This is a genomic window from Bacillus sp. FSL R5-0286 (genome assembly GCF_038593245.1).
Classification (GTDB): domain Bacteria; phylum Bacillota; class Bacilli; order Bacillales; family Bacillaceae; genus Bacillus; species Bacillus altitudinis.
Genome location: NZ_CP151977.1, coordinates 1 through 115343 on the forward strand (window position 1 = coordinate 1; position 115343 = coordinate 115343).

The 115343-nt window shown below is 43.1% G+C and carries 94 protein-coding genes, 16 tRNA genes, 12 rRNA genes, 1 other RNA gene and 1 other annotated feature (1 of these 124 running past the window's edge); of the genes, 116 read left to right on the top strand and 7 right to left on the bottom strand.

Annotated features, from left to right (window positions below):
- From dnaA to rrf (NST24_RS00060), 12 genes are all read left to right on the top strand, one after another.
- Positions 1-1341: a chromosomal replication initiator protein DnaA gene (dnaA, locus tag NST24_RS00005; protein WP_008347594.1), complete on the top strand. Its 1341-nt coding sequence runs from the start codon at positions 1-3 to the stop codon at positions 1339-1341.
- 196 nt (positions 1342-1537) lie between these two features.
- Complete coding sequence (gene dnaN / locus NST24_RS00010; RefSeq protein WP_008347596.1) at positions 1538-2674, top strand: DNA polymerase III subunit beta; 1137 nt, start codon at positions 1538-1540, stop codon at positions 2672-2674.
- A gap of 150 nt (positions 2675-2824) precedes the next feature.
- Positions 2825-3040 (top strand): S4 domain-containing protein YaaA, encoded by a 216-nt coding sequence (yaaA, locus tag NST24_RS00015; protein WP_008347598.1) that lies wholly within the window; start codon positions 2825-2827, stop codon positions 3038-3040.
- A 16-nt stretch (positions 3041-3056) separates the two neighbouring features.
- On the top strand, positions 3057-4169 hold the full coding sequence (gene recF / locus NST24_RS00020; protein ID WP_007497487.1) for a DNA replication/repair protein RecF: 1113 nt from the start codon (positions 3057-3059) through the stop codon (positions 4167-4169).
- 17 nt (positions 4170-4186) lie between these two features.
- Positions 4187-4432 (top strand): extracellular matrix/biofilm biosynthesis regulator RemA family protein, encoded by a 246-nt coding sequence (locus tag NST24_RS00025; RefSeq protein WP_024718423.1) that lies wholly within the window; start codon positions 4187-4189, stop codon positions 4430-4432.
- 57 nt (positions 4433-4489) lie between these two features.
- Positions 4490-6406, top strand: a complete 1917-nt coding sequence (gene gyrB / locus NST24_RS00030) for a DNA topoisomerase (ATP-hydrolyzing) subunit B (RefSeq protein WP_024718422.1) — start codon at positions 4490-4492, stop codon at positions 6404-6406.
- 233 nt (positions 6407-6639) lie between these two features.
- Positions 6640-9144: a DNA gyrase subunit A gene (gyrA, locus tag NST24_RS00035; RefSeq protein ID WP_100325657.1), complete on the top strand. Its 2505-nt coding sequence runs from the start codon at positions 6640-6642 to the stop codon at positions 9142-9144.
- Positions 9145-9508: 364 nt separating this feature from the next.
- Positions 9509-11057: ribosomal RNA gene (locus NST24_RS00040) — 16S ribosomal RNA — on the top strand.
- A gap of 96 nt (positions 11058-11153) precedes the next feature.
- Positions 11154-11230: transfer RNA gene (locus NST24_RS00045), tRNA-Ile, on the top strand.
- Positions 11231-11244: 14 nt separating this feature from the next.
- Positions 11245-11320: transfer RNA gene (locus NST24_RS00050), tRNA-Ala, on the top strand.
- 98 nt (positions 11321-11418) lie between these two features.
- Positions 11419-14349: ribosomal RNA gene (locus NST24_RS00055) — 23S ribosomal RNA — on the top strand.
- A gap of 61 nt (positions 14350-14410) precedes the next feature.
- Positions 14411-14526, top strand: a 5S ribosomal RNA gene (gene rrf / locus NST24_RS00060).
- Together the 16S, 23S and 5S rRNA genes with 2 tRNA genes alongside form the textbook arrangement of a ribosomal RNA operon.
- An 11-nt stretch (positions 14527-14537) precedes the next feature.
- Here the strand turns inward: rrf (NST24_RS00060) and NST24_RS00065 are convergent.
- Positions 14538-15506: a YaaC family protein gene (locus tag NST24_RS00065; RefSeq protein WP_342462159.1), complete on the bottom strand. Its 969-nt coding sequence runs from the start codon at positions 15504-15506 to the stop codon at positions 14538-14540.
- Positions 15507-15627: 121 nt separating this feature from the next.
- Between NST24_RS00065 and guaB the strand changes: the two genes are divergently transcribed.
- Both guaB and NST24_RS00075 read left to right on the top strand, forming a co-directional pair.
- Complete coding sequence (gene guaB / locus NST24_RS00070; RefSeq protein ID WP_008342039.1) at positions 15628-17094, top strand: IMP dehydrogenase; 1467 nt, start codon at positions 15628-15630, stop codon at positions 17092-17094.
- 160 nt (positions 17095-17254) lie between these two features.
- Positions 17255-18580 carry a D-alanyl-D-alanine carboxypeptidase family protein gene (locus NST24_RS00075; protein ID WP_008342036.1) on the top strand — a complete coding sequence of 442 codons (1326 nt, stop codon included), beginning with the start codon at positions 17255-17257 and terminating at the stop codon, positions 18578-18580.
- 42 nt (positions 18581-18622) lie between these two features.
- Here the strand turns inward: NST24_RS00075 and NST24_RS00080 are convergent, their stop codons facing one another.
- Entirely contained in the window at positions 18623-20101 is a 1479-nt protein-coding gene (locus NST24_RS00080; RefSeq protein ID WP_342462160.1) for a PLP-dependent aminotransferase family protein, read from the bottom strand.
- 246 nt (positions 20102-20347) lie between these two features.
- Between NST24_RS00080 and pdxS the strand changes: the two genes are divergently transcribed.
- The 5 genes from pdxS (at position 20348) to NST24_RS00105 (ending at position 24589) form a co-directional block, all read left to right on the top strand.
- Positions 20348-21232 (top strand): pyridoxal 5'-phosphate synthase lyase subunit PdxS, encoded by an 885-nt coding sequence (gene pdxS / locus NST24_RS00085; protein WP_034666107.1) that lies wholly within the window; start codon positions 20348-20350, stop codon positions 21230-21232.
- Positions 21233-21252: 20 nt separating this feature from the next.
- Entirely contained in the window at positions 21253-21843 is a 591-nt protein-coding gene (gene pdxT / locus NST24_RS00090) for a pyridoxal 5'-phosphate synthase glutaminase subunit PdxT (RefSeq protein WP_065461496.1), read from the top strand.
- A 53-nt stretch (positions 21844-21896) separates the two neighbouring features.
- Positions 21897-22112, top strand: a binding site (T-box leader).
- Positions 22113-22160: 48 nt separating this feature from the next.
- On the top strand, positions 22161-23435 hold the full coding sequence (serS, locus tag NST24_RS00095) for a serine--tRNA ligase (protein ID WP_008342028.1): 1275 nt from the start codon (positions 22161-22163) through the stop codon (positions 23433-23435).
- Positions 23436-23536: 101 nt separating this feature from the next.
- Entirely contained in the window at positions 23537-24364 is an 828-nt protein-coding gene (locus NST24_RS00100; protein ID WP_008342025.1) for a methyl-accepting chemotaxis protein, read from the top strand.
- Positions 24365-24496: 132 nt separating this feature from the next.
- Positions 24497-24589 (top strand) — tRNA-Ser (locus NST24_RS00105).
- Between the two features lie 88 nt (positions 24590-24677).
- Here the strand turns inward: NST24_RS00105 and NST24_RS00110 are convergent.
- The 4 genes from NST24_RS00110 to NST24_RS00125 all read right to left on the bottom strand — a co-directional run bounded on the left by NST24_RS00110 (position 24678) and on the right by NST24_RS00125 (position 27938).
- Positions 24678-25337, bottom strand: a complete 660-nt coding sequence (locus NST24_RS00110) for a deoxynucleoside kinase (RefSeq protein ID WP_024719578.1) — start codon at positions 25335-25337, stop codon at positions 24678-24680.
- On the bottom strand, positions 25334-25957 hold the full coding sequence (locus NST24_RS00115; RefSeq protein ID WP_017366700.1) for a deoxynucleoside kinase: 624 nt from the start codon (positions 25955-25957) through the stop codon (positions 25334-25336). The genes NST24_RS00110 and NST24_RS00115 overlap by 4 nt, the downstream gene beginning before the upstream one ends.
- A gap of 79 nt (positions 25958-26036) precedes the next feature.
- A complete protein-coding gene (locus NST24_RS00120; RefSeq protein ID WP_342462161.1) occupies positions 26037-27338 on the bottom strand; it encodes a glycoside hydrolase family 18 protein in 1302 nt (433 codons plus the stop codon).
- Positions 27339-27383: 45 nt separating this feature from the next.
- Positions 27384-27938, bottom strand: coding sequence for an isochorismatase family cysteine hydrolase (locus NST24_RS00125; protein ID WP_041091587.1), 555 nt, complete (start codon positions 27936-27938; stop codon positions 27384-27386).
- A 79-nt stretch (positions 27939-28017) separates the two neighbouring features.
- Between NST24_RS00125 and tadA the strand changes: the two genes are divergently transcribed.
- From tadA to rsmI, 25 genes are all read left to right on the top strand, one after another.
- Complete coding sequence (gene tadA, locus NST24_RS00130) at positions 28018-28494, top strand: tRNA adenosine(34) deaminase TadA (RefSeq protein WP_008342015.1); 477 nt, start codon at positions 28018-28020, stop codon at positions 28492-28494.
- A gap of 76 nt (positions 28495-28570) precedes the next feature.
- An RNA gene (gene ffs, locus NST24_RS00135) (signal recognition particle sRNA large type) lies at positions 28571-28835 on the top strand.
- 330 nt (positions 28836-29165) lie between these two features.
- Positions 29166-30878, top strand: coding sequence for a DNA polymerase III subunit gamma/tau (gene dnaX / locus NST24_RS00140; protein WP_008342013.1), 1713 nt, complete (start codon positions 29166-29168; stop codon positions 30876-30878).
- Positions 30879-30903: 25 nt separating this feature from the next.
- Entirely contained in the window at positions 30904-31227 is a 324-nt protein-coding gene (locus NST24_RS00145) for a YbaB/EbfC family nucleoid-associated protein (RefSeq protein WP_008342011.1), read from the top strand.
- A gap of 15 nt (positions 31228-31242) precedes the next feature.
- The gene (gene recR, locus NST24_RS00150) at positions 31243-31839 is read left to right on the top strand and encodes a recombination protein RecR (protein ID WP_003218094.1); all 597 of its coding nucleotides are present in this window, start codon (positions 31243-31245) and stop codon (positions 31837-31839) included.
- Between the two features lie 18 nt (positions 31840-31857).
- Positions 31858-32082 carry a YaaL family protein gene (locus tag NST24_RS00155; RefSeq protein ID WP_008342008.1) on the top strand — a complete coding sequence of 75 codons (225 nt, stop codon included), beginning with the start codon at positions 31858-31860 and terminating at the stop codon, positions 32080-32082.
- A 66-nt stretch (positions 32083-32148) separates the two neighbouring features.
- Positions 32149-32412: a pro-sigmaK processing inhibitor BofA family protein gene (locus NST24_RS00160; protein ID WP_012009068.1), complete on the top strand. Its 264-nt coding sequence runs from the start codon at positions 32149-32151 to the stop codon at positions 32410-32412.
- A 276-nt stretch (positions 32413-32688) separates the two neighbouring features.
- A 16S ribosomal RNA gene (locus tag NST24_RS00165) occupies positions 32689-34237 on the top strand.
- A gap of 96 nt (positions 34238-34333) precedes the next feature.
- A tRNA-Ile gene (locus NST24_RS00170) sits at positions 34334-34410 on the top strand.
- A 14-nt stretch (positions 34411-34424) separates the two neighbouring features.
- Positions 34425-34500 (top strand) — tRNA-Ala (locus NST24_RS00175).
- 98 nt (positions 34501-34598) lie between these two features.
- A 23S ribosomal RNA gene (locus NST24_RS00180) occupies positions 34599-37529 on the top strand.
- 61 nt (positions 37530-37590) lie between these two features.
- Positions 37591-37706, top strand: a 5S ribosomal RNA gene (rrf, locus tag NST24_RS00185).
- 170 nt (positions 37707-37876) lie between these two features.
- The gene (locus NST24_RS00190) at positions 37877-38068 is read left to right on the top strand and encodes a sigma factor G inhibitor Gin (RefSeq protein WP_017359334.1); all 192 of its coding nucleotides are present in this window, start codon (positions 37877-37879) and stop codon (positions 38066-38068) included.
- A gap of 128 nt (positions 38069-38196) precedes the next feature.
- Complete coding sequence (locus NST24_RS00195; RefSeq protein WP_342462162.1) at positions 38197-38811, top strand: 5-bromo-4-chloroindolyl phosphate hydrolysis family protein; 615 nt, start codon at positions 38197-38199, stop codon at positions 38809-38811.
- Between the two features lie 21 nt (positions 38812-38832).
- Positions 38833-39888: a toxic anion resistance protein gene (locus NST24_RS00200; protein ID WP_342462163.1), complete on the top strand. Its 1056-nt coding sequence runs from the start codon at positions 38833-38835 to the stop codon at positions 39886-39888.
- 77 nt (positions 39889-39965) lie between these two features.
- Positions 39966-41372, top strand: a complete 1407-nt coding sequence (locus tag NST24_RS00205; protein WP_342462164.1) for an aminotransferase class I/II-fold pyridoxal phosphate-dependent enzyme — start codon at positions 39966-39968, stop codon at positions 41370-41372.
- On the top strand, positions 41369-42007 hold the full coding sequence (gene tmk / locus NST24_RS00210) for a dTMP kinase (RefSeq protein WP_007496237.1): 639 nt from the start codon (positions 41369-41371) through the stop codon (positions 42005-42007). Before NST24_RS00205 ends, tmk begins: the two co-directional genes overlap by 4 nt.
- Before the next feature lie 79 nt (positions 42008-42086).
- Positions 42087-42416 (top strand): cyclic-di-AMP receptor, encoded by a 330-nt coding sequence (locus NST24_RS00215; protein WP_012008640.1) that lies wholly within the window; start codon positions 42087-42089, stop codon positions 42414-42416.
- Between the two features lie 12 nt (positions 42417-42428).
- Entirely contained in the window at positions 42429-42869 is a 441-nt protein-coding gene (locus NST24_RS00220; protein ID WP_008341898.1) for a YaaR family protein, read from the top strand.
- A gap of 11 nt (positions 42870-42880) precedes the next feature.
- Complete coding sequence (gene holB, locus NST24_RS00225; protein ID WP_041506542.1) at positions 42881-43870, top strand: DNA polymerase III subunit delta'; 990 nt, start codon at positions 42881-42883, stop codon at positions 43868-43870.
- Positions 43871-43872: 2 nt separating this feature from the next.
- Positions 43873-44700, top strand: coding sequence for a stage 0 sporulation family protein (locus tag NST24_RS00230; RefSeq protein WP_024719352.1), 828 nt, complete (start codon positions 43873-43875; stop codon positions 44698-44700).
- 14 nt (positions 44701-44714) lie between these two features.
- Positions 44715-45068 carry a DNA replication initiation control protein YabA gene (gene yabA / locus NST24_RS00235; RefSeq protein ID WP_007496228.1) on the top strand — a complete coding sequence of 118 codons (354 nt, stop codon included), beginning with the start codon at positions 44715-44717 and terminating at the stop codon, positions 45066-45068.
- A gap of 55 nt (positions 45069-45123) precedes the next feature.
- Positions 45124-45867 (top strand): tRNA1(Val) (adenine(37)-N6)-methyltransferase, encoded by a 744-nt coding sequence (locus NST24_RS00240; RefSeq protein ID WP_017359328.1) that lies wholly within the window; start codon positions 45124-45126, stop codon positions 45865-45867.
- On the top strand, positions 45854-46153 hold the full coding sequence (locus tag NST24_RS00245) for a GIY-YIG nuclease family protein (protein ID WP_019744059.1): 300 nt from the start codon (positions 45854-45856) through the stop codon (positions 46151-46153). Before NST24_RS00240 ends, NST24_RS00245 begins: the two co-directional genes overlap by 14 nt.
- The gene (rsmI, locus tag NST24_RS00250) at positions 46128-47009 is read left to right on the top strand and encodes a 16S rRNA (cytidine(1402)-2'-O)-methyltransferase (protein WP_039170319.1); all 882 of its coding nucleotides are present in this window, start codon (positions 46128-46130) and stop codon (positions 47007-47009) included. Before NST24_RS00245 ends, rsmI begins: the two co-directional genes overlap by 26 nt.
- A 44-nt stretch (positions 47010-47053) precedes the next feature.
- Here rsmI and NST24_RS00255 read toward each other — a convergent pair whose 3' ends face one another.
- Positions 47054-47344, bottom strand: coding sequence for an AbrB/MazE/SpoVT family DNA-binding domain-containing protein (locus NST24_RS00255; protein WP_087975202.1), 291 nt, complete (start codon positions 47342-47344; stop codon positions 47054-47056).
- Positions 47345-47863: 519 nt separating this feature from the next.
- On the opposite strand from NST24_RS00255, the gene metG reads away from it, so the two are divergent.
- The 72 genes from metG to gltX all read left to right on the top strand — a co-directional run.
- The gene (metG, locus tag NST24_RS00260) at positions 47864-49864 is read left to right on the top strand and encodes a methionine--tRNA ligase (protein WP_041506541.1); all 2001 of its coding nucleotides are present in this window, start codon (positions 47864-47866) and stop codon (positions 49862-49864) included.
- An 81-nt stretch (positions 49865-49945) separates the two neighbouring features.
- Positions 49946-50713, top strand: a complete 768-nt coding sequence (locus tag NST24_RS00265; protein ID WP_159145302.1) for a TatD family hydrolase — start codon at positions 49946-49948, stop codon at positions 50711-50713.
- Positions 50714-50957: 244 nt separating this feature from the next.
- Positions 50958-52160, top strand: a complete 1203-nt coding sequence (locus tag NST24_RS00270) for a G5 and 3D domain-containing protein (RefSeq protein WP_007496219.1) — start codon at positions 50958-50960, stop codon at positions 52158-52160.
- Between the two features lie 160 nt (positions 52161-52320).
- Positions 52321-52881, top strand: coding sequence for a ribonuclease M5 (gene rnmV, locus NST24_RS00275; RefSeq protein WP_342462165.1), 561 nt, complete (start codon positions 52321-52323; stop codon positions 52879-52881).
- Positions 52874-53752, top strand: a complete 879-nt coding sequence (rsmA, locus tag NST24_RS00280) for a 16S rRNA (adenine(1518)-N(6)/adenine(1519)-N(6))-dimethyltransferase RsmA (protein WP_008341873.1) — start codon at positions 52874-52876, stop codon at positions 53750-53752. The genes rnmV and rsmA overlap by 8 nt, the downstream gene beginning before the upstream one ends.
- A 289-nt stretch (positions 53753-54041) precedes the next feature.
- Entirely contained in the window at positions 54042-54926 is an 885-nt protein-coding gene (gene yabG, locus NST24_RS00285) for a sporulation peptidase YabG (RefSeq protein WP_007496216.1), read from the top strand.
- A 214-nt stretch (positions 54927-55140) separates the two neighbouring features.
- Positions 55141-55398: a Veg family protein gene (locus NST24_RS00290; protein ID WP_003217979.1), complete on the top strand. Its 258-nt coding sequence runs from the start codon at positions 55141-55143 to the stop codon at positions 55396-55398.
- A gap of 162 nt (positions 55399-55560) precedes the next feature.
- On the top strand, positions 55561-55746 hold the full coding sequence (locus NST24_RS00295) for a small, acid-soluble spore protein, alpha/beta type (RefSeq protein ID WP_017366434.1): 186 nt from the start codon (positions 55561-55563) through the stop codon (positions 55744-55746).
- 147 nt (positions 55747-55893) lie between these two features.
- Positions 55894-56763 (top strand): 4-(cytidine 5'-diphospho)-2-C-methyl-D-erythritol kinase, encoded by an 870-nt coding sequence (ispE, locus tag NST24_RS00300; protein ID WP_017359321.1) that lies wholly within the window; start codon positions 55894-55896, stop codon positions 56761-56763.
- 55 nt (positions 56764-56818) lie between these two features.
- Positions 56819-57652 carry a pur operon repressor gene (gene purR / locus NST24_RS00305; RefSeq protein WP_007496210.1) on the top strand — a complete coding sequence of 278 codons (834 nt, stop codon included), beginning with the start codon at positions 56819-56821 and terminating at the stop codon, positions 57650-57652.
- 38 nt (positions 57653-57690) lie between these two features.
- Positions 57691-58068: a 2-iminobutanoate/2-iminopropanoate deaminase gene (gene ridA / locus NST24_RS00310; protein ID WP_008341860.1), complete on the top strand. Its 378-nt coding sequence runs from the start codon at positions 57691-57693 to the stop codon at positions 58066-58068.
- A gap of 224 nt (positions 58069-58292) precedes the next feature.
- Positions 58293-58589: a septation regulator SpoVG gene (spoVG, locus tag NST24_RS00315; RefSeq protein WP_008357439.1), complete on the top strand. Its 297-nt coding sequence runs from the start codon at positions 58293-58295 to the stop codon at positions 58587-58589.
- Positions 58590-58787: 198 nt separating this feature from the next.
- Positions 58788-60158 carry a bifunctional UDP-N-acetylglucosamine diphosphorylase/glucosamine-1-phosphate N-acetyltransferase GlmU gene (glmU, locus tag NST24_RS00320; protein WP_041091578.1) on the top strand — a complete coding sequence of 457 codons (1371 nt, stop codon included), beginning with the start codon at positions 58788-58790 and terminating at the stop codon, positions 60156-60158.
- Between the two features lie 22 nt (positions 60159-60180).
- Complete coding sequence (locus tag NST24_RS00325) at positions 60181-61134, top strand: ribose-phosphate diphosphokinase (RefSeq protein WP_003217907.1); 954 nt, start codon at positions 60181-60183, stop codon at positions 61132-61134.
- A gap of 138 nt (positions 61135-61272) precedes the next feature.
- Positions 61273-61899 carry a 50S ribosomal protein L25/general stress protein Ctc gene (locus tag NST24_RS00330; protein WP_008341853.1) on the top strand — a complete coding sequence of 209 codons (627 nt, stop codon included), beginning with the start codon at positions 61273-61275 and terminating at the stop codon, positions 61897-61899.
- A gap of 140 nt (positions 61900-62039) precedes the next feature.
- On the top strand, positions 62040-62606 hold the full coding sequence (gene pth, locus NST24_RS00335) for an aminoacyl-tRNA hydrolase (RefSeq protein WP_007496201.1): 567 nt from the start codon (positions 62040-62042) through the stop codon (positions 62604-62606).
- Positions 62607-62661: 55 nt separating this feature from the next.
- Complete coding sequence (locus NST24_RS00340) at positions 62662-62892, top strand: anti-sigma-F factor Fin family protein (RefSeq protein WP_003217967.1); 231 nt, start codon at positions 62662-62664, stop codon at positions 62890-62892.
- Positions 62893-62959: 67 nt separating this feature from the next.
- Complete coding sequence (gene mfd, locus NST24_RS00345) at positions 62960-66493, top strand: transcription-repair coupling factor (RefSeq protein WP_035704068.1); 3534 nt, start codon at positions 62960-62962, stop codon at positions 66491-66493.
- Positions 66494-66632: 139 nt separating this feature from the next.
- The gene (spoVT, locus tag NST24_RS00350) at positions 66633-67169 is read left to right on the top strand and encodes a stage V sporulation protein T (protein ID WP_007496196.1); all 537 of its coding nucleotides are present in this window, start codon (positions 66633-66635) and stop codon (positions 67167-67169) included.
- Positions 67170-67375: 206 nt separating this feature from the next.
- Positions 67376-68968 (top strand): polysaccharide biosynthesis protein, encoded by a 1593-nt coding sequence (locus NST24_RS00355; RefSeq protein ID WP_342462166.1) that lies wholly within the window; start codon positions 67376-67378, stop codon positions 68966-68968.
- 1 nt (position 68969) lies between these two features.
- The gene (gene mazG / locus NST24_RS00360; protein ID WP_342462167.1) at positions 68970-70454 is read left to right on the top strand and encodes a nucleoside triphosphate pyrophosphohydrolase; all 1485 of its coding nucleotides are present in this window, start codon (positions 68970-68972) and stop codon (positions 70452-70454) included.
- Complete coding sequence (locus NST24_RS00365; protein WP_008341839.1) at positions 70451-70711, top strand: RNA-binding S4 domain-containing protein; 261 nt, start codon at positions 70451-70453, stop codon at positions 70709-70711. Before mazG ends, NST24_RS00365 begins: the two co-directional genes overlap by 4 nt.
- 74 nt (positions 70712-70785) lie before the next feature.
- A complete protein-coding gene (gene yabP, locus NST24_RS00370; protein ID WP_007496190.1) occupies positions 70786-71094 on the top strand; it encodes a sporulation protein YabP in 309 nt (102 codons plus the stop codon).
- Positions 71091-71729, top strand: a complete 639-nt coding sequence (yabQ, locus tag NST24_RS00375; protein WP_017359315.1) for a spore cortex biosynthesis protein YabQ — start codon at positions 71091-71093, stop codon at positions 71727-71729. Before yabP ends, yabQ begins: the two co-directional genes overlap by 4 nt.
- An 18-nt stretch (positions 71730-71747) precedes the next feature.
- Positions 71748-72122, top strand: a complete 375-nt coding sequence (locus NST24_RS00380; RefSeq protein WP_007496186.1) for a septum formation initiator family protein — start codon at positions 71748-71750, stop codon at positions 72120-72122.
- Positions 72123-72204: 82 nt separating this feature from the next.
- Positions 72205-72603 carry a S1 domain-containing RNA-binding protein gene (locus NST24_RS00385; protein WP_003217901.1) on the top strand — a complete coding sequence of 133 codons (399 nt, stop codon included), beginning with the start codon at positions 72205-72207 and terminating at the stop codon, positions 72601-72603.
- Positions 72604-72782: 179 nt separating this feature from the next.
- Positions 72783-72856 (top strand) — tRNA-Met (locus NST24_RS00390).
- 25 nt (positions 72857-72881) lie between these two features.
- A tRNA-Glu gene (locus NST24_RS00395) sits at positions 72882-72953 on the top strand.
- Positions 72954-73156: 203 nt separating this feature from the next.
- On the top strand, positions 73157-75640 hold the full coding sequence (gene spoIIE, locus NST24_RS00400; protein ID WP_025206603.1) for a stage II sporulation protein E: 2484 nt from the start codon (positions 73157-73159) through the stop codon (positions 75638-75640).
- Positions 75641-75716: 76 nt separating this feature from the next.
- A complete protein-coding gene (locus NST24_RS00405) occupies positions 75717-76451 on the top strand; it encodes a VWA domain-containing protein (protein WP_135009441.1) in 735 nt (244 codons plus the stop codon).
- Positions 76435-77445 (top strand): protein kinase family protein, encoded by a 1011-nt coding sequence (locus NST24_RS00410; protein WP_217967966.1) that lies wholly within the window; start codon positions 76435-76437, stop codon positions 77443-77445. Before NST24_RS00405 ends, NST24_RS00410 begins: the two co-directional genes overlap by 17 nt.
- 96 nt (positions 77446-77541) lie before the next feature.
- Positions 77542-78945: a tRNA lysidine(34) synthetase TilS gene (tilS, locus tag NST24_RS00415; protein WP_342462168.1), complete on the top strand. Its 1404-nt coding sequence runs from the start codon at positions 77542-77544 to the stop codon at positions 78943-78945.
- 15 nt (positions 78946-78960) lie between these two features.
- Entirely contained in the window at positions 78961-79500 is a 540-nt protein-coding gene (hpt, locus tag NST24_RS00420) for a hypoxanthine phosphoribosyltransferase (protein WP_007496175.1), read from the top strand.
- 95 nt (positions 79501-79595) lie between these two features.
- The gene (ftsH, locus tag NST24_RS00425; RefSeq protein WP_024719367.1) at positions 79596-81500 is read left to right on the top strand and encodes an ATP-dependent zinc metalloprotease FtsH; all 1905 of its coding nucleotides are present in this window, start codon (positions 79596-79598) and stop codon (positions 81498-81500) included.
- Positions 81501-81664: 164 nt separating this feature from the next.
- Entirely contained in the window at positions 81665-82441 is a 777-nt protein-coding gene (locus NST24_RS00430) for a type III pantothenate kinase (protein ID WP_008341820.1), read from the top strand.
- Between the two features lie 14 nt (positions 82442-82455).
- The gene (hslO, locus tag NST24_RS00435; protein WP_007496169.1) at positions 82456-83331 is read left to right on the top strand and encodes an Hsp33 family molecular chaperone HslO; all 876 of its coding nucleotides are present in this window, start codon (positions 82456-82458) and stop codon (positions 83329-83331) included.
- A gap of 52 nt (positions 83332-83383) precedes the next feature.
- On the top strand, positions 83384-84286 hold the full coding sequence (locus tag NST24_RS00440) for a peptidyl-prolyl cis-trans isomerase (RefSeq protein WP_342462621.1): 903 nt from the start codon (positions 83384-83386) through the stop codon (positions 84284-84286).
- Between the two features lie 77 nt (positions 84287-84363).
- Positions 84364-85287 (top strand): cysteine synthase A, encoded by a 924-nt coding sequence (cysK, locus tag NST24_RS00445; protein WP_017359310.1) that lies wholly within the window; start codon positions 84364-84366, stop codon positions 85285-85287.
- A gap of 124 nt (positions 85288-85411) precedes the next feature.
- Positions 85412-86830: an anthranilate synthase component I family protein gene (locus NST24_RS00450; RefSeq protein ID WP_342462169.1), complete on the top strand. Its 1419-nt coding sequence runs from the start codon at positions 85412-85414 to the stop codon at positions 86828-86830.
- 13 nt (positions 86831-86843) lie between these two features.
- The gene (gene pabA, locus NST24_RS00455; protein ID WP_008341810.1) at positions 86844-87437 is read left to right on the top strand and encodes an aminodeoxychorismate/anthranilate synthase component II; all 594 of its coding nucleotides are present in this window, start codon (positions 86844-86846) and stop codon (positions 87435-87437) included.
- A complete protein-coding gene (gene pabC / locus NST24_RS00460; RefSeq protein ID WP_342462170.1) occupies positions 87434-88282 on the top strand; it encodes an aminodeoxychorismate lyase in 849 nt (282 codons plus the stop codon). Before pabA ends, pabC begins: the two co-directional genes overlap by 4 nt.
- Positions 88283-88291: 9 nt before the next feature.
- Complete coding sequence (gene folP / locus NST24_RS00465; protein WP_024719371.1) at positions 88292-89149, top strand: dihydropteroate synthase; 858 nt, start codon at positions 88292-88294, stop codon at positions 89147-89149.
- Entirely contained in the window at positions 89142-89504 is a 363-nt protein-coding gene (gene folB / locus NST24_RS00470) for a dihydroneopterin aldolase (RefSeq protein ID WP_125590994.1), read from the top strand. Before folP ends, folB begins: the two co-directional genes overlap by 8 nt.
- Positions 89501-90004 carry a 2-amino-4-hydroxy-6-hydroxymethyldihydropteridine diphosphokinase gene (gene folK / locus NST24_RS00475; RefSeq protein WP_335350731.1) on the top strand — a complete coding sequence of 168 codons (504 nt, stop codon included), beginning with the start codon at positions 89501-89503 and terminating at the stop codon, positions 90002-90004. Before folB ends, folK begins: the two co-directional genes overlap by 4 nt.
- Positions 89956-90189, top strand: a complete 234-nt coding sequence (locus NST24_RS00480; RefSeq protein ID WP_008341798.1) for a helix-turn-helix transcriptional regulator — start codon at positions 89956-89958, stop codon at positions 90187-90189. The genes folK and NST24_RS00480 overlap by 49 nt, the downstream gene beginning before the upstream one ends.
- Entirely contained in the window at positions 90182-91183 is a 1002-nt protein-coding gene (gene dusB, locus NST24_RS00485; RefSeq protein ID WP_008341796.1) for a tRNA dihydrouridine synthase DusB, read from the top strand. Before NST24_RS00480 ends, dusB begins: the two co-directional genes overlap by 8 nt.
- A 90-nt stretch (positions 91184-91273) precedes the next feature.
- Positions 91274-92773: a lysine--tRNA ligase gene (gene lysS / locus NST24_RS00490; protein ID WP_024719373.1), complete on the top strand. Its 1500-nt coding sequence runs from the start codon at positions 91274-91276 to the stop codon at positions 92771-92773.
- A 342-nt stretch (positions 92774-93115) separates the two neighbouring features.
- A 16S ribosomal RNA gene (locus NST24_RS00495) occupies positions 93116-94664 on the top strand.
- Positions 94665-94847: 183 nt separating this feature from the next.
- Positions 94848-97778, top strand: a 23S ribosomal RNA gene (locus tag NST24_RS00500).
- A gap of 61 nt (positions 97779-97839) precedes the next feature.
- A 5S ribosomal RNA gene (gene rrf, locus NST24_RS00505) occupies positions 97840-97955 on the top strand.
- Positions 97956-98737: 782 nt separating this feature from the next.
- Positions 98738-98813, top strand: a tRNA-Val gene (locus NST24_RS00510).
- 33 nt (positions 98814-98846) lie between these two features.
- Positions 98847-98922: transfer RNA gene (locus NST24_RS00515), tRNA-Thr, on the top strand.
- Between the two features lie 37 nt (positions 98923-98959).
- Positions 98960-99035 (top strand) — tRNA-Lys (locus NST24_RS00520).
- A 7-nt stretch (positions 99036-99042) separates the two neighbouring features.
- Positions 99043-99125, top strand: a tRNA-Leu gene (locus tag NST24_RS00525).
- Between the two features lie 30 nt (positions 99126-99155).
- A tRNA-Gly gene (locus NST24_RS00530) sits at positions 99156-99227 on the top strand.
- A gap of 12 nt (positions 99228-99239) precedes the next feature.
- A tRNA-Leu gene (locus NST24_RS00535) sits at positions 99240-99325 on the top strand.
- An 11-nt stretch (positions 99326-99336) separates the two neighbouring features.
- Positions 99337-99413, top strand: a tRNA-Arg gene (locus NST24_RS00540).
- Positions 99414-99420: 7 nt separating this feature from the next.
- Positions 99421-99497, top strand: a tRNA-Pro gene (locus NST24_RS00545).
- A gap of 8 nt (positions 99498-99505) precedes the next feature.
- Positions 99506-99581: transfer RNA gene (locus NST24_RS00550), tRNA-Ala, on the top strand.
- Positions 99582-99708: 127 nt separating this feature from the next.
- A 16S ribosomal RNA gene (locus NST24_RS00555) occupies positions 99709-101257 on the top strand.
- Positions 101258-101440: 183 nt separating this feature from the next.
- Positions 101441-104371, top strand: a 23S ribosomal RNA gene (locus tag NST24_RS00560).
- A gap of 61 nt (positions 104372-104432) precedes the next feature.
- Positions 104433-104548: ribosomal RNA gene (gene rrf, locus NST24_RS00565) — 5S ribosomal RNA — on the top strand.
- 177 nt (positions 104549-104725) lie between these two features.
- Positions 104726-105190: a CtsR family transcriptional regulator gene (locus tag NST24_RS00570; protein WP_003217184.1), complete on the top strand. Its 465-nt coding sequence runs from the start codon at positions 104726-104728 to the stop codon at positions 105188-105190.
- A 14-nt stretch (positions 105191-105204) separates the two neighbouring features.
- Positions 105205-105762: a UvrB/UvrC motif-containing protein gene (locus NST24_RS00575; RefSeq protein WP_007496258.1), complete on the top strand. Its 558-nt coding sequence runs from the start codon at positions 105205-105207 to the stop codon at positions 105760-105762.
- A gap of 4 nt (positions 105763-105766) precedes the next feature.
- Positions 105767-106858 (top strand): protein arginine kinase, encoded by a 1092-nt coding sequence (locus NST24_RS00580; RefSeq protein ID WP_024718295.1) that lies wholly within the window; start codon positions 105767-105769, stop codon positions 106856-106858.
- The gene (gene clpC, locus NST24_RS00585) at positions 106855-109290 is read left to right on the top strand and encodes an ATP-dependent protease ATP-binding subunit ClpC (RefSeq protein ID WP_007496263.1); all 2436 of its coding nucleotides are present in this window, start codon (positions 106855-106857) and stop codon (positions 109288-109290) included. The genes NST24_RS00580 and clpC overlap by 4 nt, the downstream gene beginning before the upstream one ends.
- 93 nt (positions 109291-109383) lie before the next feature.
- Positions 109384-110763 carry a DNA repair protein RadA gene (radA, locus tag NST24_RS00590; RefSeq protein WP_017359160.1) on the top strand — a complete coding sequence of 460 codons (1380 nt, stop codon included), beginning with the start codon at positions 109384-109386 and terminating at the stop codon, positions 110761-110763.
- 2 nt (positions 110764-110765) lie between these two features.
- Positions 110766-111845 carry a DNA integrity scanning diadenylate cyclase DisA gene (disA, locus tag NST24_RS00595; RefSeq protein ID WP_007496267.1) on the top strand — a complete coding sequence of 360 codons (1080 nt, stop codon included), beginning with the start codon at positions 110766-110768 and terminating at the stop codon, positions 111843-111845.
- Between the two features lie 153 nt (positions 111846-111998).
- Positions 111999-113099 (top strand): PIN/TRAM domain-containing protein, encoded by a 1101-nt coding sequence (locus NST24_RS00600; protein WP_047946821.1) that lies wholly within the window; start codon positions 111999-112001, stop codon positions 113097-113099.
- Between the two features lie 13 nt (positions 113100-113112).
- Entirely contained in the window at positions 113113-113802 is a 690-nt protein-coding gene (gene ispD, locus NST24_RS00605; protein ID WP_342462171.1) for a 2-C-methyl-D-erythritol 4-phosphate cytidylyltransferase, read from the top strand.
- A 3-nt stretch (positions 113803-113805) separates the two neighbouring features.
- Entirely contained in the window at positions 113806-114282 is a 477-nt protein-coding gene (gene ispF, locus NST24_RS00610; RefSeq protein ID WP_003216928.1) for a 2-C-methyl-D-erythritol 2,4-cyclodiphosphate synthase, read from the top strand.
- A gap of 94 nt (positions 114283-114376) precedes the next feature.
- Positions 114377-115343, top strand: partial view of a glutamate--tRNA ligase gene (gene gltX, locus NST24_RS00615; protein ID WP_039169429.1) — the 5' portion only. 485 nt of this gene lie beyond the right edge of the window; 967 of the gene's 1452 nt are visible here — the first part of the coding sequence; it begins with the start codon at positions 114377-114379; the stop codon falls past the right edge of the window.

Sequence of the window (115343 nt, forward strand, 5' to 3'; positions counted from 1 at the left end):
ATGGAAAATATTTTGGATCTGTGGAATAAAGCACTTCAAAAAATAGAGACAAAATTGAGCAAACCTAGTTTTGAAACATGGATGAAGTCCACTAAAGCCCATTCTCTTCAAGGAGATACGCTGACTATTACTGCACCTAATGAATTTGCGAGGGACTGGCTCGAGTCAAGATACCTTCACTTAATTGCAGATACCATCTATGAACTGACAGGCGAAGAGCTCAGCATCAAATTTATCATTCCTCAAAATCAGGACGAAGAGGAAGCCATGCCAAAATCTCCAATCAAAAAAATGTCGAAAGAAGAACCCGTTGAAATTCCACAAAATATGCTGAATCCAAAATATACATTTGATACTTTTGTTATTGGTTCAGGCAACCGTTTTGCTCATGCAGCTTCACTTGCAGTCGCAGAAGCACCAGCAAAAGCATATAACCCGCTTTTTATTTATGGGGGCGTTGGTTTAGGAAAGACTCACTTAATGCATGCGATCGGTCATTACGTCATCGACCATAATCCATCAGCCAAAGTGGTCTATCTATCATCTGAAAAATTTACAAATGAATTTATCAACTCAATCCGGGACAACAAAGCAGTCGATTTCCGTAATCGCTATCGGAATGTAGATGTGCTTTTGATAGATGATATTCAATTTTTAGCAGGAAAAGAACAAACACAAGAAGAGTTTTTCCATACATTCAACACACTTCACGAAGAAAGTAAGCAAATCGTCATTTCTAGTGACCGGCCGCCAAAGGAAATTCCGACACTTGAAGACAGATTACGCTCTCGATTCGAATGGGGCTTAATTACAGACATTACCCCGCCAGATCTAGAAACGCGTATTGCGATCTTACGTAAAAAAGCAAAAGCAGAAGGTTTAGACATTCCGAATGAAGTCATGCTTTATATTGCCAATCAAATTGACAGCAACATTCGGGAACTGGAAGGTGCTTTGATTCGTGTTGTTGCTTACTCTTCTTTAATCAATAAAGACATCAATGCTGATCTGGCAGCTGAAGCCCTAAAGGACATCATTCCTTCATCAAAACCTAAGGTGATTACAATTAAAGATATTCAAAGAATTGTAGGGCAGCAATTTAATATTCGATTAGAAGATTTCAAAGCGAAGAAACGTACGAAATCAGTTGCTTATCCAAGACAAATTGCGATGTATCTCTCTAGAGAAATGACCGATTCCTCTCTACCTAAAATCGGAGAAGAATTTGGTGGACGAGATCATACGACCGTCATTCATGCTCATGAGAAAATTTCAAAATTAATCGTTGAAGATGAACAGCTTCAGCAGCATGTCAAAGAGATCAAAGAACAACTAAAATAATCAAGCTGATAAGATAAGTACGGGAAAATGTGAATAACTAGAGCATAGTCATACACAGTCTGTCCACATGTGGATAGGCTGTCTTTCCTTTCTTTCTACTGACTTATCCACATATTCACAAGCTCTACTAGTACTTCTACGATTTTTATTAAATAAATATATATACATGTCATTAAGAAAAATTAGGAGGACCACTATGAAATTCACGATTCAAAAAGATCGTCTTGTTGAAAGTGTCCAAGATGTATTAAAGGCCGTATCCTCTAGAACAACGATTCCTATTTTGACAGGGATTAAAATTGTTGCATCTGATGAAGGGGTTTCTCTCACAGGGAGCGATTCTGATATCTCAATCGAATCTTTTATTCCTCAAAGAGATGGAGATTTAGAAGTCATTACAATTGATCGACCAGGAAGTATTGTGCTGCAAGCCCGATTCTTTAGCGAAATCGTTAAGAAACTGCCTATGTCGACAGTCGAAATTGAGGTAGAACAAAATCATCTGACCATCATCCGCTCTGGTTCAGCAGAATTTAATTTAAACGGCTTAGATGCTGAAGAATATCCGCATCTGCCACAAATTGAAGAGCATCATGCTTTTCAAATTCCAACAGATTTGCTTAAAAACCTTATCCGTCAAACGGTTTTCGCAGTGTCCACCTCAGAAACACGACCTATCTTGACAGGTGTAAACTGGAAGGTTGAAAAAGGTGAATTAATATGCACAGCAACGGATAGCCATCGTCTTGCTTTAAGAAAAGCGAAGTTGGATATTAACGAGGAAAGCTCGTACAATGTGGTCATTCCAGGAAAGAGTTTAACAGAGCTAAGTAAAATTCTTGATGATGGACAAGATCTTGTGAGCATCGTCATTACGGAGACACAGGTTCTCTTTAAAGCACAGAACGTGCTATTCTTCTCAAGATTGCTGGACGGTAATTACCCAGATACAGCTCGCCTCATTCCGCAAGAAAGTAAAACGGATGTAGTGGTGAATACGAAAGAATTCCTTCAAGCGATTGATCGCGCGTCACTTTTAGCAAGAGAAGGGCGTAACAACGTTGTGAAGCTTTCTGCTGATCCTGCGCAAAGCCTTGAAATCTCTTCTAATTCGCCTGAAATCGGTAAAGTAGTTGAAACGGTGCAAGCAGATGACATTAAAGGGGAGGATCTCAAAATCTCTTTCAGTCCGAAATATATGCTTGATGCTTTAAAAGTATTAGAGGGAACAGAGATTCATGTCAGTTTCACTGGCGCAATGAGACCATTCCTATTACGCACGCCAAATGATGATTCCATTTTGCAATTGATTCTTCCAGTTAGAACGTATTAATTTGGTCTAAAATGGCTGCTGTGTGAGCGCACAGCAGCTTTTTTCCTCGTTTCCTTAGCTTTCTTTCATCCCAGTTCGCTTTCCCCCTTTCCTTCTTGTCTTGTTTTTTAGTACAATTAGATATTAGTGATATTGAAAGAGGTCGATACAATGCCTAATCTGATAACGATTGAAACAGAAATGATTACATTAGGGCAGTTTTTGAAATTAGCCGAAGTCATTCAATCTGGTGGAATGGCGAAGTGGTTTTTAAGTGAACATGAGGTGTTCATCAATCAAGAGCCAGATAATAGACGGGGACGCAAATTATACCCAGGTGATGTTGTCGAGATAGAAGGTCACGGCACATTTCAAGTTGTGAATTAGAAACGGGTGACAATACATGTACATTCAAAGTCTGGCGTTAACTTCATACCGAAACTATGAACACACCGAGCTTCAATTCGACAATAAGGTGAATGTGATGATTGGTGAGAACGCCCAAGGTAAAACGAACCTGATGGAAGCGATCTATGTATTGTCGATGGCAAAGTCTCATCGTACGTCAAATGATAAAGAACTTATCCGATGGGACGAAGACTATGCTAAAATAGAAGGTAGAGTCATCAAAAAAAATGGTCCACTCCCCATGCAGCTCGTGATCTCAAAAAAAGGAAAAAAGGGCAAGGTCAATCACATTGAACAACAGAAACTCAGTCATTATGTTGGTGCCTTGAACACCATCATGTTTGCACCAGAGGATCTCAGCCTTGTGAAAGGTAGCCCGCAAATCCGCAGAAGATTCCTCGACATGGAGATTGGACAAGTGTCTGCTGTCTACTTGCATGATTTATCGCTCTATCAAAAAATCCTCACTCAGCGAAATCATTACTTGAAACAATTGCAAACAAGAAAGCAAACGGATCAAGCGATGCTGGAGATTTTAACAGAGCAGTTGATTGATGCGGCAGCGAAGGTTGTCAAAAGACGACTGACTTTTACGAAACAGCTCGAAAAATGGGCGCAGCCGCTGCATTTTGGGATTTCAAGAGAGCTGGAAACGCTCACGCTCCAATACCAGACGGCCATAGAGGTATCAGAAGCGTCAGACTTGTCGAAAATAAAAAATAGCTATGAAGAATCGTTTCAGAAACTAAGAGACAGAGAAATAGACCGAGGGGTGACGCTATGGGGGCCTCACAGAGATGATCTTCTTTTCTTTGTGAATGGTCGGGATGTTCAGACATATGGCTCTCAAGGGCAGCAAAGAACAACAGCTCTTTCACTAAAGCTGGCAGAAATTGATCTGATTCATGAAGAAATCGGTGAATACCCAATTCTTCTACTCGATGATGTTTTATCTGAACTTGATGATTACAGACAGTCTCATTTGCTCCATACCATTCAGGGACGTGTACAGACCTTCGTCACCACAACAAGTGTTGAAGGCATCGATCACGCCACCTTGAAAGAAGCGGAAATTTTCAGAGTAGCCAGTGGAAAAGTAATTGACTGATAAATGAGGTGTGAGTCTTGTATATTCATTTAGGTGATGATTGTGTTGTTTCTACACGAGAGATTGTCGCAATTGTTGATTACAAAATGAGGTCATCTTCTGTTGTAGAGGAATTTCTTCAAAAACAAGAAGAACAAATCATTTCGTTGTCACAGGGGACACCCAAATCCATCGTCGTCACAACTAAATCTGTTTATTACTCTCCTCTTTCCTCAAGCACGCTCAAAAAACGTGCTTCATTTGTGATTGAAATTGAAGTCTAAAAGCTCAATTCATATAAATATATCGTTTAAGAAAAGTGTAGGTGAATGTACGTGGCAATGGAACAGCAACATAATAGTTATGATGAAAATCAGATACAGGTGCTCGAAGGACTAGAAGCGGTTAGAAAACGTCCAGGAATGTACATTGGGTCAACCAGTGCAAAAGGACTTCACCATCTTGTATGGGAAATTGTCGACAACAGTATTGATGAGGCTTTAGCTGGTTATTGTACAGACATTACAGTGCAAATTGAAAAAGATAATAGCATCACAGTGAAAGATAACGGCCGCGGAATTCCTGTTGGGATTCACGAAAAAATGGGACGTCCTGCTGTAGAGGTTATTATGACTGTTCTTCACGCTGGTGGTAAATTTGACGGCAGCGGTTATAAAGTATCTGGCGGTCTGCATGGTGTAGGGGCATCTGTTGTTAATGCGTTATCTACGACCTTAGACGTGACCGTATACCGTGATGGGAAAATTCATTATCAACAATTCAAACGCGGTGTTCCAGTTGGAGATTTAGAGATCATTGGTGAAACAGATGTAACAGGGACAACCACTCATTTTGTGCCAGATCCAGAAATTTTCACTGAAACCATTGAATTTGATTACGACACACTTGCTAACCGTGTACGTGAGTTAGCTTTCTTAACAAAAGGCGTCAACATCATCATTGAAGACTTACGCGAAGGTAAAGAGCGAAGAAACGAATACTGCTATGAAGGCGGTATTAAGAGCTATGTAGAACATTTGAATCGCTCGAAGGAAGTCGTTCATGAAGAACCAGTTTACATCGAGGGTGAAAAAGACGGAATCACCGTTGAAGTTGCACTGCAATACAACGATTCCTATACAAGCAATATTTATTCTTTCGCCAACAACATCAACACATATGAAGGCGGAACACATGAAGCAGGCTTTAAAACAGGTCTGACGCGTGTGATCAATGATTATGCTCGTAAAAATGGCGTATTCAAAGATGGTGACTCTAATTTGAGCGGTGAAGATGTACGAGAAGGCTTAACAGCCATTATCTCTATCAAACATCCAGACCCTCAATTTGAAGGACAAACGAAGACAAAGCTCGGTAACTCAGAAGCAAGAACCATTACCGACTCCCTCTTCTCCGAAGCACTTGAGAAATTCCTCTTAGAGAACCCTGATGCTGCAAAGAAAATTGTGGAGAAAGGTGTGATGGCAGCTCGTGCAAGAATGGCTGCCAAAAAGGCACGTGAGCTGACAAGACGTAAAAGTGCACTGGAAGTCTCTAGCTTGCCTGGGAAACTGGCAGACTGTTCTTCTAAAGATCCTTCCATCTCTGAGCTTTATATCGTAGAGGGAGATTCTGCGGGCGGATCTGCTAAGCAAGGTCGTGATCGACATTTCCAAGCGATCTTACCGTTAAGAGGGAAGATCCTAAACGTTGAAAAAGCCCGACTAGATAAAATTTTATCTAACAACGAGGTTCGTTCAATGATTACAGCGCTAGGGACTGGAATCGGAGAAGACTTCACTTTAGAGAAAGCACGTTATCACAAAATTGTGATCATGACTGATGCTGATGTTGATGGAGCGCATATTCGGACGCTACTCCTAACATTCTTCTATCGCTACATGCGTGAAATCATTGAAAACGGTTATGTGTATATTGCACAGCCGCCTTTATATAAAGTGCAGCAAGGAAAGCGTGTTGAATACGTGTATAACGATAAACAGCTAGATGAACTGTTAAAAACACTGCCTCAAACACCGAAACCTGGACTTCAGCGTTATAAAGGTCTTGGAGAGATGAATGCTACTCAGCTTTGGGAAACAACAATGGATCCTGATGCGAGAACACTTCTTCAAGTGACACTTGAGGATGCAATCGATGCTGATGAGACTTTTGAAATGCTAATGGGAGATAAAGTAGAGCCGAGACGTAACTTTATCGAAGAAAATGCACAATACGTAAAAAATCTTGATATTTAGATAGGTATCCCCCTTGAGAGCAACCTTATTTCTTGTTTGGAATAAGGTTGTTTTTCAAGAAACAGGGGCGTGAAACGAATGTCCTGGTTTTCTACGTTTCGTTGATTTTCTAGTAAATAAATGTGTATAAAGGCAAGATTATTGATATAATGGAGAATAGTCTTGTGAAGATAAATACATATTTTACTCCCACATAATTTATTTCATGTGATACGTAAAGGGAGGTTCTTATAGTGAGTGAACAACATACACCAAATGTACGCGAAGTGAATATTAGCCAAGAAATGCGTACGTCCTTTTTAGATTATGCAATGAGTGTTATTGTTTCGCGTGCATTACCAGATGTGCGAGACGGATTGAAGCCCGTGCATCGAAGAATTTTGTATGCGATGAATGACCTAGGTATGACAAGTGATAAACCATTTAAGAAATCTGCACGTATCGTTGGGGAAGTTATCGGTAAGTACCACCCTCACGGTGATAGCGCTGTATATGAAGCGATGGTTCGGATGGCGCAAGATTTCAACTATCGTAATATGCTGGTTGAAGGGCACGGGAACTTTGGTTCTGTCGATGGAGACGGTGCAGCAGCCATGCGTTATACCGAGGCACGTCTTTCTAAAATTTCGATGGAGATCCTGCGTGATATCACAAAGGACACCATTGATTATCAAGATAACTACGATGGCAGTGAAAGAGAGCCAGTCGTTATGCCTGCTAGGTTCCCGAACTTATTAGTGAACGGGGCAACTGGAATTGCTGTAGGGATGGCAACGAATATCCCGCCTCACCAACTAGGTGAAGTGATTGATGGGGTATTGGCAATTAGTCAAAATCCTGAAATGACGACACAGGAACTAATGGACATCATTCCAGGTCCAGACTTCCCAACTGCGGGACAAATCATTGGCCGAAGCGGTATTCGTAAAGCGTATGAAACAGGACGCGGCTCTATTACATTACGTGCAAAGTCAAATATCGAAGAAACATCTAGTGGTAAGCAGCGCATTATCATCAATGAGATTCCTTACCAGGTTAACAAAGCTCGTTTGATCGAAAAAATCGCTGATCTTGTCCGTGATAAAAAGATTGATGGCATTACAGATCTTCGTGATGAATCTGACCGTAATGGAATGAGAATTGTCATTGAACTGCGAAGAGACGCAAACGTCCATGTTCTATTAAACAATCTTTATAAACAAACGACACTTCAAACGTCCTTCGGTATTAACTTGCTTGCACTTGTTGATGGACAGCCGAAAGTGTTGTCTCTCAAACAATGTCTTGAATATTACCTTGAGCATCAGAAAGTGATCATTCGTCGAAGAACAGCGTATGAATTGCGTAAAGCGGAAGCAAGAGCTCATATTTTAGAAGGCTTAAGAATTGCGCTTGATCACTTAGATGAGGTGATTGCCTTAATTAGAGGCTCTCAAACTGCTGAAATTGCAAGAAATGGTTTGATGGAAAACTATAGCTTGTCTGAAAAACAAGCACAGGCCATTCTCGATATGCGACTCCAGCGTTTGACTGGTTTAGAAAGAGAGAAAATAGAAGATGAATACAAAGGGCTTGTTGAATTGATTGCTGAATTGAAAGCCATTCTAGCAGACAATGAGAAAGTTCTAGAGATCATTAGAGAAGAATTAACAGAAATCAAAGAACGCTTCAATGATACGCGTCGCACAGAAATTGTGACAGCGGGTATAGAAACAATCGAAGACGAAGATTTGATTCCTGTTGAAAATATAGTGATTACACTGACTCATAATGGTTATATTAAGCGCCTGCCTGCATCAACATACCGCAGTCAAAAAAGAGGCGGTAAAGGTGTACAAGGAATGGGAACCAACGAAGATGATTTCGTTGAACAGCTGATCTCAACATCTACGCACGATACGATTCTCTTCTTCTCTAATAAAGGGAAGGTCTATCGAGCAAAGGGCTATGAGATCCCTGAATTCGGACGAACAGCGAAAGGGATTCCGATTATTAACCTTCTTGAAGTAGAAAAGGGAGAGTGGATAAACGCCATTATTCCAGTCAGCGAATTTGATGAAGATTCGTATCTCTTCTTTACAACAAGACACGGTGTATCGAAACGAACGTCATTGTCTCAATTTGCAAACATCCGTAACAACGGTTTGATTGCACTCAGCCTGCGTGATGAAGATGAATTGATGGCTGTTCGTTTAACCAATGGTGAAAAACAAATCATCATCGGAACGAAAAAAGGAATGCTCATTCGTTTCGACGAGACAGATGTTCGTGAAATGGGGCGTACAGCAGCTGGAGTTAAAGGGATCACACTTTCTGAGGATGACATCGTCGTTGGAATGGAAATCCTTGAGCCAGATGCAAACGTATTGATCGTAACTGAAAAAGGTTATGGTAAATTAACGCCTGAAAAAGAATATCGTGTCCAAAGCCGTGGTGGTAAAGGTCTGAAAACGTGCAAGATCACTGACAACAACGGTCCGCTTGTTGCAGTGAAGGCGACTAACGCTGAAGCTGAAGAAGACTTGATGATTATCACAGGCAGTGGTGTCATCATCCGTATGGCCGTTTCAGATATCTCCACAACAGGCCGAGTCACTCAAGGTGTCCGCCTGATCCGTCTAGGTGATGATGAACATGTCGCTACAGTGGCATTAGTAGAACAATCACCAGAAGACGATGAAGAGAATAGTGAAGAAAACGTAGAAAATGTAGAGTCAGATCAAGAGCAATCTGAGTAAAAATAAAGCCGGTTTTTCACCGGCTTTATTTTTTTTTGAAAAAACATGATTTTTTTTGAAGTTTATAATGCTTTTTTCATAGATATGTGTTAATCTTTCAAAGGAGCAAAAAGAGGCTCTATTTTTTATCTCTTTCATAACAAAAACTTCTTAAAAAAATAAAATGTTTTTCAAGAAAAATGTTGACTATTGATAGAGATATATGATATATTTAAGTGGTCGCTTTGAGAGAGTGACAAACAAGTTCTTTGAAAACTAAACAAGACAAAACGTACCTGTTAATTCGAGTTTTTATAAAAAAATCCTATGATACATCATAGGTAGTCAGTCAAACTGGCGAAAAGCAAAACTTCGGTTTTGTACTTTTTCGGAGAGTTTGATCCTGGCTCAGGACGAACGCTGGCGGCGTGCCTAATACATGCAAGTCGAGCGGACAGAAGGGAGCTTGCTCCCGGATGTTAGCGGCGGACGGGTGAGTAACACGTGGGTAACCTGCCTGTAAGACTGGGATAACTCCGGGAAACCGGAGCTAATACCGGATAGTTCCTTGAACCGCATGGTTCAAGGATGAAAGACGGTTTCGGCTGTCACTTACAGATGGACCCGCGGCGCATTAGCTAGTTGGTGAGGTAACGGCTCACCAAGGCGACGATGCGTAGCCGACCTGAGAGGGTGATCGGCCACACTGGGACTGAGACACGGCCCAGACTCCTACGGGAGGCAGCAGTAGGGAATCTTCCGCAATGGACGAAAGTCTGACGGAGCAACGCCGCGTGAGTGATGAAGGTTTTCGGATCGTAAAGCTCTGTTGTTAGGGAAGAACAAGTGCAAGAGTAACTGCTTGCACCTTGACGGTACCTAACCAGAAAGCCACGGCTAACTACGTGCCAGCAGCCGCGGTAATACGTAGGTGGCAAGCGTTGTCCGGAATTATTGGGCGTAAAGGGCTCGCAGGCGGTTTCTTAAGTCTGATGTGAAAGCCCCCGGCTCAACCGGGGAGGGTCATTGGAAACTGGGAAACTTGAGTGCAGAAGAGGAGAGTGGAATTCCACGTGTAGCGGTGAAATGCGTAGAGATGTGGAGGAACACCAGTGGCGAAGGCGACTCTCTGGTCTGTAACTGACGCTGAGGAGCGAAAGCGTGGGGAGCGAACAGGATTAGATACCCTGGTAGTCCACGCCGTAAACGATGAGTGCTAAGTGTTAGGGGGTTTCCGCCCCTTAGTGCTGCAGCTAACGCATTAAGCACTCCGCCTGGGGAGTACGGTCGCAAGACTGAAACTCAAAGGAATTGACGGGGGCCCGCACAAGCGGTGGAGCATGTGGTTTAATTCGAAGCAACGCGAAGAACCTTACCAGGTCTTGACATCCTCTGACAACCCTAGAGATAGGGCTTTCCCTTCGGGGACAGAGTGACAGGTGGTGCATGGTTGTCGTCAGCTCGTGTCGTGAGATGTTGGGTTAAGTCCCGCAACGAGCGCAACCCTTGATCTTAGTTGCCAGCATTTAGTTGGGCACTCTAAGGTGACTGCCGGTGACAAACCGGAGGAAGGTGGGGATGACGTCAAATCATCATGCCCCTTATGACCTGGGCTACACACGTGCTACAATGGACAGAACAAAGGGCTGCGAGACCGCAAGGTTTAGCCAATCCCACAAATCTGTTCTCAGTTCGGATCGCAGTCTGCAACTCGACTGCGTGAAGCTGGAATCGCTAGTAATCGCGGATCAGCATGCCGCGGTGAATACGTTCCCGGGCCTTGTACACACCGCCCGTCACACCACGAGAGTTTGCAACACCCGAAGTCGGTGAGGTAACCTTTATGGAGCCAGCCGCCGAAGGTGGGGCAGATGATTGGGGTGAAGTCGTAACAAGGTAGCCGTATCGGAAGGTGCGGCTGGATCACCTCCTTTCTAAGGATATATGGAGCAGCGTACGTTTTTCGTCTTGTTTAGTTTTGAAGGAACTTGCAAAAGATCCTACAACATCATATCTTCGATATGAAAGATGGGCCTGTAGCTCAGCTGGTTAGAGCGCACGCCTGATAAGCGTGAGGTCGGTGGTTCGAGTCCACTCAGGCCCACCATCTTCTATTAAATCGGGGCCTTAGCTCAGCTGGGAGAGCGCCTGCCTTGCACGCAGGAGGTCAGCGGTTCGATCCCGCTAGGCTCCACCAACGTGTTCTTTGAAAACTAGATAACAATAAGTAATACATTCACATTGAATGCAATGCAAAGTTCATCACACATAGTGATTCTTTCTAAAGTAAGAAATGGTTAAGTTAGAAAGGGCGCACGGTGGATGCCTTGGCACTAGGAGCCGATGAAGGACGGGACGAACACCGATATGCTTCGGGGAGCTGTAAGCAAGCTTTGATCCGGAGATTTCCGAATGGGGAAACCCACTGCTCGTAATGGAGTAGTATCCATACTTGAATACATAGAGTATGAGAAGGCATACCCGGGGAACTGAAACATCTAAGTACCCGGAGGAAGAGAAAGCAAATGCGATTCCCTGAGTAGCGGCGAGCGAAACGGGAACAGCCCAAACCAAGAGGCTTGCCTCTTGGGGTTGTAGGACACTCTATACGGAGTTACAAAGGAACGATATAAGCGAAGAGGTCTGGAAAGGCCCGCCAAAGAAGGTAACAGCCCTGTAACTGAAATGTTGTTCTCTCCAGAGTGGATCCTGAGTACGGCGGAACACGTGAAATTCCGTCGGAATCCGGGAGGACCATCTCCCAAGGCTAAATACTCCCTAGTGACCGATAGTGAACCAGTACCGTGAGGGAAAGGTGAAAAGCACCCCGGAAGGGGAGTGAAATAGATCCTGAAACCGTGTGCCTACAAGTAGTCAGAGCCCGTTAACGGGTGATGGCGTGCCTTTTGTAGAATGAACCGGCGAGTTACGATCCCGTGCAAGGTTAAGCAGAAGATGCGGAGCCGCAGCGAAAGCGAGTCTGAATAGGGCGCATGAGTACGTGGTCGTAGACCCGAAACCAGGTGATCTACCCATGTCCAGGGTGAAGTTCAGGTAACACTGAATGGAGGCCCGAACCCACGCACGTTGAAAAGTGCGGGGATGAGGTGTGGGTAGGGGTGAAATGCCAATCGAACCTGGAGATAGCTGGTTCTCTCCGAAATAGCTTTAGGGCTAGCCTCAAGGTAAGAGTCTCGGAGGTAGAGCACTGATTGGACTAGGGGCCCCTACCGGGTTACCGAATTCAGTCAAACTCCGAATGCCGATGACTTATCCTTGGGAGTCAGACTGCGAGTGATAAGATCCGTAGTCGAAAGGGAAACAGCCCAGACCGCCAGCTAAGGTCCCAAAGTATACGTTAAGTGGAAAAGGATGTGGAGTTGCTTAGACAACCAGGATGTTGGCTTAGAAGCAGCCACCATTTAAAGAGTGCGTAATAGCTCACTGGTCGAGTGACTCTGCGCCGAAAATGTACCGGGGCTAAACGTATCACCGAAGCTGCGGACTGTTCTTACGAACAGTGGTAGGAGAGCGTTCTAAGTGCAGTGAAGTCAGACCGGAAGGACTGGTGGAGCGCTTAGAAGTGAGAATGCCGGTATGAGTAGCGAAAGACGGGTGAGAATCCCGTCCACCGAATGCCTAAGGTTTCCTGAGGAAGGCTCGTCCGCTCAGGGTTAGTCGGGACCTAAGCCGAGGCCGAAAGGCGTAGGCGATGGACAACAGGTTGATATTCCTGTACCACCTCCTCACCATTTGAGCAATGGGGGGACGCAGGAGGATAGGGTAAGCGCGGTATTGGATATCCGCGTCCAAGCAGTTAGGCTGGGAAATAGGCAAATCCGTTTCCCGTGAAGGCTGAGCTGTGATGGCGAGCGAAATTTAGTAGCGAAGTTCCTGATTCCACACTGCCAAGAAAAGCCTCTAGCGAGGTGAGAGGTGCCCGTACCGCAAACCGACACAGGTAGGCGAGGAGAGAATCCTAAGGTGATCGAGAGAACTCTCGTTAAGGAACTCGGCAAAATGACCCCGTAACTTCGGGAGAAGGGGTGCTTCTTAGGGTGTTAAAGCCCCGAGAAGCCGCAGTGAATAGGCCCAGGCGACTGTTTAGCAAAAACACAGGTCTCTGCGAAGCCGTAAGGCGAAGTATAGGGGCTGACGCCTGCCCGGTGCTGGAAGGTTAAGAGGAGCGCTTAGCGTAAGCGAAGGTGCGAATTGAAGCCCCAGTAAACGGCGGCCGTAACTATAACGGTCCTAAGGTAGCGAAATTCCTTGTCGGGTAAGTTCCGACCCGCACGAAAGGCGCAACGATCTGGGCACTGTCTCAACGAGAGACTCGGTGAAATTATAGTACCTGTGAAGATGCAGGTTACCCGCGACAGGACGGAAAGACCCCGTGGAGCTTTACTGCAGCCTGATATTGAATGTTGGTACAGCTTGTACAGGATAGGTAGGAGCCTTGGAAACCGGAGCGCTAGCTTCGGTGGAGGCATCGGTGGGATACTACCCTGGCTGTATTGACCTTCTAACCCGCTGCCCTTATCGGGCAGGGAGACAGTGTCAGGTGGGCAGTTTGACTGGGGCGGTCGCCTCCTAAAATGTAACGGAGGCGCCCAAAGGTTCCCTCAGAATGGTTGGAAATCATTCGCAGAGTGTAAAGGCACAAGGGAGCTTGACTGCGAGACCTACAAGTCGAGCAGGGACGAAAGTCGGGCTTAGTGATCCGGTGGTTCCGCATGGAAGGGCCATCGCTCAACGGATAAAAGCTACCCCGGGGATAACAGGCTTATCTCCCCCAAGAGTCCACATCGACGGGGAGGTTTGGCACCTCGATGTCGGCTCATCGCATCCTGGGGCTGTAGTCGGTCCCAAGGGTTGGGCTGTTCGCCCATTAAAGCGGTACGCGAGCTGGGTTCAGAACGTCGTGAGACAGTTCGGTCCCTATCCGTCGCGGGCGCAGGAAATTTGAGAGGAGCTGTCCTTAGTACGAGAGGACCGGGATGGACGCACCGCTGGTGTACCAGTTGTTCTGCCAAGGGCATCGCTGGGTAGCTATGTGCGGACGGGATAAGTGCTGAAAGCATCTAAGCATGAAGCCCCCCTCAAGATGAGATTTCCCATTCCGCAAGGAAGTAAGATCCCTGAAAGATGATCAGGTTGATAGGTCTGAGGTGGAAGCGTGGTGACACGTGGAGCTGACAGATACTAATAGATCGAGGACTTAACCTATATTCTAATGTGAAAAATGAACATTGTTATCTAGTTTTGAGAGAACATTCTCTCCATCAGGTTTGGTGGCGATAGCGAAGAGGTCACACCCGTTCCCATACCGAACACGGAAGTTAAGCTCTTCAGCGCCGATGGTAGTTGGGGGTTTCCCCCTGTGAGAGTAGGACGCCGCCAAGCTTTTCAAAGGATCAGTTCCAGTCGGAACTGGTCTTTTTTGTGTTTTCTTCTAGCAGCATCATGATATAAGCCGGAAACTTGTCCTCTGCAATCTCCATATAACGTTCAATCATGACATAATCATCACTAATGTATTGAGATAAAAGCTCGTACCACCATTCTGTTTCGTAGCGGGCAATCATACTGAGATTATACATTAACAAGTAATGGCTGATGATCTCAGGAATCCCTAAAAAGGCATCTCGCGTTGATGGAATGAACCATTGATTCATTTCTAAATCATAATGAAGATGAGTAGCAAGAGCAGGGTTTTCTTCTGAACATACATCAAATGTTAGTTTTTTAGCCTCTCGTTGCTTAAGCTTCCAAGTTGTATGGAACTCAAAATATTCAATAAAACGTTCGGCAGACATATTATAGAGCAAGGGAATATGATCTTGAATCAACATGCCATTTGCTTGTTCTACTTTCACTAAAGTAGAGGGTTGTTTTTGAAACTCCAGAATATGACCCATTTCAGGTATTTTTGAAAGGAGATTGATCATCGTAAATCGTTCATCTTCAAGACCATTTAAATGAAATAAGTGCTTTAATACATGCATACATAATCCGTTTCGCTGAATCTTGACTTCATCCTCACTAAAACGATAATGTTGCTTCTTTCTTTTTCTTGAGGTGACACCATGAGCTAAGACAGAGGTTTGAGAAGGATAGTCGGGATCCACTGTCAGCAAACATGCCTTTAACAGTTGTGCCATTCCATAAAACAATAAAATCGGTTTTAGTTCAAGCGGAGCTGATGCGGCTTGGTCATAAAATGTATGACCGTGCTTTAAAAAGTAAATAAATCGTTCACAGTTTTTATAGGCTTGTTGGTTTGCATCCTGAATATTCCGTTTCTCGTACTGTTGAAATAGAAACTTTTGGGAAGTTTCAAGTGAGTAAAAACGTTTTAAATCCTTCCATCCTGAACTTTTCATCTTCTTCCTCAACTCTCTTTATATTTTCTAAAAATTGCAACTGTTTGTTGCTTCCTTGACATGCTGTTTCCTAGTTGATAATCTACATATAATATTTTGCCGAAAAGAGGGGGATTTACTAATGTGGGAAAGTAAATTTTCAAAAGAAGGTTTGACGTTTGACGATGTGTTGCTTGTTCCAGCAAAGTCTGAGGTGCTTCCGCGTGATGTCAATTTATCAGTTGAGTTAACAAGCACTTTAAAGCTGAACATTCCAATTATTAGTGCAGGAATGGATACTGTGACGGAATCGCAAATGGCGATTGCAATGGCACGTCAAGGTGGTCTTGGAATCATCCATAAGAACATGTCTATTGAGCAGCAAGCTGAACAAGTGGACAAGGTAAAACGTTCAGAGCGTGGCGTTATTACAAATCCATTTTTCTTAACACCAGATCATCAAGTATTCGATGCAGAACATTTAATGGGTAAATATCGTATTTCTGGTGTACCGATTGTTAATAACGAACAAGATCAAAAGCTTGTTGGGATTATTACGAACCGTGACCTTCGTTTTATTTCGGATTATTCAATGAAGATTAGCGACGTGATGACAAAAGAGGAACTTGTGACAGCTTCTGTTGGAACAACATTAGAAGAAGCTGAAAAAATCCTTCAGCAATATAAAATTGAAAAATTACCTCTTTTAGATGACGAAGGAACATTAAAAGGTCTCATCACCATCAAAGATATTGAAAAAGTGATTGAATTCCCTAACTCCTCTAAAGATGCACATGGCCGTTTAATTGTTGGTGCCGCTGTAGGTGTCACTGGCGATACAATGACTCGTGTGAAAAAATTAGTAGAAGCCAATGTTGATGTGATCGTCATTGATACAGCACACGGTCATTCTCAAGGTGTTCTAGACACTGTATCGAAAATCCGTGAAACGTATCCTTCTCTTAACATCATTGCTGGTAACGTTGCAACAGCTGAAGCAACAAAAGCATTGTTTGAAGCTGGAGCAGATATTGTAAAAGTGGGTATTGGACCAGGATCGATTTGTACAACACGTGTTGTTGCAGGGGTCGGTGTACCACAAATCACAGCGATTTATGACTGTGCAACAGAAGCAAGAAAGCATGGTAAATCTATTATTGCAGATGGTGGAATTAAATATTCAGGTGATATCGTGAAAGCATTAGCTTCTGGTGGACATGCTGTTATGCTAGGAAGCCTTCTTGCTGGTACATCTGAAAGCCCAGGAGAAACAGAAATTTTCCAAGGCAGACGTTTCAAAGTATATCGTGGTATGGGTTCTGTTGCTGCAATGGAAAAAGGAAGTAAAGATCGTTACTTCCAAGAAGATAATAAAAAATTCGTTCCAGAAGGTATCGAAGGACGTACACCGTATAAAGGACCAGTTGTTGACACTGTTTATCAACTCGTTGGCGGTATTCGCTCTGGTATGGGCTACTGTGGAACACAGGACTTACGTACTCTTAGAGAAGAAGCACAATTCATTCGCATGACAGGTGCAGGTCTTCGTGAGAGCCATCCACATGATGTACAAATTACAAAAGAATCACCAAACTACACAATTTCTTGATAAATTGTGACAATCAAATTACATTTGACAGGGTCTATGACTCTGTCTATTTTTTTTGTCTTTATTGTGATAAAATTTATACTGTTGTGTCGAAATAAGCCCTTGTGGATTAAATATATATGAAAAACGTCGAAAAAAGATGAATACGGAGGTATGACGATTGAACAGCAAGATGTTGAAACAGCTTATGGTCTCTATCCTTGCATTGGCATTGATTGTTACTGCATTTACCCCAATGTCCAAAGCAAAAGCGGCTGAAGATCCATTCAATGTGAATGCGAAAGCAGCCATCCTTATTGAAGCTTCTACAGGTAAAATTCTTTATAGTAAAAACGCAGAACAAAGACTGCCTATTGCAAGTATGGCAAAGATGATGACAGAGTATCTATTACTAGAGGCAATTGCTGAAGGCAAAGTGAAATGGGATCAAACATATACGCCAGATGATTACGTGTACGAAATTTCTCAGGACCGCAGTTTATCCAATGTTCCATTGAGAAAAGATGGTTCGTATACTGTCAAAGAACTTTATCAAGCAACGGCTATTTATTCAGCAAATGCAGCAGCAATTGGTCTAGCAGAGGTAATCGCTGGATCAGAATCAAAGTTTGTTGAAAAAATGAATGCAAAAGCAAAAGAACTTGGCTTAACCAATTACAAATTCGTGAATGCAACTGGATTAGAAAATAAAGACTTACATGGCAAACAGCCAAAAGGTACGGGACCTGATGAAGAAAGCGAAGTTTCCGCAAAGGATATGGCTTTGCTTGCACAGCATCTCATCAAAGATCATCCAGAAATTCTTGAAACAGCAAGCATCGCGAAAACAAAGTTCAGAGAAGGCACAGATGACGAAATGGACATGCCAAACTGGAACTTTATGCTTAAAGGACTTGTGAAAGAATATGAAGGCGTAGACGGTCTGAAAACGGGCTCTACTGATTCAGCTGGTTCTAGCTTCACAGGTACAGCAAAACGTGGTGACATGCGTGTGATCGCAGTTGTCCTGAATGCTAAAGGGAATCTTCATACAGCTCGTTTTGATGTGGCGAAAAAATTGTTCGATTATGCCTTTAAAAACTTCACGATGAAAGAAATGTACAAAAAAGGCCAACAAATCAAGGGACATGAAAACATCGAAGTCGATAAAGGGAAAGATAAAGAAGTACCCGTCGTGACGAAAGAAGCTTTCTCTGTACCGGTTAAAAATGGTGACGAGAAGAGCTATAAAGCGAAAGTAAATATTGATAAAAAGAACCTAGAAGCTCCTATTAAAAAAGGAACAAAGGTTGGCATGCTGACGACTTCTTATTCTGGTGATGAGAAGGACTACGGCTATTTGAGTAAAGACCAATCAGGTGTTGAGCTTGTGACGAAAACAGGTGATGAAAAAGCAAACTGGTTCATCCTTGCAATGCGTGGTGTAGGTGGATTCTTCGCTGGCATTTGGGGCGGAATCGTCGACACAGTAAAAGGTTGGTTCTAATAAAAAAACTGCTCTCTATATATGAGAGCAGTTTTTTTATCGTTAAAAGAAAAGAGATTGTTTGTGGTTTTGAGGTGTAGACAAGGCCTGCTGAAAAATACCACATAACTTTTCCATACCTTCCGTCAGTGCCTTTTCATTCACATAAGAAAAACTGAGACGTATATAATTCTGCTTCGGCTCCCCAGGATAGCAGACAGAGCCAGGCAGGAAGGTGATTTGCTGCTTCCGTGCCTCATGTAATAGGGCACGTGTATCGACCCAGGAAGGAAAGCTAAGCCACAAATTGAGCCCGCCCTGTGGGATTTGCCACGTGACGTCCTTTGGCGCATGCTTTGTCAACACATCCATCATCAAATCGCGTCTCACCTTCAAGGCAGTTCTTAATTTTTTCGTATGATCGATCATTTTCTTGGAAGTGAGAAACGGTAAGATCGCTTTTTGAGTGAGAAGCGGGCTCCCTAAATCATTATTGGCTTTTGCAGCTAATAAACGGTTAAATATAGAGCCTGACGCTGTAATAATTCCAATTCTGCATCCTGGAGCCAGTGTCTTGCTTAATCCTCGTAAATAAATGACGTGTCCATCGTGATCTAGGCTTTTAATGGGTGCCGGCGGTTTCTTTTCAAAATAAAGCTCACGATAAGGATCATCCTCTACAATGAGACAATCAATGCTTTGTGCCAGTAAAAGCAGCTGTTTTCTTCGTTTCATCGACATACTAGCACCTGTAGGACTGTGAAAAGTAGGAATGGTATAGATGAGCTTTGGTTTATATTTATCACAAATGCTTTGAAGCTGTTTCATGTTCATTCCTTCATGATCGACAGGAACCGTAATAATTCGTGCCCCTCTCCCCATAAAGACATCAATTGCGCCTGGATAGGTGGGCGCCTCCATGACAACTACATCATCCGGCCCGATAAATGTACGTGCTACTAAATCAAGCCCTTGCTGAGAACCGCTAGTGACAAGGATATTTTCAGGAGTAGAAGGAACTTCTAATTTTTCTAGAAATGATTGAATGACCTGACGAAGCTGAAGGTCACCTTGTATTTCTCCGTATTTTGACATGATTTGAGGATGCCGGGCCAGGACATGCTGCATTTCTTTTTCTAAATACCGGTTAGGTAAAAGACCAGGATCAATCATAGAGGAAGAAAGATTGATGGCTTCTTCGACATAGTGATACTGAGCGAATTGAGATCTTGGTAAATAATCAGGGATCGATAACTGCCAATCGAAAGAAGTAGATGATTGAACCGGGATGTCAGTTTGCTCATGCTGCTCATTCACAAACGTACCTTTCCCTTGTACAGTCGTTAAAAATCCGTCGTCCTTAAGCCGTGTATAGGCTTTCGCTGCTGTGACAAGACTCACATTGAGCTGTTTCGCTAGATCACGTACAGTCGGTAGCTTATCGCCTTGCTGAAGCAGACCTGATTGAATGTGATCAACGATGGAAAAATAAATCTGATTTGAAAGAGATGTATCTGAATGTCGATGGATATCAATATGCATGAAAATCCTCCAATGGGTGTGGAATTGTTATAGATGGTTTCGAATTGTTATAGATGCATTATAACATGTTAATAACACTTAAAAGAGGGAATGATGCCTTTTTAACTATGAAACCTTGATATATAAGGGTTTCTTCTTTTTTATGAGCTAATTGAATTGTTATACTATTCTCTTTATTGTTATACTCTATCGCTTGTATGATAAAGGTGTTGAATCAATCGAATAGACAAATGGGAGGAAACAATTGTGAGCAATAAGGGAACTGAACGAGTAAAACGTGGAATGGCAGAAATGCAAAAAGGTGGCGTCATTATGGATGTCGTCAATGCTGAGCAGGCAAAAATCGCAGAAGAAGCAGGCGCAGTGGCAGTAATGGCACTAGAACGGGTACCAGCTGATATCCGTGCAGCAGGCGGTGTTGCCCGTATGGCAGACCCAAGAATCGTGGAAGAAGTACAAAATGCAGTAACGATTCCAGTCATGGCAAAAGCACGTATCGGCCACATCGTGGAAGCTCGTGTTCTTGAAGCACTTGGTGTTGATTATATTGATGAGAGTGAAGTGCTGACGCCCGCAGATGAGGAATTCCATTTAAATAAAAATGAATACACAGTACCTTTCGTATGTGGCTGCCGTGATTTAGGTGAGGCGACTCGTCGTATTGCAGAAGGTGCATCTATGTTGCGTACAAAAGGTGAGCCGGGTACAGGAAATATTGTAGAAGCTGTTCGTCATATGAGAAAGGTCAATGCTCAAATTCGTAAAGTGGCGGCAATGAGTGAAGATGAATTGATGACAGAAGCCAAAAATTTAGGCGCACCTTATGAATTATTGCTTCAAATTAAAAAAGACGGCAAATTGCCGGTTGTAAACTTTGCTGCTGGAGGTGTTGCAACACCAGCAGATGCAGCATTAATGATGCAGCTTGGAGCAGATGGTGTATTTGTCGGCTCTGGTATCTTCAAATCAGACAATCCAGCTAAATTTGCAAAAGCGATTGTAGAAGCAACGACTCATTTCACAGATTACCGTCTAATTGCAGAGCTTTCTAAAGAGCTTGGAACAGCGATGAAAGGAATTGAAATTTCAAATCTATTGCCAGAAGAGCGTATGCAAGAGCGTGGCTGGTAATTAAGGGAGCGCAAACGAACATGCTAACAATTGGTGTACTAGGGCTTCAAGGAGCGGTGAGAGAGCATATTCAATCAATTGAAGCTTGTGGCGCAGCGGGAAAGATCATCAAGCGGGTAGAGGAGTTAGAAATTGTTGACGGTCTCATTATCCCTGGTGGTGAAAGTACGACGATGAGAAGACTCATGGATACGTACCAATTCATTGAACCGATTAAAGCGTTCGCTGCTCAAGGTAAACCGATATTTGGGACTTGTGCCGGTTTAATTATGCTGGCAAAGCATATAGAAGATCGAGAAGATGCTCATCTTGGACTGTTAAATGTATCTGTTGCACGTAATTCGTTTGGCAGACAGGTAGACAGCTTTGAAGCAGATGTAGAAGTGAAAGGACTGGATACGCCATTTACAGGAGTGTTCATCCGTGCGCCTCATATCATCAGCGCAGATGAGAGCGTAGAGGTCATGGCTGAGTATGACGGCAGGATTGTGATGGCGAAAGAAAACAATATCTTAGGTTGTTCTTTTCATCCAGAGCTGACAGACGACCATCGGTTAACACAGCTGTTTGTTGAGATGGTGGAGTCCTATAAAACGAAGCTTGCTGTATAAAACGGTTGAAAAGAGATAAAACTTATAGTACATTAAAATCACAATCAAAGATCGAAAAAGCGTTGACGGGAAATAGTAAGAAGCCCCTCTTTCTCAGAGAGCCGATGGTTGGTGAGAATCGGTGAAAGATGCATTCTGAATCCATCCTTGAGCGAAATGCCGAAACACGAAGTAAGCATTTACGGTGATGCCGTTACAGAGGAAAGAGGAAAGCATGCTTTTGGCGTGTTTTCAATCAGGGTGGCAACGCGAGAGCTCTCGTCCCTTTCATGGGATGAGGGCTCTTTTTATTTTTCGATAAAAAAGGAGTGTTACACATGCTGGATATTAAACAACTGCGCACGGATTTTGATCAAATCAAAGAAAAATTAGCCCATCGAGGCGAAGATTTAGCGGATTTTGATAAGTTTGGTGAACTGGATCAAAAAAGAAGAGAATTAATCGGCAAAACAGAAGTATTAAAGAGCCGAAGAAATGAAGTATCACAGCAAGTGGCTGTTCTAAAAAGAGAAAAGAAAGACGCCGATCACATTATTCAAGAAATGCGTGAGGTAGGCGATGAGATTAAGAAGTTAGATGATGAATTAAGAACAGTAGAGGAAAGCCTGCAAACCATCCTATTCTCAATTCCAAACATCCCTCATGACTCTGTACCAGTCGGTGAAACAGAAGATGACAACATTGAAGTGAGAAAATGGGGCGAACAGCCAGCCTTCTCATTTGAACCAAAGCCGCATTGGGATGTAGCGGATGAGCTGAAGATTTTGGATTTTGAACGTGCAGGAAAAGTGACAGGAAGCCGTTTCGTTTTTTATAAAGGGCTAGGCGCACGGTTAGAGCGTGCACTTTATAACTTTATGCTGGATTTACACGTAGATGAATTTGGTTTTACTGAAGTACTACCACCTTATATGGTCAACAGAGCAAGCATGACAGGAACCGGACAGCTTCCAAAGTTTGAAGAGGATGCTTTTAAAATTCGAGAAGAAGATTATTTCCTCATTCCAACGGCTGAAGTGCCAATTACGAACATGCACCGTGACGAAATTCTTGAAGGAGAGCAGCTGCCAATCAATTATGCAGCATTTAGTGCTTGCTTTAGATCAGAAGCTGGTTCTGCTGGTAGAGATACGCGCGGACTCATCCGTCAGCACCAATTTAACAAAGTAGAGCTTGTGAAATTTGTCAGACCAGAAGATTCTTATGAAGAATTAGAAAAACTAACAAACCAAGCAGAAAAAGTTCTTCAATTATTGAACCTGCCATACCGTGTCATGAGCATGTGTACAGGAGATTTAGGCTTTACGGCTGCGAAGAAATACGATATCGAAGTATGGATTCCAAGCCAAAATACGTATCGTGAAATTTCTTCTTGCAGTAACTTTGAAGCGTTCCAAGCGAGACGAGCAAACATTCGTTTCCGCCCTGAGCCTAAAGCCAAGCCAGAACATGTGCACACATTAAATGGATCTGGTTTAGCAGTAGGAAGAACTGTTGCAGCCATTTTAGAAAACTATCAACAAGAGGATGGAACAGTGATCATTCCTGAGGTGTTACGTCCTTATATGGGAAATAAAGAAGTGATAAAATAAGATGCCGTCATGGCATCTTATTCTTTTTACCTAAACTTCTACAGCTTTTCTAAAATAAGCCGATAAAAGAACTAAAAGCATCTAGGAAAGAAGGAATAACCTTGAATAGGCTTGACTATTATGTTGAAATGGCTCAATTACTCAGAAAAGTTCTAGATGAAAGTGTCCTTTTCGGCATCACTGATACAGAAAAGGTACTTTGCTATTATCCATCGACCACAGTAGATTTTGGCATTAAAGTAGGGGACGCTTTAAACCCAGAGGACCAAAACGTGGCGACGACATTAAGAGGACAAGAATATGATGGGCATTTGCCAGAGTCTTTATATGGTTATGAAATTGCTGTAAAAGGTTATCCGATTTTTGATGAAGATAGAAAAGTGATTGGCTCTTTTTTAGTGGCTTTTTCACATCATCGTGAGAAGAAATTAAGCGGCTATATGGAACATATCAATAAAGTAGCGAAAGAGTTACAAGGTGGAATTGAGCAAATTGCTGCTCATTCTCAAGAACTGGCTGCGACAAGCTTAGAAATTAGTGAGCAGGCCGGAAGAGCAGAAGAGAAATCCGCAAATATTGAAGAAGTCGTCAAAACTATTGGCGGTATTGCGAGACAAACAAACCTGTTAGGACTCAATGCTGCAATTGAAGCGGCAAGAGCGGGTGAAAATGGAAAAGGCTTTGCTGTTGTTGCAGACGAGGTACGTAAGTTATCAGATGGATCAAAGGAAGCAGCTGAAACCATTAATGCATTTTTAAAAGAAATCCAAGACAGCATTGGCACTTTATCTGAAAATATCTCACAAATCAGCAGTTCAACAAACGAACAAGCTAAACAAGTGACAGACTTTACAAAGATTATTGAGTCATTAAATGATTTTAAAGAAGAGATGAATCTTTTTATAGAAGAAATTAGACAGGATACGTAATAGATGAAGAGCAGCCGATAATCGGCTGCTTTTTATAGGCTAAACATCATACCAAAATCAAATGTTGGAATTTTTTTCGAAAAGATGTTGACTTAAAATAAGATGATATGATATATTAATTCTTGTCGATACGGAGGAATACCCAAGTCCGGCTGAAGGGATCGGTCTTGAAAACCGACAGGGGTGTCAAAGCCCGCGGGGGTTCGAATCCCTCTTCCTCCGCCATATTGATTTTACCTTAGTTGAATTGAAACGCATAAAAATTGGAAATTGTCAAACCGCTGCATTCGAGAAATGCAGCGGTTTTTTTTTATTATTTTGTGTTAGAGCGATTTTTTTGAATAACAGAAGCAATTTCATGAAGAATTGGATCAAGTGAGCTTTCATCATGAAGTAGGTCATAATCTTCAATATTAATTTTAATCACAGGGCACAGATCAAATTGTTCAATCCATTCTGTATATCGAGTGTACATTTCTTCCCAATATGCTCGATCGGTTTGAGTTTCCATCTCTCTCCCGCGCTCTTCAATACGATGTAATATATGATCTAAATCCCCATGCAAGTAAATGAGGACATCTGGGTGAGGGAAGTAAGGTGTCATCACCATTGCCTCAAATAGACTCGTATACGTTTCATAGTCTACCTCTGACATGGTACCTTTGTCTGCGTGCATTTTAGCAAAAATACCAGTGTCCTCATAAATGGACCGGTCTTGTACATAACCTCCACCAGACTCGAAGATTCGTTTCTGCTCCTTAAAACGTTCAGCTAGAAAATAGACCTGTAAATGAAAGCTCCATCTTTGGAAATCTGAATAAAAAGGCTCTAAGTATGGATTATCATCTACTTTTTCGAGAGAAGTTTGAAACCCTAGCTTGTCCGCTATTGTTTTCGTCATGGTCGATTTTCCGACACCAACTGTCCCTGCAATTGTAATGACAGCATCCTTTGGTATTTCAATATTTTTCATAGTACTTGCTCCTTTATGTTCTGTACAATTTGCTGGTAATCTTGCTGTGAGGAAACGAAGTCTGTATGATCGCCTTCAATTGTAATGATAGGAAGACCTGGGTCAGTTTGTTTTAAATGCTCGATGGCCAACTCATAATCTTCAATCAGGGTTTTTAAATAAGCTGGATCAATGTCTTCTTCAAAAGATCGGCCTCTCATCTTTATTCTATCAAGTAAGGTGGGAAGGCTGGCTTTTATATAGATCATGGCATTTGGTTTAGGAAGATCATCTGTCAGCAAGTGATAGATCTTTCTGTATTTATCCATGTGCTTTTTGGATAAGGTTCTCTCTGCAAATATCATATTTTTATAGACATGATAATCAGTGACAATCGGCTGCTGTTTTTTGACATAGTTCTCTTCAATAGATTCTAACTGTTTAAACCGATTGCATAGAAAGAACATCTCAAGCTGAAAGCTCCATTGTTCCATATCTTCATAAAATTTATCTAAGAATGGATTTTCTTCTACAATTTCTTTTACTAAAGGAAATTGAAATTCCTTTGAAAGCATTGTAGCCAAGGTTGTTTTTCCGGCTCCAATTGGGCCTTCCACTGCAATAAAAGGGGCAGGATACATAGGCGTTCTCCTCTATCTATAAAGTTGTCAAACCAATGTATATTGTACCATACCCCTTCTGAGAGATAGAGCGTATGAATTACGATGTCGTTCTTTTTTCAATATTAAATTGATCTGATAACAACAACCAGTTTTGTGGGAAGGATAGACCTAATTTCCAGTAAGCAATTCCATTTAGGTTTAACTCTTTAATGAGATTAAATTTGGCTTGAATGGATCTTGCATCTTCAAACCAAACCTCGTGTTCTTTGTTATTAGCATCTGTATAACGGAAATAAGGTGCTTGTGCTGTTTCGTCATATAAAATGGATACATTATTCTCTCTAGCAATGGCGATCGCTTGTTGAGGGCTGACGGCTTTGGCGATAGGGCCTCCTTGAACATAAGGGAGTGTCCAATCATATCCATATAAATTCTGCCCCATCACAATTTTATTGGCAGGTATGACAGTCAGTGCATATTCAATGACTTGGCGGACAGGGCCGATCGGAGAGACGGCTTGTGCAGGCCCGCCGCTGTAGCCCCACTCATAAGTCATTAGCACAACATGATCAACAATCTTTCCAATTGCTTCATAGTCATGTGCCTCATACCATTTTCCTTTCTGTTCACTGCTTGTTTTAGGAGCGAGTGCCACAGAAATAGTCCAACCCTGTTGATGAAAACGAGTTGTTGCTTCTCTTAAAAATTGAAGGTAGGCTTCTTTATCAACTGGGCGTAAATATTCAAAGTCAAAATGGATTTCTTTTAATTGATACTTTTGAGCAACGCGGACGATTTCATTTAATAATGTCGTTTTGACAGATTGATTTGTTAAAAGGATTCGCCCGAGTTCATCACTAAATTTATCATTCTCTAGATTTGTGACTACCATGGATAAAACCGTTCTGCTTTGAGCGGCAATCTGAGGCAATTGATCTAATGGTGGCTCGCGAAGTGTTCCGTCTCTTTGCGCTTGAAAACTAAAAGCGCCGAGATGTGTTAAGTATGGAGATGCCTCTCTGGCTGCTTGCTTTAAATTTTCGCTGACTTGGTTTCCGCGTGGTTCTATATAAGCATTAGAATTAATATTTCTTTTCGGTCTTTGTGGAATATAAAGCAAGAAGCGAATAGGCAATATAGCTTCAGGACGAATCCGATTCACACGTGCCAATTCTTCTACCGAAATTTGAAATTTTCTTCCAATTTGATAAAGTGTATCATTTTGTTTGACCTCATAAAATTGGCCTCTAATAGGGATGACAATTGTTTGTCCAACGACTAGTTGATTTGGTGTTTCGATGTCGTTGGTCCGAATGATTTCATTTACCGTTGTTTTAAAACGCATGGCAATCTCATTTAACGTATCTCCTCTTTTGACAACATAAATTTGAATGGTCAACGCCCCCTTTGTTATTGCTAACAATTTATGAGGGTGATGGATAAATCATGTTTGATTTTCATCCGTGATCTCTTTAGTGGTTGTGATTTTGGCGAGAAGAACGTTCTCCATCATCGTTAAAGCGTACTCGTTGTCCCTATCATCATTTGAAGCAATACAATCTTTAGGTACAGTGAGGTTGTACTCTCGCATGTAAGCGTCATTTGCAGTGAACAGGACACAGATGTTTCCGGCAATTCCAGTTAAAATAAGTTCTTGCACACCTAATTCATTTAGGAGTGTCTCTAGTGCTGTTCCGTAAAAGGCAGAGTGCTTAGGTTTAATTAAGAAGTAATCATCTTTAGATGGTGCCATTTGCTCTAAAATAGGGGCACTTCTTTCGTTTTTACATGTTTCCATAACAGCTTTGATATCAGCCTTCCAGAGTCCATAGTGGTCGTTGATATAGATAATTGGCCAATTTTTCTTGAAAGCGTGTTGTTTAAGGGCTAAAATTTTATTGGTCATTTGCTCTGTTTTTTCAGCGAGCACATGTCCCATTTCGAAATCAAAATTATTGATCATGTCAATAATAAGCAGTGCCTTTTGTTGTTTTGGCAAATCAAGACCCCCTTTAAAAGATTGTGATAATATGTTAACCTCAATATCCTTTAAAAAAACATGAAAAGAGAGCCGTGCTATGACGAAAGATGAACAGTTTATGCAAGAAGCTATTTCTGAAGCTTTGAAAGCAAAACAAATAGGAGAAGTTCCAATCGGTGCCGTCATCGTTGTTGATGATCAAATTGTAAGCCGTGCTCACAATTTAAGGGAAAGTGAACAGCGATCAATTGCTCATGCGGAATTACTTGCTATTGATGAAGCGTGTAAAATGACTGGTAGCTGGCGTTTAGAAGATGCTGTACTTTATGTTACACTCGAACCGTGCCCAATGTGTGCAGGCGCTATTGTACTTTCAAGAGTGAAAAAGGTCGTTTTTGGTGCCTATGATCCTAAAGGTGGATGTGCTGGTACTTTAATGAATTTATTGGACGATGAGCGGTTCAATCATCAGTCTGAAGTCATTGGTGGTGTGCTTGAAAATGAGTGTGGTGAGCTGTTAAGTCAGTTCTTTCGAGACCTCCGTCAGCGGAAGAAGCAGGCGAAAAGTAAATGAATGGATGTCGTTTGCAATTTTATCACTTAGAAGGTATACTTATGTCTGCGTCACCAACAATTTAATATTCATTTTGCCGTGCTAAGCGGGGAGGTAGCGGTGCCCTGTACTCGCAATCCGCTCTAGCGAGGCCGAATCCCTTCTCAAGGTTCGTTTACTTCAAGGTCTGCCTTAAATAAGTGGTGTTGACGTCTGGGTCCTGCGCAATGGGAATTCATGAACCATGTCAGGTCCGGAAGGAAGCAGCATTAAGTGAAACCTCTCATGTGCCGCAGGGTTGCCTGGGCCGAGCTAACTGTTTAAGTAACGCTTGGGGTAGCGAATCGACAGAAGGTGCACGGTAAATCAATATTAAATGTAACTCATCTAGTTTATCTAGGTGAGTTTTTTGTTGCTATTGAAAGAATATATCAGTTGTTTTGTTTATACAAATAGCAAAAAAGCCATTTTCAGGGTGAGTTTTTTTGAATTAATTCATAGAGGGAATGAATGTTCTTGTTGATCTGACAGACATTTTCAGAAAGCAGGAAAACACGTTTTTTAATCAAGAAAAGTAATAAGTCTTTAAAGGAAATGCCCTTTTTCGTTTATTAGAAAATAAAGGTGTACTTTTGAATTGATCGTTGCATCATGTATAATGAACATGATGATAAATGGAGGAGGGCGTATTTGTGAGTTATCAAGCTTTATACCGAGTGTTCAGACCTCAAGTTTTTGAGGATGTTGTTGGACAAGAACACATCACAAAAACGTTGCAAAATGCCCTTTTGCAGAAAAAGTTTTCTCATGCTTACTTATTTTCAGGTCCTAGAGGAACAGGTAAAACAAGTGCTGCCAAGATTTTTGCGAAAGCAGTGAACTGTGAAAAGTCACCTGTTAGTGAGCCGTGTAATGAGTGTGATGCCTGTAGAGGGATTACGACCGGTTCGATTTCAGACGTGATTGAAATAGATGCTGCCTCAAATAACGGGGTAGATGAAATTCGGGATATACGTGATAAAGTGAAATTTGCTCCTTCAGCGGTTACATATAAGGTTTATATTATAGATGAGGTACATATGCTCTCTATCGGGGCATTTAATGCACTTCTTAAAACCCTAGAGGAACCACCTGCTCATTGTATCTTTATTTTGGCTACCACAGAGCCTCATAAGATTCCTCTTACCATCATATCAAGATGTCAGAGATTTGATTTTAAACGGATCACGACAAAAGATATTGTTGGACGAATGGAGAAAATTGTAGATGCAGAAAGCCTAAATATACAAGAGGGTTCACTCGAGATTATTGCTAGTGCGGCAGATGGAGGCATGCGTGACGCACTCAGTCTCCTTGACCAAGCGATCTCATTTAGTGGTGAACAGCTCACAATTGATGATGCACTGCTCATTACAGGTGCTGTATCTCAGCATTTCATTAGTCAGCTTGCTGAAGCCATTTTTGAGCAAAATATTGCGATAGCGCTGGATACGTTAAATGAATTGCTTCAACAGGGGAAAGATGCCGCGAAATTAATAGAGGATATGATCTTCTACTTTAGAGATATGCTTCTTTACAAAACAGCACCGGATCTTGAAGGTGTCCTTGAAAAAGTCAAAGTCGACGATAAGTTTGTGGCTCTTTCAGAACGTGTGGCACCTCAGTTTCTTTATGAAACGATTGAAGTGCTGAATAAAAGCCATCAGGAAATGAAATGGACAAACCATCCTAGAATTTTCTTTGAAGTAGCTGTGGTTAAGCTCTGTCAGTCAACGGCTGGTGCTGTATCATCTCCGGCTGATTCCGACCTAACAGCGTTAACGAATAAAATAGACAGGCTGGAACAGGAGCTATCTAGGCTAAAAGCTGAGGGTGTTCCAATGACTCAGTCTCAGAGTCCTCAAGCAAAAACGGAAGCACCTCGACCTCAAACGAGTAATAAAAATGGTTATCGTGCACCTGTCGGTCGAATTCATGAGATTTTAAAAGAAGCGAAGCGGCCGGAGCTAGAAAAAATAAAAGGCAAATGGGGAGAGCTTCTTGCCCAATTAAAACAGCAAAATAAGGTATCTCACGCTGCGCTATTAACAGATAGTGAACCAGTTGCGGCGGCAACTCATGCCTTTGTTTTAAAATTCAAATTTGAAATACATTGTAAGATGGTGGCCGAAGATAAAAGTGGTGTTCGAACCAATCTTGAGCAACTGCTAGAATCTATGCTAGGAAAAAGAGTGGAATTAGTTGGCGTTCCTGACGCTCAATGGGGTAAAATAAGAGAAGAATTTTTAAGAGATCATCAGCCTGAAGAACAAGCAGATGGTCAGGCAGCTTCTGCTGAAGAAGATCCATTAATTGCAGAAGCAAAGAAGTTAGTAGGAACCGATTTAATTGAAATTAAAGATTAACAATTTGAAAGAGAGTGGTGTTCATATGCGCGGTGGAATGGGAAATATGCAAAAAATGATGAAACAAATGCAAAAAATGCAGAAGGATATGGCTAAGGCTCAAGAAGAGCTTGCAGAAAAAGTCCTTGAAGGTACGGCAGGTGGCGGCATGGTCACTGTAAAAGTAAATGGACAAAAAGAAGTCGTTGATGTGGCGATTAATGAAGAAGTTGTTGATCCTGAAGACATCGATATGCTTCAAGATCTTGTACTTGCAGCAACAAATGATGCATTGAAAAAAGTTGATGAACTAACGAATGAAACAATGGGTCAATTCACAAAAGGAATGAACATGCCAGGTTTATTCTAGGAGGAATAACTGAAGATGCAATATCCTGAACCAATATCAAAGCTGATTGATAGCTTTATGAAATTGCCAGGAATCGGACCTAAAACTGCGGTCCGTCTGGCTTTTTTTGTTCTTAGTATGCAAGAAGATGTCGTGCTGGATTTTGCGAAGGCACTTGTTAATGCAAAGCGTAATTTAACTTATTGTTCTGTTTGCGGACATATCACCGACCAGGATCCTTGCTATATTTGTGAAGATACAAGAAGAGATCAATCTGTGATCTGTGTCGTGCAGGATCCAAAAGATGTGATCGCAATGGAAAAAATGAAAGAATACAACGGCTTATATCATGTGCTTCATGGTGCTATTTCACCAATGGACGGAATTGGACCGGAGGATATTAAAATTCCTGACCTATTAAAAAGATTGCAAGACGATCAAGTCACAGAGGTCATTCTTGCAACCAACCCAAACATTGAGGGAGAAGCGACAGCCATGTATATCTCTAGATTGTTGAAACCATCAGGAATTAAACTCTCTCGCATTGCTCACGGACTCCCAGTAGGTGGAGATTTAGAGTATGCGGATGAAGTCACACTTTCTAAGGCTCTAGAAGGCAGACGTGAGATGTAGGAAGGAGAAGTACGGTACATGGGTTTTCTTCGCAGAAAATCAATTCGAAAAGAATTCGATGAGATATTAATTCAACAGCTTTTTAAGCAAAAGGAAGAATGGAACAGACAAAAAAAGCTTGTCGCAAATAGCGTTGAGCCTTCACCGGACATTCTATTCGAATTAAAGCTTGCTCAAGCGAAGTACTTTTTCTATCTGAGAGAAGCGAAAAAGAGAAATTTACGTTTAAACAACTGGAGATAGCAGGTCTATTTTCCATAATCCTCTCATATGCTTGTACTATTCATATGAAGAGGAGATGAGAGGATTATGGAACCTGTTATTGTGATTGGTTCAATTTTGTTAGCTGTTTTATTGTTGTTTATGTCGGGTGTTCAAGCAAATCCATTCAAATGGTTAGGGCTTATCGGAATAAAATTTGTCGCAGGCGCTCTTTTTTTATTTTGTCTCAATTTATTCGGCGAGAGTTTAGGGCTTCATGTTTCCATTAACCCTGTAACGAGCGGAATTAGTGGTTTGTTGGGCATTCCAGGTGTAGCAGCTTTAGTCGTAATTGAAAAGTTTATTATTTAATGCAAAATATTGTTGACTTTGATTATATATGGTGGTAAATTAATATACGTCGCTGATGACGAAGAAACGAAAAAACATAATAACAAAAAAGTTGTTGACACTAACAACTTGGATGTGATAAGATGTTCTAGTCGCTTCTGAAGCGGTAAACAAGTTCTTTGAAAACTAAACAAGACAAAACGTACCTGTTAATTCGAGTTTTTATAAAAAAATCCTATGATACATCATAGGTAGTCAGTCAAACGCTGACGAAAAACAAAACTTCGGTTTTGTACTTTTTCGGAGAGTTTGATCCTGGCTCAGGACGAACGCTGGCGGCGTGCCTAATACATGCAAGTCGAGCGGACAGAAGGGAGCTTGCTCCCGGATGTTAGCGGCGGACGGGTGAGTAACACGTGGGTAACCTGCCTGTAAGACTGGGATAACTCCGGGAAACCGGAGCTAATACCGGATAGTTCCTTGAACCGCATGGTTCAAGGATGAAAGACGGTTTCGGCTGTCACTTACAGATGGACCCGCGGCGCATTAGCTAGTTGGTGAGGTAACGGCTCACCAAGGCGACGATGCGTAGCCGACCTGAGAGGGTGATCGGCCACACTGGGACTGAGACACGGCCCAGACTCCTACGGGAGGCAGCAGTAGGGAATCTTCCGCAATGGACGAAAGTCTGACGGAGCAACGCCGCGTGAGTGATGAAGGTTTTCGGATCGTAAAGCTCTGTTGTTAGGGAAGAACAAGTGCAAGAGTAACTGCTTGCACCTTGACGGTACCTAACCAGAAAGCCACGGCTAACTACGTGCCAGCAGCCGCGGTAATACGTAGGTGGCAAGCGTTGTCCGGAATTATTGGGCGTAAAGGGCTCGCAGGCGGTTTCTTAAGTCTGATGTGAAAGCCCCCGGCTCAACCGGGGAGGGTCATTGGAAACTGGGAAACTTGAGTGCAGAAGAGGAGAGTGGAATTCCACGTGTAGCGGTGAAATGCGTAGAGATGTGGAGGAACACCAGTGGCGAAGGCGACTCTCTGGTCTGTAACTGACGCTGAGGAGCGAAAGCGTGGGGAGCGAACAGGATTAGATACCCTGGTAGTCCACGCCGTAAACGATGAGTGCTAAGTGTTAGGGGGTTTCCGCCCCTTAGTGCTGCAGCTAACGCATTAAGCACTCCGCCTGGGGAGTACGGTCGCAAGACTGAAACTCAAAGGAATTGACGGGGGCCCGCACAAGCGGTGGAGCATGTGGTTTAATTCGAAGCAACGCGAAGAACCTTACCAGGTCTTGACATCCTCTGACAACCCTAGAGATAGGGCTTTCCCTTCGGGGACAGAGTGACAGGTGGTGCATGGTTGTCGTCAGCTCGTGTCGTGAGATGTTGGGTTAAGTCCCGCAACGAGCGCAACCCTTGATCTTAGTTGCCAGCATTTAGTTGGGCACTCTAAGGTGACTGCCGGTGACAAACCGGAGGAAGGTGGGGATGACGTCAAATCATCATGCCCCTTATGACCTGGGCTACACACGTGCTACAATGGACAGAACAAAGGGCTGCGAGACCGCAAGGTTTAGCCAATCCCACAAATCTGTTCTCAGTTCGGATCGCAGTCTGCAACTCGACTGCGTGAAGCTGGAATCGCTAGTAATCGCGGATCAGCATGCCGCGGTGAATACGTTCCCGGGCCTTGTACACACCGCCCGTCACACCACGAGAGTTTGCAACACCCGAAGTCGGTGAGGTAACCTTTATGGAGCCAGCCGCCGAAGGTGGGGCAGATGATTGGGGTGAAGTCGTAACAAGGTAGCCGTATCGGAAGGTGCGGCTGGATCACCTCCTTTCTAAGGATATATGGAGCAGCGTACGTTTTTCGTCTTGTTTAGTTTTGAAGGAACTTGCAAAAGATCCTACAACATCATATCTTCGATATGAAAGATGGGCCTGTAGCTCAGCTGGTTAGAGCGCACGCCTGATAAGCGTGAGGTCGGTGGTTCGAGTCCACTCAGGCCCACCATCTTCTATTAAATCGGGGCCTTAGCTCAGCTGGGAGAGCGCCTGCCTTGCACGCAGGAGGTCAGCGGTTCGATCCCGCTAGGCTCCACCAACGTGTTCTTTGAAAACTAGATAACAATAAGTAATACATTCACATTGAATGCAATGCAAAGTTCATCACACATAGTGATTCTTTCTAAAGTAAGAAATGGTTAAGTTAGAAAGGGCGCACGGTGGATGCCTTGGCACTAGGAGCCGATGAAGGACGGGACGAACACCGATATGCTTCGGGGAGCTGTAAGCAAGCTTTGATCCGGAGATTTCCGAATGGGGAAACCCACTGCTCGTAATGGAGTAGTATCCATACTTGAATACATAGAGTATGAGAAGGCATACCCGGGGAACTGAAACATCTAAGTACCCGGAGGAAGAGAAAGCAAATGCGATTCCCTGAGTAGCGGCGAGCGAAACGGGAACAGCCCAAACCAAGAGGCTTGCCTCTTGGGGTTGTAGGACACTCTATACGGAGTTACAAAGGAACGATATAAGCGAAGAGGTCTGGAAAGGCCCGCCAAAGAAGGTAACAGCCCTGTAACTGAAATGTTGTTCTCTCCAGAGTGGATCCTGAGTACGGCGGAACACGTGAAATTCCGTCGGAATCCGGGAGGACCATCTCCCAAGGCTAAATACTCCCTAGTGACCGATAGTGAACCAGTACCGTGAGGGAAAGGTGAAAAGCACCCCGGAAGGGGAGTGAAATAGATCCTGAAACCGTGTGCCTACAAGTAGTCAGAGCCCGTTAACGGGTGATGGCGTGCCTTTTGTAGAATGAACCGGCGAGTTACGATCCCGTGCAAGGTTAAGCAGAAGATGCGGAGCCGCAGCGAAAGCGAGTCTGAATAGGGCGCATGAGTACGTGGTCGTAGACCCGAAACCAGGTGATCTACCCATGTCCAGGGTGAAGTTCAGGTAACACTGAATGGAGGCCCGAACCCACGCACGTTGAAAAGTGCGGGGATGAGGTGTGGGTAGGGGTGAAATGCCAATCGAACCTGGAGATAGCTGGTTCTCTCCGAAATAGCTTTAGGGCTAGCCTCAAGGTAAGAGTCTCGGAGGTAGAGCACTGATTGGACTAGGGGCCCCTACCGGGTTACCGAATTCAGTCAAACTCCGAATGCCGATGACTTATCCTTGGGAGTCAGACTGCGAGTGATAAGATCCGTAGTCGAAAGGGAAACAGCCCAGACCGCCAGCTAAGGTCCCAAAGTATACGTTAAGTGGAAAAGGATGTGGAGTTGCTTAGACAACCAGGATGTTGGCTTAGAAGCAGCCACCATTTAAAGAGTGCGTAATAGCTCACTGGTCGAGTGACTCTGCGCCGAAAATGTACCGGGGCTAAACGTATCACCGAAGCTGCGGACTGTTCTTACGAACAGTGGTAGGAGAGCGTTCTAAGTGCAGTGAAGTCAGACCGGAAGGACTGGTGGAGCGCTTAGAAGTGAGAATGCCGGTATGAGTAGCGAAAGACGGGTGAGAATCCCGTCCACCGAATGCCTAAGGTTTCCTGAGGAAGGCTCGTCCGCTCAGGGTTAGTCGGGACCTAAGCCGAGGCCGAAAGGCGTAGGCGATGGACAACAGGTTGATATTCCTGTACCACCTCCTCACCATTTGAGCAATGGGGGGACGCAGGAGGATAGGGTAAGCGCGGTATTGGATATCCGCGTCCAAGCAGTTAGGCTGGGAAATAGGCAAATCCGTTTCCCGTGAAGGCTGAGCTGTGATGGCGAGCGAAATTTAGTAGCGAAGTTCCTGATTCCACACTGCCAAGAAAAGCCTCTAGCGAGGTGAGAGGTGCCCGTACCGCAAACCGACACAGGTAGGCGAGGAGAGAATCCTAAGGTGATCGAGAGAACTCTCGTTAAGGAACTCGGCAAAATGACCCCGTAACTTCGGGAGAAGGGGTGCTTCTTAGGGTGTTAAAGCCCCGAGAAGCCGCAGTGAATAGGCCCAGGCGACTGTTTAGCAAAAACACAGGTCTCTGCGAAGCCGTAAGGCGAAGTATAGGGGCTGACGCCTGCCCGGTGCTGGAAGGTTAAGAGGAGCGCTTAGCGTAAGCGAAGGTGCGAATTGAAGCCCCAGTAAACGGCGGCCGTAACTATAACGGTCCTAAGGTAGCGAAATTCCTTGTCGGGTAAGTTCCGACCCGCACGAAAGGCGCAACGATCTGGGCACTGTCTCAACGAGAGACTCGGTGAAATTATAGTACCTGTGAAGATGCAGGTTACCCGCGACAGGACGGAAAGACCCCGTGGAGCTTTACTGCAGCCTGATATTGAATGTTGGTACAGCTTGTACAGGATAGGTAGGAGCCTTGGAAACCGGAGCGCTAGCTTCGGTGGAGGCATCGGTGGGATACTACCCTGGCTGTATTGACCTTCTAACCCGCTGCCCTTATCGGGCAGGGAGACAGTGTCAGGTGGGCAGTTTGACTGGGGCGGTCGCCTCCTAAAATGTAACGGAGGCGCCCAAAGGTTCCCTCAGAATGGTTGGAAATCATTCGCAGAGTGTAAAGGCACAAGGGAGCTTGACTGCGAGACCTACAAGTCGAGCAGGGACGAAAGTCGGGCTTAGTGATCCGGTGGTTCCGCATGGAAGGGCCATCGCTCAACGGATAAAAGCTACCCCGGGGATAACAGGCTTATCTCCCCCAAGAGTCCACATCGACGGGGAGGTTTGGCACCTCGATGTCGGCTCATCGCATCCTGGGGCTGTAGTCGGTCCCAAGGGTTGGGCTGTTCGCCCATTAAAGCGGTACGCGAGCTGGGTTCAGAACGTCGTGAGACAGTTCGGTCCCTATCCGTCGCGGGCGCAGGAAATTTGAGAGGAGCTGTCCTTAGTACGAGAGGACCGGGATGGACGCACCGCTGGTGTACCAGTTGTTCTGCCAAGGGCATCGCTGGGTAGCTATGTGCGGACGGGATAAGTGCTGAAAGCATCTAAGCATGAAGCCCCCCTCAAGATGAGATTTCCCATTCCGCAAGGAAGTAAGATCCCTGAAAGATGATCAGGTTGATAGGTCTGAGGTGGAAGCGTGGTGACACGTGGAGCTGACAGATACTAATAGATCGAGGACTTAACCTATATTCTAATGTGAAGCGTGAACATTGTTATCTAGTTTTGAGAGAACATTCTCTCCATCAGGTTTGGTGGCGATAGCGAAGAGGTCACACCCGTTCCCATACCGAACACGGAAGTTAAGCTCTTCAGCGCCGATGGTAGTTGGGGGTTTCCCCCTGTGAGAGTAGGACGCCGCCAAGCTTTTCAAAGGATCAGTTCCAATCGGAACTGGTCTTTTTTGTGTTTTAAAAAAGGAACAAACACTCGATCTGGCATGGATACATATACTAAACTATCATCTAAAACATTCTTAATTTTGTATACAATTGAAAGCGCTAGGGCATACTGAAGCTATAAGTGGAGGTGTCACAATGAGCAAAAAAGAGCGAGAAGCAATTTGTTTGATTTGTGAAGAGAAAAAAACAAAGGGAATTTATTTATATCATCAGTTTTTATGCCGAGATTGTGAACGGAAGTTAATTTCTACATCAACCTCGGATCCTAGTTATGCTGATTATGTAAGAAAGCTTAAAAATCTTCATACGCCGCCTTTGTATTCATAGACCATTAGATGGTCTTTTTTTATGGGCAATCGGGGATTGGGCTTGTTTTTTGGAACTTAGTTTGGACATCAACCGTAATAAATAATAAGATAAACAGAGAGCCTGATTATTCATAGGAGTCGATGAACATGAAATCAATTTTTTACACATTTGTATGGGCCGTTCTCTCTACTCTATTTTCGCTGGTGATTTTAACTGTCAGTATTGATGTTTTCCATCATCATGTTGGATTGTCGATACTGTATGCGATGATTGGGTGGGGTGTGATGTTTGCAGGAAGCCGATGGGCTGCCTTCCAGTTGTTTTTGAAGAAACACGGACTGTCTCGCAGTGATTATGTATATATTAAACAGCACTTAAAAGAAGCTGGGCAAAAGCTGGTTCGGTTGAAAAAAGCTTTATTTGCTGTGAAGAACGTACAGACGATCAAGCATAATTATGAAATTCTTCGGCTTGCACGACGCATCTATACGATAACAAAAAAGGAACCGAACCGTTTTTATGATGCACAGCGGTTTTATTTTGAGAGTTTGGATTCTGTTGTTGAATTAACTGAGAAATATGCACTGCTGTATAATCAGCCGAATCGTAGCCATGAGCTTGAAATGACATTAAGCCAAACTCGAGTTACGCTGACTGAACTGCAAAAGCAATTAACGAATGATTTACAGCAAGTTTTAGGAAGAGATATAGAAGCACTTCATATTGAACTTGAAGTGGCCGATAAAATGATTAAAAAATAGACATGAAAGGAGTCAAACTCGATGAAACCAGAAGATCCAGTCATACCACCAGCCCCATCTACTACAGATCTTCCGTTTCGGGTGTTTGATACCTTATCTGATGAGGAAAAGCAGGAGGCGCTACAGCGAGCTGAGAAGATCCCTGACCATCCACAAAAACTGCTTTTCTATGGCACACGTGTGCAGGAACGATTGTTAGAACAATCAAAACAAATGATGCAATATGTGGAGAAAAAAGATATTGACCAAATCGGAGACGTTCTAGAAGCTTTTTTACAGCAACTGCATTTAGTGGAGCCAGAGGATTTATTGCCAAAGAAGCGAGGCTTTTTTTTAAGGTTATTTCAGCGAGAAAAGCGTTCTACTCAGGAGATCATATCTCGTTTTAAACAAGCAGAAGCACAGATAGAAAGATTGTCAGCAAGGCTTCGTTACGCCAGAGGCGTGCTAATTTCGGACCATAAGTTATTGGAGCGTTTATTTGAAGAAAATCAATCATACTTTCAAGAGATGACGTTACAGGTTGCAGCAGTTGAAGCAAAATTGTCGCTGTTAGAGCAACATGCAGAATCACAGTCACATGATCGGACATTAGAGGAACAATTGATGAGTCGGGAAGTCGATGAAGAAGAATATATGGAGAGATTAAAAGAACGGAAGTATGATTTGTTGTTGAGCCGTCAAATCGCACTGCAATGTAATGCCCAAATTCGAATGATTCAGCATACAAACCATACATTAGCCAATCATATTCAATCAACTGTTTCCGCATCAATTCCTTTATGGATCAACCAAATGTCGATTGCGTTCAATCATATTCAGCAGCGAGCCAATTCAGCGCTTGAGCAGCGTATCCAGCAAACATATGAACAGGTATCGAAGCAGCAAGGACAGCTGCTTGAAGATGCATCCTTAACGCCTATAGATACGTTGAAAAAGGTTCAGCACCAATTGGCCGAAACATTGCAGGAAACGTTGCAGGTAAAAGAACATGGGAGCCAAGAACGAGCTCAATTAAAAAGTAGCATGCATGAGGCAGAGCAGAAGCTGGTGAATCATAAACCAATAAAGGAATGAGAATCCATCTTTCAGTTCACTTGTTTGAACGTTATAATAGATATAAGATATCGTTTAAGTGAAAAGGGTCGATTTGTTTGAAAACACCTTTATATACAGCATTATCACAACATGCGGAAAAGAAGCCCTATTCTTTTCACGTTCCGGGACATCACAATGGAGATGTCTTTTTTGATGAGGCACGGTCCTATTATGCATCCATTCTTCAGCTGGATGTGACAGAACTTGAAGGTCTAGATGATCTTCACCATCCGACTGGGGTGATTCAAGAGGCAGAGGATTTATTGGCAAAGCTATATGGAGCTAAACAAAGTTTTTTCCTTGTGAATGGCACAACCGTTGGCAATTTGGCGATGGTGATGTCTGCGTGTCAGGCTGGGGAGGGCATTTTCGTTCAGCGAAATTGTCATAAGTCTGTGTTCCATGCGATTGAGCTTGCGGGAGCGACGCCTATTATGTTAGAAACTGAGAGTGATCCGCACTTGCACGTCCCAACTCATGTGACGGAGGAAACAGTCAAACAAGCTATGGCGACACATCCTAACTGCCGGGCAATCGTTTTGACATATCCGAACTACTACGGACATGCAGCTGATTTATCAGGGCTCATTCAAATGTGTCATGAAGCTGGCATCATTGTATTAGTTGATGAGGCACATGGTGCTCATTTTGTATTAGGCGGTGCCTTTCCTCCATCTGCCCTTTCCTATGGAGCAGACGTGGTGGTACAATCAGCACATAAAACCCTTCCGGCAATGACGATGGGGTCTTATCTCCATCTTCAAGGAGACCGAATTGATGTGAAGCGGATAAAGACGTTATTAACGATGCTTCAAAGCAGTTCACCTTCCTATCCAATTATGGCTTCGTTAGATGTGGCGAGAGCTTATGTGGAGGAGTTGAAGGGAAAAGGGTTAATGGACGAAATCATGAGAGACTTGGCAAAGCTGAAAGCACAGTTCAATATGATCTCCAATCTCGAAGTGGTTGAGTCTGACTCTTTATCTATGGATCCATTAAAATGTATCATTCGTTCAACAAAAGGGCTGACAGGCTATGAACTCAAAAAGGTGCTTGAGTCGGTGGAGGTTCACCCAGAACTTGCGGATGAACATCAAGTCTTACTCGTTTTTGGTCTAAGGCAGACAAAGGACGTTCCTTTTACAGCTATAGAGCAGGCTCTTCAGCAAAGTGATTCATTGCTTGTAAAAAAAGAGCCTCAAACGGGATCACTCTTCTTAGAGGACGATCAGCAAAAGCGAGATGTAGAAGCTGTTCCATTCGAAAAAGCAACTGGCCGGATTAGTGCAGAATCGGTCATTCCCTATCCGCCTGGCATTCCTTTGATGATTAAAGGAGAACCGATTGAATCAGATCAAATTGCGACGTTAAGCCGTTTGCTTGGGCATCAAGTTCATGTGCAAGCAAGTCAGGTGATTCACCAGAGAAAATTATATGTTTATATAGAAGAGGAGACACTATGAGCGGTATGTTTATTACGTTTGAAGGACCGGAGGGTGCTGGAAAAACGACAGTGATTCGAAAAGTGTACGAAGAAATGGAACGTCAAGGATATGCAGTGATGGCGACACGTGAGCCTGGAGGCATCGACATTGCAGAGCAAATTCGTGAAGTCATTTTAAATGAAAAAAATACAAAAATGGACGCAAAAACAGAGGCATTGCTTTATGCAGCAGCTAGAAGGCAGCATTTGGCTGAAAAAGTAGAACCGGCATTGAAGCGGGGGGAAACTGTTTTATGTGATCGTTTTGTCGACAGCTCCCTTGCTTATCAGGGCTATGCGAGAGGGCTTGGGATTGAAGAAGTCAAATCCATTAATGATTTTGCCATTGATGGTACGATGCCGCAAATGACCATTTACTTTTCCATTACACCAGAGGAAGGTCTAAAGCGAATTGATGCCAATCAAGGAAGAGAAAAAAATCGATTAGACATGGAAACATTGAATTTTCATCAAATGGTCAGAGAAGGATATGAGCTGCTGATTGCGCAATCACCAGAACGATTCCGTGTAGTAGATGCGTCTCAGCCTGTTCAGGATGTCTTTAATGAGGTGTTTCAGCTGATTCAGGACACATTAAAGAAAAATCAAATATGACCTCATTCCCAATCGTTGTTATAATATAGAGGAAGACATCGGCATGTCACCTGTGCCTAAAATGAAGGAGGCCAATCAAATGAAATTAATTGTTGCCGTTGTACAGGATCAAGATAGCAGCAAGTTATTGAAAATATTGACAGAACATCAATTCGGCGTGACAAAATTAGCTTCGACTGGTGGATTTCTAAAGTCTGGGAATACGACTTTTATCATTGGTTGCGATGATGTCCGAGTGGATAAAGCGTTACAGCTAATCAAGGAAAATTGCCGTAAACGTGATCAAATGATCGCGCCTGTATCACCAATGGGTGGAAATGCAGATTCATATGTACCATACCCTGTTGAGGTTGAAGTTGGTGGAGCTACCGTCTTTATTCTGCCAGTTGAACAATTTCATCAATTTTAAGGATGGGTTGCTGTGAAAATTAATCAAGATATGCGGCTGCTTTTAGAAAAGCGTGAACTTCAAGCGATGAAAGGAAGCCAAACTTCAGCATCGTTTAAATCATCGATGGAGACACAAAGCGGTAAAATGCGTTTAGAGCAGCTGACAGTCATGCTGAGCGATATCGAAGTCTTCGGCAAGAAACTGACAAAGTCACGAAACCTTAAAGATTTGGCTAGGTTTAAAGGACTTGTGAAACGCTTTGTAAAAGAAACAGTCGATAATGGATTAAATATAGAGACATCAAGGAGCTTTGACATTTATGGCAACACGCGAACACTCGCTTTAGTCAAAGCATTAGATGAAAAGCTGATTGAGTTAACAGAGGATATGATGAATCAAGAGAAACCCTCGATTGATTTGCTTGAACGTATTGGAGAAATAAAAGGTTTATTGATTAACCTTTACACATAGAGAGTGATAACATGGCAATTAGCTGGGATGACATGAATGATCTACAGCCGCGCGTCATGCGGCTGATTTTTAATAGTATTGATAAAGACCGACTGGCTCATGCTTACTTATTTGAAGGAAAAAAAGGGACAGGAAAGCTAGATGCTGCGATGCTTTTAGCGAAGAGCTTTTTTTGTTTGGAAGCAGGAGTGAAACCATGCGAGTCCTGTCAAAACTGCAAAAGAATTCAGTCTGGCAACCATCCAGATTTACATCTAGTGCAGCCTGACGGTCAATCAATTAAGAAGGCGCAAGTGCAGGCTTTGCAGGAGGAATTTACAAAAGCAGGCGTAGAATCGCATCGGAAAATGTATATCATTCTCCATGCGGACAAAATGACGGTCAATGCTGCGAACAGTTTATTAAAGTTCCTAGAGGAGCCCAACCGGGAAACGATGGCAATTTTAATCACTGAACAATCGCATAAAATGCTGGATACGATTATTTCAAGATGTCAGATGCTTAGCTTTCAGCCGCTGCAGCCGCAATCTTTGGAGCAGCAGCTTTTACAAGAAGGCGTGTCTCAGGATCTCGCAAGGCTTTTGTCGAATTTAACCAATAATTTAGCAGAAGCACTCGAATTAAGTCGAAATGATCAGTTTGCAGAGTCTAGAGCGAAAGTGATAAAATTGTATGAAGTCTTACACCAGCGAAAAGAACATGCATTTTTTTATATACAAGATCAATGGATGCCTTTTTTCAAAGAGAAAGACCTTCAAGAAACTGGTCTTGATATGCTTTTATTTATATATCGTGATGTATTGTCGATTCAAATAGGAAATGAAGATAAAGTCATTTATCAAGACTTATTCCAGACAATGAAGCAGCACGCGCTGCATTCCACACAGCAGATGGTGACGAATCAGATCCTTGCTGTATTAGAAGCGAAAAAGAGACTTCAATCCAACGTGAATGCCCAAGGGCTAATGGAGCAATTGGTGTTGATGTTGCAGGAGGGATAAGCTTGTACAACGTAATTGGTGTTCGCTTTAAAAAAGCGGGCAAAATCTATTATTTCGATCCTAATGGATTTCATATAGAAAATGATAGTTGTGTCATTGTAGAAACAGTCAGAGGTGTTGAGTACGGGCAAGTGGTCATCGCCAATAAAAAAGTAGATGAACACGATGTGGTTCTCCCTTTGCGTAAGGTGATTCGCGTCGCAGACGAACGAGACCGGCTCATCGTTGAGGAGAACAAAGAAGCAGCGATGGCAGCCTTTGACACATGTCTTCAGAAAGTAAGTGAACACGGCCTGGAAATGAAGCTGGTCGATGTCGAATTTACATTCGACCGCAACAAGGTCATCTTCTATTTTACAGCGGATGGCAGAGTAGATTTCCGTGAGCTGGTCAAGGATCTTGCATCTATCTTTAAGACGAGAATTGAACTTCGTCAAATCGGTGTTAGAGACGAGGCAAAAATGCTAGGCGGCATTGGTCCGTGTGGCCGTATGCTTTGCTGTTCAACTTTCTTAGGAGATTTTGAACCTGTGTCCATAAAAATGGCAAAAGATCAAAACCTCTCGTTAAACCCTACTAAAATTTCAGGGCTTTGCGGCCGTTTGATGTGCTGCTTGAAATATGAGAATGATGAGTACGAAACAGCAAAAGAACAATTACCGGACATCGGTGAAACGATTCAGACGTCTAATGGCTCTGCAAAGGTAGTAGGGCTTAATATTTTAGAACGAATTTTGCAAGTTGAATTAACCGGGCAAGAAAAAGTGATAGAATATACTTGGGAAGAATTAATACAAGAAGGCGTTGTATCTGCACAAACAACTGAGTAACGAGGTGTGCCACCTTGGATAAAAAGGAACTATTTGATACGGTGATTAATTTAGAAGAACAAATCGGTTCTCTTTATCGCCAGCTAGGTGATTTGAAAAATCATATCGGTGAAGTGATTGAAGAAAATCATCAGCTGCAGATGGAGAATCAGCACTTGCGTGAACGTCTGGATCAATCCGATCGAGATAAATCGTCTGAGGCAGAGCATGATTCTGCCCAGAAGCCAAGTCATTCTGATATAGGAGAAGGTCATGATAACCTCGCTCGTTTATATCAGGAGGGCTTCCATATTTGTAATGTACATTATGGGAGCATTCGGAAAGAGGGAGACTGTTTGTTCTGTCTGTCATTTTTAAATAAAAAATGAGAAAAGGCTTCCGCTGAATCGGGAGCCTTTTTCACAGGAAAAGAAAGGATACATCATGGTTTCGTTAAGAGAAGATGAACGTTTAGACTACTTGCTTGCAGAAGATATGAAAATTATTCAAAGTAAAACGGTGTTCGCCTTTTCATTGGATGCAGTGTTATTAGCAAAATTTGCGTATGTGCCGATTCAAAAAGGGGAGATTATTGATCTTTGTACGGGAAATGGCATTGTTCCATTGCTGCTTTCGACGAGATCTAAAGCCTCTATTACAGGGGTTGAAATTCAAGAACGCCTGTTTGATATGGCAAAGAGAAGTGTGGCGCATAATCAACTGGAGCAGCAGATTGAGTTGATCCATGGTGATTTAAATGATATGCCTAAACGGTACGGAAACCACAAAGTAGACGTGATTACTTGTAATCCGCCATATTTTAAGACTCCTTCTAAGGATGAAATCAATGAAAATGAGTATTTGGCGATCGCACGTCATGAGATTCATTGTACATTAGAAGATGTCATTCGTGTTTCTTCCACTTTGTTAAAGCAAGGAGGCAAACTGGCAATGGTTCACCGCCCTGGACGGCTGCTTGAGATTGTTGAAATGATGAAGAAATACCGAATTGAGCCAAAACGAATTCAATTTGTATATCCGAAACAGGGAAAAGAAGCGAATACCATTTTAGTGGAAGGGATGAAAGATGGAAAGCCGGATTTGAAAATCCTCCCGCCGCTTTTTGTTTATGGAGAAGACCAAGAGTATACAAAAGAAATCAGGACGATACTGTATGGAGAAGCATAGTCATTATTTCTATGTATTGAAATGTGCAGATGGCAGTTTGTACGCTGGGTATACAAATGACTTACAAAAAAGGCTGACTGCCCATAATAGTGGGAAGGGTGCAAAGTATACGAGAGCTAGACGGCCGGTGGAACTCTATTACCACGAATGCTTTTTAACAAAAAGAGAAGCCATGCAACAGGAATATCGTTTCAAAACGTGGACACGTCGAAAAAAGGACATGTATATAGAAGAAAAGCGAATCAAAAAGGAGGCGGCACATGAAAAAGACACAGAAAAGCTTTGATGGTCAATCAGAAATGGGTATTCTTTATCTCGTACCAACCCCGATTGGAAACTTAGAAGATATGACGTTTCGAGCGATACAAACGTTAAAAGATGTAGACTATATTGCCGCAGAAGATACGAGACAAACGAAAAAGCTTTGTCATGTCTATGAAATTGATACCCCATTAACGAGTTATCATGAACATAACAAAGATAGCAGTGGTCATAAGTTAATCGAATGGTTAAAAGAAGGAAAGAACATTGCACTCGTGAGCGATGCCGGTTTACCGACGATCTCTGATCCAGGAGCCGAAGTGGTTCGCGACTTTACGAACATCGGAGGCTATGTCATTCCGTTACCTGGTGCAAATGCAGCACTTACGGCACTCATTGCGTCAGGAATCGCACCTCAGCCATTTTTCTTTTACGGTTTTCTTGATCGTCAAAAAAAGGAAAAGAAAAAACAGCTGGAAGCATTGAAGAAACGCCAAGAAACAATTGTTTTCTATGAAGCGCCCCATCGGTTAAAAGAAACGCTGACTGTGATGAAAGAAGTGTGGGGGAACCGGAATATTGCCATTACGAGAGAACTGACAAAGAAATTTGAAGAGTTTATTCGTGGAGATTTAGAATACGCGCTGACCTGGGTGACAGAACAACAAATCCGTGGTGAGTTCTGTCTCGTTGTACAAGGAAATGATCAGGATGAAGAAGAACTGAATGAAGAAGCTTGGTGGAATTCTTTATCTGAAAAAGAGCATGTGATCCATTACATAGAGGAAGGGTTAACGTCAAAAGAGGCTATTAAACGTACTGCGGTTGAACGTGGTGTGCCAAAGCGAACGATCTATGATGCGTATCATATTGAACAATAAAGAAAGGTTCTTGCAAACGGTGCAAGAACCTTTTTATATAAAACTTATTTTTGTGATTGAAGTTGGTTTTGGATTTCATTAATGATTTGCTCTGCACCTTCACGGCTAAGAACTAATTTACCATTAGCAAGTTTAAGGTTATCGTCTGATACTTCACCTGTTACTTGGCAAGTCATGTTTGGTTTATATTTTTTTAGGATAATTTTTTCATCATCAACATAAATTTCCAAAGCGTCTTTTTCTGCGATTCCTAACGTACGGCGAAGCTCGATTGGAATCACCACGCGTCCTAATTCGTCAACTTTACGTACAATACCTGTAGATTTCATCTTCATTCTCCTCCCAAAAAGTTCTTATTCTTAATATAATATTATCTTCGTCATTATTCGACAAATTCCTTACATTCCTAGCATAACAAGGTTTCCATAAATCGTCAATCATTTTGTTTACTATTGTTTGTAAAATATGACTCTTAAAGTCAAAGGACCTTGAAACTACCGGTGTATAAGGATTTTTCAGAATTTATCTATAAAAATATGAAAAATGACGATAACAGATTAACAAGACTTTTGCCCTAATTTAGCCAATTGTAAATCTGGAAATAGATTTCATACGACAATATTCGACAAAATGTCGAGCGGTTTGTCGTTTTTTTCGAAAAACTCATCTTTTTCGTTCATTTCAATCTGTTCTATGTATATATGCTTGATCTTAAAGGCTAAGATGGTATCATAGAGAAAGCACAAGTGCAAAACATAATGAAATGATCTGACACATTTTAATGAAGTATGATGACCGCTCTCGTCCATTGGGCGGGAGTTTTTGACATTTACACACAAGCAGGAGGTTCCGACATGCCGGAAAAGAAAAAAACGTTTTATCTGACTACACCAATTTACTATCCGAGCGGAAAATTACATATTGGACATGCTTATACGACAGTGGCAGGGGATGCCATGGCTCGATATAAACGTCTGCAAGGCTATGATGTGATGTATTTAACGGGTACTGATGAGCACGGACAAAAAATTCAGCAAAAAGCTGAAGAACAAAATATTACACCGATAGAGTATTTAGATCCGGTCGTTGCTGACATTAAATCATTATGGAAGAAACTCGACATTTCAAACGATGATTTCATTCGTACAACGGAAAAAAGACATACGAAAATCATTGAGCAAGTCTTCCAAAAGTTGCTTGATCAAGGAGATATTTATTTAGATCAATATGAGGGCTGGTACAGTATTCCTGATGAAACATTCTATACGGAAACACAGCTTGTTGATGTTGAGCGAAATGAGAAAGGGGAAGTCATTGGAGGGAAAAGCCCAGACAGTGGACACCCTGTTGAATTGATTAAAGAGGAATCATATTTCTTCCGTATGAGTAAGTATGCTGACCGCTTACTAGACTATTACGAAAAGAACCCGTCGTTCATTCAGCCTGAATCAAGAAAGAATGAAATGATTAATAACTTCATTAAACCGGGGTTAGAGGATTTAGCTGTATCAAGAACAACCTTTGATTGGGGCATTAAAGTACCTAATAATCCGAAGCATGTCATCTATGTATGGATTGATGCGCTATTCAATTACTTAACGGCGATTGGTTATGGAACCGATCAAGATGAAAAATACAAAAAATATTGGCCTGCCAACGTGCACCTTGTGGGGAAAGAAATTGTACGATTCCATACAATTTACTGGCCGATCATGCTGATGGCACTTGATCTGCCGCTGCCAAAACAAATTTTCGCACATGGCTGGCTGCTCATGAAAGATGGCAAAATGTCTAAATCAAAAGGGAACGTAGTAGATCCTGTTACGTTAATTGATCGCTATGGTCTTGATGCTCTTCGTTATTACCTGCTACGCGAAGTGCCATTTGGTGCAGACGGTGTGTTTACACCAGAAGGATTCGTGGAACGTGTAAACTATGACCTTGCCAATGATTTAGGCAACTTGCTTAATCGTACAGTGGCGATGGTGCAAAAATACTTCGACGGTACATTAAGCAGCTATAAGGGACCAGTCAATGAGTTTGATGAGGAACTAAAAGCTGTAGCCGAACAAACGGTGAAAGCCTATGAAGAAGCGATGGAAAACCTCGAATTCTCGGTGGCTCTTTCAAATGTTTGGACATTAATCAGCAGAACAAATAAATATATTGATCAAACAGCTCCTTGGGTATTAGCGAAGGATGAAACAAAACGAAAAGAACTGCATTCTGTGATGTACCATTTAGCAGAATCACTCCGAATCACAGCTGTATTGTTAACACCATTCTTAACAAAAACACCTGAGAAAATCTTCTTCCAGCTTGGAATTGAAGAAGAGAAACTCAAAAGCTGGGAAAGCATTCTTTCTTTCGGTGCGATTCAAAAAGCGACGGTACAAAAAGGTGAGCCATTGTTCCCTCGTTTAGAGGTTGAAGAAGAAGTGGCATACATTAAAGAGAAGATGCAAGGAAGTGCGCCTAAGGTAGAAGAAGAGTCAGTTGAAATAGAAGAAACTGAATTGCCTGAGCTTGGTGCCGAAATTGCCTTCGATGATTTTTCGAAAGTTGACCTTCGTGTAGCACAAGTATTGGAAGCAGCACCAGTGAAAAAAGCTGACCGTCTCTTAAAGCTTCAGCTTGATTTTGGATTTGAAAAGAGACAAATTGTCTCAGGGATTGCCAAGCATTATCAACCAGAAGAATTGGTAGGGAAGAAGCTCGTCTGCGTAGCGAATCTCACACCAGTTAAACTAAGAGGGGAAATTTCCCAGGGAATGATTTTAACTGGAGAAACTGGTGGTAAATTGCAGGTTCTTGAAGTAGATCAATCTCTAGCAAATGGAACGAAAATTTTATAATTTAACAAAGGTGTTCCACGTGTAACATTTCGTCGAACACCTTTTGTTTTTCAGAAGAATTGTCGAAAGGAGAAATCAACCATGTTATTTGACACACATGCCCACTTAAATGCTGAACAATATAATGAAGACTTAGAGCAGGTGATTGAAAGAGCCAAAAGTGAAAAGGTAGAGAAGATTGTGGTGGTCGGGTTTGATCGTCCAACCATTACGAGAGCGATGGAGCTAATTGAAGAATATGATTTTATGTATGCAGCCATCGGCTGGCATCCTGTTGATGCCATTGATATGACAGATGAAGATTTGGCTTGGATCAAAGAATTATCTCAGCATGAAAAAGTTGTTGCCATTGGAGAAATGGGTCTAGATTACTATTGGGACAAGTCGCCAAAAGATGTGCAAAAAGAAGTCTTTAGACGTCAAATTGCTCTTGCAAAAGAAGTGAATCTGCCAATTATCATTCATAACCGTGACGCAACGGAAGATGTGGTGACGATCTTAAAAGAAGAAGGAGCGGCAGAAGTCGGAGGAATTATGCACTGCTTTACTGGCAGCCTCGAAATTGCAAAAGCATGTATGGAAATGAACTTTTATATCTCATTCGGTGGACCTGTGACATTTAAAAATGCGAAAAAACCGAAAGAAGTTGTAAAGGATATTCCAAGTGATCGTCTTCTGATTGAGACAGACTGCCCGTATTTAACTCCAGCGCCATTTAGAGGGAAACGAAATGAGCCGAGCTATGTGAAATATATCGCAGAACAAATTGCTGAATTGCGAGAAATAAGCTTTGAAGAGCTTGCTGCATTGACAACAGAAAATGCGAAAAAAGTTTTCCGTATAAACTGACAGTATATGATGTCAATCCTTGTTTAAGCTTGTCCAATTGTGAAACATAACGAAAAAGTTCTACACGTTTGCGCCTCCTCATAGGATAAGTTGTCGATAAGTCTTTCTTCCCTTCCTTCCAAAAATCTCCCATAATAGGTTTACAATCGAGCATTTTTGTACAGTGGGTGGAAGGGTTGACAGGTTTTGAGATACTCTATATAATCTCTCCGAGGAGAAGGAGGCGTTTTTCATCGTACAAAAAATGAAAAATCTGTTTTCTGTCAAGCTAGGAAAAGGCAAGGTTTTATTTCTAGTCGCTTGCTTGCTTTTAGCTGGAACTGGGACGGCTTACGGTGCGCATGAGCTCACTAAGCAGTCTATTACCATTTCAATCAATGGCAAAGAGAAGACAATTCGTACACATGAAGAGACAGTAGCACAGCTGCTTTCAGACCTTGGAATAAGGACCAGGGCGGAGGATCATATCTCTCCAAGTCTAAATACAAAGATTCAAGACAACATGAACATTGTGTATGATGCGGCTATACCGGTTCATCTCACCCTAGATGGGAAAGAGAAAACGATATGGACAACAGATCAGACGGTTGGAGCATTATTGAAGAATGAGAAGATAGATATTGGGAAGCACGATCAAGTAACTCCAGGAAAGAATGACAAGATTAAAAAGAATATGGATCTTGTGGTTCAGCAGGCCTTTCAGGTCAGCTTAAACGATGGAGGAAAGGATAAGAAAGTGTGGACCACTTCGACTACGGTCGCTGACTTTTTAAAGCAACAAGAGCTGAAGCTCAAGAAGCACGATAAGATCAAACCTGCGTTACATAGTCACCTTTCTAAAAAAAGCGCAGATGTGAAGATCACTCGGGTGGAAAAAGTCACCGATGTAGTGGAAGAGAAAATTGCTTTTGATACCAAACATAAAAAGGATCGATCTCTTGAAAAAGGAAAAGAGAAGGTGCTTGAAAAAGGTGAAGAAGGTAAATTGAAGAAGCACTATGCCATTGTGAAAGAAAACGGCAAAGTGGTGTCTAAAGAATTAATTAAAGAGGTTACTGCAAAAGACAGTAAGGATCGTTTAGTGGCCGTTGGTACACAAGTGTCCAAGAAAGAACCTAAAGCGTCCCCTGCGGTTTCAAGAAGTAATGAATCGTCAGGAAAAGAGTTCTATGTGACGTCCACAGCCTATACAGCGGGCTGTGCTGGATGTACGGGCAGAACGTCTACAGGATTTAATTTAAAAGCAAATCCGGGTGCAAAGGTCATAGCAGTAGATCCGAGTGTCATTCCGCTGGGCTCTAAAGTGTATGTGGAAGGCTATGGGTATGCCGTTGCATCAGACACTGGATCTGCTATAAAAGGGAATAAAATTGATGTGTTCGTCCCAAGTAAGTCGGCAGCTTATCAATGGGGAAATAAACGAGTGAAAATTAGAGTGCTCAAATAAACACATCAAATCATTTATATGAACAGAGGGCTTTGCGCACCCTCTGTTTTTTTGGTTATAATAGAAGCACTGTTTTCTAATTAATTAGACGCAAAAACAGCATGGAAGGTTTCATTTTTTGACAAAAAAATGTAGATTGTTTTTGCAAGCGGAGGAATACATGAAAATCAAAGAAATCATTGTGGTGGAGGGTCGTGACGACACTGCTAGAGTAAAGATGGCAGTTGATGCAGATACGATTGAAACGAATGGATCTGCCATTGGCGATACAGTCATTCAACAAGTGCGTCTTGCTCAGGAGACGAGGGGGGTTATCATTTTAACTGATCCTGATTTCCCTGGGGAAAAGATCCGTAAAACCATCGCAGAGGCTGTCCCTGGCTGTAAGCACGCCTTTTTACCAAAACACCTTGCGAAAGCGAAGCGGGACAAAGGAATTGGTGTCGAGCATGCTTCCTTGGATAGTATTCGAGAATGCCTTGCACATGTCCATGAGGAAATGGAAGAATCAGAAAGCGAGATTACGTTAGACGATTTATTTGACGCAGGCCTTATCGGAGGCGAAGCATCAAAACGCCGCCGCGAACGATTAGGTGTGCTTTTAAATATAGGATATACAAATGCGAAGCAGCTGCAAAAGCGTCTTAACATGTTCCAAATAACGAAAGAGGATTTTATTGCGGCCTTAAAGACCGTCATGCAGGAGGAAGCCGATGAATAAAGATATTGCGACGCCCATCAGAACGAAGGAAATACTGAAGAAGTACGGTTTCTCTTTTAAAAAGAGCTTAGGGCAAAACTTTTTAATTGATACGAATATTTTAGATCGCATTGTCGATCATGCAGAGATTACGGATGAGACCGGTGTGATTGAAATTGGCCCTGGTATCGGTGCGTTGACTGAACAGCTCGCTAAACGGGCAAAGAAAGTCACGGCTTTTGAAATCGACCAGCGCCTATTGCCGATTTTAAACGATACGCTTTCTCCATATGATAATGTCACCATTATTCATCAAGACGTATTGAAGGCAGATGTAAGAAAGGTGATTGAAGAACAGTTTGCTGACTGTAAAGAAGTAATGGTCGTAGCAAACCTTCCTTATTATGTGACGACACCAATTATTATGAAATTGCTTGAAGAAAACCTTCCATTGAAAGGAATCGTTGTCATGCTGCAAAAAGAAGTAGCAGATCGCATGGCTGCTGTTCCTTCATCAAAAGAATACAACTCTTTGTCGATTGCAGTGCAATTTTATACAGAAGCGAAGACGGTCATGGTTGTGCCGAAAACGGTTTTCGTCCCACAACCAAATGTGGATTCAGCGGTAATCAAACTAACTGTTCGTGAAACGCCTGCGGTCTCAGTAGACAATGATACGTTTTTCTTTCAACTGATTCGTGCGAGTTTTGGCCAGCGCCGGAAGACATTGATGAATAACTTGATGAACAATCTGCCAGATGGTAAGAAACATAAAGCTATCATTGAAGAAGCCCTTGTAACAGCTGAGGTTGATGGGAAACGCCGCGGTGAATCATTGTCAATCGATGAATTTGCCCGTTTGTCCAATGTTTTACACAAAGCCCTCTCATAAGGGCTTTTCAGCGCGTGTAGACAAACCCTCGCATTCGGTGTCAGTCCTGCGCGCTGGTGCTCACGAATGTCAAATTCGCTCCGTGCCAGTGCTCGTTCTTCCTAGACTACAAAGGTTTTCTATCACGCTGAAAAGAAGACAAAGCCCTTTCATAAGGGCTTTTTTCTTTTGGTTTTCACCACTTCACCTGTTCAGGCATAGGCTAGAAAGAACAACACACCTGAAAGAAAAACAAGTGTAGCGTAAGACGATACCAACAGGATAAGAGCCTGATTGTGGAGTGAAAAGCATGCAATTTCAAATAGGAGATATGGTGACGAGGGCATCCTATCAGATGGATATTATGTTTCGTATCATTCGAATTGATGAGACAGACCAGCACGAAGCCACCGCCATTTTGCATGGGAATGAAGTGAGGCTGATCGCCGATGCGAAGATGTCAGATTTGGTCTTGATTCAAAAAGAGGAGCAGCTGACAAGAGAGAAGGACGATGAACGGAAAATTAACGAATCGCTCGACTTACTCAGGCAAGATTATCAGCTGCTTCGTGAAAAACAAGAGTATTATACGTCTGGACAATATCAGCATCAGGAGCAGTATTTTCATATGCCCGGAAAGGTTCTGCATTTAGATGGAGATGCTTCATACTTAAAGAAATGCTTAGATGTATATGAAAGAATCGGTGTACCTGTGTATGGTGTGCATTGCCACGAGAAGAAAATGCCAAGCATGATTGATTCATTAATTGATCAATACCGGCCTGATATTTTGGTCATCACAGGACATGATGCGTATTCTAAACAAAAGGGCGGTGTACACGATATCGGTGCATATCGTCATTCTCGTCATTTCGTTGAAACGGTTCAAAAGGCAAGAAGGAAGGTTCCGCATTTAGATCAGCTCGTGATCTTTGCAGGTGCCTGCCAATCTCATTTTGAATCATTAATTCAAGCAGGTGCTAATTTTGCAAGCTCACCCTCACGTGTCAACATTCATGCACTTGACCCCGTCTATATTGTTGCCAAGATCAGCTTCACTCCATTTGTAGATCGAATCAACGTGTGGGATGTGCTCCGAAATACGCTGACGAGAGAAAAAGGTCTCGGAGGGATTGAAACAAGGGGTGTTTTAAGGGTAGGTATGCCATATAAAAGAGACCATGAATCGACATAACCCGACTGATTTCAGTCTGGTTTTTTTTTATGCTCAAAAAGAAATTTCATATGAATACATAATTCACCGGAATTTGAGAAAAATAGGGAGGAGAAAAGGTAGAAGTTTGTCAAAATTATTTTGTTGACAATGGCTCGTGTTGGTTGATATAATTTAATTTTTATTTGACAAAAATGGGCCGTTGTTGTATAATTATCTCAGTGAGGTGGATGCAATGGCGAAGACTTTGTCCGACATCAAAAGATCGCTTGATGGTAACTTAGGTAAACGTTTGACGTTAAAGGCTAACGGAGGCCGCCGAAAAACAATTGAGCGTTCGGGCATTTTAGCTGAAACGTACCCTTCTGTTTTTGTGATTCAATTAGATCAAGATGAGAATTCGTTTGAAAGAGTTTCTTACAGTTATGCAGATATACTGACTGAGACGGTCGAATTAACGTTCGATGATACCGCTAGCTCAGTCGCCTATTAATGGGCAGTGAACTTTTTGTTTACTGCTTTTTGTTTTGCCTTTTTTTCTGTATGGGAGGCTGTCCATTATTTGAAAGGGGTAAAAGAAAGGATTCGATACAAAATAAGAAAGCCACAAATGAGTGGCGATGATTCGAATTCTCGACCAAAGGGGCTGTTTCGTTTGGGTAGACGCCGAGGCATTATGTCAGATGAGTTCAAATACGAGCTGGCGAAGGATCTTGGATTTTATGATACCGTCAAAAATGGAGGCTGGGGAGAGATTCGTGCGCGTGACGCAGGAAATATGGTCAAACGTGCAATTGAATTAGCTCAACAGCACATGGCTCAAGAAGAGAATCAACGATAAAGAAATGATCAGGGATACCTCGGGTGTCTCTGGTCTTTTTTGCTTGAAAAAGTGAGTGTGCTGGGGGCAAAAGCCAATATTCATCAGATCCATCAAATGTGATACAATATTGATACTTATGTTTAGATGGAGAAGTAGGTGAAATGTTTGCGTATTTTAGAAAAAGCACCGGCAAAAATTAATCTCTCACTTGATGTTCATGGAAAAAGACCGGATGGATATCACGAAGTGGAGATGGTGATGACAACAATAGATCTTGCAGATCGACTAGAGCTGACGGAGCTGGACAAAGACGAAATCCGTGTATCATCTCATAATCGTTTTGTGCCAGATGATCAACGGAATTTGGCTTATCAGGCAGCTAAATTATTAAAAACAAGATTCGGTATTCAAAAAGGCGTATCGATTGTCATCACAAAAGCAATTCCCGTCGCAGCAGGTTTAGCTGGAGGCAGCAGTGATGCCGCAGCAGCGCTTCGCGGCTTAAACCGTTTGTGGAAGTTAAATCTCACGTTAGATGAACTAGCTGAGCTTGGAGCGGAGATCGGCTCAGATGTCTCTTTTTGTGTACACGGAGGGACAGCGCTAGCGACAGGACGTGGAGAGAAACTAAAGCATATTGCGACACCGCCGCATTGCTGGGTGATTTTAGCGAAGCCGGTGATTGGGGTATCTACAGCTGAGGTCTACAGACAATATGACGCAAGCAAAGTAGAACACCCAAATGTACAGCGTATGATTGAAGCAATTGAAGCGAAAGATTATAAAGAGATGTGCGGCTCACTCGGTAATGTGTTGGAATCTGTGACATTAAAAATGTATCCGGAAGTCGATATGATTAAGAGACAGATGAAGCGTTTCGGAGCAGATGCTGTATTAATGAGCGGCAGCGGGCCAACTGTATTTGGCTTGATTCAATATGAATCGAAGGTACAAAGAATATATAACGGACTGAGAGGATTTTGTGATCAGGTTTACGCTGTCCGCATGATCGGCGAACAAAATACCCTTGATTAAATCCGTATATTAAGTTATATTATTCATAAATTATTCGGGTTCTGGGGGTAAGTTCATGAAGTTTCGTCGAAGCGGCAGATTGGTGGACTTAACAAATTATTTGTTAACCCACCCGCACGTACTAGTACCTTTAACTTTTTTTGCAGAGCGATATCAATCTGCGAAGTCCTCTATTAGTGAAGACTTAACGATTATCAAACAAACCTTCGAACAGCAGGGAATAGGGACTTTACTTACTGTACCTGGCGCTGCTGGCGGAGTGAAATATATTCCAAAGATTCATCTAAAAGAAGCAGACGAAGTCGTCAACGATATCGGAGAGGCATTATCAACTCCTGAACGTGTGCTTCCTGGCGGCTATTTATATTTAACTGATGTTTTAGGCAATCCATCGATTCTTGCGAAAATCGGTAAGCTTTTTGCGACCATTTTTTCGGATCGACCGATTGATGTTGTCATGACTGTTGCGACGAAAGGTATTCCGATTGCCTATTCTGTTGCAGGTTATTTAAATGTGCCTGTTGTGATCGTTAGAAAAGATAATAAGGTAACTGAAGGATCAACTGTGAGTATTAATTATGCATCAGGTTCTTCTAACCGAATTCAAACCATGTCACTTGCAAAGCGGAGCTTAGATAAAGGATCCAATGTGTTGATTATTGATGACTTTATGAAAGCAGGCGGAACCATTAATGGCATGATGAATCTGCTAGAGGAATTTAATGCAAATGTTGCAGGGATCGGTGTTTTATTAGAAGATGAAGGCGTAGATGAACGTCTTGTCGATGAATATGTATCGCTTTTAAAGCTTTCAACCATTGATATGAAGCAGAAAATCATTGAGATTAATGAAGGCAATTTCCACGAGTTTTTTCATTCGAAAGCTTAAGCTTTGATCAAACATGTATTTGAATGGGAGAGATTGATATGACAAAAGTTGTTCAAACCAAAAACGCGCCAGCAGCCATTGGACCTTACTCTCAAGGGATTATCGTCAATAACATGTTTTACAGCTCAGGGCAGATTCCGTTAACGCCAGCTGGAGATTTTGTGAATGGAGATATTAAAGAACAAACACATCAAGTGTTTCATAATCTTAAAGCCGTCCTTGAAGCAGCGGGTGCTTCCTTTGAAACAGTCGTGAAAGCAACGGTTTTCATTAAAGATATGGAACAATTCGCTGAAGTGAATGAAGTGTACGGTGAATACTTCCATACACATAAGCCAGCTCGTTCATGTGTAGAAGTAGCCAGACTTCCAAAAGATGCACTTGTAGAAATTGAAGTTGTGGCATTAGTGAAATAAACAGGCCATCTCTTTGGAGACCGTTTGGTTTCATTATATGTATGAAAAGGCATCGTCATGATGTCTTTTTTCACGCAACCGATGTAAGCGTCGTCATTAAAATGACAAAAAATGTATAAATATCCCGATATTTCAAAAAAAGTTTAAAAAAAGAGCAGGAGAATCACCACAATCGTTGAATACCTAATTAATGCTTTTATATTGGGAAAAGGTGGTGAACTACTGTGGAAGTTACTGACGTAAGATTACGCCGCGTGAATACCGATGGTCGCATGAGGGCGATTGCATCCATCACGCTGGACCACGAATTTGTTGTTCATGATATTCGTGTGATTGATGGAAACAATGGCTTGTTTGTTGCAATGCCTAGCAAACGTACGCCTGATGGAGAGTTTCGCGACATTGCACATCCAATTAATTCAAGCACTCGGGGTAAAATCCAAGATGCTGTTTTAAATGAGTATCATCGCTTAGGCGAAGAGGAAGAGACAATTGAATATGAAGAAGCTGGAGCTTCTTAAAGATATGTGAACCTAAAAAGACAGCTTTAAGAGAAAATGAATGTTTTCTTTTAAATGCTGTCTTTTTTGCGTTTTTTCTCTTGTTCCTTATGTCTCCCGTTCATTAGAAAATTAATGCACTTCCTCTTGTATCCTTGAAATCAGTCCTTATTTAGGATATATTTTTCTATGGATAATAGGGATATTGGAGGCCAATCAATGGATAAGCGGTTCGCAGTGATTTTAGCAGCGGGAAAAGGAACAAGAATGAAGTCAAAGTTATACAAAGTACTTCATCCAGTTTGCGGAAAGCCAATGGTCGAGCATGTGGCAGATCAAGCGTTAAAGCTATCTTTAGCCAAGCTTGTGACGATTGTCGGTCATGGAGCAGAGGACGTCAAGAAGCAGCTTGGGGACAGAAGTGAATATGCACTTCAAGAAGAACAGCTGGGAACAGCACATGCCGTCAAACAAGCTAAATCGTTCCTCGCGCAGGAAAAGGGAACAACCATTGTCATTTGTGGAGATACACCATTATTGACAGCGGAAACAATGGAAGCCATGTTAAGCGAGCATCAAAAACAACAAGCGAAAGTGACGATTTTGACAGCACACGCGGATGATCCAACAGGTTATGGACGTATTATTCGTGATGAAACAGGTGCTGTAGTAAAAATCGTCGAGCATAAAGATGCAAATGATGCTGAACGTCAAGTGAATGAAATTAATACTGGAACCTATTGCTTTTCAAATGAAGATCTCTTCCGTGTGATTGAGCAAGTGTCAAATGAAAATGCACAAGGTGAATACTATTTGCCGGATGTCATTGAAATTCTAAAGAATGAAGGACAGACGGTTGCAGCGTATCAAACACCACATTTTGAAGAAACACTTGGAGTCAATGATCGTATCGCTCTATCACAAGCAGAGCAATTCATGAAGCGACGTATTAATCATCAGCATATGAAGAATGGTGTAACCTTGATTGATCCTGAGAACACGTATATCTCGCCAGATGCAGTCATCGGTGAAGATACAATGATTTATCCTGGGACGGTCATCAAAGGGAATGTAAAGATTGGTGCAGATGCCACAATCGGTCCGAACACTGAAATTGTTGATAGCGTAATTGGAGATCGGACAGTCATTAAGCAGTCTGTTGTCTGCGATAGTGAAGTTGGGGTAGATGTGACAATTGGACCGTTTGCTCATATTCGCCCGTTGTCGAAAATTGGCGATGAAGTGAAGATCGGAAATTTTGTCGAAATCAAGAAAACAGTTTTCGGTGACCGAAGCAAAGCATCTCATCTCAGCTATATTGGAGATGCAGAGGTCGGAACGGATGTAAACCTTGGTTGTGGATCTATTACAGTTAATTATGATGGGAAGAACAAATTCTTAACGAAGATTGAAGATGGCGCATTTATTGGCTGCAATTCAAATCTCGTTGCACCAGTCACTGTCGGAAAAGGGGCATATGTTGCAGCCGGTTCAACGGTTACAGAAGATGTACCGCAGGATGCATTGTCTATTGCTAGAGCAAGACAAGTCAATAAAGAAGATTATGTGAAAAATATTCATAAAAAATAATCCAAATACCCGGAGGTTTACCATGTCTAATCGTTATGCTGATGCGAATTTAAAGATATTCTCTTTGAATTCAAACCCTGAACTTGCCAAAGAAATTGCCGATCGTATCGGAGTTGATGTAGGAAAGAGCTCTGTTAAACGTTTTAGTGACGGTGAAGTCCAAATCAATATTGAAGAAAGTATCCGCGGCTGTGATTGTTATGTTATTCAATCTACTAGTGCGCCAGTCAATGAGCACATTATGGAGCTACTCATTATGGTAGATGCACTAAAACGCGCTTCTGCGAAAACGGTCAATATTGTAATCCCTTATTACGGATATGCACGTCAAGATCGTAAGGCGAAACCTCGTGAGCCAATCACGGCGAAGCTTTTTGCGAACTTACTTGAAACAGCAGGTGCTACACGTGTCATTGCACTTGATCTTCATGCACCGCAAATCCAAGGTTTCTTTGATATTCCAATCGATAACTTAATGGCTGTGCCAATCTTAACAAACTATTTTGAACAGAAAAACTTGAATGATATCGTTGTTGTGTCTCCTGACCACGGTGGTGTTACGCGTGCGCGCAAAATGGCGGACCGCCTGAAAGCACCGATCGCAATTATCGACAAACGTCGTCCGAAGCCGAACGTGGCTGAAGTGATGAACATCATTGGGAACATTGAAGGCAAAACGGCGATTCTCATCGATGATATCATTGATACAGCTGGTACGATTACACTTGCTGCAAATGCACTTGTGGAAAATGGAGCGGCTGAAGTCTATGCTTGTTGTACTCACCCAGTATTGTCTGGACCAGCAGTAGAACGTATTACAAACTCTAAAATTAAAGAATTAGTTGTGACAAACAGTATTCACTTAACAGATGACAAGAAAGTTGGAAAATTCATTCCGCTTTCAGTTGGGCCTTTGCTTGCAGAAGCCATCATTCGTGTACATGAAGAAGAATCTGTGAGCTACCTTTTCAGCTAATTTTCTGATTGAAAAAGGCCCTAGGCATCAGCTTGGGGTCTTTTTGCTGTGATAAATGAAAGCCAAACATGTTTAAAATGATTCAGTTATGGGTATTTATGAAAGTAGTGACAAAAAAGAAATAGGATGGTGCTGAATATGGCAACTTTAAAAGCAAATAAAAGAACTGATTTCAAACGTTCCACACTGCAAAAAATCCGTCATTCAGGACACGTTCCTGGTGTCATATACGGAAAAAATACAGACAACCTGGCTGTTTCATTAGACAGTATTGATTTATTAAAGACATTACGTGATGAAGGAAAAAACACAATCATCACATTAGACGTTGGCGGTGAAACAAAATCTGTGATGGTAACAGAACTGCAAACAGATCCGTTGAAAAATGAGCTTGTCCACGCTGATTTCCAAGTGGTCGACTTACAGCGAGAAATTGACGCAGATGTACCTGTACAACTCATTGGCGAATCCAAAGGTGTAAAGGATGGCGGTGTGCTTCAGCAGCCACTATTTGAGCTATCCATTACAGCGAAACCAAAGGATATCCCGCAAAATATTGAAGCTGATATTACAAACTTAGAAGTAAATGACGTACTAACAGTTGGTGATCTGTCTGTTCAGTCTACGTATCAAATTAATAATGATCCAGAAGAAGTTGTTGCTTCGATCTTACCGCCTCAGCAATCAGAGGTTCCAGAGCCAGATAGTGAAGAGGAAACGCAAGAGCCTGAGGCCATTAAAGAAAAAGATGACAGCGAAGAATAACTGGTCAATTAGAGACGTAACCCTCCCGCGGTTACGTCTTTTGTGCTAGAATGAAAAGAATTCATACGTTTTGCATGAGGCAATCACATTGGCTCATTTTTTAGGCGTGTGCATGTGCGACAAAGGAGGTTATTGGTTTCATGATTGCGTTCGTTGGATTGGGTAATCCAGGAAAAGAATATGAAAAAACAAGACATAACGTCGGGTTTATGACAATAGATGAACTATCAAAAAAATGGGACATCCCATTAAATCAATCAAAATTCCATGGACAATATGGAACTGGGTTTGTTTCGGGGCAAAAGGTTCTACTTGTGAAGCCTCTTACATATATGAACTTATCAGGGGAATGTGTGCGTCCGCTGATGGATTACTATGATATTCCCCTTGAACATTTGAAGGTCATCTATGATGATCTTGATTTGCCAACGGGCCGGATTCGTTTGCGTACTAAAGGAAGTGCAGGCGGACATAACGGAATCAAATCGTTGATTCAGCATTTAGGTTCACCAGAGTTTGACCGATTCCGTATCGGCATCGGCCGTCCACAAAACGGCATGAAGGTCGTCGATTACGTACTAGGACGCTTCTCAGAGGAAGAACAGCCTGATATCTCATCTGCTATTCAAGCATCTGTTGAAGCTTGTGAAGCGGCTTTAACAAAGCCATTTTTAGAAGTGATGAATGATTTTAACAAGAAGGTATAAGAATGATAAGCAAAGCACATACTGATCATAAAATCTCAGCATGGGAGGATCACGTATGGCTTTGCACTATTACTGCCGGCACTGTGGTGTAAAGGTTGGCAGTCTAGATGAATCCGCTGTCCAAAGTGAAGCACTTGGATTTCATCACTTAACAAATGAGGAAAGAAACGATATGATTTCTTATAGGGAAAATGGTGATTTACATGTACAAACCATTTGTGAGGATTGCCAAGAGGCGCTCGAAAGAAATCCTGATTACCATCAGTATCATACCTTTATTCAATAAAAAGCTTTGGTGTAGATAATAGACCAAAGCGTTTTTCTGTTTTAAACAAGCAGGGAGGAGGAGCCAAATGAAAAATATACAATCATTTATCAAACAAAGTGATGATTTTCAGTCCATTTTTAATGGGCTAAAGGAAGGTTTAAAAGAACAACTGCTCGCCGGACTATCAGGCTCCGTCAGATCTTTATTTACAGCCGCCATATCAGACGAATTAAAGCGGCCGATGTTTATTGTGACACACAACTTATATCAAGCGCAGAAGGTCACAGATGATCTAGCAAGTGTGATGCCAGATCGCTCGGTCCTTCTTTATCCTGTCAATGAACTCATTGCATCTGAAATTGCTGTGGCAAGCCCTGAGCTTAGAGCGCAGCGTCTTGATGTATTGAATCGTCTCGCGAATGGAGAAAATCCGATTGTCGTGACCCCAGCAGCTGCAGTGCGTAGAATGCTTCCTCCTGTTGAGCTCTGGAAGGAGAGTCAGATCCATTTAAAGGTTGGTGAAGAAATTGATTTGGAGGCGTTTTCAAAACAACTCGTGCAAATCGGTTATGACCGGACGTCCATGGTCGCTGCGCCCGGAGACTTTAGTGTGCGCGGAGGAATCATTGACATTTATGCGTTAACGGAAGACCACCCGATCCGTATTGAGCTGTTTGATACAGAAGTGGATTCTATTCGGTCCTTCCACTCTGACACGCAGCGTTCATTGGAAACACTTCAAGAAATCAAGATTGGCCCGGCGAAAGAGCTGATTGTAAGAGGGCCTGAACGAGTGAGAGCGATTGAACAGCTTGACGAAGGTCTTGCCAGTAGCTTAAAGAAATTCAACTCGGATAAACAAAAAGAACTGCTCCATCAAAATATTTCTGCTGATCGTGAGAAGCTGCTAGAAGGTATTGTGACACAAGAAATGACGAAGTATCTGTCCTATTTCTATGAAAAGCCTGCTAGTTTGCTAGATTATACATCGCAGGATACGATTATCATTCTAGATGAAATCAGCAGAATTCAGGAGATGGAAGAACAGCTTGAACAGGAAGAAGCAGATTGGACAATTAGTCTGCTGGAAGAAGGGAATATCCTGCATGATCTAGCCCTTTCCTTCCCATTTCAAGAGCTGTTCAATCAGCAATCGAGATCGATTCTGTACTATTCCTTATTTTTGAGACATGTTCAGCAGACCAATCCGCAAAATATCGTCAATGTATCTAGTAAGCAAATGCAGAATTTCCACGGGCAGATGAATGTGCTTGCAAGTGAAATTGAACGCTACAAAAAGCAGAATTATACGGTAGTCTTTTTAGGTGCGGATGAAGAGCGGACAGAGAAGCTGTCATCTGTCTTGCATGATTATGACATTGAAGCAGCTCTTGCTAAACCTGATGCTGAGCTTGTCAGCGGGCAAGTATATATTTTACAAGGTGAGCTGCAAACAGGTTTTGAACTGCCTTTATCCAAAATTGCTGTCATTACAGAGGGTGAACTTTTCAAGAAACGTGTGAAGAAGCAGGCACGTAAGCAAAAGCTGACGAACGCAGAGCGAATCAAAAGCTATTCAGAGCTGCAAGTGGGCGATTACGTGGTGCACATTAACCACGGGATCGGTAAGTATTTAGGAATTGAAACGCTTGAAATTGGCGGCATTCATAAAGATTATTTAAATATTCATTATCAAGGAAGCGACAAGCTTTATGTCCCTGTTGAACAAATTGATCAGGTGCAGAAGTATGTAGGGTCAGAAGGAAAAGAACCAAAGCTATACAAACTAGGCGGCAGCGACTGGAAACGCGTGAAGAAAAAAGTAGAATCATCTGTGCAGGACATTGCAGATGATCTGATTAAGCTGTACGCAGAACGTGAAGCAAGCAAAGGGTATGCTTTCTCGCCTGACCATGAGATGCAGCGCCAGTTTGAATCTGCATTCCCTTACCAAGAAACAGACGATCAAATTCGCTCGATTCATGAAATCAAGCAAGACATGGAGCGGGAGCGCCCGATGGATCGTCTGCTTTGTGGAGATGTGGGCTATGGAAAAACAGAGGTGGCGATTCGAGCGGCCTTCAAAGCCATTGCTGACGGGAAGCAGGTGGCACTGCTTGTACCAACAACGATCTTAGCGCAGCAGCATTTTGACACGATTATGGACAGATTCCAAGACTATCCTGTTAAAATTGCTCAGCTTAGCCGCTTCCGTACACGAAAAGAAACAACAGAAACATTAAAAGGGCTGAAAAACGGAACGATTGATATGGTCATCGGGACGCATCGTCTTCTTTCAAAAGACATTGTGTACAAGGATTTAGGACTGTTAATTATCGATGAAGAGCAGCGCTTCGGTGTGACGCATAAAGAGAAAATTAAACAAATGAAAGCCAATATTGATGTGCTGACGTTAACGGCAACGCCAATTCCTCGTACGCTTCATATGTCGATGCTTGGCGTACGTGACTTATCTGTTATTGAAACGCCACCTGAGAACCGTTTCCCAGTTCAAACCTATGTTGTCGAGTACAATGGTGCGTTAGTTAGAGAAGCCATTGAGCGAGAACTGGCAAGAGGCGGTCAAGTGTACTTCCTTTATAACCGAGTGGAGGATATTGAACGAAAAGCAGATGAAATCTCGATGCTTGTTCCAGACGCAAAAGTAAGCTACGCACACGGGAAAATGAGTGAGAACGAGCTGGAATCCGTAATGATTAATTTCCTAGAAGGTGAATCGGATGTACTCGTCAGTACAACCATTATCGAAACGGGCGTAGACATACCAAATGTGAACACGCTCATTGTTCACGATGCTGATAAAATGGGGCTTTCGCAGCTGTACCAGTTAAGAGGACGAGTTGGGCGCTCGAATCGTGTGGCCTATGCTTATTTCACTTATCGAAAAGATAAAGTGCTTTCTGAAGTAGCTGAGAAAAGACTTCAAGCTATTAAAGAATTCACCGAGCTTGGGTCAGGCTTTAAAATTGCGATGCGTGACTTAACGATTCGAGGAGCAGGAAATTTACTTGGTGCACAGCAGCATGGATTTATTGATTCTGTAGGATTCGACCTTTACTCTCAAATGCTGAAAGAAGCCATTGAAGAAAGAAGAGGCGATACGACTGCTCAAGAAAAATTTGAGCCAGAAATTGATCTCCAAATTGATGCCTACATTCCAGATACTTATATTTCTGATGGCAAACAAAAGATCGAGATGTATAAACAGTTTAGAGCGATTGGATCAATAGAAGAGCGGAAAGAGCTTCAAGATGAAATGATTGACCGATTCGGAGAATATCCGCAAGAAGTGGCTGATTTGTTCACGATTGCGACGATGAAGGTGTACGCTGTGCAGGAACGTGTCGAGTTGATCAAGATGGAGAAAGGCATTGTCAGACTCACTCTCGATGAAAAAGCAAGCAGCGACATCGATGGTCAAAAATTATTTGAGCTTGGCAGTCAATATGGACGTGATATCGGTCTTGGCATGGAAGGCAGCAAGCTGATTATTTCTGTCCAAACAAAAGGCAAGAAAACGGAGGAGTGGCTTGAAGTCGTTCTTCGTATGCTTCGAGGTCTTCAAGATGTGAAAAAAGAAACCATTCCATCTTCATAAAATTTTGTTGGTCTCTCGTGTATATTACGTTTGATGTGACGGATACTAATCTCAGGGTCAAGTGGTGAATGTTGCATAAAGTGGACGCTTTTGTTCCATTCACCCAACACATCATCAAACGAAAGAGAGGCAGCAGTGAATGAAAGCAACTGGAATTGTACGCCGCATCGATGATCTAGGTAGAGTGGTTATACCGAAGGAGATTCGCAGAACATTGCGTATCCGGGAAGGAGATCCACTTGAGATTTTTGTCGACCGCGATGGAGAAGTCATTTTGAAGAAGTATTCACCGATTAGTGAGCTAGGAGACTTTGCGAAGGAATATGCTGATGCTTTATTCGACAGTTTGGGTCATTCTATCCTCATCTGTGATCGTGATACGTATATTGCTGTATCCGGCAGTTCAAAAAAAGAGTACTTAAACAAATCCATTAGTGATTTACTTGAACGAACAATGGATCAGCGTAATTCTGTATTAGAGGACAGCAAGAAAGAAATTCAGCTTGTGGATGGTATTGATGATGATGTATCAGCTTATACCATTGCACCTATTGTTGCAAACGGAGATCCAATTGGCGCCGTCGTTTTATTTTCTAAAGAGCGTTCAATGGGAGAAGTGGAGCATAAAGCGGCAGAAACGGCAGCTGGCTTCTTAGCCCGTCAAATGGAACACTAGGTCTAATAATTGTATATCATTTTGATAAAACGAAAGAATGCCGATGAAATCATTTTGATTTTGTCGGCGTTTTTTTATATGGAATGAAACAAAACGAGGAATGTGCCGTCTACTCCTTATAAAGAAACGGCTTTTCATTCACGTATGATATAATGAGTGCGTTTAAATGCAGGTATATTTTTTGATTGAACATAAAGGAGTCATCTATGAAAAATGCTGTGAATCAGCCGCATTGGCTTTTCCAAGGTGCGGTGATTTTAACCATCGCAGGCTTGTTATCAAAGGTACTGAGTGCCGTATATCGTGTCCCTTTTCAAAATATCGTAGGAGACACAGGTTTTTATATTTATCAGCAGGTCTATCCCTTTCTTGGCATTGCGATCATGCTCGGCACCACTGGTTTTCCTGTGATGGTGTCCAAGCTCCTGAGCGAGCATGGTGAGGAGAATCGCCGAATCATTACAAAGGTATCCTTGGTGTATATCACTTTGCTGAGCTTGGTCTTATTTCTTTGTTTATATATAGGAGCAGGCACAATTGCGAATCTCATGGCGGACAGTCAATTAATGCTTCTCATCCAGATGAGTTCGTTTGTGTTTTTATTTCTGCCACTTACCGTGATGCTGAGGGGTGTTTTTCAGAGTGATGGGCTGATGCTCCCCACTGCGGTCTCTCAATTGGCTGAGCAGCTCATCAGAGTAGGCGTCCTGCTTGTTTTATCTTTCTATTTCGTGAGACATGGCTATTCGCTTTATGAAACAGGAGCGGGTGCAGTGTTCTCTTCTATAGCTGGAAGTGCTGCTTCACTCCTTTTGCTTCTTTTCCTTTGGCTGACCTATCGGAAGCGGTTGTCAGCGAGCAAGACATTAAAACAGGCTACACTGCGGAAAAAAGATGTGCTGAAGAGTTTGGTGCTGTATACATTGACGATTTGTGTAAGTGGATTGCTGATCCTATGGATGCAAATGATCGATGCTTTTCACTTGTATGCGCTACTGCGCAGTGAGGGACTGAGTGAAGCAGCTGCAAAGGCGGCAAAAGGCGTATATGACCGAGGTCAGCCGTTCCTGCAGCTCGGGACGGTGTTTGCAATTAGTATCGGGACGTCTCTTGTTCCGTTTTTGTCGTCGGCCTTAAGAAAAGGTCAGCATGAAGCAATTCGTGAAAAAGTACGTACATCGTTTAAGGCAACATCGGTGCTGGGGATTGGTTCAGCTGTCGGGCTTATATGTATTTTATCGTCTGTGAACATTATGCTTTTTCGTAATGACTTAGGGACAGATGCGCTGCAAATATTTTGCATATCCATTGCCTTTACATCAATGGCGATTACGCAAACCGCTTTACTTCAGGGTCTGGGACATACCGTGTACCCGGCTGTTGTGGTCCTGATCAGTGTACTGGTGAAATGGGGGCTGACGCTGGCTCTTGTCCCGTTATTCGGCATTTATGGAGCCGCATGGTCGACTGTTTGTGGGTTTCTCGCCGCCGCTGCGCTCAATGCGGTGTATTTGAAGCATAAAGGGTGGATTTCAATAAGAGAGCTATTCCCAGTGAAAATTCTTTTATCAGCAGCATTCATGGCTGTCGTTTTAATTGGATATCAGGCATTGTTTTCTTGGGTCATTCCCTTTGAGAAACGTCCGTTTTCTGTTTTAGAGAGCCTGACTTCAGTTTTTATTGGTGGTTTCGCCTTTTTATATAGTATTCTTAAGCTAGACGTATTTACGGAAGAGGAATGGAGACTCATTCCATTAGGAGAAAAGATTTTATATTTTAAACAGATGAGAGGGAATTGAAATGGCAGGTAAGATTACAGTCGTTGGTCTAGGGGCAGGCGACATGGATCAGCTAACGCTCGGTGTATATAAGCAGCTGAAGCAGGCGAAAGAAGTATACATGAGAACGCAGGATCATCCACTCACCGCAGAATTGATGCAGGAGGTCCCGTCTCTGACCTTTTTTGATGAGATATATGAAAAGCATGATCAGTTTGATGCAGTGTATGAGGAAATCACAGACATTCTCTTCCGAGAGGCTGAGGAGAAAGATATTGTGTATGCAGTACCAGGTCACCCTTTTGTAGCGGAAAAGACAGTGCAGCTTCTTGTTTCACAACAGAAGGAGCGCGGGGTTGAGGTGTACGTGGCTGGTGGACAAAGCTTTTTGGATGCGACGTTTAATTCCTTACAGATTGACCCAATTGAAGGGCTGCAATTCGTTGACGCAGGGGATATGAGAGCGGATGATCTGAAGTTGACCCAGCATGTGTTGATCTGTCAAGTATATGATCAGATGACAGCCTCGAATGTGAAGCTGACCCTCATGGAAAAGCTACCTGACGATTATGAAGTCTTTATCGTAACGGCAGCTGGAAGCAGTCAGGAACAGATTACAGGTGTTCCTTTATTTGAACTTGATCGAGATGTGTCGATAAATAACTTAACGAGTGTTTATGTGCCTCCAATCCAAGATGAAAAGCTACTCTATCAACAATTTGACACTTTCCGTGAAGTCATTCGTACATTAAGAGGTCCTGACGGCTGTCCTTGGGATCAAAAACAAACGAATGAGTCGCTCAAACCATATCTAATTGAAGAATGTTATGAGCTGCTGGAAGCTATAGATGAAGACGATCCAGATCATATGGTTGAAGAACTCGGAGATGTACTGCTTCAAGTTTTACTCCATGCTCAAATTGGTGAAGATGATGGTTATTTCTCAATGGATGACGTCATCCAGCATGTCACAGAAAAAATGATTCGACGACATCCGCATGTGTTTGGTGATACCGATGTGTCTGAAGCATCAGATGTCGTCGCCAACTGGGAAAAAATCAAGCAGCAGGAAAAACCGGAGCGAGCAGCATCTATTTTGCAATCCATTCCAACGACTCTTCCAGCTTTAACAAAAGCCTATAAGCTCCAAAAGAAAGCAGCGAAAGTGGGCTTCGATTGGACAGAAGTAGATGATATTTGGAACAAATACGAAGAGGAAAAGCAGGAGTTCCTTGTGGAAGTGGCAGAGAAAAAGGATGAAGGTGCAACAAAGCAGATGAAGGATGAATTTGGGGATCTTTTATTTGTTCTCGTCAACATCGGCAGATTTTATCACCTAGAGCCTGAAACCGCCCTCTCTTCTGCAAACACAAAATTTATGCGGCGCTTTCAGCATATTGAACAAAAAGCAAAGGACATAGGGCGTTCACTAGAGGACTTGACCCTAGAAGAAATGGACGATCTGTGGAACGATGCTAAACGCATAGAAAGAGGTGAACATACATGAGACTAGATAAATTCTTAAAAGTGTCTCGTTTAATCAAAAGAAGAACATTGGCAAAAGAAGTAGCCGATCAAGGGAGAATTTCCATTAATGGCACGCAGGCGAAAGCCAGCTCTGACGTGAAAGAAGGGGACGAGCTTCAAATCCGCTTCGGCCAAAAGCTTGTGACTGTTCAAGTCAACGAGTTAAAAGACACAACGAAAAAAGAAGAAGCTGCTGGCATGTATACCGTGCTAAAAGAAGAGAAAACAGCAGAATAGGGCTTGTTCTAAATGTCCCGCCTGTCACATACAATGCAGTAACAATGCAAGTATGAGATATGGGGGATGTATAAATGAATCAATATTATAATCAACCTCAAGGCACGAAGTTGTCATCAGAAGCCGAGCATCATGTCACAATGCGCAACAGAAAGCATTTAGATATTACCGGAGTCAAACAAGTCGAGAGCTTTGATAATGAAGAATTTCTGCTTGAGACTGTCATGGGAGTCCTCGCCATTCGTGGAGAAAATCTGCAAATGAAAAACTTAGATGTAGAAAAGGGCGTTGTGTCCATTAAAGGGCGTGTCTTTGACTTAATCTATGTAGATGAGCAGCACGGGGAGAAAGCTAAAGGATTTTTTAGCAAGCTGTTTAAATGACACTGACGGTCCAGTTTTATACGATGCTTTCAATGGCGGCGATGGGCATCTGGCTGGGCGCATCGCTGGATACGTACAAGCTGTTTGTGAACCGGGAAAAAACAGCAAAATGGCTGCTGGTCATTCACGACCTCCTTTTTTGGGTGGTGCAGGGTCTCTTATTCTTTTATGTCCTGCTGCTGACCAATGAGGGAGAATTCAGGCTTTATATTTTTCTAGCTGTTGCTTTAGGTTTCTCGATGTACCAGGCATTGATGAAACAGCTGTATATGAACATCCTCAAGTTTGTGATGAGGTGTATTTATCAGACTGTTCTCGTCCTGAAAAGGCTGATCATGTCGATGGTTTTCCAGCCCATTCGCTGGATCGTTGGTTTGATCATAAGTGCTCTTCTGTTCTTGTTCCACTCGCTCTTACGCCTTGTTCGTTTTGCGTTTCGACTCGTGTGGAAGGTGCTGTATATTGTTTGTTATCCGCTTATTTGGTTACTCAATGTAACCATTATTCATCGAATTCCCGAAAAATGGCGAACATCAATGAGGTTGTTTTTCTCAAAAGGAGCAGGAATTTTACAAGGGATCAAGAAATTATCTCGTACCATGAAAACGAAATGGAAACAATTCTGGACAAAGTAAGAGAGGAGGCCTTCATCCTTGAACGAGAGAAAAAGAAATATCGCACAAATTCAAAATGATTATCAAAAACAAATGGAACAGCAAGCGCAGCGCCTAAAACGCAAACGCCGGGGACTCCTTAGAAGGCTTACCGTGTTTGGAGTCATTGTGCTCATGTTTGCTGTTTTGGTAACAAGTGCCCTCTGGTCGCAATCGTCTGCATTGAAAGAAAAAGAAGAGAAGAAGGTTGCGCTTGAAAAAGAATTGAAGCAATTACAAACAAAGCAGGAAGATATTTCTGATGAAATCAAAAAGCTGAAAAGCAAAGAATACGTACTCGAACTGGCACGACGGGACTATTATATGTCTAAAAAAGGCGAAAAAATCTTTGATGTGGGCAATAAGAGCGATTAGCCTTGTTGACACTTAAAATTCAGTTTATGTATAATTGAACAAATGAGATTTTTTTATAAGTCTAAGGAGGAGCACTTTTTTTATGTCGATTGAAGTTGGCAGCAAGTTACAAGGGAAAGTTACGGGCATTACAAATTTTGGAGCTTTTGTGGAGTTGCCAGGCGGTTCAACTGGTCTCGTTCATATCAGTGAGGTAGCCGATAACTATGTAAAAGATATTAATGAGCATTTAAAAGTCGGTGAACAAGTTGAAGTGAAAGTGATTAACGTTGAAAAAGACGGTAAAATCGGCTTGTCCATTAAAAAAGCAAAAGATCGTCCTCAACAACAACAATCAAGACCGAGCAGAAATGATTTCCGTCCGAAGGAATCGTTTGAGCAAAAAATGAACAAATTCTTAAAAGATAGTGAAGACCGCTTAACATCTTTAAAACGTAACACGGAATCAAAACGTGGGGGACGCGGAGCAAGAAGAGGTTAACTTGTTGCTGCTTTCTATATATCTTTCACAACAAAGCACCTGCTGTTTAGCGGGTGCTTTTTTTCAATACAAATTCAACGTTTTTTGTGATTTCGCCATTTAATTTAAAACTTTCTATTGACGGACAAGCGAATCCTTTGTATTATAGTTCTTGTGCTTCTTAGCGCATTTTATATTATGGCGGTGTAGCTCAGCTGGCTAGAGCGTACGGTTCATACCCGTGAGGTCGGGGGTTCGATCCCCTCCGCCGCTATCCTTTTAAAAAGAACGATAAGCAAGGCCCGTTGGTCAAGCGGTTAAGACACCGCCCTTTCACGGCGGTAACACGGGTTCGAATCCCGTACGGGTCATCTTCCAAACAGCTTTCTATAGGAAAGCTGTTTTTTTGTGCTTTCGTAAAATTCTGATGAAAGACATCGACTTTCAAGAAAGTATGCCTTTTTGGCAAATAAAGCGTCGAACGTTTTATGGAAACGACAACTTCTTTTGACAAAATTTCTTTTTCACCTTCGCTATAATGACAAGCAACGAATATCAGGTGGGGGATGAAAAGATGGAAAAACTAGAAAGAAGAACTGATTTAACGGGAGCCGGGTTTGAAAGAATCAGTGCAGGGTTAAAAAAGATGAAAAACCTGTTTCTTCATCATACGCATTCTCTTTTTTTCTATAAAGGGTTTATTTATGTTGTTCTGGGCTTTTTATTGGGACGAGCCTTTATCTTATCTGAAATTATGCCGTTTGCATTGCCTTTCTTTGGGTCCATGCTGCTCATTAAAAGGGATAAAGCGATGCTTGCTTGTCTTGCTTTACTCGCTGGAGCGATGACGATATCACCTCAAAATGCATTATTCGTGTTTGCGTCATTGATCGTGTTCCTCCTCATGTCAAAGGTCGTTTCATTTATCATCAAAGACCCAGTGAAAACATTACCGGTTGTGATTGTGCTCTCAATGCTGATGACCAGGGGAACTTTTGTTTACCTCGAGCAGGGTGCGGTTCAAAGCTATGACTATGTGATGGCGGGGGTTGAAGCTGGACTTGCCTTCATTTTGACACTGATTTTTCTTCAAAGTTTGCCGATTTTTACAGTCAGGAAAATCAAACACTCTTTAAAGGTTGAAGAAATTATTTGCTTTATGATATTAATCGCTTCAGTTTTAACAGGTCTGGCTGGGATCACATTTCAAGGAATGCAGGCAGAGCATATTTTGTCACGATATGTAGTGCTGAGCTTTGCCTTTATTGGAGGAGCGAGTATTGGTTGTACAGTGGGTGTTGTAACTGGATTAATTCTTGGTCTCGCCAACATCGGCAACCTTTATCAGATGAGTCTGCTTGCCTTTTCGGGCTTATTAGGCGGATTACTAAAAGAGGGGAAAAAAGCAGGAGCCGCCATCGGCTTGATTGTGGGTTCTTTACTAATCTCCCTCTACGGTGAAGGGTCAGCAGGGCTGATGACCACGCTATATGAATCACTCATCGCAGTTGCACTGTTTTTGCTCACGCCACAGTCAGTAACGTCCAAGGTGGCAAAATATATTCCTGGTACGGTAGAGCATGTACAGGAACAGCAGCAATATGCCAGAAAAGTACGAGACGTGACAGCAAAAAAGGTAGATCAATTCTCTAATGTATTTCATGCGCTGTCTGAGAGTTTTGCGACATTTTACGAATCCATTCCTGAGGAGAAGAAGCAGGAAGAGGATGTAGATCTTTTTTTAAGTACGATCACAGAACGTTCCTGTCAAACGTGCTATAAGAAAAATAAATGCTGGGTGCAGAACTTTGATACAACCTATGAACTCATGAAACAAGTTATGCATGAATCTGATGAAAAAACGTACGAGCATAACCGGAAGTTGAAAAAGAAATTCAGTCAGCACTGCTCAAAATCAAAGCATGTAGAAGAATTGATTGAAGAGGAGATAGCTTACTATAAAGCAAATCAGACCTTAAAGAAAAAGGTCCAAGACAGCAGACGCCTTGTGGCCGAACAACTGATGGGTGTTTCACAAGTCATGGAGGATTTTTCCCGGGAAATAAAACGAGAAAGAGAGCAGCATTTTATTCAGGAAGAGCAGATGATAGAAGCACTTCAGAACTTTGGAATTGAAATTCAGCAAGTTGAAATTTATAGCTTAGAACAGGGAAATGTTGATATAGAGATGAGAATTCCCTATTGCCAAGGTCATGGGGAATGCGAAAAAATCATCGCTCCAATGCTCTCGGATATTTTAGAAGAACAAGTTTTAGTCAAAGCAGAGCAGTGTGCGGAGCATCCAACAGGTTATTGTCATGTTGTATTCGGTTCTGCAAAATCGTATCGAGTGTCTACAGGTGTAGCACATGCAGCGAAAGGCGGAGGATTAGTATCTGGAGACAGCTACAGCATGATGGAGCTGGGTGCAGGTAAATATGCCGCAGCTATTAGTGATGGGATGGGAAATGGAGCAAGAGCCCATTTTGAAAGCAATGAAACGATCAAGCTGTTAGAAAAAATCTTGGCGTCTGGTATTGATGAAAAAGTAGCGATTAAAACGATTAATAGCATTTTATCTTTACGGACAACAGATGAAGTCTATTCCACATTAGACTTATCCATCATTGATTTACAGGATGCGAGCTGTAAGTTCCTCAAGATTGGCTCCACTCCAAGTTTTATTAAACGTGGTGATCAAGTGATGAAGGTACAGGCCAGCAACTTGCCTATTGGCATTATTGATGAATTCGAAGTAGAAGTGGTGAGTGAACAGATGAAGGCAGGAGATCTCCTTATCATGATGAGCGACGGTATCTTTGAAGGACCAAAGCATATCGAAAATCATGATTTGTGGGTCAAACGAAAAATGAAGAGCTTTAAAACAGAAGATCCGCAAGAGATTGCTGATTTATTAATGGAGGAGGTCATTCGCACAAGAGCAGGTCAAATCGATGACGATATGACGGTTGTCGTTATTAGGCTCGACCACAATACACCAAAATGGGCATCCATTCCGACCGGTACATTCTATCTCCAGAAACAAGAGATTTCTTGAAATATCGTATAATATGAATTTCTTCTGGCGATGATGGGGATATAAGCATTCAGTTACAATCCCAGGAGGAATGAAGATGCGAAAAGGTCACGTAAACCAAATCTTACTGATTACAGATGGCTGCTCAAATCATGGGGAAGACCCACTTGCGATTGCCGCATTGGCAAAGGAGCAAGGGATCACAGTCAATGTCATTGGCATTATGGAAGAGAACAGACACGATCATGAAGCGATGAAAGAAGTAGAGGGGATTGCTCTAGCAGGCGGAGGCATTCATCAGGTTGTCTACGTTCAGCAATTGTCTCAAACCGTACAAATGGTTACAAAAAAGGCGATGACGCAAACGTTACAAGGTGTTGTGAATAAAGAATTGCAGCAAATTCTTGGCAAAGATACTGAAATTGAAGAACTTCCCCCAGATAAGCGTGGAGAAGTGATGGAAGTTGTGGACGAGCTCGGTGAGACAGTTCATCTTCAAGTGCTTGTGCTTGTGGATACGAGTGCAAGTATGAAACCGAAGTTGCCAACGGTCAAAGAAGCACTCATCGATCTCTCTATTAGTCTAAATTCGAGAATTGGTGAAAATCAGTTTGGGATGTGTGTATTTCCCGGGAAAAGCTCAGATGCAGAAATTGTGTTGAACTGGACGCCACGGTTCGATTCGTTATCATCGATTTTCCCGAAGCTGACAACAGGAGGAATTACACCGACAGGACCAGCAATTCGAGAAGCACTCCAGCATTTCAAATCAGTTCGTTCACGAAAAGGGCTGCTTGAAGCGAAGGAAGAACATGATGAATTCGGCTTCTAACATCCCATTAGGTACAATGATAAAAGGAAAGTGGCATCACCAACATTACCGCATTGTAAAAGAGCTGGGAAAAGGGGCGAACGGTGTGGTTTATCTGGCCGAATCGCCAAAGGGACAAGTGGCCCTTAAAGTGAGTGATGACAGTATGCTCATTGCATCTGAAGTCAATGTATTAAAATCCTTTTCAAAGGCTCCTGTGAAAACCATGGGGCCTTCTTTTTATGATATGGATGATGCTCTTTATCCTGGAATGTCAGAGAAACGGTCGTTTTATGTCATGGAGTATGTCAGAGGTCCATTGCTGCTTGAATTTGTGAAAAAAAAAGGCGATGAATGGATCGTCGTTCTCATGATTCAACTGTTGTCTAACCTTGCTCACTTACATAAGGAAGGCTGGATCTTCGGTGACTTGAAGCCTGATAATCTCATCGTTTCAGGCCCCCCAGCTACCATTCGTTGTATTGATGTTGGAGGAACAACGAAGGCAGGAAGGGCGATTAAGGAATACACCGAGTTTTTTGACCGCGGCTACTGGGGCTTCGGTACAAGAAAAGCAGAACCTTCTTATGATCTATTTGCCTTAAGTATGGTCATGGTGAACTGTGCCTATAAAAAAGAATTTAAAAAAGGGGCAGAACCAGAAAAGCAGCTTTATCGAGCGATTGAAGGACATCCTTTATTAAAGCGATATGAGAGGGTGTTAAAAGCGGCTCTCCAAGGCAAATATCAATCAGCGGCAGACATGAAAAGCGCGATGTTGAAAGAAGGACAATTGCTTGCTTCAAGAAAAACACGACAAAAGAAGCCATCACAGCAAAATAGGCAAAAGCCAGCTGTTCCCCAACATCAACAGGCCGCACCTTCACGATCAAGAGTTGCTGCTGCGAAAAGAACATCAGTACGCAAAAAATCAGGCGGTCTTTTTGAAACCATTCTCATCTTATGCAGTGTGCTCGCTCTTTACTGTGCCTATGTGGTTTTATTCCTATTATAGAGCTGTAAAAAAGCAGGCTTCTTCTTTGCTTGGAGCTAATGAAAGTGATAGGATATGTATATCTTTAAATTACCTGCTCTTTGTGAGGAGGAAGTTGTGAATAGAATTGAATCTTTTTTGAAAAAACATGATGTTTTCCTTGAAAATACGACAGTCATTGTCGGGGTTTCTGGCGGACCAGATTCTATGCTCTTGCTGCATGAACTAAACAAACGTCGAAAAGGTTCCTTTCAGCTGATTGCAGCCCATGTAGATCACATGTTCAGAGGAGAAGAATCCTTTGCTGATTTGGCATTTGTTGAAGCGTACTGTAAAGAGCATGAGATCCTTTTTGAATCGGCTCGTATACAGGTCACCCAATATGCAAAAGAAAACCGCTTAAACAAACAGGCAGCTGCAAGAGAGTGCAGATATGCTTTCTTTCGTCAATTGATGGAACAGTACAACGCTCAATTTATAGCGCTTGCACATCATGGAGACGATCAAGTAGAAACAATGGTGATGAGGCTGACAAGAGGGACTGTTGGAATAGGACTCGCAGGTATGCAAGTAAAGCGCCCTTTTCAAGAAGGGTGGCTGATTCGTCCGCTGATTGGATATTCTAAGGATGATGTACTCACTGCTTGCGAAAAAGAACAAGTTCCTTATGTCATTGATCAAAGCAATCACACCGATGACTACTTGAGAAACCGGATCAGAAGACACGTTCTTCCCGTGTTAAAAGAAGAGGCACCTCATGTGCATGAAAGCTTTCAGTTTGTAAGTGACATGCTGACTGAGGATGAGCAGTACTTGCAGGCATTAACAAAGGATCAAATGCATCAAGTCATTACGAATCAAACGCCTAAGCAAATTGAGATCAAAACGAAGCCTTTGCTTGACCTGCCTTTGCCTTTACAAAGAAGAGGCATTCAACTAATATTAAACTATCTTTATGAAAACACTCAATCAGCGTTTTCAAACCAGCATATTCTAGGGACTTTGGACTGGTTATCTCATACTGATCAACCGTCTGGATCATTAGATTTGCCAAAAGGTTTACAAGCTGTCAAATCTTATGATCACTGTATGTTTACCTTTGAACGATCGCTTGTCATAGATCAGTCATATACTCATCATTTAAAAGGTGAGCTTGGCGAGGAACTTTTTCTCCCGAATGGACAGTCTATCTTGGTATCAAATCATGTTCCGAAGGATGCACGGAACGGAAACCATTTTTTCTTGCTTCAAAAAGATCATGTTCGTCTTCCTTTGATCATTCGCTCACGAAAAAATGGTGATCGAATCAAACTTAAAGGGATGAATGGATCAAAAAAGGTGAAAGATATATTTATTGATAAAAAAGTGCCTCTTGCAGAAAGAGACAGCTGGCCGATCGTCACTGACTCGGATCATCAAATCATCTGGATCCCAGGTCTGAAAAAATCCGTTTTTGAAGAAATTGATATGACAAACAGCGATCTCATTGTATTACAATATAGACAGCACGAAAATTTGTAGGGGGCAAGCAAAAGCATGAAACAAGATATTGAAAAGATTTTGATCTCAGAAGAAGAGATCCAGCTAAAAGTGAAAGAACTGGGTGCAACATTAACCAGCGATTATGATGGTAAATTTCCCCTGGCTATTGGTGTTTTGAAAGGGGCTCTTCCATTCATGGCAGACCTGATCAAACACATTGATACATATTTAGAGCTTGATTTTATGGATGTATCTAGCTACGGAAAGTCTACCGTATCTTCTGGAGAAGTGAAGATCATCAAAGATCTAGATACTTCTGTTGAAGGAAGAGATATTCTAATTATGGAAGATATCATCGACAGTGGGTTAACTTTGAGTTATCTGGTAGAGCTTTTCCGATACCGTAAAGCAAACTCCATTAAAATTGTGACATTGCTTGATAAACCAAGCGGCCGCAAAGCAGACATCAAAGCAGATTATGTTGGGTTTGAAGTACCAGATGCATTTGTTGTTGGCTATGGATTGGATTTTGCCGAACGTTACCGAAACCTCCCGTATATTGGAGTGTTAAAACCATCTGTTTACGAAGGCTAATGAGCACACGTTTACATGAGGTTATTGGTTGTGTTGGAATGATTTTCTATGATACTATTGAACATAGTTGTGCTTACTGTGGGAGGAGGTAAGGAATGAATCGGGTTTTTCGTAATACGATTTTTTATATACTTATTTTATTACTTGTGATAGGGGTTGTCAGTTGGTTAGGATCCCCTAATCAAAAGCCTGAGAACATGTCTTACAGCAAATTTTCGCAAAATTTAAGTGCGGGAAAAGTGGAGAGTATCTCCATCCAGCCTGTAAGAGGGGTTTATGAAATTCGTGGTCAATTAGATGGCGCGAAGAAAGATGAATACTTCATTACCCACGTTCCAGACGGTCAAGGAGTTGACCAAATTTACAGTGCACTGAAGAATACAGATGTAAAAGTAGAACCAGCACCTGAAACAAATGGATGGCTGCAAGTTCTGACAACCATCATTCCATTCATCATCATCTTTATCCTGTTCTTCTTCTTATTGAACCAAGCTCAAGGCGGTGGAAGCCGTGTCATGAACTTTGGTAAGAGTAAGGCGAAGCTTTACACAGAAGAGAAGAAACGTGTGAAATTTAAAGATGTTGCCGGTGCGGATGAAGAAAAACAAGAGCTCGTAGAAGTGGTTGAATTCTTAAAAGATCCACGTAAATTTGCGGAGCTTGGCGCAAGAATCCCTAAAGGGGTTTTACTAGTAGGACCTCCAGGTACAGGTAAAACATTGCTTGCGAGAGCATCTGCAGGAGAAGCAGGCGTTCCTTTCTTCAGCATCAGTGGTTCTGACTTCGTCGAGATGTTCGTCGGTGTCGGTGCATCACGTGTACGTGATTTGTTTGAAAATGCGAAAAAGAATGCACCTTGCTTAATCTTTATTGATGAGATTGATGCAGTGGGTCGTCAGCGTGGAGCAGGTCTTGGCGGTGGTCATGATGAGCGTGAACAAACGCTTAACCAGCTTCTTGTTGAAATGGATGGTTTTAGTGCCAACGAAGGGATTATCATCATTGCTGCAACGAACCGTGCAGATATCCTAGATCCTGCATTGCTACGTCCGGGACGTTTTGACCGTCAAATTACGGTTGACCGCCCAGATGTCATTGGTCGTGAAGAAGTACTGAAGGTTCATGCGAAAAACAAACCGCTTGATGATACAGTCAACTTGAAAGCCATTGCAAGCAGAACACCAGGGTTCTCTGGGGCAGATCTTGAGAACTTACTAAACGAAGCAGCACTTGTTGCTGCCCGTCAAAACAAAAAGAAAATTGATATGCGTGATATCGACGAAGCAACTGACCGTGTCATTGCTGGACCGGCTAAAAAAAGCCGTGTCATTTCGAAGAAAGAACGTAATATCGTGGCGTACCATGAAGCAGGTCATACCGTCATTGGGCTTATCCTAGACGAAGCGGATATGGTGCATAAAGTAACGATCGTTCCTCGTGGTCAGGCAGGCGGATATGCGGTCATGCTTCCAAGAGAAGACCGTTATTTCCAAACGAAGCCAGAGCTTCTTGATAAAATCGTCGGCTTGCTCGGCGGCCGTGTTGCAGAGGAAATTACGTTTGGTGAAGTAAGTACAGGCGCACACAACGACTTCCAGCGTGCAACAGGTATTGCAAGAAGAATGGTGACAGAATTCGGTATGTCTGATAAACTTGGTCCTCTACAATTCGGTCAAGCACAAGGAGGTCAAGTATTCCTTGGCCGTGATTTCAACAACGAGCCGAATTATAGTGAAGCGATCGCTTATGAAATTGACCAAGAAGTTCAGCGCTTCATCAAAGAAAGCTACGAACGTGCGAAACAAATTCTCACTGAGAATAAAGATAAGCTAGAAATCATCGCACAAGCTCTTCTAGAAGTGGAAACATTAGATGCTGAACAAATTAAATCTCTTTACGAAACTGGAAAGCTTCCAGAGCGTGTATACGCAGATGACGAAGAGAAAAACGATGATGTGAAAGTGAACATCAAGAAAAAAGAAGAAGACGAGGAGATCTAATCTCCTTCTATAAAAAGCTGTCGGGCTCACCGGCAGCTTTTTTTTATTTCGATTCATGAATGGATCGGTTTCGAATTGTTTACAAATGGAACTCAATTCGTGTATGGTATGATAGAAAGTCGAAAAATGCTCTTTTTGAGACACTATTCAAAGTGGTGATGAAGTTGTTACTCGTGATAGATGTAGGAAACACAAATACCGTTTTAGGTGTTTATCATAATGGCGATTTGAACTACCATTGGCGGATTGAAACAAGCCGTCATAAAACAGAAGATGAATTTGGTATGGCAATCCGATCCTTATTTGACTATGTAGGGCTGATGTTTGACCAGATAGAAGGGATTATCATTTCTTCTGTTGTCCCGCCAATGATGTTTGCTCTGGAAAGAATGTGCGAAAAGTATTTTCACATTACTCCTCAAATCGTTGGGCCTGGCATGAAGACTGGATTAAACATTATGTGTGATAATCCAAAGGAAGTCGGCGCTGATCGAATTGTGAACGCAGTGGCGGCCATTCACCTGTACGGGGCGCCTCTCATTGTGGTAGACTTTGGAACAGCCACAACCTACTGCTATATCAATGAACAAAAACAATACATGGGTGGCGCAATTGCACCGGGTATTACCATCTCAACAGAGGCTTTATATACAAGAGCGGCTAAGCTGCCAAGGATTGAAATTGTTCGTCCGGATCATATCGTAGGGAAAAACACGATTAGTGCGATGCAATCAGGTATCCTGTATGGATATGTTGGTCAAGTCGAGGGCATAGTGAAACGGATGAAGCAGCAAGCCAAACAAACACCGAAAGTCATTGCAACAGGCGGTTTGTCTACATTGATTGGAAATGAATCAGACTGTATTGATATTGTCGATCCGTTCCTCACATTAAAAGGACTCCAATTAATTTATGAACGTAATCGTGTCGGTGTATTATAGGAGGTTTAATCAAAATGGATTATTTAGTTAAAGCGTTAGCATATGACGGGAAAGTCCGTGCGTATGCTGCGAACACAACAGATACAATCAACGAAGCGCAGAGAAGACACCATACGTGGCCAACTGCTTCAGCTGCAATCGGCAGAACCATGACAGCGACTGTCATGATGGGAGCCATGCTGAAAGGCGAGAATAAATTAACTGTCAAAATTGAAGGCGGTGGGCCGATCGGAGCCATCATTGCAGATGGAAACGCAAAAGGTCAGGTGCGCGGATATGTCTCAAACCCACAAGTTCACTTTGATTTAAATGAACATGGGAAGCTGGACGTTAGACGTGCTGTTGGAACATCTGGAACGTTAAGTGTTGTCAAAGATATCGGACTGAAAGACCACTTTACAGGGCAAACGGAAATTGTCTCAGGTGAAATTGGAGATGACTTTACTTATTACCTGGTCTCCTCTGAACAAGTGCCATCCTCTGTAGGTGTGGGTGTTCTTGTCAATCCAGACAACTCGATCCTTGCAGCAGGCGGTTTCATCATTCAATTGCTGCCTGGAACAGAAGATGCAGTCATCGAAAGACTCGAAAAGAGATTATCAACCATTGAACCGATCTCTAAACTGATTGAAAAAGGGATGACTCCTGAAGAAATTTTAGAAGAAGTGCTCGGTGAAAAACCTCAAATCTTAGAAACTGTACCTGTCGAATTTTCTTGTAACTGCTCAAAAGAACGGTTTGCCAACGGTATTATCAGCCTAGGGAAAGCCGAAATTGAGGATATGATTGAACAAGACGGACAAGCAGAAGCTCAATGCCATTTTTGTAACGAAACGTATGTATTTACAAAAGAAGAGCTAGAAGAGCTACGTGAAGAAATAACCCGCTAAGCTCTAAGCAGCGGGTTTTCTTTTTAGAATGGAAAGGAGACGAAAGATGAGACTGAAAGCAAGAGTGGTATGGACATTTATCCTCGTTCTGCTCATGATTAATGCCGTTGTCATTGCATATGTATTAACAAAGTCACAAATGTCGCAGGCTTCTTCAAATGGGAAGAGCGGTGAAGAAATTGCTTCTATTGGGAAAGAGAAAGTCACACGTCAAGAATGGTTAAAGAAAATGGAAGACCGCTACGGAAAGGCAACACTTGAACAAATGATTAATCAGAAGGTAGTCAATCAACTTGCGAAAGAAAACAAGCTGGAGGTATCTCCAAAAGAGATCAATCGTGAGCTGCTGATGCTGAAAGCGGTATCTAATAATTTCTACGAAGACGGTCATACAAGTGGAAAAGAATGGAAAGAGCAGATTCGTTATCAAATTTTATTAGAACAGCTTCTAACGAGAGATGCGGTCGTTTCTGAAAAAGAAGCCAAATCCTTTTATGAAAAAAACAAAGACTTGTATCAATATGATGACTCATACCGAATTCGCCACATTGTTGTGAAAACAAAAGACGAGGCACAAAGTGTATTAAAAGATTTAAAGGGCGGATCTAGTTTCGAAGCTGTAGCAGCTGAACGATCCACCGATCGATATACCTCTCCTTACGGCGGAGATCTTGGGTTTGTCACAGAAGAGCAAGAAAGCATTCCAGCCCTATACATACAAGAAGCCCAAAAGCTTCAGCCAGATGAATGGACGAAAGAGCCGATCGAGATCAAAAACGGTTATGCCATCATACAATTAAAAGAAAAATTAAATGGCCGCTCCTTCTCTTATGAAGAAGTCAAAGATCAGATCAAAAGACAGATCGCCATGGAAGATCTGGGTGAAAAGGCGAATGTCAAAACCCTGTGGAAAGAAGCAAAAGTCACATGGTTTTACGATGGAGAGCAGGACTAAAAGCATTGACAAAATTTTTCGAAATTGATAATTTAATATTAATACAATAAAATTACTCGGAGATAGAGGTGTTAGTGATGGCTCGTATTGCAAATTCAGTTTTTGAACTAATAGGAAATACACCAGTCGTTAAATTAAACCGTTTAGTAGATGAAGACAGTGCGGATGTCTACTTGAAACTTGAATATATGAACCCAGGCAGCAGTGTAAAAGATCGTATTGCGTTAGCGATGATCGAAGATGCTGAAGCAAAAGGTACATTAAAAGCTGGCGACACACTCATTGAGCCTACAAGTGGAAACACAGGAATCGGTCTTGCGATGGTCGCGGCTGCAAAAGGAATCAATGCGATTTTAGTTATGCCGGATACAATGAGTCAGGAGCGCCGCAACCTTTTACGCGCTTACGGTGCAGAGCTTGTCTTAACACCGGGTGCAGAAGGAATGAAAGGTGCCATCAAAAAAGCAGAAGAATTAGCGGAAGAGCACGGATACTTCATGCCTCAGCAGTTCAGCAATGAAGCCAACGCTGAGATTCACCGCCGCACAACAGGGAAAGAGATTCTTGAACAGTTTGACGGCGAACTTGATGCATTTATTGCAGGAGTTGGTACGGGTGGTACGATTACAGGTGCTGGTGAAGTCCTGAAAGAAGCCATTCCATCTATTCAGCTTTATGCGGTAGAACCAACAGATTCTCCTGTACTATCAGGCGGGAAACCAGGTCCGCATAAAATTCAAGGCATCGGAGCAGGGTTTGTTCCATCTATCTTGAACACAGAAGTATATGACGGCATTATCCAAGTGAAAAACGAAGATGCATTTGAACTTGCAAGAAAGGCAGCGAAAGAAGAAGGAATCCTTGGTGGTATATCTTCAGGAGCAGCCATTTATGCAGCGCTTCAAACAGCGAAGAAGCTTGGTAAAGGGAAAAAGGTTCTAGCGATTATTCCAAGTAACGGTGAACGTTACCTTAGTACGCCGCTTTATCAATTTGATTAAACAATACACCCCAGCATTTGCTGGGGTTTTTTCATGAATTCTGAAGATGGAAAGCAAATACTATTTTCTAATTAAAATGGATTGCATTACAATAAGATTAATGAAAATAAAAAAGGATGATTACATGACACAACGTAGGCCGATGGGCATCAAAATTCCTTTTACGAAAGATGCATTCTTGAAACGATACGAACAATTAACGACTCATGAATCACATCACGTCCTTCTTGAAAGTGCACGTGGCGGAGAATACAGTATTGCCGGCATTCATCCGATCGCTAAAGCGAAAGGGAAGGACGGGATGACCACCATCCATTATCAGAATGAGGTGTTGTTCAAAGAGGGAGATCCTTTTAGGGCATTTGCTGATTGGTTTCAAACCCTACAAACCGAAACGAACGACGAATACCCTGACTTCCAAGGTGGAGCGATTGGATTTTTAAGCTATGATTACGCAAGATATATCGAGCATTTTAAAATGCTGTCCATCGATGATTTGAAGACGCCTGATTTGTATTTCCTCGTATTCAATGATGTCGCTGTCTTTGATCATAATAAAGATGCCCTCTGGCTGATCACTCATACAGAAGGAGATGAACCTATCAGTGAAGTTCATCAAAGACTCGAAGAATTAAAGCAAAGCTGGACAAGCACATCAGAAGAATCAGCACATTCACCTGTCAATGTGTCTCCTTCGGAATGTGTACCTGCTGCACCTTTTACTGAAGAAGCTTTCGGGGAAGCTGTAGAAACGATTAAACAATATATCGCAAACGGTGACGTGTTCCAAGTGAACCTATCCATTAGACAAGATGAACAGCTTCATACCCACCCATATCATTTATACAAAACATTACGTCACGTGAATCCATCTCCATATATGTCATATCTGCACACGCCAGATTTCCAAATTGTCTGTGGATCTCCAGAGCTGCTTATTAAGAAAAAAGGCATTCAGCTCGAAACAAGACCGATCGCTGGCACAAGATCAAGAGGCAAGGATGATGCGGAAGATCAAGCGCTGGCAAAAGAACTCATTGAAGATGAAAAAGAACGTGCAGAACATGTGATGCTCGTTGATCTTGAGCGGAATGATCTTGGACGAGTGTCTACTTATGGCTCAGTCAAGGTGAACGAGTTTATGGCCATTGAGAAATATTCACACGTGATGCACATTGTATCAAATGTCCAAGGGGAGCTACGTGATGATTGTGATGCAGTAGATGTCATGAGAGCTGTATTCCCAGGCGGCACAATTACAGGTGCGCCAAAAGTGAGAACAATGGAAATCATAGAAGAGCTTGAGCCGACAAGGCGTGGGCTTTATACTGGATCTATAGGCTGGTTTGGATTCAATCAAGATATGCATTTTAATATCGTCATTCGCACGGCTTATTGTACAGGGGGCAGAGCCTTCATGCAGTCAGGTGCAGGCATTGTCATCGATTCTGTACCAAAGCACGAATACAAAGAATCGATTAAAAAAGCCTATGCAGTGAAAAAAGCATTACAGTTGAGCAAAGAAGAGACTATTTTGAGTTAGAGGTGAGCAGAGTATGATATTAATGATTGATAATTACGATTCATTTACGTACAACCTGGTCCAGTATTTAGGTGAGCTTGGAGAAGAACTGATTGTAAAACGAAACGATCAAGTCACTATTCAAGAAATCGAAGAGCTCAAGCCAGACTTTCTGATGATTTCTCCAGGACCTTGCAGTCCGGATGAAGCAGGAATTAGTATGGAAGCGATCAAACATTTTGCTGGGAAGATTCCGATCTTCGGTGTCTGCTTAGGTCATCAATCCATTGCACAAGTATTTGGTGGAGACGTCATTCGTGCGGAGCGGTTAATGCATGGGAAAACATCAGAGATTGAACACGACGGCAAAGGTGTCTTCACGGGACTCCAAAATCCGCTCGTCGCAACGAGATATCATTCATTAATTGTTAAAGACGAGACGCTGCCGGAGTGCTTTGTCAGAACAGCGAGCACAAAGGAAGGCGAACTCATGGCCATTCGCCATAAAGAACTTCCGATTGAAAGTGTTCAATTCCATCCAGAATCAATTATGACATCCTTCGGTAAGGAAATGCTCAGAAATTTCATTGAAACCTATCGTAAAAAGGGGAATGAAGTAAACGCATGATCATTTACCTGAACGGTCAGTATATAGAGGAGAAAGACGCGACTCTTTCTCCTTTTGATCATGGTTTTCTATATGGCATCGGTGTATTCGAAACATTTACCTCTCTAGCAGGACAAGTCTTCTTGTTAGACTGGCATCTTGAAAGGCTCAATCAATCATTGCGTGACCTTTGCATCGAATCCACAATAGAGAAACCATTTGTACTCGACATCATTCATACATTATTCAATCAAAACCAAATAACGGACGGTCATGCGAGGATCCGCTTCAATGTTTCTGCGGGCAGAGGCAATGGATTTTTTGCAGACCCTTATGAGGAGCCTGTTGTTTTTGTGATGATCTCCCCATTTCGGCCTGAATCAATAGTAGATGAAAAACAGGGAATCATTCTTGATACAAGAAGAAACACACCGGAAGGTCCAAGACGGCTCAAGTCGCATCATTACATGAACAACCTGCTGGCGAAAAGAGAAGTAGGGAACGATCCGTCTGTAGAAGGGATCTTTTTAACAAAAGAAGACGATGTGGCAGAAGGAATTACGTCAAATCTATTTTGGCGAAAAAAAGATGTGATCTATACACCTTCACTTGATACCGGCATTTTAAACGGGGTTACCCGTCGATATTGTATCGAAACGCTGCAAGCTTCGGGGATCCCACTAATAGAAGGAAGATATCCACTCTCACACTTGCTCTCAGCTGATGAGGCGTGGATGACCAATTCGGTTCAGGGAATTGTGCCTTTTAAAAATATCGGAGACACCGTCCTGCAAAACCACAACCGAACGATTTCGACCAAGCTGAGAACAGAATATACAAAAGAACGTCTAGAACATAAAGAGTAGGTGGACACAATGACACAACAATTGATAAAACAGCCTAAAATCATACAAGCCAAGCACCATACCCTTAGTTATGAAGAGAAGACATTGGTCATGGGCATTTTAAATGTCACACCGGACTCTTTTTCAGATGGAGGAAAATTCAATCAAATTGATAAAGCGCTGGCTCATGCAACGCAACTCATAGAAGATGGGGCGCATATTATTGATATTGGCGGTGAATCGACTCGGCCGGGAGCGGCACTTGTCTCAGAGCAAGAGGAGCTTTCAAGGGTCATTCCTGTCATTGAGAAGATCACAAAAGAATTGGACATACCTATTTCTATTGATACGTATAAAGCCCATGTCGCAGATGAGGCAGTGAAAGCGGGAGCCTCAATCATTAATGATGTATGGGGGGCGAAAGCTGATCCTCAAATGGCGCATGTGGCAGCGAAGCACAACGTGCCAATCATCTTAATGCACAATCGACCAGAGCGGAATTACACCCATCTGATTTCAGATATGATTGCAGATCTGAAAGAAAGTGTTCAAATTGTAAAACAAGCGGGTGTCCGTGATGACATGATTATATTAGACCCTGGTGTAGGATTTGCGAAAAATAAAACTGACAACCTCATGGTCATGAATGAACTTGAACATTTTTGCCACCTAGGGTATCCGCTGCTTCTAGCAACATCCCGCAAACGATTCATCGGTGCAGTTTTAGACCTGCCGCCTGAAGAACGTACTGAAGGAACGGGTGCAACGGTCTGTCTTGGGATTCAAAAGGGCAGCGCGATGGTCCGAGTGCACGATGTAAAAGAAATCGCAAGAATGGCAAAAATGATGGATGCCATGCTGAATAAAGGAGGCGCTTATCATCGATAAAGTATATGTAAACGGAATGGAATTTTACGGCTATCACGGTGTATTTGCAGAAGAGAATAAACTAGGCCAGCGCTTTCGTGTGGACCTAACAGCTTCACTTGATTTAAGTAAGGCAGGACAAACGGATGACCTAAATGAGACCATCAACTATGCTGAGCTCTACAACATCTGCAAAAATATTGTAGAAGGGGCCCCAGTGAACCTCGTTGAAACGCTGACAGAAAGAATTGCAAATCAAGTGTTAAAGGACTTTCCGACAGTTCAAGAATGTACAGTAAAAGTAATCAAACCAGATCCGCCAATTCCAGGACACTATCAGTCCGTTGCCATTGAAATGACGAGATCACGCGCATGAACAATACAGCATATATCGCTTTAGGCTCAAACATAGGAAAAAAAGAAACCTACTTAAAAGAAGCTGTCAAAAAACTTCACGAACATCCAGATGTTCAAGTTGATTCCATTTCATCTATATATGAGACAACACCTGTAGGCTACGAGAATCAGGATGACTTCTTGAACATGGCTGTGAAGATTTCTACCTCGCTTCGTCCTGAAGAACTTCTATCACTGACTCAGAACATTGAGCAGGAGTTGGGCAGAACAAGAGAAGTGAGGTGGGGTCCACGGACGGCTGACCTTGACATTTTACTTTATAATCGTGAAAATATTGAAACAGAACAACTTGTAGTGCCGCATCCTAGAATGTACGAACGTTTATTCGTTCTTGTTCCGATGAGTGAGATTTGCCCAGAAATCGGCGAAGCCCAGATAAACGCCGTAACAGACCAAGAAGGTGTAAGCATATGGAAAAAGACATGTGGGGTAGAAGAATTCGTGCATACCGAAAGCTAAAAGGGTATACTCAGGAAGGGTTCGCCAAAAGACTGGGCATCTCTGTCTCTGTCTTAGGGGAAATTGAGCGAGGCAATCGATTACCAACAAACCAAATGGTTGGTCAAATAGCAGATGCTTTAAATATAACGGTGGAAGAACTTTCACCAATTCTTGAAGAAGAAAGGAGGGGACATGATGTTTAAAATCGGAGATATCGAAATTAAAAACAAAGTAGTGCTCGCACCAATGGCTGGTGTGTGTAACTCTGCTTTCAGACTCACGGTGAAAGAGTTTGGAGCGGGCTTAGTCTGCGCTGAAATGGTCAGTGACAAAGCGATCTTGATTAATAATGCCAGAACGATGGGCATGCTGTACATTGATGAACGTGAAAAACCGTTGAGCCTTCAGATATTTGGGGGAGAAAAGGACACGCTCGTAGAAGCGGCCAAGTTTGTAGACCAGAATACAACGGCGGACATTATTGATATTAATATGGGATGTCCTGTACCAAAGATCACGAAATGTGACGCAGGAGCGAAATGGCTGCTGGATCCAAACAAGATTTACGAAATGGTATCCGCAGTCGTAGAAGCTGTAGATAAACCTGTTACTGTGAAAATGAGAATGGGCTGGGACGAAGACCATATCTTCGCTATCGACAATGCCCGTGCTGTTGAACGAGCAGGTGGACAAGCGGTTGCGCTTCACGGACGGACACGTGTGCAGATGTACGAAGGAACAGCGAATTGGGATATTATAAAAGAGGTCAAACAATCTGTTTCCATTCCAGTCATCGGCAATGGAGATGTCAAAACCCCTCAAGATGCAAAACGTATGCTTGATGAAACGGGTGCAGATGCTGTCATGATCGGAAGAGCCGCACTAGGAAACCCGTGGATGATTTACCGGACGGTTCATTATTTAGAAACGGGTGAACTAAAAGAAGAGCCTAATGTGCGTGAGAAAATGTCTGTGTGCAAACTTCACTTAGACAGACTCATAGACCTGAAAGGCGAGCATGTGGCTGTCAGAGAAATGAGAAAACATGCAGCATGGTACTTAAAAGGTGTCCGAGGCAATGCTGATGTAAGAAACCAAATCAATCAAAGTGAAACGAGAGCGGAGCTTGTAAAAGTTCTAGATGACTTTACGATCGAAGCCGAGGCAAAAGAGCTTCAAAGAATAAAAGTAGGATAAGACTATCTTTCTTTTTGTAGCTCACTGCTAGTGCACGTACTGGCAGTTTTTCTGCTTTTCTCTGCAAAATAAATTATTGGAGTGATATAAATGAGTAATGAAGGGCTTAATAACGAAGAATTAAATGATCAATTCCAAGTAAGACGTGACAAAATGAATAAAATGAGAGAAGAGGGTATCGATCCATTCGGTGAACGATATGACCGTTCTCATCAATCCGCACAAATTATTGCTGAATATGACGAGTTTTCAAAAGAAGACTTAGAAGAAAAAGCAGCTCAAGTAACAATTGCTGGCCGTATGATGACAAAACGCGGAAAAGGGAAAGCTGGCTTTGCACACATTCAAGACTTAGAAGGACAAATTCAAATCTATGTGCGTAAAGATAGTGTAGGAGAAGAAGCTTACGAATTATTCAAAAGCTCGGACCTAGGCGACATTATCGGCGTGACAGGAACCGTATTTAAAACGAATGTAGGAGAACTTTCAATTAAAGCGACTAGTTTTGAGGTTCTTACAAAAGCACTTCGCCCGCTTCCTGATAAATATCACGGACTAAAAGATGTAGAACAACGCTATCGTCAGCGTTACCTTGACCTGATTGTCAATCCAGAAAGTAAGCAGACGTTCATCATGCGAAGCAAAATCATTCAATCAATGAGAAGATACTTAGATTCAAAAGGATACCTAGAAGTTGAAACACCAACAATGCATAGCATCCCTGGTGGTGCATCAGCTCGTCCTTTCATTACTCATCACAATGCACTTGATATGCCGCTTTATATGCGTATTGCGATCGAGCTGCATTTAAAACGTCTAATTGTCGGTGGTCTAGAGAAAGTATACGAGATTGGTCGCGTATTCCGTAATGAAGGAGTCTCAACTCGTCATAACCCGGAATTTACTATGATTGAGCTGTATGAAGCATATGCAGACTATAAAGACATCATGAACCTAACGGAAAACTTGATTGCTCATATTGCCCAAGAGGTGCTGGGAACAACAACAATTCAATATGGAGAAGATCAAATTGATCTAAAACCTGAATGGAAGAGACTCCATATGGTTGAAGCAGTCAAAGAAGCAACAGGTGTAGACTTCTGGCAGGAGATGTCTGTAGAAGAAGCAAAACAGCATGCTGCTGATCACGATGTTGAAATCACAAAAAACATGACAGTAGGTCATATTATCAATGAGTTCTTCGAGCAAAAAGTAGAAGAAACACTGGTTCAGCCTACCTTTATTTACGGGCACCCAGTTGAGATTTCTCCATTAGCTAAGAAAAATCCTGAAGACCCGCGCTTCACGGACCGCTTTGAGCTATTCATCGTGCGTCGCGAGCATGCAAATGCATTCACTGAACTGAATGATCCAATCGACCAAAGAGAACGCTTTGAAGCTCAATTAAAAGAACGCGAAGAAGGAAATGACGAAGCGCATCTCATGGATGACGATTTTGTTGAAGCATTAGAATATGGCATGCCGCCAACAGGCGGACTAGGAATCGGTATCGACCGATTAATCATGCTGCTAACAAATTCTCCATCAATCAGAGATGTACTGCTTTTCCCGCAAATGAGAAACCGTTAATATATCAACAAAAGCGCCATTTGATCTGTGGCGCTTTTTATTTTTCATAAAATGAAACTTTTTTCAAAAAAACTATTGCAAGAAAAGAATCCAGATGGTATATTATTATTCGTTGCCGCAAAACAGCAACGAGGTTGAAAAAAGAAAATGAAAAAAGTTCTTGACTTCAACCAAAGCGAAATGTTAAGATATTAAAGTCGCTTACGAGCGATAACGAAAATGATCTTTGAAAACTAAACAAGACAAAACGTACCTGTTAATTCGAGTTTTTATAAAAAAATCCTATGATACATCATAGGTAGTCAGTCAAACTGGCGAAAAGCAAAACTTCGGTTTTGTACTTTTTCGGAGAGTTTGATCCTGGCTCAGGACGAACGCTGGCGGCGTGCCTAATACATGCAAGTCGAGCGGACAGAAGGGAGCTTGCTCCCGGATGTTAGCGGCGGACGGGTGAGTAACACGTGGGTAACCTGCCTGTAAGACTGGGATAACTCCGGGAAACCGGAGCTAATACCGGATAGTTCCTTGAACCGCATGGTTCAAGGATGAAAGACGGTTTCGGCTGTCACTTACAGATGGACCCGCGGCGCATTAGCTAGTTGGTGAGGTAACGGCTCACCAAGGCGACGATGCGTAGCCGACCTGAGAGGGTGATCGGCCACACTGGGACTGAGACACGGCCCAGACTCCTACGGGAGGCAGCAGTAGGGAATCTTCCGCAATGGACGAAAGTCTGACGGAGCAACGCCGCGTGAGTGATGAAGGTTTTCGGATCGTAAAGCTCTGTTGTTAGGGAAGAACAAGTGCAAGAGTAACTGCTTGCACCTTGACGGTACCTAACCAGAAAGCCACGGCTAACTACGTGCCAGCAGCCGCGGTAATACGTAGGTGGCAAGCGTTGTCCGGAATTATTGGGCGTAAAGGGCTCGCAGGCGGTTTCTTAAGTCTGATGTGAAAGCCCCCGGCTCAACCGGGGAGGGTCATTGGAAACTGGGAAACTTGAGTGCAGAAGAGGAGAGTGGAATTCCACGTGTAGCGGTGAAATGCGTAGAGATGTGGAGGAACACCAGTGGCGAAGGCGACTCTCTGGTCTGTAACTGACGCTGAGGAGCGAAAGCGTGGGGAGCGAACAGGATTAGATACCCTGGTAGTCCACGCCGTAAACGATGAGTGCTAAGTGTTAGGGGGTTTCCGCCCCTTAGTGCTGCAGCTAACGCATTAAGCACTCCGCCTGGGGAGTACGGTCGCAAGACTGAAACTCAAAGGAATTGACGGGGGCCCGCACAAGCGGTGGAGCATGTGGTTTAATTCGAAGCAACGCGAAGAACCTTACCAGGTCTTGACATCCTCTGACAACCCTAGAGATAGGGCTTTCCCTTCGGGGACAGAGTGACAGGTGGTGCATGGTTGTCGTCAGCTCGTGTCGTGAGATGTTGGGTTAAGTCCCGCAACGAGCGCAACCCTTGATCTTAGTTGCCAGCATTCAGTTGGGCACTCTAAGGTGACTGCCGGTGACAAACCGGAGGAAGGTGGGGATGACGTCAAATCATCATGCCCCTTATGACCTGGGCTACACACGTGCTACAATGGACAGAACAAAGGGCTGCGAGACCGCAAGGTTTAGCCAATCCCACAAATCTGTTCTCAGTTCGGATCGCAGTCTGCAACTCGACTGCGTGAAGCTGGAATCGCTAGTAATCGCGGATCAGCATGCCGCGGTGAATACGTTCCCGGGCCTTGTACACACCGCCCGTCACACCACGAGAGTTTGCAACACCCGAAGTCGGTGAGGTAACCTTTATGGAGCCAGCCGCCGAAGGTGGGGCAGATGATTGGGGTGAAGTCGTAACAAGGTAGCCGTATCGGAAGGTGCGGCTGGATCACCTCCTTTCTAAGGATATATGGAGCAGCGTACGTTTTTCGTCTTGTTTAGTTTTGAAGGATCATTCCTTCAAAACATGTCTCTAGCGAGACAGGATTGTTCTTTGAAAACTAGATAACAATAAGTAATACATTCACATTGAATGCAATGCAAAGTTCATCACACATAGTGATTCTTTCTAAAGTAAGAAATGGTTAAGTTAGAAAGGGCGCACGGTGGATGCCTTGGCACTAGGAGCCGATGAAGGACGGGACGAACACCGATATGCTTCGGGGAGCTGTAAGCAAGCTTTGATCCGGAGATTTCCGAATGGGGAAACCCACTGCTCGTAATGGAGTAGTATCCATACTTGAATACATAGAGTATGAGAAGGCATACCCGGGGAACTGAAACATCTAAGTACCCGGAGGAAGAGAAAGCAAATGCGATTCCCTGAGTAGCGGCGAGCGAAACGGGAACAGCCCAAACCAAGAGGCTTGCCTCTTGGGGTTGTAGGACACTCTATACGGAGTTACAAAGGAACGATATAAGCGAAGAGGTCTGGAAAGGCCCGCCAAAGAAGGTAACAGCCCTGTAACTGAAATGTTGTTCTCTCCAGAGTGGATCCTGAGTACGGCGGAACACGTGAAATTCCGTCGGAATCCGGGAGGACCATCTCCCAAGGCTAAATACTCCCTAGTGACCGATAGTGAACCAGTACCGTGAGGGAAAGGTGAAAAGCACCCCGGAAGGGGAGTGAAATAGATCCTGAAACCGTGTGCCTACAAGTAGTCAGAGCCCGTTAACGGGTGATGGCGTGCCTTTTGTAGAATGAACCGGCGAGTTACGATCCCGTGCAAGGTTAAGCAGAAGATGCGGAGCCGCAGCGAAAGCGAGTCTGAATAGGGCGCATGAGTACGTGGTCGTAGACCCGAAACCAGGTGATCTACCCATGTCCAGGGTGAAGTTCAGGTAACACTGAATGGAGGCCCGAACCCACGCACGTTGAAAAGTGCGGGGATGAGGTGTGGGTAGGGGTGAAATGCCAATCGAACCTGGAGATAGCTGGTTCTCTCCGAAATAGCTTTAGGGCTAGCCTCAAGGTAAGAGTCTCGGAGGTAGAGCACTGATTGGACTAGGGGCCCCTACCGGGTTACCGAATTCAGTCAAACTCCGAATGCCGATGACTTATCCTTGGGAGTCAGACTGCGAGTGATAAGATCCGTAGTCGAAAGGGAAACAGCCCAGACCGCCAGCTAAGGTCCCAAAGTATACGTTAAGTGGAAAAGGATGTGGAGTTGCTTAGACAACCAGGATGTTGGCTTAGAAGCAGCCACCATTTAAAGAGTGCGTAATAGCTCACTGGTCGAGTGACTCTGCGCCGAAAATGTACCGGGGCTAAACGTATCACCGAAGCTGCGGACTGTTCTTACGAACAGTGGTAGGAGAGCGTTCTAAGTGCAGTGAAGTCAGACCGGAAGGACTGGTGGAGCGCTTAGAAGTGAGAATGCCGGTATGAGTAGCGAAAGACGGGTGAGAATCCCGTCCACCGAATGCCTAAGGTTTCCTGAGGAAGGCTCGTCCGCTCAGGGTTAGTCGGGACCTAAGCCGAGGCCGAAAGGCGTAGGCGATGGACAACAGGTTGATATTCCTGTACCACCTCCTCACCATTTGAGCAATGGGGGGACGCAGGAGGATAGGGTAAGCGCGGTATTGGATATCCGCGTCCAAGCAGTTAGGCTGGGAAATAGGCAAATCCGTTTCCCGTGAAAGCTGAGCTGTGATGGCGAGCGAAATTTAGTAGCGAAGTTCCTGATTCCACACTGCCAAGAAAAGCCTCTAGCGAGGTGAGAGGTGCCCGTACCGCAAACCGACACAGGTAGGCGAGGAGAGAATCCTAAGGTGATCGAGAGAACTCTCGTTAAGGAACTCGGCAAAATGACCCCGTAACTTCGGGAGAAGGGGTGCTTCTTAGGGTGTTAAAGCCCCGAGAAGCCGCAGTGAATAGGCCCAGGCGACTGTTTAGCAAAAACACAGGTCTCTGCGAAGCCGTAAGGCGAAGTATAGGGGCTGACGCCTGCCCGGTGCTGGAAGGTTAAGAGGAGCGCTTAGCGTAAGCGAAGGTGCGAATTGAAGCCCCAGTAAACGGCGGCCGTAACTATAACGGTCCTAAGGTAGCGAAATTCCTTGTCGGGTAAGTTCCGACCCGCACGAAAGGCGCAACGATCTGGGCACTGTCTCAACGAGAGACTCGGTGAAATTATAGTACCTGTGAAGATGCAGGTTACCCGCGACAGGACGGAAAGACCCCGTGGAGCTTTACTGCAGCCTGATATTGAATGTTGGTACAGCTTGTACAGGATAGGTAGGAGCCTTGGAAACCGGAGCGCTAGCTTCGGTGGAGGCATCGGTGGGATACTACCCTGGCTGTATTGACCTTCTAACCCGCTGCCCTTATCGGGCAGGGAGACAGTGTCAGGTGGGCAGTTTGACTGGGGCGGTCGCCTCCTAAAATGTAACGGAGGCGCCCAAAGGTTCCCTCAGAATGGTTGGAAATCATTCGCAGAGTGTAAAGGCACAAGGGAGCTTGACTGCGAGACCTACAAGTCGAGCAGGGACGAAAGTCGGGCTTAGTGATCCGGTGGTTCCGCATGGAAGGGCCATCGCTCAACGGATAAAAGCTACCCCGGGGATAACAGGCTTATCTCCCCCAAGAGTCCACATCGACGGGGAGGTTTGGCACCTCGATGTCGGCTCATCGCATCCTGGGGCTGTAGTCGGTCCCAAGGGTTGGGCTGTTCGCCCATTAAAGCGGTACGCGAGCTGGGTTCAGAACGTCGTGAGACAGTTCGGTCCCTATCCGTCGCGGGCGCAGGAAATTTGAGAGGAGCTGTCCTTAGTACGAGAGGACCGGGATGGACGCACCGCTGGTGTACCAGTTGTTCTGCCAAGGGCATCGCTGGGTAGCTATGTGCGGACGGGATAAGTGCTGAAAGCATCTAAGCATGAAGCCCCCCTCAAGATGAGATTTCCCATTCCGCAAGGAAGTAAGATCCCTGAAAGATGATCAGGTTGATAGGTCTGAGGTGGAAGCGTGGTGACACGTGGAGCTGACAGATACTAATAGATCGAGGACTTAACCTATATTCTAATGTGAAAAATGAACATTGTTATCTAGTTTTGAGAGAACATTCTCTCCATCAGGTTTGGTGGCGATAGCGAAGAGGTCACACCCGTTCCCATACCGAACACGGAAGTTAAGCTCTTCAGCGCCGATGGTAGTTGGGGGTTTCCCCCTGTGAGAGTAGGACGCCGCCAAGCTTTTCAAAGGATCAGTTCCAGTCGGAACTGGTCTTTTTTGTGTTTTAATAAATGATATATCTATTTATATTGAAAATAGTGGTCTTTCACTACATTCTCAATAACTCATTCATTTCATCCCCTTCACTGGCATTCTAGACATTCTATAAAATTTTTATCATCTAATCCCGTCGCTCGCTCATCTTGCTAAGAGTCAACATCAAAAGAGTAAACATGTCTAAAAAGGATCTTCTCCTCTGGCAACCATATGTAGCGAACTGCGCTTGCTGCTAGATCATTGAAACCTACATAAGAGAGCAAAGGGCATCTTGGTTTGCTAATGAGAGAGAGGAGGAAGATTTGAGTTAAGCACCACAATGTTTGATGAGGTAAGGGAACATTGAGACGAATTTTTGGAAAATGGCCAGGATCAATTTAATATAAAGCAAATATACAAAATGGTTTCTCGAAAAAATAAAATAATAAAAAAATCCGTTTCTATATGCACGTTATCTGAGAATTTAAGGAATAAAACAAACATTTTTCAGCTTTAAAAGAGCTGTTTTTACATTGAAAAAGCGCTATTAATGCCCTTTTTAACAAAAAAACATAAAAAAATGAAAAAAAGACTTTTAAAATGAAGAGACAAGTGGTAAACTTCTTTAGGTGCCTTAACGAAAAGATGTGAAAAAATAGCTTTAAAATAAATTCAAAAATTATTTTAAAAAAGTCTTTACAAACAATATCTTATCGTTATATAATACTATTTGTCAGATCGAGAGACATTCGAAACGACATAATATGGAGGATTAGCTCAGCTGGGAGAGCATCTGCCTTACAAGCAGAGGGTCGGCGGTTCGAGCCCGTCATCCTCCACCATATTTATTCTTACATAATGTTAGGATAGATAAAGCCGGTGTAGCTCAACTGGTAGAGCAACTGACTTGTAATCAGTAGGTTGGGGGTTCAAGTCCTCTTGCCGGCACCACTTTCATATGGTAAGATAGACAAGTCGCTTTAAAAGCGAGCCATTAGCTCAGTTGGTAGAGCATCTGACTTTTAATCAGAGGGTCGAAGGTTCGAGTCCTTCATGGCTCACCATTTTCATGCGGGTGTGGCGGAATTGGCAGACGCGCTAGACTTAGGATCTAGTGTCTTTATGACGTGGGGGTTCAAGTCCCTTCACCCGCATTGCCAAACAACATAAAGAAATCCTGTAATGCGGAAGTAGTTCAGTGGTAGAACACCACCTTGCCAAGGTGGGGGTCGCGGGTTCGAATCCCGTCTTCCGCTTATACCATCCACGCCGGGGTGGTGGAATTGGCAGACACACAGGACTTAAAATCCTGCGGTAGGTGACTACCGTGCCGGTTCAAGTCCGGCCCTCGGCATTATAAAATAAGCGCCCGTAGCTCAATTGGATAGAGCGTTTGACTACGGATCAAAAGGTTAGGGGTTCGACTCCTCTCGGGCGCGCCATTAAGATCGGGAAGTAGCTCAGCTTGGTAGAGCACTTGGTTTGGGACCAAGGGGTCGCAGGTTCGAATCCTGTCTTCCCGACCATCTTTTATGGGGCCTTAGCTCAGCTGGGAGAGCGCCTGCCTTGCACGCAGGAGGTCAGCGGTTCGATCCCGCTAGGCTCCACCAATATGATCTTTGAAAACTAAACAAGACAAAACGTACCTGTTAATTCGAGTTTTTATAAAAAAATCCTATGATACATCATAGGTAGTCAGTCAAACGCTGACGAAAAACAAAACTTCGGTTTTGTACTTTTTCGGAGAGTTTGATCCTGGCTCAGGACGAACGCTGGCGGCGTGCCTAATACATGCAAGTCGAGCGGACAGAAGGGAGCTTGCTCCCGGATGTTAGCGGCGGACGGGTGAGTAACACGTGGGTAACCTGCCTGTAAGACTGGGATAACTCCGGGAAACCGGAGCTAATACCGGATAGTTCCTTGAACCGCATGGTTCAAGGATGAAAGACGGTTTCGGCTGTCACTTACAGATGGACCCGCGGCGCATTAGCTAGTTGGTGAGGTAACGGCTCACCAAGGCGACGATGCGTAGCCGACCTGAGAGGGTGATCGGCCACACTGGGACTGAGACACGGCCCAGACTCCTACGGGAGGCAGCAGTAGGGAATCTTCCGCAATGGACGAAAGTCTGACGGAGCAACGCCGCGTGAGTGATGAAGGTTTTCGGATCGTAAAGCTCTGTTGTTAGGGAAGAACAAGTGCAAGAGTAACTGCTTGCACCTTGACGGTACCTAACCAGAAAGCCACGGCTAACTACGTGCCAGCAGCCGCGGTAATACGTAGGTGGCAAGCGTTGTCCGGAATTATTGGGCGTAAAGGGCTCGCAGGCGGTTTCTTAAGTCTGATGTGAAAGCCCCCGGCTCAACCGGGGAGGGTCATTGGAAACTGGGAAACTTGAGTGCAGAAGAGGAGAGTGGAATTCCACGTGTAGCGGTGAAATGCGTAGAGATGTGGAGGAACACCAGTGGCGAAGGCGACTCTCTGGTCTGTAACTGACGCTGAGGAGCGAAAGCGTGGGGAGCGAACAGGATTAGATACCCTGGTAGTCCACGCCGTAAACGATGAGTGCTAAGTGTTAGGGGGTTTCCGCCCCTTAGTGCTGCAGCTAACGCATTAAGCACTCCGCCTGGGGAGTACGGTCGCAAGACTGAAACTCAAAGGAATTGACGGGGGCCCGCACAAGCGGTGGAGCATGTGGTTTAATTCGAAGCAACGCGAAGAACCTTACCAGGTCTTGACATCCTCTGACAACCCTAGAGATAGGGCTTTCCCTTCGGGGACAGAGTGACAGGTGGTGCATGGTTGTCGTCAGCTCGTGTCGTGAGATGTTGGGTTAAGTCCCGCAACGAGCGCAACCCTTGATCTTAGTTGCCAGCATTCAGTTGGGCACTCTAAGGTGACTGCCGGTGACAAACCGGAGGAAGGTGGGGATGACGTCAAATCATCATGCCCCTTATGACCTGGGCTACACACGTGCTACAATGGACAGAACAAAGGGCTGCGAGACCGCAAGGTTTAGCCAATCCCACAAATCTGTTCTCAGTTCGGATCGCAGTCTGCAACTCGACTGCGTGAAGCTGGAATCGCTAGTAATCGCGGATCAGCATGCCGCGGTGAATACGTTCCCGGGCCTTGTACACACCGCCCGTCACACCACGAGAGTTTGCAACACCCGAAGTCGGTGAGGTAACCTTTATGGAGCCAGCCGCCGAAGGTGGGGCAGATGATTGGGGTGAAGTCGTAACAAGGTAGCCGTATCGGAAGGTGCGGCTGGATCACCTCCTTTCTAAGGATATATGGAGCAGCGTACGTTTTTCGTCTTGTTTAGTTTTGAAGGATCATTCCTTCAAAACATGTCTCTAGCGAGACAGGATTGTTCTTTGAAAACTAGATAACAATAAGTAATACATTCACATTGAATGCAATGCAAAGTTCATCACACATAGTGATTCTTTCTAAAGTAAGAAATGGTTAAGTTAGAAAGGGCGCACGGTGGATGCCTTGGCACTAGGAGCCGATGAAGGACGGGACGAACACCGATATGCTTCGGGGAGCTGTAAGCAAGCTTTGATCCGGAGATTTCCGAATGGGGAAACCCACTGCTCGTAATGGAGTAGTATCCATACTTGAATACATAGAGTATGAGAAGGCATACCCGGGGAACTGAAACATCTAAGTACCCGGAGGAAGAGAAAGCAAATGCGATTCCCTGAGTAGCGGCGAGCGAAACGGGAACAGCCCAAACCAAGAGGCTTGCCTCTTGGGGTTGTAGGACACTCTATACGGAGTTACAAAGGAACGATATAAGCGAAGAGGTCTGGAAAGGCCCGCCAAAGAAGGTAACAGCCCTGTAACTGAAATGTTGTTCTCTCCAGAGTGGATCCTGAGTACGGCGGAACACGTGAAATTCCGTCGGAATCCGGGAGGACCATCTCCCAAGGCTAAATACTCCCTAGTGACCGATAGTGAACCAGTACCGTGAGGGAAAGGTGAAAAGCACCCCGGAAGGGGAGTGAAATAGATCCTGAAACCGTGTGCCTACAAGTAGTCAGAGCCCGTTAACGGGTGATGGCGTGCCTTTTGTAGAATGAACCGGCGAGTTACGATCCCGTGCAAGGTTAAGCAGAAGATGCGGAGCCGCAGCGAAAGCGAGTCTGAATAGGGCGCATGAGTACGTGGTCGTAGACCCGAAACCAGGTGATCTACCCATGTCCAGGGTGAAGTTCAGGTAACACTGAATGGAGGCCCGAACCCACGCACGTTGAAAAGTGCGGGGATGAGGTGTGGGTAGGGGTGAAATGCCAATCGAACCTGGAGATAGCTGGTTCTCTCCGAAATAGCTTTAGGGCTAGCCTCAAGGTAAGAGTCTCGGAGGTAGAGCACTGATTGGACTAGGGGCCCCTACCGGGTTACCGAATTCAGTCAAACTCCGAATGCCGATGACTTATCCTTGGGAGTCAGACTGCGAGTGATAAGATCCGTAGTCGAAAGGGAAACAGCCCAGACCGCCAGCTAAGGTCCCAAAGTATACGTTAAGTGGAAAAGGATGTGGAGTTGCTTAGACAACCAGGATGTTGGCTTAGAAGCAGCCACCATTTAAAGAGTGCGTAATAGCTCACTGGTCGAGTGACTCTGCGCCGAAAATGTACCGGGGCTAAACGTATCACCGAAGCTGCGGACTGTTCTTACGAACAGTGGTAGGAGAGCGTTCTAAGTGCAGTGAAGTCAGACCGGAAGGACTGGTGGAGCGCTTAGAAGTGAGAATGCCGGTATGAGTAGCGAAAGACGGGTGAGAATCCCGTCCACCGAATGCCTAAGGTTTCCTGAGGAAGGCTCGTCCGCTCAGGGTTAGTCGGGACCTAAGCCGAGGCCGAAAGGCGTAGGCGATGGACAACAGGTTGATATTCCTGTACCACCTCCTCACCATTTGAGCAATGGGGGGACGCAGGAGGATAGGGTAAGCGCGGTATTGGATATCCGCGTCCAAGCAGTTAGGCTGGGAAATAGGCAAATCCGTTTCCCGTGAAAGCTGAGCTGTGATGGCGAGCGAAATTTAGTAGCGAAGTTCCTGATTCCACACTGCCAAGAAAAGCCTCTAGCGAGGTGAGAGGTGCCCGTACCGCAAACCGACACAGGTAGGCGAGGAGAGAATCCTAAGGTGATCGAGAGAACTCTCGTTAAGGAACTCGGCAAAATGACCCCGTAACTTCGGGAGAAGGGGTGCTTCTTAGGGTGTTAAAGCCCCGAGAAGCCGCAGTGAATAGGCCCAGGCGACTGTTTAGCAAAAACACAGGTCTCTGCGAAGCCGTAAGGCGAAGTATAGGGGCTGACGCCTGCCCGGTGCTGGAAGGTTAAGAGGAGCGCTTAGCGTAAGCGAAGGTGCGAATTGAAGCCCCAGTAAACGGCGGCCGTAACTATAACGGTCCTAAGGTAGCGAAATTCCTTGTCGGGTAAGTTCCGACCCGCACGAAAGGCGCAACGATCTGGGCACTGTCTCAACGAGAGACTCGGTGAAATTATAGTACCTGTGAAGATGCAGGTTACCCGCGACAGGACGGAAAGACCCCGTGGAGCTTTACTGCAGCCTGATATTGAATGTTGGTACAGCTTGTACAGGATAGGTAGGAGCCTTGGAAACCGGAGCGCTAGCTTCGGTGGAGGCATCGGTGGGATACTACCCTGGCTGTATTGACCTTCTAACCCGCTGCCCTTATCGGGCAGGGAGACAGTGTCAGGTGGGCAGTTTGACTGGGGCGGTCGCCTCCTAAAATGTAACGGAGGCGCCCAAAGGTTCCCTCAGAATGGTTGGAAATCATTCGCAGAGTGTAAAGGCACAAGGGAGCTTGACTGCGAGACCTACAAGTCGAGCAGGGACGAAAGTCGGGCTTAGTGATCCGGTGGTTCCGCATGGAAGGGCCATCGCTCAACGGATAAAAGCTACCCCGGGGATAACAGGCTTATCTCCCCCAAGAGTCCACATCGACGGGGAGGTTTGGCACCTCGATGTCGGCTCATCGCATCCTGGGGCTGTAGTCGGTCCCAAGGGTTGGGCTGTTCGCCCATTAAAGCGGTACGCGAGCTGGGTTCAGAACGTCGTGAGACAGTTCGGTCCCTATCCGTCGCGGGCGCAGGAAATTTGAGAGGAGCTGTCCTTAGTACGAGAGGACCGGGATGGACGCACCGCTGGTGTACCAGTTGTTCTGCCAAGGGCATCGCTGGGTAGCTATGTGCGGACGGGATAAGTGCTGAAAGCATCTAAGCATGAAGCCCCCCTCAAGATGAGATTTCCCATTCCGCAAGGAAGTAAGATCCCTGAAAGATGATCAGGTTGATAGGTCTGAGGTGGAAGCGTGGTGACACGTGGAGCTGACAGATACTAATAGATCGAGGACTTAACCTATATTCTAATGTGAAGCGTGAACATTGTTATCTAGTTTTGAGAGAACATTCTCTCCATCAGGTTTGGTGGCGATAGCGAAGAGGTCACACCCGTTCCCATACCGAACACGGAAGTTAAGCTCTTCAGCGCCGATGGTAGTTGGGGGTTTCCCCCTGTGAGAGTAGGACGCCGCCAAGCTTTTCAAAGGATCAGTTCCAGTCGGAACTGATCTTTTTTGTGTTTTTGGGACGTTTGGCACCAGATAAATGTGGAAATAATATTGTTAGTTGAGCGATTATCTTGAAAAATCGATCGAAAAAATTTATAGTAAGATTAAAGTCAAATATAGTCAAAGTCAATGGAGGAGGAGGCGGAGTGGCACAAAATATTTCTGATATCATCGAGCAGTATTTGAAGGAAGTCTTGGATCAGAATGGTCGAGAAATATTAGAAATTAAACGCAATGAAATTGCAGATAAGTTTCAATGCGTACCTTCACAAATTAACTATGTTATCAATACACGCTTTACGAGCGAAAGAGGTTATATCGTCGAAAGTAAGCGTGGCGGCGGTGGCTATATCCGTATCATTAAAGTCAAAATGAATGATGAAGTCGATTTATTGAACAACATTATTTCCCAAATATATCATCGTTTATCACAGGCTGCATCTGATCATATCATCATGCGTCTTGTTGAGAACAACATTTTATCCGAAAGAGAAGCAAAGATGATGATTAGTGTCATGGACCGTTCTGTTTTACACATTGATTTACCTGAACGAGATGAACTGCGGGCTCGGATGATGAAAGCGATGTTGAATGCTTTGAAATTAAAGTAAAGCGGGTGAAAAGATTGATTTGTCAAGAATGCAATGAGAGACCAGCCACTTTTCACTTTACGAAAGTAATAAATGGAGAAAAACAAGAAATGCACATATGTGAACAATGTGCAAAAGAAAACAGTGATTCATATGCTATGAGTGGAAACCAAGGTTTCTCGATTCACAACTTATTATCAGGCTTATTGAATATTGATCCTAGCTTTACCACAAGTGCGAATAAAGGATCATCTATTTTTCAAGAGGCAAGAGAAGTCGATCAATGTCCTAAGTGTGGCTTAACTTTTCAGCAATTCAGGAAAACAGGCCGTTTTGGCTGTGCAGAATGTTATCGAACCTTTGATCAGTATTTAAATCCTGTTTTAAGGAAAGTCCATAGTGGAAATACAGTCCATAATGGAAAAGTCCCTAAACGGATTGCCGGCAGTCTGCATGTTCGCCGGAAACTTGAGTTAATGCAGCAAGAACTGAAGCAGCTGATTGAACAGGAAGAGTTTGAAAAAGCAGCGGAAGTTCGAGATCAAATTCGTGCGTTAGAGCATGAGCAATCTCAGCAGAGGGAGGGAGATTAACGACATGTCGCTCCAGCATTTTATTCAAGACGCATTAAGTCAATGGATGAAACAGAAAGGACCAGAAAGTGACATTGTTCTAAGCAGTCGTATTCGACTGGCACGCAATCTAGAGCATGTTCGTTTCCCAACTCAGTTTTCTCAAGAGGAGGCTGAAGCTGTTCTTCAGCAATTCGAGCAAAAGTTTGCGAGCCAGGAAGTGAAGGACATTGGAAACTTTGTTCTGATTCGAATGAATGAAACGCAGCCTTTGGCTAAAAGGGTACTTGTTGAAAAGCATTTGATTAGCCCCAATTTAGCAGAATCAAGATTTGGCGGCTGTTTGCTTTCAGAAAATGAAGAAATCAGTGTCATGCTGAATGAGGAAGACCATATTCGTATTCAATGCTTGTTCCCAGGATTTCAGCTGGCTAATGCACTAAAAGCAGCTAACCAAATAGATGACTGGATTGAAGAGCAAGTGGATTATGCGTTTTCAGAAAAGCGAGGATACTTAACGAGCTGTCCGACCAATGTAGGTACAGGTATTAGGGCTTCAGTCATGATGCACTTACCAGCATTAGCCCTGACAAGACAAATGAATCGCATTATTCCTGCAATTAATCAATTAGGTCTTGTGGTCAGAGGAATTTATGGTGAGGGTAGCGAAGCAATAGGGAACATCTTTCAAATTTCAAATCAAATGACACTGGGTCAATCAGAAGAAGATATTGTAGATGACTTGAATAGTGTGACGGCGCAGCTCATTGAACAAGAGCGATCTGCACGTAAGGCATTATATCAGACGTCTAAAATTGAACTTGAAGACAGAGTGTACCGTTCCTTGGGGATTTTGGCTAATTGTCGCATGATTGAATCTAAGGAAACGGCTAAGTGTTTGTCAGATGTGCGACTTGGAATTGATTTAGGTATCATTAAGGGGCTTTCAAGTAATATACTGAATGAACTCATGATTTTGACACAGCCTGGCTTCCTTCAGCAATATTCAGGAGGAGCCTTGGAACCAAATGAAAGAGATATAAAACGAGCAGCAATTATCAGAGAAAGGCTGCGCTTAGAAATGCATAGGAATGGACAGGAGGATGAAACGATATGATGTTTGGAAGATTCACTGAAAGAGCTCAAAAGGTATTAGCACTTGCACAAGAAGAAGCCATTCGCCTAGGCCATAAGAACATCGGTACAGAGCATATTTTACTTGGTCTTGTACGTGAAGGTGAGGGCATCGCCGCAAAAGCATTAGAAGCACTGGGCCTTGTTTCAGATAAAATCCAAAAAGAAGTCGAGAGCTTGATTGGAAGAGGGCAAGAGGTGTCTCAAGCTATTCCTCATTACACACCTAGAGCGAAGAAGGTTACGGAGCTTTCTATGGATGAAGCGAGAAAGCTTGGTCATTCCTATGTAGGGACAGAACATATTCTTTTAGGTCTTATTCGTGAGGGAGAGGGTGTAGCTGCCCGTGTCTTAAATAACCTCGGAGTGAGCTTAAATAAAGCACGCCAGCAAGTATTGCAGCTTCTAGGCAGCAATGAAACGGGTGCATCTGCGGCAGGATCTAATAGCAATGCCAATACACCAACTTTAGATAGCTTGGCAAGAGACTTAACGGCTATTGCGAAAGAGGACAGCTTGGACCCTGTGATTGGCCGCAGCAAAGAAATTCAGCGTGTCATTGAGGTCCTAAGTAGAAGAACAAAGAATAACCCTGTCTTGATTGGAGAGCCTGGTGTTGGTAAAACAGCGATCGCAGAAGGTCTCGCACAGCAAATTATTCACAACGAAGTGCCTGAAATTCTGCGTGATAAACGAGTCATGACACTTGATATGGGAACCGTTGTAGCGGGAACGAAATATCGTGGTGAATTCGAGGATCGTTTGAAAAAAGTCATGGACGAAATCCGTCAGGCTGGAAATATCATTCTCTTCATTGATGAACTTCATACACTGATTGGTGCAGGTGGAGCAGAGGGTGCGATTGATGCCTCTAATATTCTAAAACCATCTTTAGCACGTGGTGAGCTTCAATGTATCGGGGCAACAACGTTAGATGAGTACCGTAAATATATTGAAAAAGATGCTGCACTTGAACGTCGATTCCAGCCAATTCAAGTGGACCAGCCATCTGTTGATGAAAGTATTCAAATTTTAAGAGGGCTTAGAGACCGTTATGAAGCACATCACCGTGTGTCTATTACAGATGAAGCCATTGAGGCGGCGGTAAAGCTTTCTGATCGTTATATCTCCGATCGTTTCCTTCCAGATAAGGCGATCGACTTAATTGATGAGGCGGGTTCAAAAGTTCGCTTACGTTCTTTCACAACACCGCCTAATCTAAAGGAACTTGAGCAAAAGCTGGATGAAGTACGCAAGGAAAAGGATGCAGCTGTTCAAAGTCAAGAATTTGAAAAAGCCGCTTCTCTTCGTGATACGGAGCAACGTTTGCGTGAAAAGGTAGAAGTGACGAAGAAATCTTGGAAAGAAAAGCAGGGACAAGAGAATTCAGAGGTTTCTGTTGATGATATCGCAATGGTTGTTTCTAGCTGGACGGGAGTACCTGTTTCAAAAATTGCTCAAACAGAAACAGATAAGCTTCTAAACATGGAACAATTGCTCCACTCTCGCGTCATTGGACAGGATGAAGCAGTTGTTGCTGTTGCAAAAGCTGTAAGACGTGCCCGTGCTGGACTGAAAGATCCGAAACGTCCGATTGGCTCCTTTATTTTCTTAGGGCCAACAGGTGTTGGTAAGACTGAGCTTGCAAGAGCACTCGCTGAGTCTATCTTCGGTGATGAAGAAGCGATGATTCGTATTGATATGTCTGAGTACATGGAAAAACACTCGACTTCAAGACTTGTTGGATCACCTCCAGGCTATGTGGGCTATGATGAGGGCGGTCAGCTGACTGAAAAAGTGAGAAGAAAGCCGTATTCTGTCGTGCTTCTAGATGAGATTGAAAAGGCGCACCCTGATGTGTTTAACATCTTACTTCAAGTGTTAGAAGATGGTCGTCTCACTGATTCTAAAGGTCGTACTGTTGACTTTAGAAATACGATTTTGATTATGACTTCAAACGTTGGAGCTAGTGAGCTAAAGCGCAATAAATATGTTGGCTTTAACGTGCAGGATGAAAGTCAAAATTACAAAGATATGAAAGGCAAAGTAATGGGTGAGCTGAAACGTGCGTTTAGACCGGAGTTCATCAACCGTATTGATGAAATCATTGTCTTCCACTCACTCGAAAAGAAACATCTAAAAGAGATTGTGTCTCTCATGTCTGATCAATTGACAAAACGACTAAAAGAGCAGGACCTTTCAATTGAATTGACGGAAGCAGCAAAAGCCAAGATTGCCGACGAAGGCGTAGACCTTGAGTATGGTGCTCGTCCGTTAAGAAGAGCGATTCAAAAGCACGTCGAGGATCGACTTTCTGAGGAATTGCTGAAAGGCAATATTGAAAAGGGCCAACATATCGTATTAGATGTAGAAGATGGAGAAATTGTCGTAAAAGCAACGGCTGCTACGAACTAATATAGTAAGAAAAAAGTGTGAGGCATACCAGTAAGTTGGATGCCTCCCTTTACTTATTTTCTGACCAGTATAAGGAGTTGTATTCTTCAATCTATGGCTAAGTCAAAATCAAAATTTATATGCCAATCGTGCGGTTATGAGTCAGCCAAATGGATGGGGAAATGTCCCGGCTGCGGCACTTGGAACAGTATGACAGAAGAGGTCGTTCGTAAAGAGCCGGCAAATCGTCGAAGTGCGTTTAATCATTCTGTTCAAACCATTCAAAAACCTTCACCTATATCTGCAATTGAAACATCCGAAGAACCCCGAATTAAAACGAATTTAGAAGAATTTAACCGAGTATTAGGAAGTGGAATTGTCAAAGGTTCACTCGTTCTTATTGGCGGTGATCCTGGGATTGGGAAGTCCACACTATTATTACAAGTTTCAGCACAGCTATCAGATCAAAATCAGAATGTGTTATACATATCTGGTGAGGAATCAATCAAACAAACGAAGCTTAGGGCGGACCGTCTCGGTATTGAAAGTGCCTCTTTACATGTTTTGGCTGAAACCGATATGGAGTATATAACGTCTGCTATACAAGAGATGAAACCCGCTTTTGTTGTGGTCGATTCAATTCAAACCGTTTATCAAAGCGATATCACGTCAGCTCCTGGATCTGTTTCTCAGGTGAGGGAATGCACTGCCCAGCTGATGAAAATTGCCAAGACGAATGGTATTCCTATTTTTATCGTTGGTCACGTGACGAAGGAGGGCTCGATTGCTGGGCCGCGCCTTTTAGAGCATATGGTAGATACAGTTCTTTATTTTGAAGGGGAGCGCCATCATACGTTTCGTATTTTACGGGCAGTGAAAAACCGTTTTGGTTCAACGAATGAATTAGGAATTTTTGAAATGAGAGAGGAAGGGCTCACAGAGGTATTAAACCCATCAGAAATCTTCTTAGAAGAGCGGTCAGCAGGTGTATCTGGATCGTGTGTTGTTGCCTCAATGGAAGGAACAAGACCTGTTCTAGTGGAGATACAAGCACTTATTTCACCGACGAGCTTTGGGAATCCACGGAGAATGGCTACTGGCCTTGATCATAACCGAGTGTCATTGCTTATGGCCGTTTTAGAAAAACGGGTAGGGCTGCTACTGCAAAACCAAGATGCCTACTTAAAGGTCGCAGGTGGTGTGAAACTTGATGAACCAGCGATTGACTTGGCTATTGCCGTCAGTATTGCATCAAGCTTTAAAGATGCAGCGCCGCATCAAGCAGATTGCTTTATAGGAGAAGTGGGTCTGACGGGAGAAGTCAGAAGAGTATCAAGAATTGAACAGCGTGTGCAGGAAGCTGCTAAACTAGGATTTAAACGAATGTTTATTCCTCAGGCGAATATAGATGGATGGAAAAAACCGAGAGGGATTGAGTTAGTCGGTGTAGAAAATGTAGCAGAGGCACTTCGTATTTCACTAGGGGGATCATAGAAATGGAAAAAGAGAAAAAAGGAGCGAGAGAAGTCGATCTCTTAGATATTGTCCAGTTTGTGGCACCGGGGACACCCCTGCGGGCAGGGATTGAAAACGTCCTAAGAGCCAATACTGGAGGGCTCATTGTTGTTGGTTATAACGATAAAGTGAAAAGTGTGGTAGATGGAGGATTTCATATTAATTCTGCTTTCTCCCCAGCACATTTATATGAATTGGCGAAAATGGATGGGGCGATTATTTTAAGTGACTCTGGTCAAAAAATCTTGTATGCGAATACACAGCTCATGCCGGATGCAACCATTCATTCATCAGAAACAGGCATGAGACACCGAACGGCTGAACGTGTAGCAAAGCAGACAGGTTGCTTAATCATTGCCATTTCTGAACGTCGGAACGTCATTACCTTATACCAAGGGAATCGACGATATACGCTGAAAGATATTGGTTTTATTTTGACGAAGGCCAACCAAGCGATACAAACACTTGAGAAATATAAAACCATTTTAGATCACGCCATTTCTGCGTTAAGCGCCTTAGAATTTGAAGAGCTTGTGACCTTTGGTGATGTATTATCCGTGCTGCATCGTTATGAAATGGTACTTAGAATCAAAAATGAAATCAATATGTATATCAAAGAGCTTGGGACAGAAGGACACTTGATCCGTCTGCAAGTCAATGAGCTGATTACAGATATGGAGCAGGAAGCGGCTTTATTTATTAAAGATTACGTGAAAGAAAAGATCAAAGATCCATATGTGCTGCTGAAACAGCTACAAGATATGTCGAGCTTTGAACTTTTAGATGACTCCATTTTGTACAAGTTACTTGGCTATCCAGCATCTACAAATATTGACGAATATGTGTACACTAGAGGATACAGATTACTTCATAAAATCCCTAGACTGCCTATGCCAATCGTTGAAAACGTGGTCGAAGCATTTGGTGTGCTAGATCGAATTATGGAAGCAGATGTACAAGATTTGGATGAAGTAGAAGGAATTGGAGAAGTAAGAGCGAAAAAGATAAAAAAAGGATTAAAAAGACTGCAAGAAAAACATTATATCGACCGTCAGCTATAAAAAGAGAAATTTTTCTTAAATACGGTTAAAAATGGATGAATATGGGTATATTAATGATGGTTTTGTTTTCTGTTCATGATGATAGGAAACTTAAGCATATATCAATGTCAGATGAAGGTGGATTGACAGATGAAAAATAAAGGAGGTGAAGGTATGTTAAAAAGAATCGTTCAGGCGTTTTTTATCATTTTCGGTGCAGTTGTAGGGATTTTTATCATTCCAGAGTTATTTCTGCTGTTAAATTTGAAGGACATACCTTTCATAACAAATGCTTACTCTTCAGCACTAATAGGAGCCGCTGTGTTCTTTATCATTGGTAAATGGTGCACAGGCTATGTGGTTAATTGGGTGAAATGGATCGAGGATTCTCTATTGAAGGCGCCTCTTCCTGATCTTATATCTGGAAGTTTCGGTTTAGTATTTGGACTTATTCTAGCATATCTTATTGTAAACGTGATCCCGCTAAACAATATCCCATATCATATTTTTGGTACCATTATTCCGATTTTCCTGGCTTTCTTTTTAGGATACCTTGGATTTCAGGTAGGGTTTAAGAAGAAGGATGAAATGATGGGGCTGTTCTCCCGATCTGCAAAGGTCACAAAGAAAAAAGGAGCAGCTGATGATGAACCTGAAATAGAAGATAAAAAGCTGAAAATTTTAGACACAAGTGTTATCATTGATGGAAGAATCGCAGATATTTGTCAAACTGGATTCCTAGAAGGTGTGATGGTCATTCCTCAATTTGTACTCGAGGAATTACAGCATATTGCAGACTCTTCTGATGTATTAAAGAGAAATAGAGGCCGAAGAGGTCTTGATATTTTAAATCGTATCCAAAAAGAACTGGATATTAAAGTTGAAATTTACGAAGGTGACTTTGAAGATATTCAAGAGGTTGACAGCAAGCTTGTGAAACTCGCTAAGTTAACTTCAGGTGTTGTTGTGACAAATGATTTTAATTTAAATAAAGTATGCGAACTTCAAAAAGTAGCAGTGTTAAACATCAATGATCTAGCCAATGCAGTCAAACCGGTTGTGCTGCCTGGGGAAGAAATGAAGGTACAGGTCATCAAAGATGGGAAAGAGCATAACCAAGGTGTTGCTTACTTAGATGACGGTACGATGATTGTGGTCGAAGAAGGACGCAATTATATTGGAAAAGACATTGATGTGCTCGTCACGAGTGTGCTGCAAACTGCTGCTGGAAGAATGATTTTTGCGAAGCCAAAACTTCTGGAGAAGGCGCTCTAAAGGGAGAACGAACATGTATTATGAAGTAGTTATTCCGGCTGCGGGGCAGGGGAAGCGAATGAAGGCCGGCCGCAATAAACTTTTTATTGAATTGAAAAGAATGCCGGTCATCATCCACACACTGAAGGTGTTTGACGCTCATTCACAATGCAGACGCATGATCTTAGCGATCAATGAAGAAGAGCGTCGTGACTTTGAAAGGCTACTGAAGGTACACGCTTTTCAAACGCCTGTTTCACTTGTCACTGGCGGTGAAGAACGGCAGCAAAGTGTATACGAAGGATTGAAGGCTGTGCAAGATGCGGGCATCGTGCTTGTTCATGATGGCGCAAGGCCTTTTATTAAGCATACACAGATTGACTTGCTCGTTAAAGCAGCGATTGAAAAAGGCTCCGCAGTCGTAGCGGTACCAGTGAAAGACACAATCAAACGCGTTCAAGAAGGCAAAGTGGAACAAACCATTGAACGTCAGAGCTTGTGGGCAGTCCAGACCCCACAAGCTTTTCGTCATTCTATTTTAAAAGAAGCGCATGAACATGCGGAGCGGACAGGCTTTCTTGGAACAGATGACGCCAGTCTTGTGGAACAATTACACGGTGAGAGTGTGTATATTGTCCAAGGAGACTATACCAATATTAAACTGACAACACCGGATGATTTATTGGTTGCCAAGGCAATTATGGATGCGGAAAGAGGGTACTAGAACATGTTAAGAATAGGACAAGGTTTTGATGTGCATCAATTAACAGAGGGAAGACCTCTTATTATTGGCGGTGTGACGATCCCTTATGAAAAGGGTCTACTTGGGCATTCAGATGCGGATGTACTGCTTCATACTGTGGCGGATGCCTGCCTAGGTGCGATTGCAGAAGGAGATATCGGCAGACATTTCCCAGACACGGATCCTGAGTTTAAAGATGCAGACTCTTTTAAATTACTTCAGCACGTGTGGGCACTTGTAAAAGAAAAAGGCTATACACTGGTGAATATCGATTGCACGATCATGGCGCAAAAACCAAAGATGGCACCATACATTCAGCCAATGTGTGAGAAAATCGCAGAAGCTCTTGAGGCAGATGTCACACAGGTGAATGTCAAAGCAACAACGACAGAGAAACTTGGATTTACAGGAAGAGGCGAAGGAATTGCCTCTCAAGCAACCGTACTTCTTCAGAAAAAGTAAAATCCGTTTTGATGAGAATGGGTTTTGATGATAAAATACGTTTATAAAAAATTGGTGTCAGACAACATGATGCAGATGAAAGGAAGTTAAACTCATGGGAAATGAAGTGCGTGTTCGTTATGCACCGAGTCCAACTGGTCATTTACATATTGGGAATGCTAGAACGGCTCTTTTCAACTATTTGTTCGCACGCAGTCAAGGCGGCAAATTTATTATTCGAATCGAGGATACGGATCAAAAGCGTAATGTAGAAGGCGGAGAAGAAAGCCAGCTTCGCCACCTGCAATGGCTCGGGATTGATTGGGACGAGAGCATTGATAAAGATGGCGGCTACGGTCCTTACAGACAATCAGAGCGTAATGATATTTACAAAAAATATTATGACGAGCTACTAGCGAAAGACTTGGCGTATAAGTGCTATTGTACGGCTGAAGAACTAGAAGAAGAGCGTGAAGCACAAATTGCCCGCAGTGAAATGCCTCGATATTCTGGTAAATGCAGTCATTTATCAAAAGAAGAAGAGGACAAGCTGATTGCTGAAGGAAGAGAGCCAAGCATCCGCTTCCGAGTGCCTAAAGGAGAAATCATCAAATTTGACGATATGGTCAAAGGCGAGATTTCATTTGAAACAGACGGCATCGGTGACTTTGTTATTGTGAAGAAAGATGGTACGCCAACGTATAACTTCGCTGTAGCGGTGGATGATCATTTGATGAAAATGACTCACATTCTTCGCGGTGAGGATCATATCTCGAATACACCTAAACAAATTATGGTCTTCAATGCATTTGGCTGGGATGTTCCGCTGTTCGGACATATGACGCTGATTGTAAACGAGAACCGCAAGAAATTAAGCAAGCGTGATGAATCAATTATCCAGTTCATCGAACAGTATAAGAACTTGGGCTATTTACCAGAAGCTTTGTTTAACTTCATTGCACTGCTTGGATGGTCTCCAGTTGGTGAAGAGGAACTATTTACAAAAGAGCAGTTTATCGATATTTTCGATGTCAATCGACTTTCTAAGTCACCAGCTCTATTTGATATGCATAAACTAAAAT

Coding starts and splice junctions, on each gene's coding strand:
- pabC (WP_342462170.1), top strand. CDS start 87,434: ATGATCATTTACCTGAACGGTCAGTATATAGAGGAGAAAGACGCGACT.
- guaB (WP_008342039.1), top strand. CDS start 15,628: ATGTGGGAAAGTAAATTTTCAAAAGAAGGTTTGACGTTTGACGATGTG.
- yabG (WP_007496216.1), top strand. CDS start 54,042: ATGCAATTTCAAATAGGAGATATGGTGACGAGGGCATCCTATCAGATG.
- rnmV (WP_342462165.1), top strand. CDS start 52,321: ATGAAAATCAAAGAAATCATTGTGGTGGAGGGTCGTGACGACACTGCT.
- NST24_RS00195 (WP_342462162.1), top strand. CDS start 38,197: ATGAAATCAATTTTTTACACATTTGTATGGGCCGTTCTCTCTACTCTA.
- NST24_RS00330 (WP_008341853.1), top strand. CDS start 61,273: ATGGCAACTTTAAAAGCAAATAAAAGAACTGATTTCAAACGTTCCACA.
- hslO (WP_007496169.1), top strand. CDS start 82,456: ATGGATTATTTAGTTAAAGCGTTAGCATATGACGGGAAAGTCCGTGCG.
- NST24_RS00115 (WP_017366700.1), bottom strand. CDS start 25,957: ATGTATCCTGCCCCTTTTATTGCAGTGGAAGGCCCAATTGGAGCCGGA.
- recR (WP_003218094.1), top strand. CDS start 31,243: ATGCAATATCCTGAACCAATATCAAAGCTGATTGATAGCTTTATGAAA.
- dnaN (WP_008347596.1), top strand. CDS start 1,538: ATGAAATTCACGATTCAAAAAGATCGTCTTGTTGAAAGTGTCCAAGAT.
- NST24_RS00270 (WP_007496219.1), top strand. CDS start 50,958: ATGAAAAATCTGTTTTCTGTCAAGCTAGGAAAAGGCAAGGTTTTATTT.
- NST24_RS00255 (WP_087975202.1), bottom strand. CDS start 47,344: ATGAAGATGAAATCTACAGGTATTGTACGTAAAGTTGACGAATTAGGA.
- dnaA (WP_008347594.1), top strand. CDS start 1: ATGGAAAATATTTTGGATCTGTGGAATAAAGCACTTCAAAAAATAGAG.
- folK (WP_335350731.1), top strand. CDS start 89,501: ATGAACAATACAGCATATATCGCTTTAGGCTCAAACATAGGAAAAAAA.
- pabA (WP_008341810.1), top strand. CDS start 86,844: ATGATATTAATGATTGATAATTACGATTCATTTACGTACAACCTGGTC.
- NST24_RS00450 (WP_342462169.1), top strand. CDS start 85,412: ATGACACAACGTAGGCCGATGGGCATCAAAATTCCTTTTACGAAAGAT.
- ispF (WP_003216928.1), top strand. CDS start 113,806: ATGTTAAGAATAGGACAAGGTTTTGATGTGCATCAATTAACAGAGGGA.
- ridA (WP_008341860.1), top strand. CDS start 57,691: ATGACAAAAGTTGTTCAAACCAAAAACGCGCCAGCAGCCATTGGACCT.
- purR (WP_007496210.1), top strand. CDS start 56,819: ATGAAGTTTCGTCGAAGCGGCAGATTGGTGGACTTAACAAATTATTTG.
- rsmI (WP_039170319.1), top strand. CDS start 46,128: ATGAAAAAGACACAGAAAAGCTTTGATGGTCAATCAGAAATGGGTATT.
- recF (WP_007497487.1), top strand. CDS start 3,057: ATGTACATTCAAAGTCTGGCGTTAACTTCATACCGAAACTATGAACAC.
- spoVT (WP_007496196.1), top strand. CDS start 66,633: ATGAAAGCAACTGGAATTGTACGCCGCATCGATGATCTAGGTAGAGTG.
- NST24_RS00600 (WP_047946821.1), top strand. CDS start 111,999: ATGTTAAAAAGAATCGTTCAGGCGTTTTTTATCATTTTCGGTGCAGTT.
- folP (WP_024719371.1), top strand. CDS start 88,292: ATGACACAACAATTGATAAAACAGCCTAAAATCATACAAGCCAAGCAC.
- metG (WP_041506541.1), top strand. CDS start 47,864: ATGCCGGAAAAGAAAAAAACGTTTTATCTGACTACACCAATTTACTAT.
- NST24_RS00215 (WP_012008640.1), top strand. CDS start 42,087: ATGAAATTAATTGTTGCCGTTGTACAGGATCAAGATAGCAGCAAGTTA.
- clpC (WP_007496263.1), top strand. CDS start 106,855: ATGATGTTTGGAAGATTCACTGAAAGAGCTCAAAAGGTATTAGCACTT.
- NST24_RS00190 (WP_017359334.1), top strand. CDS start 37,877: ATGAGCAAAAAAGAGCGAGAAGCAATTTGTTTGATTTGTGAAGAGAAA.
- NST24_RS00290 (WP_003217979.1), top strand. CDS start 55,141: ATGGCGAAGACTTTGTCCGACATCAAAAGATCGCTTGATGGTAACTTA.
- NST24_RS00240 (WP_017359328.1), top strand. CDS start 45,124: ATGGTTTCGTTAAGAGAAGATGAACGTTTAGACTACTTGCTTGCAGAA.
- NST24_RS00200 (WP_342462163.1), top strand. CDS start 38,833: ATGAAACCAGAAGATCCAGTCATACCACCAGCCCCATCTACTACAGAT.
- cysK (WP_017359310.1), top strand. CDS start 84,364: ATGGCTCGTATTGCAAATTCAGTTTTTGAACTAATAGGAAATACACCA.
- lysS (WP_024719373.1), top strand. CDS start 91,274: ATGAGTAATGAAGGGCTTAATAACGAAGAATTAAATGATCAATTCCAA.
- dusB (WP_008341796.1), top strand. CDS start 90,182: ATGTTTAAAATCGGAGATATCGAAATTAAAAACAAAGTAGTGCTCGCA.
- NST24_RS00405 (WP_135009441.1), top strand. CDS start 75,717: ATGCGAAAAGGTCACGTAAACCAAATCTTACTGATTACAGATGGCTGC.
- gyrB (WP_024718422.1), top strand. CDS start 4,490: ATGGAACAGCAACATAATAGTTATGATGAAAATCAGATACAGGTGCTC.
- holB (WP_041506542.1), top strand. CDS start 42,881: ATGGCAATTAGCTGGGATGACATGAATGATCTACAGCCGCGCGTCATG.
- pth (WP_007496201.1), top strand. CDS start 62,040: ATGATTGCGTTCGTTGGATTGGGTAATCCAGGAAAAGAATATGAAAAA.
- NST24_RS00110 (WP_024719578.1), bottom strand. CDS start 25,337: ATGAAAAATATTGAAATACCAAAGGATGCTGTCATTACAATTGCAGGG.
- pdxT (WP_065461496.1), top strand. CDS start 21,253: ATGCTAACAATTGGTGTACTAGGGCTTCAAGGAGCGGTGAGAGAGCAT.
- NST24_RS00265 (WP_159145302.1), top strand. CDS start 49,946: ATGTTATTTGACACACATGCCCACTTAAATGCTGAACAATATAATGAA.
- NST24_RS00580 (WP_024718295.1), top strand. CDS start 105,767: ATGTCGCTCCAGCATTTTATTCAAGACGCATTAAGTCAATGGATGAAA.
- NST24_RS00365 (WP_008341839.1), top strand. CDS start 70,451: ATGAGACTAGATAAATTCTTAAAAGTGTCTCGTTTAATCAAAAGAAGA.
- NST24_RS00325 (WP_003217907.1), top strand. CDS start 60,181: ATGTCTAATCGTTATGCTGATGCGAATTTAAAGATATTCTCTTTGAAT.
- tadA (WP_008342015.1), top strand. CDS start 28,018: ATGACGAAAGATGAACAGTTTATGCAAGAAGCTATTTCTGAAGCTTTG.
- disA (WP_007496267.1), top strand. CDS start 110,766: ATGGAAAAAGAGAAAAAAGGAGCGAGAGAAGTCGATCTCTTAGATATT.
- NST24_RS00355 (WP_342462166.1), top strand. CDS start 67,376: ATGAAAAATGCTGTGAATCAGCCGCATTGGCTTTTCCAAGGTGCGGTG.
- yabP (WP_007496190.1), top strand. CDS start 70,786: ATGAATCAATATTATAATCAACCTCAAGGCACGAAGTTGTCATCAGAA.
- NST24_RS00080 (WP_342462160.1), bottom strand. CDS start 20,101: ATGCATATTGATATCCATCGACATTCAGATACATCTCTTTCAAATCAG.
- NST24_RS00160 (WP_012009068.1), top strand. CDS start 32,149: ATGGAACCTGTTATTGTGATTGGTTCAATTTTGTTAGCTGTTTTATTG.
- NST24_RS00155 (WP_008342008.1), top strand. CDS start 31,858: ATGGGTTTTCTTCGCAGAAAATCAATTCGAAAAGAATTCGATGAGATA.
- mfd (WP_035704068.1), top strand. CDS start 62,960: ATGAAAAATATACAATCATTTATCAAACAAAGTGATGATTTTCAGTCC.
- tmk (WP_007496237.1), top strand. CDS start 41,369: ATGAGCGGTATGTTTATTACGTTTGAAGGACCGGAGGGTGCTGGAAAA.
- NST24_RS00410 (WP_217967966.1), top strand. CDS start 76,435: ATGAATTCGGCTTCTAACATCCCATTAGGTACAATGATAAAAGGAAAG.
- NST24_RS00065 (WP_342462159.1), bottom strand. CDS start 15,506: ATGAAAAGTTCAGGATGGAAGGATTTAAAACGTTTTTACTCACTTGAA.
- NST24_RS00340 (WP_003217967.1), top strand. CDS start 62,662: ATGGCTTTGCACTATTACTGCCGGCACTGTGGTGTAAAGGTTGGCAGT.
- rsmA (WP_008341873.1), top strand. CDS start 52,874: ATGAATAAAGATATTGCGACGCCCATCAGAACGAAGGAAATACTGAAG.
- hpt (WP_007496175.1), top strand. CDS start 78,961: ATGAAACAAGATATTGAAAAGATTTTGATCTCAGAAGAAGAGATCCAG.
- NST24_RS00385 (WP_003217901.1), top strand. CDS start 72,205: ATGTCGATTGAAGTTGGCAGCAAGTTACAAGGGAAAGTTACGGGCATT.
- NST24_RS00145 (WP_008342011.1), top strand. CDS start 30,904: ATGCGCGGTGGAATGGGAAATATGCAAAAAATGATGAAACAAATGCAA.
- glmU (WP_041091578.1), top strand. CDS start 58,788: ATGGATAAGCGGTTCGCAGTGATTTTAGCAGCGGGAAAAGGAACAAGA.
- yabQ (WP_017359315.1), top strand. CDS start 71,091: ATGACACTGACGGTCCAGTTTTATACGATGCTTTCAATGGCGGCGATG.
- mazG (WP_342462167.1), top strand. CDS start 68,970: ATGGCAGGTAAGATTACAGTCGTTGGTCTAGGGGCAGGCGACATGGAT.
- ftsH (WP_024719367.1), top strand. CDS start 79,596: ATGAATCGGGTTTTTCGTAATACGATTTTTTATATACTTATTTTATTA.
- radA (WP_017359160.1), top strand. CDS start 109,384: ATGGCTAAGTCAAAATCAAAATTTATATGCCAATCGTGCGGTTATGAG.
- ispD (WP_342462171.1), top strand. CDS start 113,113: ATGTATTATGAAGTAGTTATTCCGGCTGCGGGGCAGGGGAAGCGAATG.
- NST24_RS00245 (WP_019744059.1), top strand. CDS start 45,854: ATGGAGAAGCATAGTCATTATTTCTATGTATTGAAATGTGCAGATGGC.
- yaaA (WP_008347598.1), top strand. CDS start 2,825: ATGCCTAATCTGATAACGATTGAAACAGAAATGATTACATTAGGGCAG.
- spoIIE (WP_025206603.1), top strand. CDS start 73,157: ATGGAAAAACTAGAAAGAAGAACTGATTTAACGGGAGCCGGGTTTGAA.
- serS (WP_008342028.1), top strand. CDS start 22,161: ATGCTGGATATTAAACAACTGCGCACGGATTTTGATCAAATCAAAGAA.
- NST24_RS00480 (WP_008341798.1), top strand. CDS start 89,956: ATGGAAAAAGACATGTGGGGTAGAAGAATTCGTGCATACCGAAAGCTA.